This is a genomic window from Microbacterium sp. FW305-3-2-15-F-LB2, from assembly GCF_058787255.1.
The window spans coordinates 3,033,918-3,149,260 of sequence record NZ_JBYSZO010000001.1; the positions used below are offsets into that span (position 1 = coordinate 3,033,918).

Sequence of the window (115,343 nt, forward strand, 5' to 3'; positions counted from 1 at the left end):
ACGACCAGCTGCGTCCTGATCAGGTGCCACTGGGGGCCGTTGTTGCTGGGGCGGGTCTTCGGCGTGACGGCGAAACCCAGGGGAATGCGCAGGACAACGTTGTTGAACGCCGTCGTGCACGCTTTGATCCACACCGGGAACAGGGCGAGGCTGTACTGCTGGCCGCGCCAGGTGGGCGCCCCGCGGGCCGCGATCACGAACAGCAACTGGTTCACGATCATGAACGGGATGAACCGAGCGAAGAACTCGACCGCGTAGGCGTGGACGGGGAGGATGCCGAGCACCAGGAAGATGATCGGCGCGGCGAAGTACACGACGGCGGCGTAGCCCGACAAATAGCTCCACATCGTCGCGAAGTACATCAGGCGCTGCGGCAACGACATCCCCCACTGCACGAGAGGGTTCTCACGCAGGAGCACTTGCATGGTGCCCTGCGCCCAGCGCAGGCGCTGGGTGAGCATGGTGCCGAGATCCTCGGGCGCGAGGCCGTCGGCGAGCAGTTCGTGGTGGTAGACGCTCTTCCACCCCATCCCGTGCATGCGCATCGAGGTCGCCATGTCCTCGGTCACCGAGATGGTCGCCAGCGGCATGACCGGCTGCGCCTCGCCGGCGCGGTCGACGCCGATCGTGCGGAGCACGGCCTGCACCGCCTCGAGGGCGTTCAACGGGGAGAGTTCGCGCGTCGCGAGCGCGGCGACCGCCTGTTCCACGTCGAACGCCTGCTCCTCGGGAGTCGCCCCCGCCCCGGACGGTCCGGCAAGGGCGGCGAGCTCGCGCAGATCGGCTTCGATGCCCGCGACATCGGATGCCACGATCGACTGGGTCGCGGCATCCACCCGGCGATGCAGGCGGTAGGTGACCTCGCCCAGCGGCGCATGCGCGCGGAGCTGTTCGCGCGCCTCCTTCACCGCCGCGGTCACGTCGTCGAGCGCGGCGGCGACGGCCGGGTCGGACGCGGCCGGGTTCGAGCGCGCCTTGTCGATGACGTGGGCGGCGGCGCGCAGAGCGCTCGCGATCGACCGGTCGAGTTCGCGCACGTAGCCGACGATCCCGAGCTGCATGAGCGCTTCGCGGCGCAGGATCGCGTTCGAGCCGCAGAAGAAGGCCGCGTTCCAGCCGTCCTTGCCCCGCTGGATCGGCCCGTAGAACAGCGGCGCTTGGCTACCGAGGGGGTCACCCGTGGCGACGTTGCTGAAGACCTGCGGCGTCTGGACGAGCGCGACGAGCGGATCGTCGAAGTACCCGAGCGTGTGGTGCAGAATCTCGGGCCGCGGGATCATGTCGGCATCCAGGATGAGGATGAACTCGCCGTCCGTGGCCTGCAGCGCGTTGTTGATATTGCCGGCCTTCGCGTGGCGCGGGCGGTCGTCCCACTCCGCTCCGCGCGAGATGTACCCGATGCCCGCGGCCTCGGCGCGCTCCCGCATCTCGGAGCGACTGCCATCGTCGAGAATCCACGTGGAATGCGGGTAGCGGATGCGCTGCGCCGCCAACGCGGTCGTCATGACGAGGTCGACGGGTTCGTTGTATGTGGCGATGAAGACGTCGACCGTGAGACCCGCAGCGGGGGCCGGCGGCGCCTCGCGACCCCGCGCCTTCCACATCATCATCCCGAACAGGCACACGTCGATCAGGCTGTACGTTTCGGCCACGATCAGCGGAACCGCGATCCACCAGGCATCCCAGTTCAGCGAGAACAACCACCGCCACGCGACGTAGTTCACGCCCAGGAGGAGGGTGAGGACGACGACGACGCGCATCAGGAGCAGGCGCCCCTCGCTGATCCGGGTGTCGTCGGTCACGTCATCGATCCTCTCCGCCGAACTCATCGCGGCACCACCCCGAAAAGGAAGCGCGTCCGCACCATGACCCACAGCGCCGCCAGCACGAGGATGTTCGCCAGCGTGCCGAGCAGCAGGTTCCCCTGGTTCAGCGCCGGGATGCTCGCGACGATCAGCGCGAAGAACACGTGCATCACGAAGACGTACAGAGTGGACTGCCCGAGCGGGACCAGGAAGGCGCCGGTCGCGGCCGCGATGGGCCTCCAGTACGCCGACACCAGCGCGTACAGCGCGACGACGAGGACGAGGACGTTCAGCAGACGCCCGGGGGCGAGGTGCGTGCGCTCGAACAATGCGGCGTAGATACCCCGGAACGTGTTGTCGGAGAGGAGACCGAGGCGGGGGTCGCCCGGTGCCGGCGCGTACGGGTTGTTCCACGAGAACAACATCAACGCCACCGCCACGGCGATGATCGCGACAAGCACCACGCGGCCGAGCCGCGTCGAGAACCACGCGATGATCTCGCGGCGGTAGAAACCTCCGACCATGCCGAGGACGAACAGCAGCTGCCAGATCAGCAACGGGAACGAGTCCTCGAACTGCGAGGGCAGCAGGCGGAAACGCGTGGTGTACCCGATGACGTAGAGGGCGACGCTCGCGCCCACGACCCACGGCCACCAACGGCGCCCGAGCGCCCACAGGATGAGCGGCGAGATGAGCAGAAGCACCACGTACAGGCCCATGACGTTGAACTGCCACGGCCCCATCCTCAGGAGGAGGAAGTCGAGCACCACGCCCGGGTCGACCGGGTACTGCAGGATGCGATCCGCCCCCGCGTACAGGTCGTACACGCGCCCTGTGGCCCCCGGCCCGGCGGCTCCCGTGCCCTGATCGGTGAACGTCGTCACGGACTGACCGTTCAGGAACGGCAGAAGAGCCAAGAAGTACACGAGGACCACGACGACGAGCGCTGTGCGGTACAGCTTCCACGACCGGCCGGCAGTGCGGATCACGACCTCGCCGATGCCGCCCGAAACGAGCTTCGGCCGGTAGACCAGGCCGAGGACGACACCGGAGAGAAGCACGAAGAGCTCGGCGCCCGAGACCACGCCGATGAACTCCTGCGTCCCGATCTGCAGGTAGCTCACCAGACCGAGGTGATTCACGACCACGAAGACGATGGCAAGACCCCGGAGCAGGTCGATCCTCGCGTCCCGCGACGGCGGTCCGCTGTAGACCAGGCGGCGGGCGGATGCCGAGGAGCGCGCCGCGAACAGCACGAGCAGCGCGGCCACGGCGAAGACGGCGGCGACGACGATCCATCCCCAGATTCCGTCCGCGCGGGTCGTGTCCGCCGCCGAGCCGGTGGCATCGCGAACCGGACCGAGAACGAGGTCAGATGCACGCAGGTCGTTCACGAAGGCCGAGCGCACGGTATCCGACGTCAACGTCACCGACCAGTCGATGACGGTCTCGCCCACGACTCCGCGGGTCGTCGCGGTCTCCTGCCAGATGACCGCGCCGAGGTACGGGACCTGCTGCGCGTCGACGGCGGCCTCGATCTGGCGCCACCACGCCGATTTGACCTCGAGCTCGCTCGGGCCGGGAGCACTTCCGCTGTAGAACGCGGCGGTTTGGATCACGAGCGGACGCTGCGCCGACGGGTATATCGCGGCGAAGTCCGGCGCTCCCGACCCGTCGGTGCCGCGCAGACGCGAGACGAAGTCGTCGGACCCCGGCACGACGTTGCGCGCCTCCACACCGCCCGTCTCGTCGAAGTACAGCGACAGTCCGACGGCATCCACCGCTCCATCGCCCGGGTAATAGGGCGCGTACGGGTCGTCCGCTCGCGTCAGCATTCCGTCGCCGTCGGTGTCGGCTCCCGACTGCGCGGACGTCAGCGGCGCCGGGGCCGCGTAGGGGTAATCCCCGCCCCAGAACGGTGACCAGAGCATCGCAGCCGCAGGTAGCTCGGCGTGCACGACGTCAGCGAAGGTCTGGAACGCCGCGCGGTAGGCATCCGGTCGCTGCCCCCAGGGCCGCCACGTCGTGTTCATATCGGGGGCGAAGCTCACGTAGAGCGGCGCACCCGCGGGCCGCGCGATCTCCTTCAGCGCGGCCACGAAGTCCTCCGCCTGCGCGCGCCCGATGTCCTCGAGCGGCACCGTCGGATTCACCACCACGACCGCGATCGACCCGGCCGCCGCGGTCTGCTGGAAGAACCCCGCGAGGTAGCCCTTCTCATCACCCGTCAGCGGGTAGGGCACCTCGCGCTGGTAGAGGGCGCTCGGCGCCCCCAGCCGATCGGCCTGGTCGGCGACGCTGTCGCTGCCCCACTGCAGAATGGATCCGAAATACGCGCCCGTCGAAGGCACGAGGTCGTCGCGACTGTCGTGGGGGGATGCCAGCGCGGGCGTCGCGTTCAGCGCGATCGCGAATAGTCCGATGGCGACGGCGAGGACCGAGCGAACCGCCATGGACGATCGGCGGCGTGGTGCTCCCGCATCGAGTTGTCCATCCTGCACGTCTAACCAGCCCCCGTTCTCACCGGTCTTCAGGACCCTACCGAAGGGTCCCGACACGGCCGGGGAATCTGTACAGGCAACGAAGCGACGTGGCATGTCCCCGCAATAGACGGCCGCCTCTCCTTCACGAAAGGTGCAGCAGGGCGATCAAATCGGCGAGCGAAGCGGAGACCGAGCCGGTCGGCGCCGGGGCATATGCATGCTCGTTACCTAGCCTGAGCACATGCGCATGCGCCTCGAACTCATCCCCCTCGTCGTCGCGGACGTCGACCGCAGCATCGCCTTCTATCGCGACGTCGTCGGCTTCGACCTGGATCACGACGTCTCCCCCGGCAACGGCATGCGCGTGGTGCAGCTCACCCCGCCGGGATCGGCCTGCTCTATCGCGTTCGGCACCGGAATGGGAGGTTCCGCGCCGGTGAGCAACATCCACCTCGTGGTCGACGACCTGGAGCTCACCCGAGCGACCCTCGTCTCGCGGGGACTCGACGTCTCCAGCATCCACGACATGGGTGGTGGTGTGCGCTACGCGTTCTTCGCGGACCCGGATGCCAACTCCTGGGCGCTGCAGGAGATCCGCCCGGGGGCGTCGCTCCCGACGTGACCCCGCCCGGGCCGGCATCCGGGCGGGGTTCGAGTAACGCACATTCAGCGGAGGGTGTGGGATTCGAACCCACGGGACATCTCTGCCCACTGGTTTTCAAGACCAGGTCCATCGGCCGCTCGGACAACCCTCCCGATCGTGCGAGTCTACCCAGCCGCGCGGCCGCGCACCGCGAAAGCACACGTCCCGGCCGAGCGCACACGATGCGGTCGACCCGATCGTGAGCGCTCGACCCGATGGTGTGCGCTCGCCGCCCGCCGCACCCCCGAGCCGCCCCACCGAAGCCGCACCCGCGCCGGAGCACCCGCGCCAGAACCCCGGCGCCGGAGCACCCGCGCCAGAACCCCGGCCGCACCCCCGGCCCCCGCGGTCACCATCTCGCCCGTTCACGGTGCCGTGAGGAACGAGTCACCTCGCGCAGTTACGATCTGGGCGTGACCGTGGGGACAGTGCCGGGCTCTCGCGCCGACAGCCGCGCGCGGCGACGCGCGTCGACCGCGCACCGCGCGACCGATCTGACGGTGCGGCGCCCGGTCTCGCGCCACGCCGCACCGGACGCCGCGGCGCAGAAGTGGCGCCGGAACACCGGCCTCGCCCTGGCGGCCGTGGGCGGACCGCTCACGGTGATCGTGTTCGCCGCGCTCATCGCCGCCGGAGCCTTCGCCTGGCAGGTGATCCAGGTACAGGACGACCTCGAGGGCGCGATGGACCAGTCGAAGGTGCTGATCCAGGCGGCCGCGAGCGGGGATGCCGCCGGCATCCAACGGTCCGGCGAAGACATCGTCGCTCGCGCGCAGCGGGCGTACGACACCGCCCAAGGCCCCCTGTGGGATTTCGCAGCGGACATCCCGGCGGCCCGAACGAACGTGCTCGCCGTCCGCGGTGTCACCGAGATCGCTCAGACGGTCACCTCCCAGGTGCTCCCCCCGCTCATCACGACGATGTCCGCGGCGAGCGACGGTTCCGGCGGCGGGTCGGGGATCAACCTCGCACCGTTCCTGCACGCCGGGACGGTGATCCCGACGGTGCTGACGTCGTTCGACGAGGCATCCCGGATCGCGACGAGCATGGATCGCACCGGTGTGCTCCCGCAGATCTCCGCCCCCGTCGATCAGCTCGTGCGCGCCATCGATCAAGCCACCCCCGTCCTGCAGACGGTCAACGCGCACCTGCCCGAGCTCCTGCGCGCGGCGGGCGCCGAGCGCCCCATGCTGTATCAGCTCATGATCCAGACACCGGCCGAGATCCGGGCGACCGGCGGCGGCGTCGCCCAATGGCTGGTGCTGAAAGTCGACGACGGCAACGTCGACATGCTCAGCCTCGACACGGGCACCGACCTGATGTATTCGCTGCTCCCCTCCGTCGGCTTCGACACCGAGAACGGTTCGCTCATCCCCCTGCCCTGGCAGACGAGGGCTCTGTACCCGCCGGAGCTGACGAACTGGTCGTCGAACTTCACCATGACGCCGAACTTCCCGACCGCGGTCGAGCTCTTCCAGGCCACGCGGGCGTGGACGGACAAGCCGAAGTTCGACGGGGCGTTCTCCATCGATCCCGTCGTGCTCGCGCATCTTCTCGAAGCGACCGGTCCGATCACGCTCGCCTCCGGCGAGACCGTCGACTCCCAGAATGCGGGAGCGAAGCTCATGAGCGAGCCGTACGAGCGCTACGGCATCGACAACGCGGCCATGGACCGGTACTTCAGCGAGATCAGCGCGAGCATGTTCAGCAAGCTCACCGGGCGCCAGTGGGACATCGGCACGATGTGGACGCAGATCGTTCGCAGCGCCGACGAGGGCCGCATCTTCGCGTGGTTCGACGACGCGGGCCTTCAGAACCTGTCCCATGAGTACGGCCTGGACGGCACGCTCCCGACGGACAACCAGGATGCCACCCAGCTCGGCATCTACTTCAACGACTACTCCATCGGGAAGCTGGAGTATCACCTCACGTACTCCCAGCACGCGAGCTGCAGCGCCGACGACCGGACGATCACCGTCTCGATGGAGCTGCACAACAGCATCACGGATGCCATCACGAGCGGCTACACGCTGGGCCTGCGCAACATCGAACGTGAGATCCCGCTCCGGACGATGATGCTCGACGTGTTGTTCTTCGCCCCACCCGGCGCGGAGATCGTGTCCGTCGACCCCGAGGAGGGCGACCGGTGGGACTCGACGTTCCACGATCGCTCGGGGGTGGACCACGGGAATTCCGCCGAGAGCAGGACTCTGCTCCTCGCCGAGGGGCAGACACGAACGGTCTCGTACACGGTGCAGCTCCCCGAGGGCGACCTCGGGCCCCTGGAGCTGCGGCACACCCCGGGCGCGAACGACACCGCCGTCACGATCGACGCGAACTGCGCCCCGCTCTTCCGCAGTCCCGAGGGGTCGAACAACATCCTGCTCTCCACGATCGGCTGAGAACCGGGCGGGGCAACCCCGTCACCTCCGCTGCGGGCGGTGGCTAACGTCAGGGGATGACGACGAACCGCGGGTCGCTGGCATCCTTCTTCCTCCGCCTCGGGAGGCAGGTGTGGGTGCGAGCCGCACTCTTCACGTTCATCGGCATCGCGATCGCCCTCATCGCCGGTTTCCTCGGCCCGCTCCTCCCGTTCGACGTCACGATCGATCTCGGGCAGAACGCCGTTGGGTCTCTGCTGCAGATCATCGCGACGGCGATGCTGACCGTCAGCACGTTCTCGGTCACGGCGATGGTCACCGCGTTCTCATCGGCGACGACGACGGCGACCCCACGTTCCACTCCCCTGCTCATCGCCGATCCGACCTCGCAGAACGCGGTGTCGACGTTCGTCGGCGCCTTCACCTATTCGCTCGTCGGCATCGTCGCCCTCTCCACCGGGTACTACACCGAGCAGGGGCGGACGATCCTGTTCATCGGCACGCTCATCGTGATCGGCATCGTCGTCTTCACGCTCCTGCGGTGGATCTCGCACCTGTCGACGTTCGGGCGCATGGCAGACGTCATCGACCGCGTCGAGAAGGCAGCGACCGACGCTCTCACCGCCTACGGCGCGGCCCCGCTCCTCGGCGCACGCCGGCTGACGTCCATTCCGCCCGGGGCTCGACCGATCCACAGCGACGGTGTCGGATACGTCACGCATCTCAACGTGTCCGCGCTGAACCGGATCGCGGACGCCCACGACCTCCGGGTCTACGTGGTCGCCGCGCCCGGCCGCGTCGCTGACGCCCGCACGCCGCTCGTCCGGATCGAGGGCGCCGTGGACGATCGCGCGATCTCGCAGGTACGCGGCGCCTTCCGAGTCGAGTCCCATCGGTCGTTCGAACAGGATCCGCGGTTCGGGGTCATCGCGCTCACGGAGATCGGGAGTCGGGCACTCTCCCCCGCCACGAACGACCCGGGGACGGCCATCGAAGTGATGGCCGCGCTGCAGCGGGTCTTCACCCCCGCACTGACGGCAGACCCCGACGACGAGGTCCACTACTCGCGCGTGTTCGTCACCCCACGACCCTGGGCGAACTCATCGACGATGCGTTCCGCCCGCTCGCCCGCGACGGCGCCGGCAACATCGAGGTGCATGTGCGCCTCCAGAAATGCCTCGCCTCGCTGGCGGCAGCCGCGCCCCGCCACGCCCACGAGTTCCGCGAGGCCGCCCGCGCGGCGTCCGCACGCGGTCGTCGCGGGCTCGATCCCACCGACGCGAGAACGCTGAGGGCGACGGTGCGCGAAGCGTGGAGCGGGGTCTAGAGGTCGCGGAGGACCGCCGCGACGCCGCCCTCGGACACCGACAGGCCCACCTCACCGGCCGCCTCGTGCACCTCGGGTGGCCCCTGTCGCATCGCGATCGCGCGGCCGCCGTGCGACACGGCCCACTGCATCATCTCGATGTCGTTGCGGCCGTCGCCCATGACCAGGACGTTCTCGGGCGGGATGCCGAGCCACTCACGCACCAGTTCGAGGGCGGTGGACTTGTTCACGCCCTGCGGTGCGATGTCGAGCCACGCCGTCCAGCCGATCGCGTACGACACCTGGCTGAGACCGATGCGCTTCACCAGCTCGAGGAAGTCCTTGTCGGTCTTCTCGGGGGCGACGACGACGACGCGGCAGACGGGCTGATGCGACAGTTCCGCGAAGCTCACGCGGTTCGCGCCCTGCAGGTTCCAGTCGTCGAGATAGTCCGTGAAGAGGCGCTGCCCGTCGGGCAGCTCGACGAGGAAGTGGGCGTCGCCGAGGTGCTCGCCGAGCAGCGTCAGAACCTCGGTCGGGTCGAACGTCTCGACGTGCGCGCGCTCGTATTCGGTGGCATCCGGCCCGCCGATCCGGCGCATCACGATGGCCCCGTTCGAGCACACCGCGTATTCGGGGTGGATGCCGAGGCGCCCCATGACCGTGTGGGTGCTGTCCCAGCTGCGACCGGTGGCGAGCATGACCTCGTGCCCCTGGTCTTGCGCGTGGCGCACGGCATCCACGACTCCGGGGCTGAGCGACTCGTCCTCGAGGAGGACGGTGCCGTCGATGTCGAGCGCGATGAGCATGCGTCCGACCGGGGCCGTACGGGCGATGTCGTCGACGACCGCGGCCGCCTCGTGCTGCGTCTCCGCGTCGACGTCACCGACGCGGGGCAGGGCGGCCTCGTCGGTCACGCGATGGGCTCCATCACTTCGAGGCCGCCGAGGTAGGGGCGCAGCACTTCCGGCACCGTCACCGATCCGTCGGCGCGCTGGTGCGTCTCGAGCAGCGCGACGATCCAGCGGGTGGTCGCGAGCGTGCCGTTGAGGGTGGCGACCGGCTGCGTCTTGCCGCCGTCGGCGGGGCGGAACCGGGTGTCGAGGCGCCGCGCCTGGTAGGTGGTGCAGTTCGAGGTGCTCGTGAGCTCGCGGTAGGCGTCCTGCGTGGGAACCCAGGCCTCGATGTCGAACTTGCGCGCGGCACTCGACCCGAGGTCTCCGGCGGCGACGTCGATCACGCGGTACGCGAGCCCGAGGTCCTGCAGCATGCCCTCCTGCATCGCGACGAGGCGGTCGTGCTCGGCCTCGGCATCCGCCGGGTCGGTGTACACGAACATCTCGAGCTTGTTGAACTGGTGCACGCGGATGATGCCGCGAGTGTCTTTTCCGTACGAGCCGGCCTCGCTGCGGTAGCACGTGGACCATCCGGCGTAGCGCTTCGCTCCGCGCTCGAGGTCGAGGATCTCGTCCATGTGGTACCCGGCGAGGGGCACTTCGCTGGTGCCGACGAGATACAGGTCTTCCTTGTCGAGGTGGTACACCTCGTCCGCGTGCTGGCCGAGGAAGCCGGTGCCGCGCATGACCTCGGGGCGCACGAGCGTCGGCGGGATCATGGGCGTGAACCCGGCCTGCAGCGCCCGGTCGAGCGCCAGGGTCATGAGCGCGAGCTCGAGCCGCGCGCCGATGCCGGTGAGGAAGTAGAACCGGCTGCCCGAGACCTTGGTGCCGCGCTCCATGTCGATGGCACCGAGCTTCTCGCCGATGGCGAGGTGGTCGAGCGGCTCGAAGTCGAACGTCGGGACCTCGCCGTGCGTGCGGAGGGTCACGAAGTCCTCTTCGCCTCCGGCGGGGACTCCCTCGAGCACGATGTTCTCGATCCTCGACAGGGCTTCCTCGGCGGCCTCCTCGGCGACGGTCACCGCGTGCTGAGCGGACTTGACCCGCTCACTGAGCTCCTTGGCCTCGGCCACGAGCGCGGGCTTCTCGTCCTTCGGCGCCTGCGCGACCCTCTTGCCGTGCGCGTTCTGGGCGGCGCGCAGCTCCTCGAACGTCGTGATCGCGGCGCGACGTTCGCGGTCGGCGGCGATCGCCGCGTCGACGGAGTCGGGCGACTCCCCGCGCGCGATCTGGGACCGCTTCACCAGTTCGGGATCTTCACGCAGCAGAGTCAGGTCGATCACGCGTCCATCCTACGGTCGGCCCCGGGGCGACATCCGCGCCATGGCGCTCGGGACGGCGCCGGTCAACCCCGCGGATCGACGGAGATCGGCGACGTTCCGGGTCCTAGGGTGGATGCCATGGCCGACCCCCAAGAACCGCGCGACGACGCGGACGCCCCCGTCTCCCCCGAGGCCGAGCAGGACCGGGCGGCGTCGGAAGGCTCGCCCGAGGATTTCCACGAGGCGACCCTGCGGCAGGAGGACGAGCCCGACACCGTCGCGGTCGACGAGCCCGACCCCAAGGACGCGGCCGAGCCCGACGACGTCATCCACCAGCCCGGCGACGTCGAACCCGACACCTCGGATCACGAGTCCGGCGAGGCCAAGCGCGTCTCGCCCGACGGCGACGACGCCCCGATGGATGCCGAGCCCACGGCGAAGAAGCGGGCGGCGCTGGTCTACAACCCGACGAAGGTCGACCCTGAGGTCCTGCGACCGCGCGTGAGCGAGCTGTCCGCCGAGGCGGGATGGGCCGAGCCTCTGTTCTACGAGACCACCGTCGACGACCTCGGCGACCTCGCGACCCGCGCCGCCATTGAAGAAGAGGTGGATGCCGTGCTCGTCGCCGGCGGCGACGGCACCGTCCGCGCCGTGGCCGAGGCGCTGACCTCCACTGGCATCCCGCTGACGATCGTCCCCAGCGGCACCGGCAACCTCCTCGCCCGCAACCTCAACCTGCCGCTCGACGACGCCGACGCGATGATCCGCGCGACCTTCGACGGCAAGGTGCACCCCACCGACACCGGCATCGCCCGGATCCGCCGCGCCGACGGGACCGTCGAAGAACACGGCTTCGTCGTCATGGCGGGGATGGGACTGGATGCCGCGATGATCCAGAACACCCGTCCCCAGCTGAAGAAGTCGGTGGGATGGGTGGCGTACGTCGACGGCGCCGCCCGGTCGCTCGTGAACGCCAAGCCGTTCCGCGTCATGTACCAGCTCGACGGACACGGACACCGCCTGCACTCCGCAAAGGTGCAGAGCGTGCTGTTCGCCAACTGCGGCGCACTGCCCGGCGGGGTGGCCCTGATCCCGGATGCCTCGATCGCCGACGGCGTGCTCGACGTCGCCGTCATCCAGCCCAGCGGCGTGTTCGGCTGGCTCGGCGTGTGGCGCAAGATCTGGTGGGACAACTCCGTGCTGCGCCGCTTCCGCGCCGGCCGCCGCGTGCTCGAACGGCGTCGCGACTCCTCGGTGCGGTACCTGCGGGGAAGCGGCATCGAGCTGGCGACCGCACCGGCGCAGCCGATCGAGCTCGACGGCGACGAGTTCGGCGAGGCGACCCGCATCTACACGCGGGTCATCGAGGGCGGCCTGCAGGTCAACCTCCCCGCCGGCCACGACACGTCCGGGCTGTAACCGCGCCAGCCCGCCCGTGGTTGGGACGTCGAAAGCACACGATCCGGTCGAACGCACACGATCGGGGCGTCCCGAACGTGGGCGCTCGGCCCGAACGTGGGACTTCGGCGACCCCGCGGCGGCGGGCGACGCGGCGGCGGGCGACGCGGCGGCGGGCGACGCGGCGCAGGGCTGTCAAGCCCGGCGCCGCAGAAACCCGGCTGGATAGCGTCGCTGCATGGCTTCTCCGTCTCTCGTGTGGTTCCGCGACGACCTGCGGCTGACCGACCATCCGGCTCTGCGCGCGGCGCTCGACCGCGACGAACCGGTCATCGGGCTGTACGTACTCGACGAGGAATCCGACGGCGTCCGCGAGATCGGCGGGGCGGCGCGCTGGTGGTTGCACCACTCGTTGGCATCCCTCGCCGAGCGCCTCGAGGAACGCGGCTCAACGCTGGTGTTGCGGCGAGGACGCGCCGCCGACGTCGTGCCCGCGGTGGTCGAGGAGACCGGAGCGGGAGCGGTGTTCTGGAACCGGCGCTACGGCGGCGCGGAGCGCGACATCGACGCGGGCATCAAACAACGGCTGCGGGACGACGACGTGACGGTGGCGTCGTTCGCGGCGAACCTGCTCTTCGAGCCGTGGACCGTGCGTACCGGCTCGGACACTCCGTACGGCGTCTACACGCCGTTCCGCCGCGCAGTGGAGAAGATGCCCGCACCGCGGGCGCCCCTCCCCGAGGCTCGCAAGATCGCGGGGCCGTCGCAGGCACCCGAATCCGACGACCTCGACGCGTGGGGGCTGCTCCCGACGAAGCCCGACTGGGCCGAGGGCCTGCGCGAAACGTGGGAACCGGGCGAGCCGGCGGCTCTCGCACGGCTGCGGGAGTTCCTCGACGACGACCTCGGCGACTACGCCTTCTCGCGGGATGCCTTCGCGGGCGGCGCGACCTCGAACCTGTCGCCGCGCCTGCGCTGGGGTGAAATCAGCCCCAACCAGGTGTGGCACGCGACGCTGGAGCATCGCGGATCCGGCAAGCACGCCGAGTCGGCGACCGGGTTCCTGTCCGAGATCATCTGGCGCGAGTTCGCGTGGCACGTGTTGTTCCACTCCCCCGACCTCGCGACGAAGAACTGGCGCGAGCAATACGACGCGTTCCCGTGGCCGAGACTGAACCGCGGACACCTCGAGACGTGGCAGCGCGGCGAGACGGGGATCGCGGTCGTGGATGCCGGGATGAAGCAGCTCTGGCACACCGGGGTCATGCACAACCGTGTGCGCATGGTCACGGCATCCTTCCTCACCAAGAACCTGCTCATCGACTGGCGTCACGGCGAACAGTGGTTCTGGGACTGCCTGGTCGACGCGGATGCCGCGAGCAACCCGTTCAACTGGCAGTGGGTCGCGGGATCGGGGGCGGATGCCGCGCCGTACTTCCGCGTGTTCAACCCCGACACGCAGCGCGAGAAGTTCGATCCGCACGACGAGTACATTCGCCGGTGGGCACCGGAACACCTCGACGGGGGCGCGCCCGAGCCGATGGTCGACCTGAAGGAGACGCGCCAGCGGGCGCTCGACGCGTACGACCGCGTGCGTCACGGCGGGTGAGGCCGCGAACGCGAGAAGGGCGCCACCCGGAGGTGGCGCCCTTCGTCACGAGGAACGTCAGCTGACGCGGGTCTCGACGACCTCGTCCTCGTCGTCGTCGCCCGGGATGAAGACGTCGACGACCGTGACGTTGATCTCGGCGACCTTCATGCCGACGAGCTCGGTGATGGCCTGGTGCACCGCAGCGCGGACGTTGGAGGCCACACGCTGCAGCTGCTCGGGGTAGTCGACCTGGATGGCGATGTCCGCGGCGACCTCGGTCTCGCCGACCTCGACGCTCACGCCCTGCGCGTAGTCCTTGGCGCCCACGGCCTGGCGGAGGTTGCCGATGACGCGGGCGGCGCCGCCCCCGAGAGCGTGCACGCCGGGAACCTCGGCCGCGGCGATGCCGGCGACCTTGGCCACGACGGCATCCACGATGACGGTCGAGCCGCCGTCCTTCGTGATCGAGGCGGGGGTGGTGGTGGCGGTGTTCTCAGCCATTGCGCTTCCTTCCGTGATCTGCGGAACCCTGTGTTCCGCGAAGTCATAGGGAAGACGCTGCGGGTGACCCGTTCGTCACGCGTTTGCTGCTGAGAGAACCCTGAGCGTCCCCACTCGCCGCGTCATTCGTCGAAGAAGCCTCCGAACGGGACACCGGGATCGCCGTCGTCCCGTTCATCGAACTCGACGGTTTCGGTCGAGAACGCCACGGACGTCTGGGGCGAGAACAGCACGCTCACCTCGCGATTGCCCACGACGACGAAGGATTCGAACCGGCCGCCACGCTCCACGGCGCTCTCGATCCTCCTCTTCAACGCCTCGATGTCCTGCCCCTGCGTCAACGCGAAGACGGCGTCGTTGACCGCCATCTGCGTCCGAACCATGGTGTGGCCCCCATCCATGCGAGCGACGGTAGGTCGGAACCGCCGCCGTCGCTGAGGGGGTTGCGATTCCCACCGGATGCGGAATACTGCCGCCGCTCGACGGGTTGCCGTTGACGTGAACGACGCGATCCCCTCCCTCTCCGTTCTCGACCTCGTCCCCGTGCGCACCGGGCAGAGCAGTGCGCAGGCGGTCGCCGCCTCCCTCGACCTCGTCGAACGCGCCGACCGGCTCGGCTACCGCCGCTACTGGTTCGCCGAGCACCACAACATGCCCGCCGTCGCCTCCACGGCGCCGCCGGTTCTCATCGCCGCCGCCGCCGCGCGCACCGCGCGCATCCGCGTCGGTTCGGGCGGAGTCATGCTGCCGAACCACTCGCCGCTCATCGTCGCCGAGCAGTTCGCGGCGCTCGAGGCCCTCGCCCCGGGCCGCATCGATCTCGGCATCGGGCGAGCCCCGGGGAGCGACCCCGTCATCACGCAGCTCCTGCACCGATCCGGCACGACGAGCGACGTGTCGCGCTTCCCCGACCACGTGACCGACATCCTCGCGCTCACCTCCGCCGACGGCGCGACGGTGCGGTTCACCTCGGGCACGGAGTACCAGGTGAAGGCGACACCCCTGGCATCCGGGATGCCTCAGGTGTGGCTGTTGGGCTCGAGCGACTACTCCGCGCAGCTCGCCGCCAGTTTCGGACTCCCGTACGTCTTCGCCAACCACTTCGCAGGCGAGGGTCTCGAACACGCGCTGCGCCTGTACCGCGATCAGTTCCAGCCGAACGAGTCGGGCGACGGGCCCCGCACGTTCGTGACGGCCAACGTCGTCGCCGCTCCCACCGCCGAAGAGGCCGAGGATCGCGCACTGCCGCAGCTGCGGATGATGGCGCGACTGCGGACGAACCGTCCGCTCGTGCCCCTCGAGACGGTCGAGCAGGCCAAGGCCGACCCGTTCGACGCGATGGCCGAGTCGATCATGGCATCCAGCCGTCAGAAGTGGTTCGTCGGCACCGGAGACGACGTGCGCGCCCAGCTCGCGGCGTTCGCGGCTCAGTACGACGTGGACGAGATCATGCTCTCTCCGGTCGCCGGAGCCTACGACGGCGAGCCGCTGGACTCCGCCGGCGGTCGCGCACAGACGCTCGAGCTCGTCGCGGCTCCGGCCGCCGTCGCGGCCTGACCCGCCGGTCCCCGGCGCGCGCGTTCCCGCGCGCCCGCGTTCCCGCGCGCCCGCGTCTCCGCGCGCCCGCGTTCTCGCGCGCCCGCGTTTCTCGCCGAGACTTCATCGCGCCGACATCTGCGCTGCAGCCTGCAAGGGAGATGTCAGCACGATGAAGTCTCGGGATTGGGGGGCACCAGGCGGGCGGGGCACCGGGCGGGCGGGGCACCCGGGCGGGCGGGGCACCCGGCGGGCGGGAGCCTGAGGGGCGGGCGGCAGTGCGGTCCGGGGTCAGGACTCGGGTTCGCCGCTGAGCAGGCCGCGCAGCCAGTCGCGCGCCTCGACGAAGACGTCGTCGGAGTAGCGCTGCGGGTAGCGCACGATCGCGCGATCCGCGCGGGCGTACGAGCCCAGGAAGATCACCTTCGGGCTGAACCGCCGCAACCCCAGAAGAGCGTCGGCCATCCGCTCGTCGTGCACGTGCCCGTCGGCGTCGATCACGAACCGGTAGCGACCGAGCGCATCGCCGATGGGCCGGGATGCCAGCAGACTCAGGTTGATGCCCCGGGTGGCGAACTGCTCGAGCAACTCGAGCAGAGCACCCGGGTGATCCTCGGGGAGTTCGACGATGAGCGACGTCTTGTCGGCGCCGGTCGGCGGGGCGGGCGCCACCGTGCGACTGACGAGCACGAAACGCGTGACGGCGTTGGGGTTGTCGCCGATCTCGTCCGCCAGCACCTCGAGATCGTGGTGCCCGACGATGCCCGGCGCGGCGATGGCGGCATCCGCCCCGCTCGTTCCGTCGAGGACTCCGAGGGCGCTGGCGACGTTGCTGGCCGCGGGGAGGTGAGCGTGCGCGGGGACGTGGTCGCGCAGCCACCGGAGGCACTGACCGTACGCGACGGGGTGAGCCGCGACGAGGGACACGTTCTCCAGGGTCATGCCGGGGCGCCCGACGAGCACGAAATTCACCGGGACGAGGTATTCGCCGACGATCCGCAGGCCCGGCACCGTGGCCAGAGCGTCCTGCGCCGTCGAGACGCCCCCGTCGACGGAATTCTCGATCGCGATCATCGCGGCATCCGACCGTCCCTCCACGACGTCGGCGAGCGCTTCGCCGACGTTGCGCACGGGTCGCCAGATCTGGTCGCGTGCCTCGGGGACCTGGGCGAGGGCGGCCTCGGTGAAGGTTCCTGCCGGGCCCAGATAGCTGTAGGTACGGCGAGGGGGCGCGGTGGCGGTGTCGGGCAGCACCGGCTCAGCCTAGTCCTCCCCCCGAATCGGACCACTCGTCGCGTCGCAGGGGACCACCTCGCGGGTGAAGAGAACCACCGGAATAGGGGGTCGATGCAGCGGCATGGATCGCTGCAGTGTTGGCACGATGAGCTGTGCCCGCCGACCCGAGGCGGGCACACCCACCGCCGCGCGCTTCAGCACCGCGCGAGCAAGGAACCCGATCGACGATGGAACGCGCCCGCCCGAAGACCGCACACCGCCCCCGTCCACGACGCCGCCTGGACCCGACACCCGGCGTCCTGCACCCGCGCCCGTCGCCCGCGAGCATCGTGCGCTCACGAGTGGCACTGGTCAGCACCATCGCCCTGTGGCTGCTGTACATGACCACGGTCGTGGTGACCCTCTCGCGCGGCGGCGCGCTCGTCGACGCGTGGCACCTGCTGGGGACCGTGGTGTTCCTCGTGTCGGTGGCGGCCCTCACTTTCTCGTCGAGCATGTACCTGTTGGCCCGTGCCGGCGCGCTGCCGCGGCTGGCGGCGCATCGCCGCGCGCGTCGCGCGGACATCGACGACCGGTTCGACCGTGACGACCTGCGCGTCCTCGCCCTCCTGCCGTCCTACGGGGAGGACCCCGCCTACGTCCGGATGGCGCTGTGGTCCGTCGCCCTGCAGGAGGTCCCCCGCCTCCGAGTGGTGCTGCTGCTCGACGATCCGCCGAGCGACGATCCCGAGATCCTCGACCGCCTCGCCCGTACGCGCGCGATCATCGACGAGATCCGCCTGGAGATGTCCGGACCGCTGGAGCTCGCGCGCGAGGCCCTCGAGCGCACCGAGACGGACTCGGTCGCCGACGCCAGAAGCGCCGTCGCCGCCGCGTACCACATGGCGTCGTGGTGGATACGGGATCGGGCGGAGATCGAGCCCCGCACGGATCATGTCGAGGCCTTCTTCGCCGAGAACGTCTTGGAGGCGCTCGCCGACGAGCTCGCCGCGGTCGCCATGGCCTTGGACGAGGCGAGCGACGACGGAGACCACGCGTTGTCCGCGTCCCGTGTCCGCTCGCTCGCGCGTCGACTCACGCGGATCTTCAGCGCCGAGGTCGACGTGTTCGAACGGAAACGGTTCCGAGAACCGTCCCACGAAGCGACGAAGGCCGAGAACCTCAACGCCTACCTGGCGCTCGTCGGCGGCACGCACCGTCTGCACGACCTCGACGGAGTCGAGCACGTCATCGAGGTCCCGGCCTGCGACGCCGTCATCACGCTCGATGCTGATTCGATGCTCCTCCCCGAATACGCCGCGCGGTTGGTCTACGCCCTGGAACAGCCGGGCAACGAGAGGATCGGCGTCATACAGACGCCCTACTCCGCCTACCGCGGCCGACGCAGCGACCTCGAGCGTCTGGCGGGTGCGACGACCGACATCCAGCACCTCGTCCACCAGGGGCTGACGGCCTTCGACGCCACGTTCTGGGTCGGGGCGAACGCCGTGATCCGCTGGGGTCTGCTCGCGGATCTCCGCACCGTCGAGACGGTGGACGGACACGACGTCGTCCGCTTCATCCGGGGACGCACAGTCATCGAGGACACCGAGTCGAGCATCGACGTCGTCGCGCACGATTGGCGTCTGGTCAACTACCCCGAACGATTGAGCTACAGCTCGACGCCGCCCGATTTCGGCACGCTCGCGGTCCAACGCCGCCGGTGGGCGAACGGCGGGCTGCTCGTCCTCTCGTCGCTCTGGCGCACCGCCGCGTCCCGTCGCCGGGCGGGCCACCCCATGCGGGCGTCCGAGATCCTGTTGCGCGCGAACTACCTCGGCTCGATCGCCTGGGTGACCGCCGCCCTCATCGTCCTGTTGACGGTCGTGCCCCTCAACGGGGAGCTGGTGAGCATCGTGCTCATCGTCATCGCGCTGCCCTACTTCGTCGAGATGGGGCACGACCTGCGCATCCTCGGCTATCGCCGGCGCGACATCCTGGGCGTGTACGGCCTGAACCTTCTGCTGGTGGCCGTCAATCTCGCGGGCACGGCCGGGTCGATCGCGCAGGCCTTCACGGGGCACCGCGTCGCCTTCGCCCGAACTCCCAAGCAGGGGGAACGCACGCCGGCGGGCGCTCTGCTCATCGCGGTGCCGCTGATCATCGCCGGAGGATCGGTGGTCGTGGCCGTGCGGTCGGCGCAGGAAGGGTCCTGGATCGCCGCGGCCTTCGCCGTGTTCACGGCGATCTGCGTCACCGACGCGCTGATCCGCCTGATCGGTGTCCGAGAAGCGATCGCCGACCTGTGGAACGGCTGGCTCGAGTGGATCTGGGTCCCGGTCGACCGACGCGGCCCGGCCCCCGCCGCCGCAACCGTCCCCGCCTGGCGCCGCGTCCTCGACGACGGCCTCGTCGAACCGGTCAACGCATGAGTCGTCGCGAACGGCGTCGCTTCCGCGGACGGCGCGTGTCGTGGGTTCGGGTCCTGGCGAGCGTGCTGGGGAGCCTGGCTGTGATCGGGGCGGCGGTCGCCGCCGTCGCACCCCCGCTCTCGTGGCCGGTGGCGGGGACACCCGTCGACCATCGATGGTTCGCCGGGTATTACGACGTCACGCTCGACCAGGGCGCGGAACTCGCCGACAACGCCCTGGTGTCCTCCCCCGGCGGGGCGGTTCTCGCTTTCGTCGTTGCCGCCGGCGATAGCGACTGCACCCCGACCTGGGGCAAGGCCTACACCCTCGACGACGCGGCGACCCGTTTCGACCTCGATCGACGGGTCGAGCGGATGCATCGGGAGGGACGCACCGTCACCGTGTCGTTCGGCGGTGTCATCAACACCGAGCTCGCCGCCGCCTGCACGAGTTCCTCGGCCCTGTCGAAGGCGTACGACACGGTGATCCAGCGGTACGCGGTCCACACCGTCGACTTCGACATCGAGGGCGACATGCTCACCGACCGTTCGTCCTGGGATCGGCGCGCCCACGCCGTCGCCCGCCTGCAGGACCGTCGTCCCGCCGACGACCCGCTCGAGGTGTGGCTCACGCTTCCGGTGAGTCCGGACGGGTTGACCACCGACGGCGTCGACCTCGTCGCGGGCATGCTGGATGCCGGGGTCCGACTCGCGGGGGTGAACGCGATGACGATGAACTACGGCATCGAGAAGCCGGGGAATCTCGCCCAGGTCTCCGAGCGGGCTCTGGATGCCACGGCCTCGCAGCTGGCCGGGATCTGGGATCGCGCGGGGGTCGACCTTCCTCCCGGCGGCGCATCGGCGCTCCTCGGCGCCACGCCGATGATCGGGCGCAACGATGTCCCCTCGGAGGTGTTCACGCTCGACGATGCGCGCGAGCTCGCGTCTTACGCGAACGAGCGGGGGCTCGCCCGGCTCTCGATGTGGTCGCTCAATCGCGATCACACGTGCGGGCCGAACTACCCGTTCACCGGGACGGTCTCCACCCGATGCAGCGGTGTCGAGCAGGGGGCCGAGTCGTTCGCGGGCGTCCTGTCGAACGGCTATCTGGGCGAGGTCCCAACCCTCACTCCCGCGGCCGACCAGACCGTCGTCGAGGACGATCCGGCGACCAGCCCGTACCCGATCTGGAGCTCGACGTCGTTCTACTCCCGCGGGATCAAGGTCGTCTGGCACGGCTCGGTCTATGTCGCGAAGTGGTGGAACGAAGGCGGAACGCCGCCCGACGACCCGGCGCTCGATACCTCGACGTCCGCCTGGAGCTACATCGGCCCGGTGCTGGCGACGGACTACCCCTTCCGGCTGCCGGTGCTGCCGGCGGGCACGTACCCGGAATGGGATGCCGCGGTGCTCTACAACCAGGGGGATCGCGTCATGCTCGACGACACCGGCTACGAGGCACGGTGGTGGTCGCGCGGGCAGAATCCGGCTCGCGCGATCCTCGATCGGGACTATTCGCCGTGGACCCCGATCGGCGTCGACCCCGCCGACCCCGCGGCGACACCCACCGGGTAGACGGTCAGCCGTCCGTCGGCGACGATGTGCGCGAGCGCGCTGCGGCCGGGAGGGAGGACGCGGACGACGACACGGTGCTCGGCCGACGACAGACGTTCGCGCACGAGTTCGGCGAGCCGGGGCACCCAGGACTCGGCGGGGTCGGGTGCGCCGCCGTCGTCGAGGAGCACGACGTCGACTCCGCGCAGTCGCGCCTGCATCGCGGCATCCGCGATGCCGTGACCGTGCAGCCGACCGGCGCGATACCCGTCGCGCAAGCGTCCCTCGACCGCCCGCGCCTCCGCGCGATCCTCGTCGACGATGCGTCCTGCACGCACCACGCGTTCCAGGAGCGGGCGCGCGTACGAATCCACGTCGGTGAGGTGCGCGAGGAGTTCCGCGTGGGCGGCCGCGTCCCATGCGGCGCGGCGGGCAGACTCCACACGACGCTCCGCCTGCACCTCCGCCGATCGGCCCAACCGGCGCAGCATCGCCACGAACACCACGCTGAGCCCGACCATCGTCGCCACGCGCGTTCCGATCCCGAGCATCTGGGGAAGGTCCGCTCGACGGCCGACCGCGTCGAGCATCAACAACGCCAGAAGGATGCCGCCTCCAATAAGCGCGACACCGCCACGGTCGCGCAGCGCGAGCGCCACCAACACGAAGCCCGCCGCCGTCAGGAACCACGCCGAGCCGTAGCTGATCGGGGCCGGGATGCTCGAGATGGCGAGGGCGACGGAGCCGCTCAGCAGCGCGACGATGGCGAGAGCACCGAGGCGGGTGATGCCGCGGTGTGCACGCCCCACCACAGCGGTGAGAATGAAGAGGACCGCGAGCATCGCCAGCGACACCATTCCCGTACCGGCGATCCCGGCCTGGAAAGCGGCGACCACTCCGACAGCCGTCTGCGTGAGAACGAAGAACAACCCCACGACGCGTTCCCGCGTTCTCAGCGACCACCCGGAGATCCGCGGCGGTTCCCGGTCCACCTCTTCGTTGTTCCACGACAGTCGCACGCGTGTGCCGCGGCCCGGCGCACTCTCCACTTCGCCCCGGACTCCCGGGATCTCGGACGGTACCCCGAGCACCGTCGCGGCCAGCCCCAGACGATCGGATGCCACCCGCTCGGGGGCGAATCCCGGCCCGTCGTCGGCGACCTCGATGTGCCCACCCGTCGCGCCGACCTCTATCCGCACCAGGCACTGGGCGCCGGGCGCGTGGCGCCGAACGTTCTGGAGAGCTTGACCGGTGGCCGCGACCAGCGCATCGGCGACCTCGGGCGAGCACGTGACGGCACCCGGACCGCGGGAGCTCTCCAGCGACGCGCCGGCCTCGGCCGCGAGCGCCTCGATCCGATCGACAAGGTTCGAGGAGGGCGGGTGATCGCGAACCGTCGCCGTCGCGTGAGCCGCCTGGCGCAGCACGGCGACCTCGGTCCCCGGCGTCCCCTCCGCGACTCCGCGCACGGCCGCCAGAACCTCGTCGTGGACGAACGCGGCCGCGCGGGAACGCGCGGTCAGTCGGGCGCGTTCCTCGGCCGCGCGGACCGCGGCGGACTCCGCGCGAGCCGCCGCGCGATCGACGTGGGCCGCGGTGCGCAGGGCGACATCGGCAACCGCGCAGGTCGTGACCGCCGAGAGCAGGGCTTGCGTGTCGTTCGCGAAGCCCGTCAGCGTGTACCCGCCCAGCACGCTGCGCGACACCACGACCACGACGATCCAGGCGGCCAGGAGAGCGCCGGTCCATCGCCAGCCGGCGACCACGAGGACCGCCAGCGACGGTGCGGAGGCCGCGGTGAGCAGCCACGGGATGGTGCCGTTCTGCCCGTCGGCGACCGCGATGAGGCCGGCGAAAGGATAGGTGAGCACCGCCGTGGCGAACATCGCCGTGGCCAGACCTGCGATCCGCCGCCCCATGCGCGAGCCGAGCACGGGACCGACGACCCCGCCCAGCAGGAGGACAGCGAAGGCCGACAACGCCAGCGCCGACCACCATCCGGGGGCCGCAGCCTCGTTGACGGTGGAAGCCACCAGCACGGCCACGGTCGCGGCAGCCACCAGCGACACCGCCACCGCGAGCAGCAACGCCCGTCGGGTCGCTTCCAGGGCCGCGTCCGCGGCGACGGACTCAGTCACGCCGCGGAACCGGAAGGAACCCGTCCTCGATGCCGCGACGGTACAGGTCCACCTTGCTCGGAGCGGGACGACCGAGGCGTTGGTAGACGCCCTTGATCCTCCGCAGGTGATCGTTCACGGTGTTCTCACTCACCCACAGCGCGGTCGCGACCTCGCGAGCCCCCATTCCCGACGCGTACAGCGACAGCACCTCGCGCTCACGCTCGGTCAAGGGTGCGGCGGTGAGACCCGGGTCGGAGTCGAGAGCGGACGCCCACTCCGTCGTGGGGACGTGCTGCCCTTCGGCCGCGTCGCGGATCGCGGCGAGCAGATCGTCGCTCGGGAGCGACTTGCGGGCGATCCCGAGGGCGGAGGTCCGCGACGCCTCCCGCACCAGGTAGGGGTTCTCCGCCGACGTGAGGACGAGCACGTGCGCTCCCCACCGCCGCAACGCCTCGACGTTCTCCTGGGGGGTGCTCCCGTCGCGCAGGCTCAGGTCGAGCAGGACCAGATCGGCGTCGCGCGCGACGTGTGTCATCTCGGGCACCGTCTGCTCGTGCCGCGCGAAAGCGAGGTGCTCGGAAGAATCGATCAGGTTGCGAAGCGCAAGGCCCACCAGATCGTGATCGTCGACGAGTGCGATACGTCTCACCGGCTTCCTCTCCGATCAGAGAGTATCGACCACCGACCCCCGGCGCGACGCCGCCCGACGCGAACGGACATCGACCGTCGTGGCGAAGACGCCCACCACCAGGAGCACGCCCCCGATCACCTCCGCCGGCGCCGGGATCTGCCCGAGCAGCACGGCGGCCGAGACCATCGCGACGACGGGGGCGAGCAGCACCCAGGGAACGACCGCGGCCGAGGGGTTGCGCGCGAGCAGGCCGTTGAAGATCGCGTACCCGGCCAGGGTGCACAGGCCCGCGGTGTAGAGCGTCGAGAGCGCCGCCGACCATCCGAAGGCGGCGAGACCGGCGGCGATCGCGGAAGGGCCCTCCACGGCGAAAGCGAGGACGAGGGCCGGAGCGGGCACCACGAGTGCCGACCAGACCGTGAGCGAGAGGGCACCCAACCGACCGCGCCCGGCGACCACGCCCGCGCGCCGTGAGATGACGTTGCCGACGGCCCACGACAGCGCCGCGCCGAGCGCCAGCACCACGGCGAGCGCGGGGGCGTCTCCGCCGCGGCCCAGGGCCACGGCCGCGAGACCGACGACGCCGATCGTGACGCCCACGCCCTGTCCGAGGGTCGGCCGCTCCCGCAGCACACCCGCGGCGATCGCGACGGTGAACACCGCCTGCGCCTGCAGGAGCAGGGCGGCGAGGCCCGGCTGGAGCCCGAGCGCGAGCGAGGTGTACAGAAGACCGAACTGCCCGAGGCTCATGAAGAGTCCGACGCCGACGATGGTGGCCCAGGATGCCGCCGGACGCGGCACGATCACGGCGAACACCGCCACCACGGCGAATCGGATCGCGACGAACAGGAGCGGCGGGATGCCGGGCATGCCCCAGTCGATGACCAGGAAGTTGAAGCCCCACGCGGAGGCGACCGCGGCGGCCAGGATCATGTCTCTTCGACTCACGATCCCAGCTCAGCGCCTCCGAGGTTGAAGCACCAGCGAACGTTTCTTCACGAGACACAGTAGATTCGCTTCATGATCGATCTGGACGCCGTCCGGTCCCTCCGCACCGTGGCCCGCGAGGGAAGCGTCTCCGCGGCCGCCGCGACCCTGGGGTTCACGCCCTCCGCCGTTTCGCAGCAGATCAAGCGGCTCGAGCGCGAGACCGGCGTGGCCCTGCTCGAGCGGGTCGGACGCGGCGTCGCCCTCACCGACGCGGGCACGCACCTCGTGGTCGGATCCACCCCGATCCTCGCCGAGCTCGAGAGGCTGCGCGCCGACCTGCAGGCGAAAGCACCGGACGGGGGCACCGTGAGCGGCGAGGTACGCATCGCCGCATTCTCGACCGTGGTCCGCGGGATGCTCGCGCCCCTCCTCGTCGACCTCGCTCGAACGCACCCCCACCTGCGCCTCCTCGTCCGTGAGAGCGAGCCCTGGGAGACGGTCGCCCTCATCGCCTCGGGTCAGCGCGACCTCGGCATCGCCCACCAGTGGGGCGGCGTGGCGCTGGCGATCCCCGAGAACATCGTCGTCACGCCGCTGTTCACCGATGTCGCCGACGTCATCCTGCACCGGGATCATCCCCTGGCCGAGCGCGACGTCCTCCACCCGCACGAGCTGGCCGACGAGTCGTGGGTCGCGACTTTCGAGACGACGATCTGCCGCCAGTGGCTGCGGCGCCTCTTCGACGGGGTGGGCAACGCTCCCCGCGTGGTCTACGAGTCGATGGAGTTCGAGAACCATCTCGAACTCGCCCGCACCGGAGCCGTCGTCGCGCTCGTCCCGCGTCTCGGGCGCGCACCGCTCGGCCCCGACCTCGTCGCCGTGCCCACGGTCGATCCCGCCTCCACCCGCGACGTCGTGGCCGTGCACCGGCGTTCGCAGAGCGATTCCCCCGCCCTCCGCGCCACCCTGTCGGCCCTCCGTGAGAGGGGCGCCGTGCTCCGATCCTGAGCCGCGCCCACCGGCGCGCATGGATCAAAGGACATTCCCGGGATGTTCTGCGCCCCGAATGGGCCGGTGCGCATGCGAGAGGGCCGGACACCGGGCAGACTGTGGATATGAGCAGTCGCGCAGGACAGCCCGCCGAGGCATCCGATCTCATCGACATCGACGAACTGATCAACGCCTACTACGACCGCAAACCGGATGCCACCGTGCCCGAGCAGCGCGTCGCCTTCGGCACCAGCGGCCACCGGGGATCGTCGTTGAGCACGAGCTTCAACGAGGACCACATCCTCGCCACCACGCAGGCGATCGTCGACTACCGCGCGGAGCAGGGCATCACCGGTCCGCTCTTCCTCGGGCGCGACACCCACGGCCTGTCGCTGCCCGCGGAGCGCAGCGCCATCGAGGTGCTCGTGGCGAACGGCGTCGACGTGCGCGTGGACTCGCGCGACTCGTGGGTGCCGACGCCCGCGCTCAGCCACGCGATCCTCACCTACAACCGCGGCCGGGCGACCGACGACCCGGGCCGTGCCGACGGCATCGTCGTGACCCCGTCGCACAACCCGCCCCGCGACGGAGGCTTCAAGTACAACCCGCCGCACGGCGGTCCCGCCGACACCGACGCGACGGGCTGGATCGCCGACCGCGCCAACGCCCTGATCGCTGCGGGCCTCGTGGGCGTGCAGCGCACCCCGCACGCCGACATCGACCTCGACACCCTGGGCCAGTACGACTTCCGTGACGCGTACGTGCGGGATCTGGCATCCATCATCGACGTCGAAGCGATCAAGAACGCCGGTGTCCGCATCGGCGCCGACCCGCTCGGCGGCGCATCGGTGGAGTACTGGGCGCTCATCGCCGAGGTGTACGACCTCGACCTCACCGTCGTGAATCCCGAGGTCGACCCGACGTGGAAGTTCATGACGCTGGACTGGGACGAGAAGATCCGCATGGATCCGTCGTCGCCGTCGGCCATGGCCTCCCTCGTCGCCGCCCGTGCCGACTACGACATCCTCACGGGCAACGACGCCGACGCCGACCGGCACGGCATCGTCACCCCCGACGCGGGGCTGATGAACCCCAACCACTACCTCGCCGTCGCGATCGACTACCTCTTCTCGCACCGCGAGGGATGGCCGACGGATGCCGCGGTGGGCAAGACGCTCGTCTCGTCGATGATCATCGACAGGGTGGCATCCGCCCTCGGCAAGACGCTGCTCGAGGTTCCGGTCGGTTTCAAGTGGTTCGTGCCGGGCCTGCTCGACGGATCGGTCGCGTTCGGCGGCGAGGAGTCGGCCGGCGCGTCGTTCCTGCGCAAGGACGGCACCGTCTGGACCACCGACAAGGACGGCATCCTGCTGTGCCTTCTCGCCGCCGAGATCCTCGCGGTCACCGGCAAGACGCCCTCGCAGCGGTACGCCGAGCTCGAGGCCGAATTCGGCGCGTCGGCCTACCAGCGCGTCGACGCTCCCGCAACGCCCGCGCAGAAGTCGGCGCTGTCGAAGCTGTCGCCGGATGCCGTGACCGCCACCGAGCTCGCGGGCGAGCCCATCATCGCGAAGCTGTCGCACGCGCCGGGCAACGGCGCCGCGATCGGCGGCCTCAAGGTGCAGACGGAGTCGGCGTGGTTCGCCGCCCGCCCCTCGGGCACCGAGGACGTCTACAAGCTGTACGCCGAGTCGCTCCGCGGCGAGGAGCACCTGCGCGAAGTCCAGGAAGAGGCGCGCGCGGTGGTTTCGGCCGCGCTCGGTCAGGCCTGACGCATCCGCGTGAGCGGCGTCGTCCTCCGGGACGGCGCCGCTTTCGTGTGCGGGGCGTGAGGCTGCGATAAACGCTCGCTGCACCGGGAAACGCCTGCGGCGAGCGTTCCTCAGTGCAGCGAGCGTTTATCGCGCGGAGGGGGCGCGGGGATGCCGAGGCCCCGACGCTCCGAAGAACGTCGGGGCCGTGGCATCCGGGTCAGGCGAGGGTCGCGGCGTCGATCACGAAGCGGTAGCGCACGTCGCTCTTCAGGACGCGCTCGTAGGCCTCGTTGATCTGCTCGGCCGAGATGACCTCGACCTCGGGCGCGATGCCCTTCTCGGCGCAGAAGTCGAGCATCTCCTGGGTCTCGCGGATGCCGCCGATGGACGATCCCGCGAACGAACGGCGGTTCGAGAACAGCGTGAAGACCTGGATCGGCAGCGGCTCGGGCGGGGCACCGACGTTGACCATGGTGCCGTCCAGCGTCAGCGTGCCGAGGTACTGCTTGAGGTCGAGCGGAGCGCTCACGGTGTTGACGATGAGGTTGAACGTGTTCTTCAGCTCGTCGAAGGTCTCGGGGTCGCTCGTGGCGTAGTAGTGGTCGGCGCCCATCGCGAGGCCGTCGTCCTTCTTGCTGAGCGTCTGCGACAGCACCGTGACCTCGGCGCCCATGGCGTGCGCGATCTTGACCGCCATGTGACCGAGACCGCCGAGCCCGACGATCGCGACCTTCTTGCCGGGGCCGGCGTTCCAGTGGTTCAGCGGCGAGTAGGTGGTGATGCCGGCGCACAGCAGCGGCGCCGCCGCCTCGTACGGAATCGACTCGGGCACGCGCAGCACGAAGTCCTGGTCGACCACGATCTTCTGCGAGTATCCGCCCTGGGTCACGGTGCCGTCGCGATCGACGGCGCCGTACGTCCCCACGTTGCCGTTGAGGCAGTACTGCTCCTCGCCGGCGAGGCAGTTCTCGCACTCGCGGCACGAGTTGACCATGCATCCGACGCCGACGCGGTCGCCGACGGAGTACTTCGTCACGTCGGCACCGACCTCGGCGACCGTACCGACGATCTCGTGACCGACGGTCAACGGGTAGGGCACCTCGCCCCACTCGCCGCGGATGGTGTGGATGTCGGAGTGGCAGATGCCGGCGTAGGCGATGTCGATCAGGACGTCGGCCGGGCCGACCTCGCGCCGCTCGATCGTGGTGGGCTCAAGAGGCGAGGTCGCGGAGGACGCGGCGTAGGCGTTGACGTGCATGAAGCTCCTCGGGGAGGGGAATGAACGGTTCCATCCTTCCGCGCCGCGGTGCCGGGGAGGGCGGGGTTGCACGGATGTGCGGAACGGCTACGCGGATGCCGGGGGCGAGCGCGTGGATGCGACGAGGCCGTGCCGGTCGTCGGACGACCACCGGCACGGCCTCGGTTGTCACGCGATCAGACGTCGCTCCGACGGCGCCGGACGAGGAGCGCACCGACCCCGAGGACCAGCAGACCGAAGGCGCCCCACGCCATGGCGATGGCACCGTCGGCGTCCCGTCCCGTCCGGGCCAGATCGCGGCCGGACGCGCTCGACGACTCGCCGGCACCGGAACCGGATGCCGAAGACCCGCCACCGGTCACCGGGTTCTCGGAGCCGCCGTCCGGCGTCGGGCCTCCCGAGCCGTCGCCACCGTCGCCGCCGCCGCCGCCCGGCCCTGGCTCAGCCGGAGCCGCAGCGGGGACGATCGACGCGGAGCGGGCGGAGCCGGCGGTGAAGCCGTCAGCCGCGGCGGTGGCCTCGACGGTGATCGAGCGACCCGCATCGAGAGCGGTCAGCGCGTAGGCGTCACCCGTGGCATCCGGGATCGGCGCACCGTCCCGCATCCAGACCCAGGTCACGGTCGCGTCCGCGGGATCGGTCACGGCGCTCGCGCGCACGGTCGCTCCCACGCGGGGCTCGCCCGCGATCGTCGGCGCCGCAACGCCCACGGTGCGCGCGATCGTCACGGTGTAGGTGCGCGCCGTGGCGTCGGGGGCGGTGACCGTCACGGAGCCGACGCCGTCCGCGTCGCCGGGCTGCGTCACCACGACGCTCGCACCGGTGTCGACGGCCAGCGCGTGGAGCGTCGGCCAAGCCGCACCCGTCGAGGCGACGGTGTACGCGAGCTGGTCGGGGGCGAATCCGTCGACGACCTGGTCCCCTACCGTGAGGCGGGCGAGATCCGCGATCCCCGCCGGAGCGGGAGCGGCGGCGAAGATCTCGACCTCCGACACGATCATGTGCGTCTGCGACCACGCGTTCATCACGACCCGCACCTCGTCGGCGGCGCCGGTCACGGGCACGTCGACCCGCGGGGCTCCGCTGGACGGCGTCGGCACGGTCAGCGTCTCGCCCAGCGTCCACTCCCCACCGCGCACGCGGTGGTCCACCCGCATGGTCGCGGGCCAGCTGAACGAGCTGCCGTCGCGGTAGAACTGCACCGCGACGTGCGTGAGCGTCTCGCGCTGGGCGAGCGAGTAGCTCAGGGTGTCCTGCTCGTTCTTGGTGCCGCCCTTCCAATTGGACCAGCCCTTGTCGGTGGCGCTGCCGTTGATCGTGTTGCTCGCGGGGTAGCCCGACTCGGTGAACGTCGCCGAGGGAGAGCTCTGCGGGGCGACATTGCGCTCTGATGCCGCGGTGACGATCACCGTCAGCGTCGCGTCGAGACGCTCGCCGCTCGGACCGGTGGCCACACCCGGCACCGTCACCGTTCCTGTTTCCGCGAACGCGGCGTCGGTCAGGCCGTCCCACGCCCACTCGACGGGGACCCAGTAGCCGGCGCCCGAGGGACGGACCTCGGCCTGCACGTCGCCGCCGGCCAGTCCCTTCACCGTCTCGAGGGCGCTGCCCGCGGGAACGGTCGCCGACGCGGGCCGGGTCGCGCTGAACGCACCGACCTCCACGGATGCCGTCGCCTCGAATGTCGCACCGAAGATGTCGGTGCCCGTCCCGCGCACCTGCACGGTGCCGGGTCGCGACCAGTCCTGGCCGTCGAGCTGCCACTCCACCGCGGCCGAACGCAGCTCACGACCGGCGTATCGGACCGTCGCCTGGCCGGGGAGCTCGGGTTCGACTCCCACCGCTGTCGCGACCGACACCGGTTCGGTCCCGACGATGCGGGTGCTCCCGATGCGCCACAGCTGGTTGTATCCGCCGTTCGAGGTGTAGAGGCCCACCGATGCGCCGGGCGTGGTGCTCTGGCCGTTGACGTCCAGCACTCGTTCGCTCGCGACGTTGAGCACCGAGTAGTACGTGCCGTCGGTCGTGGATGCCATCCACTGGAGGGCCGGGTCGGCGGCTGCCGCCGTCGGGTCGGAGTCCACGAGGGCCGTTCCGCCGTCGCGGGAGGCGAGGAATCTCCCGTCGCCGTTCTGCAGCGTGAAGCGGTGCAGGTTCGTTCCCGCGCCCGAGACGGTCCGCACCGTCCAGGTCTGCGGGCGGATGGCGTCGGTGGTGGCCGCGGTCCGCTGGAGCACGGGGCTCGCGCCCGAACCGTCGAGAGCGAGACCGCTCTGCAGGCCCGTGAGCTGCACGGTGTCACCGTCGCGGAAGGCGGCTGCGTCCTCGGAGACGCCCGAGACGCCGTCGATGACGAACGTGGTGACCGACTTGGCCGGCACCGTGAGGGTGGCGGTCCGCGAGACCGGGTTCACGGCGACCTTCGCCCCCTCTTTCAGGGCGTTGACCGACGGCTGGTCCGCCGTGGACTGCGTCGTCACGATCGGCGTGACCGTCGCGCCCGGGGCGATGGCGCCGAAGTCGCGCAGGTCGATCTCGACGGTCCGCTCGGTCGCCTCGGAGTTGACGTGCACGATCGTGGCGCCGTCACCGTCGGCATCGACCGCCGCGGTGGACTGGGCGTTGTCGGTCGACATCAGACGATCGCCCGGGTGGATGTAGTGCGTGAAGTTGCGCACGGTGTTGAACTTCTCGTTCGTGAGCACCTGGCACGAGGGGTCGGCGTCGCCGTCGGCGATGCGTCGGAGGGACTTCCCCTCGGCGTTGCAGTCGAAGTCGATGAAGACGCTGCCCCAGTTGAGCTTCTCGACCTTCTCCATGTTGTAGAGGTCTTCGACCGGCTGCCAGAACACCCACGCGGTCGGCTCGAGCTCACGCAGGTCGCCCACGATGTGCTGGGCCATGCCGAGGCCGTTCTCGATGTCGTTCGTGACGAAACCGCGGCTCTGATCGGTCCAGTTGCCCTCGACCTCGCTCATCCACAGCGGCTTGTCGGCGGCCTTGGCGATGTCACGGACGACCTGGCGCCCGCTCGTTCCGTAGGTGTGGACGTTGAGCTGATCGACGAGGCCCTTCGACGGGGCCGACCACGCGTTCCAGTTCGTCGCGAAGATGCCCGGGTTGGTCTCGTCCATCGCCGAGATCACGGCATCCGTCGTCGTCGTCGGCTGCGCCAGGCGGGCGGCGAGGGCCTTGACCATCGCGTCCTGCGCCTGCGGCCCGATGTGGGCACCCTCCTGCCGGCCACCGGTCGGCCACTGAGCACCGTTGGGGATCTGCGTCTGCCAGTAGTTCGTGTTGGGCTCGTTGAACGGGTCGATCGTGTCGAACCGGATGCCGTGCTCCTTCTCGAGCTCGTCGACGACGGTCACGAGGTACCCGGCGAACTTCTCCATGTCGGCGGGGGCGAGCTGCTCGCTCGTGGCGTTGTTGATGCCACCGGAGACGTAGCCACTCTGCGTGAGGAAGTAGGGCGGGGAGTTGCTGAACGCCTCCCAGTGGGTGACCTTGTCCTTCAGCGCATCGAGCCACCACCGCTGGGCGGAGTCGGCGTCGAAGTCGTAGTGCGTCGGGTCGTCGGGGTTCCACGCGGCCTTGTACCGTGCACGGTCGGCGAAGTCCGACGTGATCTCGCCCTGCGCGTCGGTGGCCGGGAGGTCGGGGTTCCAGAACCCGGGGACCGCGCCGCCGGGCCGCAGGTAGGACGGCACGTCGGACGCGTTGCCGCCGCCGACGTTGTACCGAGCGATGTTGAGGTTCAGACCGTCGTCACCGAAAACGGCATCGAACAGCTTCTGCCGCACGTCGTCGGGGTAGTTCCCTGTGGCATTGGCGAACCACACCAGGCTGGTCCCCCAGCCTTCGAAGGGCTCCGCCGCCGAGGCGGGGTTGGGGGTGATGTGCACGGCATCCGGTCCCGCCGCGAGCGCGGGCGCGGCGGTGGCGGCCGCCGAAGCGGTGATGCCACCGGCGGCCAGGGCGACAGCGCAGGCCATCGACAACAGTCGAGCTGACTTCATCGTCATTCCGATCCGGCCGCTTCGCTGCGGCCTCGTGAGGGGAAATGTTGACGTCAACATGTTGACGTCAACATCGAACCTAGCGGAGTCGGGCTCTGTGACACAACGCCGGCGCCTCCCTCCCCCACCCGCGCTCGACCACCGATCCCCAGGCGAGCACGACCGCGGGTGCCCGGTCAGCGGAGGAGAAACCGCGGAGGGAGGACGGATGCCGGGGCCCCGGTCCTCCGCTCGCCCGATCCCCTCCGCTCGCCCGACGTCGCGGACCGCGGGCAGCTCAGCCGCGCGGGCCGGAGCTCTCGCGCACCACCAGCGATGTCGGCACGAGGGTGCGCGCGTGCTCTCCCCCGGTGCCCTCGATGTCGGCGATCAGCGCGCTCATCGCCTCTTCGCCGACGCGCTCGAAGCGCTGGCTCACGGTGGTGAGCGGAGGCCAGAAGTTCGCCGACTCGGGCATGTCGTCGAATCCGACGACGCTCACATCGCCCGGAACCGCGCGCCCCGCTTCGTGGAGGGCGCGAATGACCCCGAGCGCCATCTGGTCATTGGCCGCGAACACCGCCGTCACGGCCGGGTCCTGCGCGAGCACGTGCCCGATGCGATGCCCGGATTCCGCGGTCCAGTCGCCGATCTGCACCGGCGGGACTCGGCATCCGCGTTCCTCCAGAGCCGCACGCCAGGCGTCGCGGCGTCGCTCGGCGGCGAAGGACTCCGGCGGACCCGACACGTGCCACACCGTCTCGTGGCCGAGCTCCAGCAGGTGCTCGGTCGCCAGGCGCGCACCCTGCGCCTGATCGTTGTCGACGACCGCGTAGGGATAGTCGGCGCTGGAATCGACGACAACGACGGGCAGGCCGGACGGGATCGACAGCTCGTTCTCGCCGAGACGGTGCTTCTCGATGAGGATCACGATGCCGTCCACGGCGTGCTCGCGCAGGCGCAGGAACGCTCCGGACACATCGGTCTGCGTGGCCGTCTGCACGGTGATGAGCGTGAGGGAGTACCCGGATGCCGCCGCGACCGACGCGAGCGCGTCGAGGGTGCGGGCGTTGCCGTACGAACTCAGCGAGAACATGATCACGCCGATGCTGCGGAAGCGGCCCGAGCGCAGCGCCCGCGCCGCACTGTTGGGCCGGTACCCGAGGGAGGCCATGGCGTCGAGCACGCGCTGACGCGTCTCGGGATCGACGTTCGATCGGTCGTTCGCCACGCGCGAGACGGTCTGCCCCGAAACCCCCGCCGCCGCGGCGACGTCCGCCATCGAGACTTCCCGGCGCCGTCCGCGCCCACCCGTCGCGGTCGACACCGTCGTCGTCTCGCTCACGTCTGCCCCCTTGGATGTTGACGTTGACATGCTAGCGGTCGCTGGGTATGTTTACGTCAACATCGCGGCGACTCGACCGAGATGCGCACCAAAGAAGAGGCAACCGGACGATGACGACCACCGCGGCACCCCCGCCCGCCCTGCGCACCCCGCGCCGTCGGCGGCGCGCTCGAATCGACGACCGCGGCTGGCTGTTCGTCGCACCGTTCGCCATCGTCTTCGCGCTGGTCTTCCTCGCGCCGCTGGTGTACTCGGTGTACCTCAGCCTCTTCCGCGACCAGCTGATCGGCGGCAACGCCTTCGTCGGCTTCGCCAACTACATCGCCGCCTTCAGCGACCCGAAGTTCTGGGACGGCTTCGGCCGCGTCTCGCTCTTCCTCGTCGTGCAGGTGCCGATCATGCTGCTACTCGCCCTGGCCGCAGCCCTCGCGATCGACAGCGCGCGCCTGCACGCCGCGGGCTTCTACCGCATGGTGATCTTCCTGCCCTACGCGGTCCCCGCCGTCGTCGCAGTGCTGATGTGGGGCTACATCTACGGCGACCAGTTCGGCCTGACCCGCAACCTCAACGACCTGCTGGGCGGCTCCGTGATCCAGCCGTTCGTCCCCGAGTGGATGCTGGTGTCGATCGGCAATATCGTCACGTGGCAGTTCGTGGGCTACAACATGCTCATCTTCTACTCCTCACTGAAGACGATCCCCGGCGAGCTCTACGAAGCGGCATCCATCGACGGGGCGGGAGCCTGGCGGACGATCTTCTCGATCAAGATCCCCGCCGTGCGCGGTGCGGTCGTCATCGCGACGATCTTCTCGATCATCGGCAGCTTCCAGCTCTTCAACGAGCCCAACATCCTCAAGCCTCTGGCGCCGAACACCATCACGACGTTCTTCACGCCGAACATGTACGCGTACAACCTGTCGTTCGCGGGTCAGCAGTACAACTACGCGGCCACGGTCGCCATCATCATGGGCGTCATCACCGCCATCATCGCCTACGTCGTGCAGCTGCGCGGCTCTCGTCAGGAGGCGCGATGACCACCGCGAGCGCACCCCGTACCGACACCGTGGCCGTGACCACCTCTCGTGCCCGCTCCCGCCGCGGCTTCGCCCGCACCTCGCCCACGCAGGGCAAGAAGTCGCTGGTCCTCAGCATCGTCATGGGCCTGTACCTGCTGTATACGCTCGTGCCGCTGTTCTGGCTCCTCATCAACGCGACGAAGACGCAGCCCGACCTGTTCACGACGTTCGGCCTGGGCCCGGGCAACAGCTTCGCCCTGTTCGACAACATCGCCCAGACCCTGACCTACCGCGACGGCATCTTCTTGCGGTGGCTCGGCAACACGCTGCTGTACGTCGTCGTCGGCGCCGGGGGCGCGACGCTGCTCGCGACCCTCGCCGGTTACGGCCTGGCCAAGTACAACTTCCGCGGACGCAAGGCCGTCTTCGCCGTCGTGCTCGGCGCGATCGCCGTCCCCGGTACGGCACTGGCCGTTCCCACGTTCCTGCTGTTCAGCCAGCTGGGCATCACGAACACCCCGTGGGCGATCATCATCCCGTCCCTCATCAGCCCCTTCGGCCTCTACCTCATCTGGGTGTACGCGACGGATGCCATCCCGACCGAGCTGCTCGAGGCGGCACGGATGGACGGGGCCGGCGAGTTCCGCACGTTCTTCACGATCTCGATCCGGTTGCTGACCCCGGGCATCGTCACGGTGCTGCTGTTCGCCGTGGTCGCGACCTGGAACAACTACTTCCTGCCCCTCATCATGCTCAGCGACCCCGCCTGGTACCCGCTGACGGTGGGTCTGAACCAGTGGAACGCCCAGGCGACCGGCGTCGCCGCGCAGCCGATCTACAACCTCGTGATCACCGGCGCCCTGCTGTCGATCATCCCGATCGTCGCCGCGTTTCTTGTGCTGCAGCGCTTCTGGCAGTCCGGCCTCAGCGCCGGAAGCGTCAAGCAGTGACGAAAGCTCCCTCCCGAAACCCGGAGCGTCCTGCCCCGGAATCCCGCAACACAATCCACAACAACGAAGTGAAGGAATCCCGATGACATTCATGCGCAAGGGCACTGCCGCCCGGCGGGCCGTGTTCGCTCTGGCAGCCACCGCGCTCTCGGTGGGTGCGCTCACCGCGTGCTCCGGCGGCAGCACGGGCGGCGGCAGCAACGGTGGCAGCCCCGACGACATCGAGAAGGCACTCCAGGAGGGCGGCGAGCTCACGTACTGGTCGTGGACGCCGTCAGCCGAGGCCCAGGTCGCCGCCTTCCAGAAGAAGTACCCGAACGTGAAGGTCAACTACGTCAACGCGGGTACGAACACCGAGGAGTACACCAAGCTCCAGAACGCGATCAAGGCCGGCTCCGGCGCCCCCGACGTCGTGCAGATCGAGTACTACGCGTTCCCGCAGTTCGCGCTGTCGGACTCGCTCCTCGACCTCGCGCCCTACGGCTTCGGCGACCTCTCGGGCGACTACAGCCCCGGCACCTGGGGCTCGGTCGACTTCGACGGCAAGATCTACGGTCTCCCCCAGGACTCGGGCCCCATGGCCCTGTTCTACAACAAGGAGGTCTTCGACCAGTTCGGCATCGCCGTCCCCACGACGTGGGACGAGTACGTCGCCGCGGCCGAGAAGCTGCACGCGGCCGACCCCACCAAGTACATCACCGCCGACACCGGCGACTCCGGCTTCACCACCAGCATGATCTGGCAGGCCGGCGGCACCCCGTTCCAGACCTCGGGCACCGATGTCACCATCGATCTCCAGGACTCCGGCTCGAAGATGTTCGCCGACAACTGGAACCGCCTCATCGAGGGCGGCCTGCTCTCGGACACCCCGAGCTGGAGCGACGAGTGGTTCAAGGGCCTCGGTGACGGCTCGATCGCCTCGCTGGTGATCGGCGCCTGGATGCCGGGCGTCCTGGAGTCGTCGGTTCCCGACGGCGCGGGCAAGTGGGCCGTGGCCCCCATCCCCACCTACGACGGCAAGGCCGTGACGGCGGAGAACGGCGGCGGCGGCCAGGCCGTGACCAAGCAGAGCAAGAACCCGGCCCTGGCCGCGGGCTTCCTGAAGTGGCTCAACAACGACGAGGAGAGCCTGAAGATCTTCGCCGAGTCGGGCGGATTCCCCTCCACCACCGCACAGCTGAGCGACCCCTCTTTCGTCGAGCAGACGTCGGACTACTTCGGCGGCCAGAAGATCAACGAGGTGCTCACGCAGGCCTCGAGCGAGGTCCGCGAGGGCTGGAGCTACCTGCCCTTCCAGGTCTACGCCAACAGCATCTACGGCGACACCGTGGGCCAGGCGTACGCGACGAAGGGCGACCTGAACGCCGGGCTGAGCGCGTGGCAGGACCAGCTCGTCCAGTACGGCAACGACCAGGGCTTCACCGTCAACAAGTAGGCCGATGATCGGGGGCGGGTCGCAGCGTGAGCGAGCGACCCGCCCCTTCCCTTACCGCTCCAGGAGAGCCGCATGACCTCCCCCACCCGCATCTCGCTCGACCCGCGCCGTCCCGGACCGGAAGTGCCCCGCCGGCTGTTCGGCACGTTCGTCGAGCACATGGGACGTTGCGTGTACGACGGCATCCATTCGCCCGGTCACGCGACCGCCGATTCCGCGGGCTTCCGCGCCGACGTGCTCGATCTCGTCCGCGAGCTCGGCGCGACGGTGGTGCGCTACCCCGGCGGCAACTTCGTCTCGGGCTACCGGTGGGAAGACGGCGTCGGCCCGCGCGACGAGCGGCCGGTCCGCCTGGATGCCGCGTGGCACAGCACCGAGACCAATCAGGTGGGCCTGCACGAGTTCGCCGACTGGGCGGATGCCGCCGGCCTCGAGGTCATGGAAGCGGTCAACCTCGGCACCCGCGGCGTCGCCGAGGCGGCTGACCTGCTCGAGTACGCCAACCACCCCGGCGGCACCGCGCTCAGCGACCGCCGCCGCGCGAACGGACGCGACGAGCCCTTCGGCATCCGACTGTGGTGCCTGGGCAACGAGATGGACGGGCCCTGGCAGATCGGGCACAAGACCGCCGAAGAGTACGGACGCCTCGCCGCCGAGACCGCGCGCATGATGCGGTTCATCGACCCGACGGTCGAGTTGGTCGCCGCCGGCAGCTCCAACCACGAGATGCCCACGTTCGGCGAGTGGGAGCGCACGGTGCTCCGGCATACTGCGGGCTTGGTCGACCACATCTCGGTGCACGCGTACTACGAAGAGCACCCCACCGACCCGCAGAGCTTCCTCGCCAGCGGCGCCGCCCTCGACCGCTACATCGGCGAGGTCGTCGACATCATCGACGAGGTCGACGCCCGCACGCCCGGCGGCGCGCCCGTCGGAATCAGCGTCGACGAGTGGAACGTCTGGAACCAGACACGCTGGAACGAGGTCGACAAGCCGCGCGTCTTCACCGGCGACTGGCCGCTTGCGCCGCGCCTCATCGAGGACGACTACACCGTCACCGACGCCGTCGTCGTCGGGTCACTGCTCATCACCCTGCTGCGCCGCGCCGACCGCGTCTCGATGGCGAACCTCGCGCAGCTCGTCAACGTCATCGCCCCGATCCGCACCGAGCCCGGCGGTGGATCCGCCTGGCGGCAGACGACGTTCCACCCCTTCCGACTCACCGCCGAGGCCGCGACCGGACGGGTCGTGCCCGTCGAAGTCGACGGCGCGGGGATCACCACCGCCCGACATGGCGACGTCGATGCGGTGGATGCGATCGCCACCGTCGATGGCGATGTCGCCCACGTCTTCCTCGCCCATCGCTCGCTCGATGCCCCGACCGAGGTCGAGCTGGACCTCGGACCCGTGGCATCCGCCGATGCCGTCGTGATCACCGTCCCCGAGGGCGGCGACCGCCACACCACCAACTCCGCCGACGCCGAGCCGGTGGCCCCCGCCGCCCTGGCGGTCGAGGTCGTCGACGGCGTCCTGCACTTCACCCTCCCCCCGCTCGCGTGGGCGCGCGTGCGCGTCCAGCTGGCCTCCTGACCCGAGAGAGAACGTGACCACCTTCACCATCGGCGAGACCGACTTCCTTCTGGACGGCGAACCCTTCCAGGTCATCTCCGGAACTCTGCACTACTTCCGCATCCACCCCGAGCACTGGGCCGATCGCATCCGCACCGCCAAAGCCATGGGCCTCAACACCATCGAGACCTACGTCGCGTGGAACGCGCACGAGCCCGTGCGCGGAGAGTGGGATGCCACCGGGTGGAACGACCTCGGACGCTTCCTCGACCTGGTGGCCGCCGAGGGGCTGCATGCGATCGTGCGCCCGGGCCCGTACATCTGCGCCGAGTGGCACAACGGCGGGCTCCCCGTGTGGCTGACGTCGAACCCGGGGATCGGCCTGCGCCGTTCGGAGCCGCAGTACCTCGCCGCCGTCACCGAGTACCTCGAGCGTGTATACGAGATCGTCGTCCCGCGGCAGATCGACCGCGGCGGCAACGTCGTCCTCGTGCAGATCGAGAACGAGTACGGCGCCTACGGCTCCGACAAGGACTACCTGCGCGAGCTCGTGCGCGTGACCCGCGACGCCGGCATCACCGTGCCCTTGACGACCGTCGATCAGCCGATGCCCTGGATGCTCGAGAACGGCAGCCTCCCCGAACTCCACCTCACCGGTTCGTTCGGCTCGCGGTCGGCCGAGCGCCTCGAGACCCTGCGCGAGTTCCAGCCCACCGGTCCGCTCATGTGCTCGGAGTTCTGGGACGGCTGGTTCGACTGGTGGGGCAGCATCCACCACACCACCGACCCCGCGGCATCCGCCCACGACCTCGATGTGCTGCTCGCGGCAGGTGCGTCGGTGAACATCTACATGGTGCACGGCGGCACGAACTTCGGCACCACGAACGGCGCGAACGACAAGGGACGCTTCGACCCCATCGTCACGTCGTACGACTACGACGCCCCGATCGACGAGGCCGGGCACCCGACGGCGAAGTTCCACGCCTTCCGCGACGTGATCGCGAAGTACGCGCCCGTGCCCGACCTCGAGCCGTCGGCACGGCCCGACGCGCCGGTGTTCGAGGTGGCGCTGTCCGGCGAGGGCGACTGGATGCCGGCATCCACGGGTTCCGTCTCGGATGCGCCCGCGACCTTCGAGAACCTCGGCCATCTCGGCCCGCTCGTCCGCTACGACGTCGACCTGCCCGCGGACGGTCCGGCCGTGCTCGCGTTCGGCGAGGTACGCGACCTCGCGTGGGTCCACGTCGACGGCGTGTTCGTCGGACGTCTGTCGCGCACGCTGCACGAGCGGGCGCTCGCGATCCCGGCGGGTGCGCGCCTCACGGTGCTCGTCGAGGATCAGGGCCGCGTCAACTACGGCCACCGCCTCGGCGAGGAGAAGGGGCTCATCGGGCGCGCGACGCTCGACGGCCGGCCGCTGACCGGCTGGACGGCGACGCCCATCGACCTCGCGGCGGCCGCGGGCACCGGCGCCGGCACGCTCGGCCGCGCGCTCCTGCGCGCCGCGTTCGACATCGACACGCCGACCGACCTGTTCCTCGACACCACGGCGTGGGGCAAAGGCTTCGCGTTCGTGAACGGCTTCTTCCTCGGCCGGTACTGGCAGAACGTTCCGCAGCGAACGCTGTACGTGCCGTCGCCGGTGCTGCGCGCGGGCGCGAACGAGATCGTGGTGCTCGAGCTCGAGCAGGTCGTCGAGACCGTGGCGCGCTTCGTGGCGCAGCCGAAGTTGGGGCAGCTCGAGGAGTAAGCGCCGGAGGAGACGCCGAGTTCGGCGCGGAATACCTCGTTCGGGGCGCGTATTCTGCGCCCCGAACGACGGATCGCGCCCCACCCCGGCGGTGGCAGACTCACCGTATGCCGGGCTCCGATGCGGGTTCGAGGGAGTCGGCATCCGTGGCCTTCGGGCGCAGGGAGGGACTCGCGAACCGGGCACGGCCGATGACCACCGCGGCCGCCACCATGAGCGCGACGCCCAGCGCGTAGGGCGCGGCGTGCGCGACGTGGGCGTAGAGCAGTCCTGCAACGAAGGGCGCGACGGCACCGATCGCGGCGTTGAGCGACTGCGCGGCGCCCGCGAGCCATCCCTGCTCGTCGTCGCCGACGGTGGTGGAAAGGACCCCGTCCATCGTGGCGGTCGCCGCCCCCTGACCCGCCGCGAGCGTCAGCGCTCCCACGACGAACAGCCACGGCTGGGCCAGCAGCGACGCGACGACCGCGAGGGCGGCGAGCCCCACCGCCTGAGTCAGGATGCCGCCGACGATCACGCCCCGCTCACCGATACGGGGCAGCAGGATGCCGAGCAACACTCCCTGGATCGCAATGTCGATGATGCCGACGCACGCGGTGAGGAGGCCGATGGATGTGGGCGTCCAGTGGATGGCATCCAGGGCGAGCACGCTGAAGTTGTTGACGAAGAACCCGAACGGCAGCCCGACGAGGATGAGGCCGATCATCAGCCCGCGCAGCTCCGGTCGACGGAACACCCCGCGGAAGACGGCGAGCGGATGCAGACCGCGGAGGTCGAGGGTGGGGATCCGCTTCTCCGTCGCGAGGCTCTCGGGGAGCAGGAACAGGCTGAGCACGGCGACGGTGAGGGCGAGCCCCGCGGTCACGAAGACGGGGAGGTCGACGTCGATCGCGGCGAGGAGGCCGCCCAGCGCGGGTCCCACCATCGTGCCGATGCCCGACAGCGCGCCCAGCACCCCGAAACGGCGCGCGCGCTTCTCGGGCGGGGTGATGTCGGCGAGGTATGCGAAGAGCGCGGGCAGGTCCCCCGCCGTGACGCCCTGCACGATCCGACCGAGCAGCAGCACCCACAAGGCGCCGCCGATACCGAACAGCAGGTAGCCGACAGTCGCGCCGAAGCCGGCGATCACAATGATCGGGCGCCGGCCGAAGCGGTCGGAGAGGCGCCCGAGGAAGGGGGCGACCAGGAACGCGCACAGCGCGTTGACGGTTTCGAGCACGCCGACCCAAACGGCGAGATCGCCAGGGTTCGCGACGTAGCGCAGCACGACGAAGGGCAGCACAGGGAGCACGACGGTCATTCCGGCCGTCGTGAGCATCGTGATGACGATGAGCATGATCCAGGCGCGGCGGTCGTCGCGCGGAGAGAGAGATGGTGAAGTCACGCCATAACTGTATCGATACCAGTTTTGGTGTCAATACAGTTATGGATTGAGTCCGGTAGAGTAGGGGCGTGACCGATCAGCCGGGGCGCCGCGAGCGCAAGAAGGCCGCCACCCGCAAGGCGATCTCCGACGCCGCCACGTCCCTCTTCCTCGAGCGCGGCTTCGACGCCGTGAGCATCCGCGAGGTGGCCGAGGCCGCCGACGTCTCCCCCACGACCGTGTTCGCCCACTTCCCCCAGAAGGAGGCGCTCGTCTTCGACGAGGATGATGAGCAGCGCGAGCTCCTGGTCGGCGCAGTCCGCGATCGCGCACCCGGAACGTCCGTGTCCGAGGCTCTCCGCGACCTCTACCGGCGCGAACTCCTCGACGTCGCCGACGACCCCGACGGCACGAATCGCCGCCGGTTCATGGATCTCATCTCCTCGACTCCCGCGCTCCGCGCGTACGTTGACCGTATGTGGCTGCGCCACGAGGGCGCCCTCGCCGACGCGATCGCGCACAGCCTCGGGCGCGACGAGCCCGACGCCGGGATCCGCGTCTACGCGCGAATGGTGCTGCAGCTGGAGATCCTCGCGTTCGAGCACGACGACGCGACCGCGATGATCGAGGCCGGCTTCCGCATTCTCGAGCAGGGGTGGCACGAGCCGCACTGACCAGCGGACGTCACGCCCGATCGCGCCGATCACGCTCGCAACGGACGGCGCGCAGAATGAGGGCATGACGTTCGCCGCGTGGCTCCGGTCCCTCCCCTCGCTCACCGGAGCCGCTTCCGAGCCCGACACCGCCCCGCTCCCGGCCTCACCCGAGGAGCTGTTCGAACGGTGGATCCGCCATGCCGTGGATGCCGGAGTCATTGAGGCCCACGCGGCGACCCTCGCGACGGTGGACGCCGAGGGCGTCCCCGACGCCCGCACCCTGATCCTCAAAGACGTCGGTCCGGCGGGCTGGGCCTTCGCGAGCACGCGCACCTCGGCCAAGGGCGCTCAACTGGCGGACCGGCCCGCGGCGGCACTGAACTTTTGGTGGCCGCCCGTTCTCCGAGCCGTCCGGGTGCGCGGGCGCGTCGTCGAGGCCACGCCAGAGGACAGCGCCGCCGATCTGGCCGCGCGGTCTGCGACGGCGCGCGCGAGAGTTGCGCCTGGCGACTGGGTGCTGTGGCGCCTTCGTCCCGACCATGTCGAGTTCTGGGAGGGCGCCGCCGACCGACGCCACACCCGGCTGCGGTACGACCGGGTGGGCGGGGAATGGACGCACCACCAACCGACGCGCCCGGCCACGACCTGACCGGGCGCCCGGAAGGTCAGCGGGCGCTCTCCCGCACGACGAGGGTCGCCGGAACCGTCTCGCCGACCGGCGTGCCCCCCTCGATCGCCGAAACAAGCGCCGCGACGGCTCGCGCGCCGAGGGCATCGAAGTCCTGCCGCACCGTCGTGAGCGGGGGGCGATACTCGGCGGCATCCACGATGTCGTCGAACCCCACGACCGCGACGTCGTCGGGCACACGCCGGCCGGCGTCCGCGAACGCCCGCAGAGCGCCGAGCGCCATCTGGTCGTTGGCGACGAACACCGCGGTGGCGGCGCCGAGTTCCGCGGCCGCGCGGTGACCGGATGCCGAGGTCCAGTCACCGCGGACGGGATCAGGGGCGCGACGCCCGGCGTCGGCGAGCGCGGCACGCCATCCCCGCTCGCGTTCGGTGGCGGCGAAGGAGCGCGCGGGACCGGCGATGTGGTGCACGGTGTCGTGGCCGAGTGCGAGGAGGTGCTCGACGGCGGCGCGGGCACCCCCGACGTGGTCGGTCTGCACGATCGAGAAGCGGTCGTCGGGCGGCGAGTCGACGACGACGAGGTGGAGGTCGCCCGGCGGATCGACGTCGCGAGCCAGCTCTGTCGCCTCGTTCAGCACCACGGCCCCGTCGACGCCCTGTGAGCGCAGGCGGGCGAAAGCATCCTGGATGCCACGCTCCCCCACCGTGACGACGGCGAGGGCGTAGTCGCGCGCGGCGGCCGCCTCGGAGATGGCCTGCAGCATGCGGGAGTTGCCGACGGATGCCAAGGTCGACACGACCAGGCCGATCGTCGAAGTCTGCCCGGTGCGCAGGGCGCGGGCGGCGCGGTGCATGCGATAGCCGAGGTCGCTCATCGCCCGCTCGACGCGAGCCCGGGTGGCCGGATCGACCCGGGGGCTGCCGTTGGCGACGCGCGAGACCGTCTGAGCGGAAACCCCCGCCGCCGCGGCCACGTCGGCCATCGATACGCGCATGCCACCCCCTTCGTGTTGACGATATCACGCCCGATCTGTAGCGTGTTATCGTGAACACGGACAGCCCCACCGCGGTGGCCCTCGGCGCCGGAGTCGTCAAGCGCCCCACGCGCCTCGCCGACGGCCGCGAACTGATCTACTTCGACGACGCCGACACCACCCTCGGCCCCGAGCGCGCGATCGACACCCGCGCCCTCGACCCGCGCCCGAGCACCGCGACCATGCGGCAGGACGTCCTCACCGGCGACTGGATCACCGTGGCATCCAATCGCCAGAATCGGGCGTTCCTCCCGCCCGCGCACCTCGACCCCCTGGCACCGCAGACGCCGACCAACCCGTCCGAGATCCCCGCGCGGTACGACGTCGCGGTGTTCGAGAACAAGTCGCCGTCGTTCGGTCCGGCGCTCGACGTCGCCACCGGCGGCGCCCCGGCCGCGATCGATCCCCCGCGCGGCGACGACGACCTCGAACACCTCGGACTCGGCCGCACGCGCACCTCCGTCGGGCGCTGCGAGGTCGTGTGCTTCAGCCCCGAGCACGAAGGCTCCTTCGGCACCCTCTCGCGCACCCGCGCGCGCACCGTGATCGAGGCGTGGGCAGACCGCACGGCCGCGCTGTCGGCGCTCCCGGGCATCCGGCAGGTGTTCCCGTTCGAGAACCGCGGGCAGGAGATCGGCGTCACCCTCCCCCACCCGCACGGCCAGATCTACGCGTACCCGTACGTCACCCCCCGCACCCAGCGCCTTCTCGACACCGTCGCGCGCACGTCGCCCGACCTGTTCCAGCGCATCCTCGAGTTCGAGGCATCCGGCCCCCGCGTCGTCCTGCGCGGCGAGCACTGGACCGCGTTCGTGCCGTTCGCGGCACGCTGGCCCGTCGAGGTGCACGTGCTGCCGCACCGCCACGTCGCCGACCTGGCCGAGACGACGGATGCCGAGCGCGACGAGCTCGCGCCGTTCTACCTGCGACTCCTTCGCGGCATCGACGCGCTGTACGACACCCCCACGCCCTACATCGCCGCGTGGCACCAGGCGCCGGTGGGACGCGCCCGCGACAGCGTGCGACTCAACCTCCAGATCACGTCGCCGCGCCGCGCCGCCGACAAGCTCAAGTACCTCGCCGGGTCCGAGGCCGCCATGGGCGCGTGGATCGGCGACATCACCCCCGAATCGCAGGCCGAGCGCGTGCGTGCCGCCCTCGACACCGTTCCGGAGGTGACGGCATGACCGCCGTCGACGATGCCCGCGCCCTGCTCGCCACTCTGACCGACGCGCCCGCCGTGGGCGTGTGGTCGGCGCCGGGGCGTGCCAACCTCATCGGCGAGCACACCGACTACAACGAGGGTTTCGTTCTGCCGTTCGCGATCGCGCAGCGCACCGCGGCGGCGGTCGCGCTCCGCGACGACGACATCATCCGCGTGCGCTCGACGTTCGCCGAGACGGGCATCGAGGTGTCGCTCGCCGAGCTCGACGCCCGCATCGCCGCCGGCGGCCTCGACTGGGCAGGGTATCCCCTGGGGGTGGCCTGGGCGTTGCGCACGGCGGCCCCGGATGCCACGCCTCGCGGCGTCGACATCGCCCTGGCGTCGGGAGTGCCGGTGGGTGCCGGCCTCTCCTCGTCCGCCGCGATCGAGGGGGCCGTGGCATCCGCCCTCAACGATGTGTGGGCCGCGGGCCTCGATCCCGTCGCGCTCGCCCGCGTGGGCCGGACGGCCGAGAACGACGCGGTCGGCGCGCCGACCGGGATCATGGATCAGATGGCGTCGATGCTCGGCGTCGCCGACGCGGCGACGTTCCTCGACTGCCGCTCGCTCGAGACGCGCCCGGTCGCGCTCGGGTTCGCCGAGGCGGGCCTGGAGATCCTCGTCGTCGACACCCTCGTCGAGCACGCGCACTCCTCCGGCGGGTACCGCGAGCGCCGCGCCTCGTGCGAGAAGGGCGCGGCCGCGTTCGGCGTCCCCGCACTCCGCGACCTCACGGTCGACGACCTGCCCCGTGCCGAGGAAATCCTCGACGACGTGACCTTCCGCCGCGTGCGCCACATCGTGACCGAGAACCAGCGCGTGCTCGACACCGTCGCGGCGCTCGACGCCGAGGGCCCGACCGCGATCGGCGACCTGCTCACCGCGTCGCACGCCTCGATGCGCGACGACTTCGAGATCTCGGTGCCCGAGCTCGACCTCGCCGTCGAAACGGCCCTGGCCTCGGGCGCCCTGGGCGCGCGCATGACCGGCGGCGGCTTCGGCGGGGCGGCGATCGCGCTCATCCCCGCCGAGCTGGTGCCGACGGCGACCGAGGCTGTGCACGCCGCGTTCGCGGCATCCGGATTCCGCGCCCCGAACGTCTTCACCGTGACGCCGTCGCAGGGCGCCCGCCGCGACGCCTGACGCGGGGTGCGCCGCGCCGCGCGGGGGCGGGGCTGCGCCGCTGCGCCTGCGCCGGGGCTGCACCGCGACGCCGGGGCGGGTCTGCCGCTGCGCCGGGGGCGGGGGTGCCGCTGCGCCGAGGGCGGGGCTGCACCGCTGCGCCTGGGGCGGGGCGCGCACCGGCACGCCCGAACTCTGTACGGCAGGGCGACCGGCGCGTAGCCTGCCGGGCATGACCGACGACGTGCTCACGTGGCTGCTCGACAGTGACCCCGCGCTGCGGTGGAAGGTCGAGCGCGACCTGCTCGACGCACCCGCGGAGCAGTGGCAGCAGACCCGCGCGCTGGTGGCCCGCGAGGGTTTCGGCGCACAGCTGCTCGCCCACCAGGACGAGGACGGCCGGTTCGCCGGGGGCGCGCACTTCCCCGCCGACTTCGGCGGCGACGAGCCCGGGCAGCCCTGGACCGCCACGTCGTGGTCGCTGATGAGCCTGCGCGAATGGGGCGTGGATGCCACGGCCCTTCGCCCCGACACCGCGGGGCTGCTGGAGCGGCACGCCCGCTGGGAGTACGAGGACCTGCCGTTCTGGGACGGCGAGGTGGATGCCTGCATCAACGCGTTCACCCTCGCGAACGGTGCGTGGCTCGGGGCCGACGTCCGCGGCATCCGGGACTGGTTCGTCGAGCACCGCCTGCCCGACGGCGGGTGGAACTGCGAGTGGGTGGAGGGTTCGACGCGGTCGTCGTTCCACTCCACGCTGAACTCCGTCATCGGCATCCTCGACGACGAATGGCGTACCGGTGGGACCCCGGAATCGCACGACGCGCGCCGCGGCGCCGAGGAGTACCTGCTCGAGCGCCGACTGCTGTATCGGCTGTCGACCGGCGAGAAGCATCCCTGGGCGGACCACCTGGGGTATCCGTTCCGGCACCGCTACAGCGCGCTTCGCGCCCTTGACCACTTCCGCGCCGCCGCACAGTACGACGGGACCGCCCCTGACCCGCGGCTGGCCGAGGCGATCGACACGGTCCGCGCGGCGCGCGCCACCGACGGAACGTGGCACCAGCAGCACCCGCCCGTGGGCCGCGAGTGGTTCCCGGTCGACGCCCCCGCGGGCGAGCCGTCCCGGTGGCTGACGTTCTTCGCGTTGCGCGTGCTGCGCTGGTGGGACGGGGCGTGATCGGCCGAGCCGGGTCCGCGCGCGACGCCGTGACACACCCCTGCGCCAGGATGGGGACATGGATGCCACGCCTGTCGTCACCACCTCGCACGGAGCCGTCCGGGGGTTCCGCCGCGGTGAGACCGCGGTGTTCCTCGGCATCCCGTTCGCCCAAGCCCCGGTCGGGCCCCTGCGGTTCGCCGCCCCGAAGCCGGTCGACCCGTGGGACGGCGTGCTCGACGCGACCGAGTACGGCCCGACCGCCCAGCGCGGAGACACCGGCATCACGCTGATCCCCGAACCGAGCGTCCCGGGCGATGCGACGCTGAACGTCAATGTCTTCGCGCCGTCGGACGCGACACCGGATGCCGTGCTCCCGGTGCTCGTGTGGATCCACGGCGGTGGTTTCACGTCGGGGTCGCCCGCCAGCCGGTGGTACGACGGCGATGCCTTCGCCCGCGACGGGGTCGTGACGGTCGTCGTCTCGTACCGGCTCGGCTTCGACGGGTTCGGAACCATCGACGGCGCCCCGTCCAACCGCGGGCTGCGCGACCAGATCGCGGCGCTGGAGTGGGTGCGCGACGAGATCCGGGCGTTCGGTGGAGACCCCGCGCGGGTGACGATCGTCGGGCAGTCCGCCGGGGGAGGGTCGGTGCTCGCGCTACTGGCCTCGCCCGCGGCATCCGGACTGTTCCACGGCGCGATGGCCCTCTCCCCCGCGCTCGGGGCCGTGACGATGCCCGCCGCTCGCCGCTTCGCCGACCACGTGGCCGCCCTCGCCGGGGTCCGCGCCGACCGCGAGGGGTTCTCGAGCCTCCCCGAGGAGAACCTCCTCGAACTGCAGCGACAGGCGCAGAAACCCGAGGGACGACGTCGCCTCGCCGGCATCACCGCTCTCCTCGACGACGGGCTGCCGATCGGTCCCGTCGTCGACGGCGACCTGCTCCCGCAGCCACCGCTCGAGGCCATCGCCGCTGGCGCCTCCTCGAGCCTCCCGCTGGTCATCGGGTCGACCGACGACGAGTTCACGATGCTCACCGCCCGCGCGAAGCACCTGCTGAGCCTCATCCCGGTGCCGCTGGCCCTCGCGACCCTCGGCCTGGGTCGCTCCCGACGGCGCGCGTACCTCGCCCGGTCGCGACGGCGCGGCGCGGCCGCGCGGCTCGGCGGCTACGTCTCGGACCGCGTCATCCGCTCGGTCGTGCTGCGCACCGCGCGCGCCCGCCCCGACGCCGCGACGTGGGTGTACCGCTTCGCCTGGCCGTCGCCCTCGATCGGGTACGCCTGCCACTGCCTCGACGTGCCGTTCTGGTTCGACCACCTCGACGCCGACGGGGTGGCCGCGATCGCGGGCGACACGCCGCCCGTCGGGGTGGCGGACGCGATGCACGCCGCCGCCGTCCGGTTCGCGCGCACGGGCGACCCCGGGTGGGCCGCCTGGGATGCCGGGACCCGCCGCGCGCGCGTCTTCGGCGCCCCGGCATCCACCCCGTCCGTCGAGTCCGACGCGTACTCGGACGTCGCCCCACTGGTCTGACGCGCCCCGGCGCGTGAGGGGTCGATATCTGTCGCTTACGCCCCGCCCAAGCGACGATTCTTGACTCCTCACGCGCGGGGGCGGGGGTCAGGCGAGAGCGGGAACCACCTCGCGCTCGAACAGCGTGATGCCCGAGGTGTCGTACGCGGCCTCGGGGAAGTAGTGGATGGCGTAGCCGAGGCCGTGCTCGGCGCGGGCGCGCAGTCGCTCGACGATCTGCTCGGGCGTGCCGAACGCGTCGGAGGAGCGGTAGTCGGCCTCGATGGCATCCGCCCGCTCGTCGCCCACGTGGGGCCGGAGGCGCGCCACGACGGCGGCCAGCCGCTCGTCGGCCTCGGCCTCGGTGTCCGCCACGATCGTGTTGAAGTTCGTCGACCGTGTGATGGCGCCGAAGTCACGGCCCAGCGCCTCGCAGTGGCCGCGCAGCACCTCCGACTTGTGGTCGAACTCTTCCAGCGACCCGCCGAAGTTCGTGTACGAGGCGTACTTCGCGGCGACCTTGAGCGTCACCTTCTCACCGCCGCCGGCGATCCAGAGCGGGATGCCGCCGTCCTGCAGCGGCTGCGGCTGGACGATCGCGCCGTCGACCTCGTAGTACTTGCCGGCGAGGGTGGCGGACCCGGTCGTCCAGGCCTGGTGCATGATCTCGACGCCCTCGCGAAGACGCCCGAGTCGCTCGGCGATCGGCGGGAACCCGTAGCCGTACGCGCGCCACTCGTGCTCGTACCAGCCGCCTCCGATGCCCATCTCGGCGCGACCGCCCGAGATGAGGTCGACCGTCGCGGCGACCTTCGCGAGATACGCCGGGTTGCGATAGCCCATGCAGGTGCACATCTGGCCGAGCCGCACGCGGTCGGTGACGGCGGCGAACGCGGCCATCAGCGTCCACGCCTCGTGCGTGGCCTCGGCGCTGGGCACGGGAGTGGTGTGGAAGTGGTCGTAGACCCAGATCGACGACCAGGGCCCTTCGTCGGCGCTCTGCGCGAGCGAACTCATGGCCCGCCACTGGTCTGCGGGGTCGATGCCCACCAGATCGAAGCGCCAACCCTGCGGGACGAAGATGCCGAATTCCATGGGCTTCACCTTAGGGCCGTACCCCGACATCCGCGCGCGGTTGCGGTCGTTCCGCGCAGCCCCCGGCCGCGAGACTGCATCCAGCCGACATCTCCCTTGCAGGCTGCAAGGGAGATGTCAGCGCGATGAAGTCTCGCGGGAGATTGGGGCGCGGGGGACGGGGGGGCGGCGGCCGGAGCCACGGCCTAGCGCACGAGGCGGCGCTGCCACGGGAGCGCGCGCATAATGCTCAGCACCGCCACGATCCCGACGCCGAGCGCCGCGGCCGAGCCCAGCAGCGGCGCGACGACCGCGGGGATGCCGCCGCGAGCGGAGGGCACGAGCGCGGCGCCCTGGGGCTGCGTCGTGAGCGGGGCGTTGGCGGCGAAGAACGCGCGCGCGGGGACCGAAGGATCCGCCGCAGCCGGGGCGAGCCGCAGCGGGTTGTTCGGCACACCGGCCGTCGTCGCCCCACCTGCCCCCGCGGGCGCGGGTGCCCCGACCGGTGTCGCCGCGTCGTAGCTCACCGTGATCGGGGTGGCCGGCTTCGCGGCATCCCGGATGCCACCGGTCGTGAGCCAGTATCCCTGCTGACCCGTGAGTCGGTGGAAGTCCACGAACGACTGCGGGAACGATCCCCAGAACGCCTCGTTCGCGGCGGAGCGGGCGACCTGGCCGGCGCCCGTCGTCGCGACGCCGCGGTACTCGGGCGTGACGGTGAACCCGCGGTCGGCGCTGGACCCGGCCGAGCGGATCTCGGCGAGGACCACTTCGCGCGGGGCGACCGGGGTCCACGCCGACAGGTCGTCCATCGATGTGCCGTACCCGCTGGCCTCGCCGACGAGTCGGCCGTTGCCCGACGCGTCGAGGGTCAGCTGCGGATCGGTCACGCTCCAATACGTCATTCCGCCGTAGTACGCCACCGTGAACGACCCCGTCCAGCGGATCTCGAGCGCTCCGTCGCGACGCTCCCCCACGCCCCCGTCGATCACGACCTGGTTGCCGGTCGTGCTCGACGTGGATGCCACCGACACCGCGGATCCGCTCGGGTCGAGGCACTTCGATTCCCACGTGGCCGCCGTCCACCCGCCCGAGGCGGTGGGCTTCTCGATCCGCACGCGGCCGTCCTGGGCGCGGTAGAGGCCGTCGTTCTGCCCCCACACCCGGGAGCCGCCGGCATCGCCCGCGCGGCCGGCGCTGAGGAAGTTGCATCCGCCCGCGAACGCTCCCCCGCCGGATTCCGCGTTCAGCCCCCACCGCAGCTGCGCGTTCGTGATCGCGCCGTCGCCGCCCGCGGAGCCCCCCGATCCGGGCACGGTGACGATGACGTCGTCCGGTCCCGCAGCGGTGGCCGGGACCGCGCCGCCCACCGTCACGAGGGCCAGAGCGAGGGCGAGCCCGGCGCGCACGATCGCCGCCGCCCTCATCGGCTGGTCCCCATCGCGACGGTCTCGGTCTCGGCCTCGGCTCCCGGCCCCACCCCCGGACCGACCGCGGACGCGCCGACCCCCGACGGCCGTTGCTCCGTCGCGATGCCGGATCGTGCCGCCCGGCGCGCACGCCGGGCCTGCCGCGCCCGCAGGATCGCGGCGACGATGCTCGCGATCACGAGCACCAGCGAGAGGGCGATGCACGCCAGCAACAGCACGATCGCCCAGGTCGGGATCGCGGGAGTGGTGTCGACGGCCGCCTCGGCGGTACCTCCGGTGACGCTCACCTCGGCCTCGGCGACGCCGCCGGATCCGGCGCCGCGCAGCGTGAGGAGGTGGGTGCCGTCGCGGATGTCGCGCGGCACCGGCAGCGCCGCTGCGACCTCGCCCTGGGCCCCGGCGGTGAGCGGACCGACCGCTGTCAGGCCTCCGTCGAGCGCCGCGACAACCTGCTCCCCCGGGGTGAAGCCCTGACCGGTGAACACGATCGACGATCCGGCCGAGACGGTGCCTGATTCGACCCCGACGCGCACCGCGCCGACGGTTGCGTTGGCGGGCGCGGCATCCTGCTCCCCCGCCGGTGCTGCCGCGGCCGCGAACGACACGGGCGTGAACGTCTCGTTGTTGGCGTTCTTCACCCCGTGGGCGCCGATCGTGATGATGCCGCACGTGACGCTGCGGCAGTCGACCGACGTCACGCGACCGTCGCGGTCCTGGCTCTCGAACACGGCACCGGGGATGACCATCCCCACCGACCACGAACCGTCGGTGCCGAGGGTGCCGTTCGCGGAGCTCTCGGTCTGACCGCCAGGGAACGCGAGGAACCGCTGGTAGCCGTTGTTGTCGGCCGATTCACTGTCGGGCACGTACCGATAGTCCTCGCCGACCAATCCCCCGACGCTGGGGCGCCATGTTCCCCCCGCCGCGTCGTCGACCCAGCCGAACAGCACATAGATGCCGCCGAACCCCTTCGGGATCGACTGGAACCCCGAGCCCGACACCGTGATCGAGGTCGCGTGGTCTTCGGCGAGCGCCGTCGTGCCGTCGGGACCGGCGATCGACACCGTCCCGGCGGCCCACGCGGGCGGGGCGACCACGGCGCCCGACACCGCGACGATCGCGGCGGTCGCTGCGGTCGCGGCGGCGAGAAGAAGGCGGGGCGAAGAGGTCATGCGAGCTGTTCTCCGGGGTCGGCGGACGGGAGGGGTGCGGTGTCGGCGAGGACGAGCAGCGTCCCGCGGGGTCCGTCGACGACGTCGATCGGATGCCGGTAGACCCACGTGAGCAGTCCGGGTTCGAGCACGTCGCGCGGTGGGCCGACCGCGGCGACGCGGCCGCCGTCGAGCAGGGAGATGCGGTCGGCGTACGCAGCGGCGAGCCCCAGGTCGTGCAACACGACGATCGCGGCTCCCCCGGCGTTCACCCGCTCGCGGGTACGGGCGAGGACACGATGCTGATGCCGGATGTCGAGACTCGCCGTCGGCTCGTCGAGCAGCGCGATCGCGCACTCCTGGGCGAACGAGCGGGCGAAGGCTGCCCGCGCACGCTCTCCGCCCGAGAGCCCCGTGACGGGGCGCTCGGCGAACGCGGCGACCTCGCCGGCCGTCATGGCCTCGGCGACCGCGTCGTCGTCTCGCGCGGCCGCCGGATGCCGCCGCCACGGCGCCCGTCCCATGCGGACGACGTCGCGCACGACGAAGGGGAACGACACGTCGTTGCTCTGCGTCAGCACCGACCTCCGGCGCGCACGCTCCAGGACCGGCCACGATTCCAGCACGGCGCCGTCGAGCTCGAGCGATCCGGCGGTCGGAGTGCGGTCCCCCGCCAGCACCGACAGCAGCGTCGACTTCCCGGCGCCGTTGGGCCCGACGAGGACGAGCATCTCCCCGGCCCGTAGGTCGAGGTCGATGCCCTGCAGCACGCGACGCCCGCCCACGTCAACCGAGAGTCCCCGCGCGCGCAGCACCGCCGTCATCCCCATCCCCCCGACCGACGGCGCGTGCGTCGCAGCAACCAGAAGAAGAACGGACCGCCGATGAGCGCCGTCAGCATCCCGATCGGCAGCTCCGATCCCGGCACCGCGGTGCGCGCGACGAGATCGCCCGCCACCAGGAGCACCGCGCCGCCGAGCGCGCTGGAGGGGAGCAGCAGACGATGCCCGGGGCCGAGCAGCATCCGCATCAGGTGGGGCACGACGAGACCGACGAAGCCGATGATCCCGCAGAACGCGACGGCGGCGCACGTCAGCGCCGCGATCACGACGATCGCGATCACCCGCAGCCGTTCGACACGGACGCCCAGGTGCTCCGCCTGCCGCTCGCCGAGCGAGAGCAGATCGAGGGGTCCGGCGAGGAAGAGGCACACGGCGATCCCGACGACCGCGAGCGGCGCGACGATCGCGAGGTCGTCCCATCGCGTGCCGTTCAGCGAGCCCAGCTGCCAGAACACGATCTGCTCACGCTGCTGCGTCGACCCGAGGTAGGTGAAGAGCGCGATCGCCGCGCCCCCGACGGCGTTGACGGCGATGCCGGTCAGCACGAGGGTCACGACCTCGGTACGTCCGTCGGTGCGCGCCGACGCGTACACGATCACGGTCGCCACGAGCCCGCCCGCGAAGGCGAGCACGGGGAGGGTCAGCGGCCCGAGGAAACCCAGCCCGAAGACGATGGATGCCGATGCGCCCACCGCCGCACCCGAGGAGATGCCGATCACACCCGGCTCGGCGAGGGGGTTCCGGAAGACGCCCTGCATGACGACACCGGCGGTCGCCAGGGTCGCCCCGACGAGCACGGCCATGAGCAGGCGCGGCATCCGGATGAGCCAGAGCGTGGCCTCGCCGTTGACGTGCTCCATCGCCGCTCCCGGAGGAACCGAGAGGATGCCGAGACCGATCGCGCGGACGCCGGTGTTCCACGCGCGGGCGAACGCCCCCACGACCTGGTCCGGCGGAATCGAGAGCTGGCCGCTCCCCGCGGAGACGACGACGAGCCCCACGAGCGCCACCGCGAGGACGACGAACACCGCGGGCGCACGGAACCGGTCACGCGCAGTCGGCGCCGGAAGCCTCGTCGGATGCCGCTCGGCGAGGGCCGCACTCACTCCGTCGCCCCCGGCGCGTAGACCGCGACGGCGAGGGCGTCGAGCACCTCGGCCGACGCGGGACCGAAGCTCAGCACGGTGGTGTCAGCCATGTCCACGATTCGGCGGTGGCGACCCGCGTCGGTCTGCGCGACGGCGGGCAGGTGCTCGACGAGCCCGTCCACGCCGCCGACCGACTCGAGCCCCTTCGTCATCATGATCAACAGGTCCGGGTCGGCCTGGACGAGCGCTTCATCGGTGATGGGCCGCATCCCGGTCCAGCCGATCTCGCCGGCGACGTCGATGCCCCCCAGCGCCTCGATCAAGCTGTCAGCGCCGGACTCCTCGCCGAAGAGGTAGTAGACGCCCGACTGTCCGCGCACGTACAGGAACATCATGCGCAGCTTCTTCGCGGGGTCCGCAGGCGCGATCGCGGCGATCTGCGCGATCTTGGCATCCACCGCGGCGGTGCTCCGCGCGGCGAGCGCAGCAGCGCGCTGCGGGACGCCGAGCGCGTCCCCGACCTGCTGGATCAGCGACCCGACCGAGTCGAGCGAACGGTGGGAGTCGACGACGACGACGGGGATGCCGGCATCCCGCATCTGCAGAATCGTGTCCCACGGGCCGAGGCTCGTGTCGGTGAGGATGACGGTGGGGGCGGCGTCGAGGATCGCCTCGGCGTTGAGATCGTGTCCGTTCTCGGTGACGACCGGCAGGTGCTCCGCCTCGGGGAAGGCACTCGAGACGTCACGGGCGACGACGGAGTCGCCGAGGCCGAGCTCGAAGACGATGCGCGAGAGCGAACCGTAGATGTCGAGCGCGAGGATGCGCGAGGTGTCGGAGACGGTGACGACCGACCCCTGTGCGTCGGTGACGGTCGCCGGGAGCGCCGGAGCACCGTCGGTCACGGGGTCGATCGGGGCGGATGCCGCGATCGCGGTGGACGGCCCCTCCCACGCCAGCGGGTCTGTCTCGGGGGTGACCGAGGAGAGCGGCGGCGTGGCCGGGCCGCCGGCGCCGTGGGCCGAACCGGAGGCCGTGCACGAGGTGAGAGCCAGCGCCGCCGCGAGCGTCAGGGCGAGTGCGGCGAGTGCGGCGAGACCGCGAACCGGTCGACGTGTCATGTGTGAACCTCCGAGTTAGGCAAGCCTATCCTTAACATTGCCAGAGATTCACGAACGTGCTTAGGTAAGCCTAACCTGCCCTCCTGCGCCCGCCATCGGGCGCAGCCGACGCGCGCCGTCGGGAATCGCCGAGGGCGGGAGAAGGGAAATCACGTGGACTCCTCACCCAGACGCCGGTCCCGGCCGGCGATGTTCGCCGCCGCGACCCTCACGGCGGCGCTGACGCTCGGCGGCGCTCTCGTCGCTGCTCCGGCCCACGCGGCCGCGTCGACCGTCGACGGAGCCGTGTTCCGATGGGGCATCAACGCCGAGGCGAACGCCGCGGCCTTCGCCCCGGGAACCGTCAACCTGCTCTCGGCCGGGATCGTCACCGCGACGTCGTCGTCCGACCGCGTCACCTCGACGAACTGGAAGCAGAGCGACGGCAACGTCGAGATCCTCAAGCTCCAGGCCGACGGCAGCTACGCCGACGCGACGTTCGCCGGACTGCGCACCGACGCGGCCGGCACGACGATCACGACCGGCAACGGCCTGAACTCCGGCCACATCGTCGAGATCTCCGGCGGAACCGGAACGGTCGACGTGGATGCCAACACCGCCGTCATCCAGTGGACGGGCTCGTTCACGTCGGCGTTCTACTCCGGCATGACCCGGTCGTGGATCACCGATCCGAAGCTCACCGTCGCGTCGGACGGCACGGGCACCGTGACGGCGACGCTCGGCGGGTACGGCACCTCGATGGACGACCCCGACAAGTTCGAGAGCCTCACGCCCGAGACCGACGTCGTCGTGGCGACCCTGACGGGCGTCGACGTGACGGCCACCGGGTTCACCATCACTCCCGACTACCTCGGGCGGACCGTCACCGTGCCCGCCGGGTCGGTGGCGCAGGTCACCGGCGGGGCTTCGTCGGGTGCGTTCCCCCAGCCGTTCATCGACTTCCAGATCAAGACCGGCCAGGGCTCCTACTGGTACTCGTCGGGCGGATCGGCCGACGTGCGCAAGCCCGCGACCCCGCTCTCGATCGCGTACACGGTGGCGCCGACGGCCGGCCCCACCGTGACCGTCTCCAAGACCAGCGGCCTCGCGCAGGGCGAGACCGTCACGGTCAGCGGCAGCGGCTTCCTGCCGTCCGCGACCGCCACCAACGGCACCCGCCCGCCGCTGGCCGGACAGTTCAGCGGCGCCTACGTCGTGTTCGGCAAGTTCGCCGACGTGTGGAAGCCGTCGGCCGGCGCCCCCTCCTCGGCACGTTCGGTCATCGCTCAGAAGTGGGCCGTGCCCGCCGCGAGCATGTCGACGATCGGCGGCACGAACAGCGGCGCGATCGAGCTGAAGGCCGACGGCGCCTTCTCGGTCGACCTCGCCCTCAGCACGACCGAGGCGCAGAACCTCGCCGCCGGCACGTTCGGCATCTTCACGTACGCCGGCAGCGGCGCGGTCTACGCACCGTTCGAGACGTTCACCCCGATCACCTTCGCCGCCGCATCCGACGTGATCGTCGACGTCCCCGCGTGGGTCGACAACCCCACCGGCTCGTTCGGGTGGGCGTTCGAGGGGACTTCGCCCGCGAACCTCGGCACCGCGGTCCAGGACGGCGCGAACTTCGTGGCATCCGGCTCGCTCACCAACATCGTCGTGACCGACACCCGAGCCGGCGGCACCTCGCCGTACACGTGGAGCATCTCGGGTCAGGTCGGCGCCTTCACGTCGTCGACGGGTGAATCGTTCTCGGGAGACCTGCTCGGGTGGAAGCCGAAGCTCGTCTCAGCGGGCTCGACCGTGACCGGAGGCACCGAGGTCGCCTCGACGCGGCTGGGCGGCACCGGCCTCGGCTCGTCCCGCGTCCTGGCCTCGTCGACGTCGGCCGCCAGCGCCACCGTGGGAGCCGACCTCACGCTCGTCATCCCGGGGACCACCCCCGCAGGGGACTACGCGAGCAAGCTGACCATCACCGCCCTGCAGTAAACCCCCTCGGGGCCCCGGCGTCGGCCGGGGCCCCGTCGTTTCCCGACCCGAAAGCCCTCCCGTGACCGCGCTCCCGTCCCTCCGTCTCGTCGCCCTCACCTCCGCGCTCGCCCTCGGCCTCGCCCTGGGTGCGGCGGCGTCGCCGCCTGCCGCTTTCGCCGACGGCGGCGGGATCGCGTGGAGCGTGCAGACGGCCGACAACACCCACGGCAGCGGGCGGGCGAACTTCGCGTACACGGCCGACCCCGGCGCGGTGATCTCCGACACGATGATCGTCGTCAACACCGGCACGGAGCCGCTGCCGCTCACGGTGTACGCGGCCGACGCGTTCACCGCCGCGAGCGGTGAGATCGACGTCCTCGCCGACGGAACGCCGTCCGCGGATGCCAGCACCTGGGTCTCGGTGGGACAGACGTCGGTGGAGCTGGCGCCGGGCCAGTCCGCCGACGTCCCGTTCACCATCACCGTGCCCGCCGACGCCCGCCCGGGCGACCACTCGGCCGGGATCGTGACGTCGCTGACGAGTCGAGAGGCCTCGAGCTCGCTGTCCGTCGAGCGACGTCTGGGCACGCGCATCAACCTCCGCGTGGCGGGCGACCTCGTCCCCGCAGCGGCCGTGACCGGCGTGACCGCGCGGTACGAGGGATCGTGGAATCCGTTCGAGTCCGGTCGTGTCGTCGTGGAGTACTCGCTCGAGAACACCGGCAACACCCGCCTGACCGGTGTCGACACGCTCACCGTCGACGGTCTCGTCCCCGCCTCGACGACACCGACCCAGCTTCCCGAGATCGTCACCGGATCGGCCGTGCACGTCACCCGCGAGTTCTCCGCGTTCTCGATCGGATGGCTCGCCGGCCGCGTCGAAGTCAGACCCGAAGGCGTCGGTCTCGGGGCGGACGCCGTCGCGCCGCTCGTCGTCGATTTCGGGATCGCGGCCCCGCCGTGGAGCCTGTACGCCCTCGTCCTCGTCGTGGTCGCGGCGGTCATCGCCGCGCTGTTGATCGTGCGCCGTCGTGCCGCGCGGCGCGGGCGCGGGAACGCCGCCGACGCGAGGCAGAAGGACGGGGTTCAGGCCGTCTGAGCCGCCTTCGCCCGCGCGAGGTCCTCGAACAGTTCCGTGTTGAAGCGATAGGCCACGAGCACCTCGTCGATGACGCGTTCCTTCTCGGCGTCGTCCCACGGGGCGGCATCGAGCTTCTCGCGGTAGACGTTCTTGAACTCCTCCGGGTCGGCGATGTCGCCGAAGAGGTAGAAGCCGATGCCGTTGGTGTCGAAGCCGAAACGCCGCTTCATGAGGCGTCCGATGAACTGGCCGCCCGACAGGTCGCCGAGGTAGCGCGTGTAATGGTGGGCGACGAAGCCGCCGGGCCAGGTCGCCGCGACGCGGCGGATGCGCGAAACGTACGCCTGGGTGGTCGGGAGCGGCACGACGGTCTCGCGCCAATCCGGCCCGATGAGGAAGTCGAGGTCTGCTTCGATCGCGGGCAGACGCGTCAGCTTGTCACTGAGGAACACGGATGCCACGGGGTCGACCCGCATCCGCTCTGTCGCCTCCTCCAGAGCGGCGTAGATGAACCAGTGCTGGGCGACGAGGGCGACGTAGTCGTCGCGCGTTCCCGCCCCGCTCACCAGGTCGGCCATGAACCCGGCGTGCTCACTCGTGGAGTGGGCGCTCCGGGAGCGCGCGCGGAGGGCGGCAGAGAAGGAGACGACGTCGCTCATGAGGCCATCATACGCAAACAGTTAGGCAAGCCTAACCTTCACTTTTCGTCAGTGCGGGCGAGGTGTCACGTTGAGGCGTCGGCACGCCTCGTCGTAGAGAGCCACGATCTCCCGGCGCACCTCGGCGCGCTCCGCGATCGGCCCGCCGAGCCACGGCACGCGCAAGGCCTCGGCCTCCGGACCGATGATCCACTCCCCGCCGTCGCCGTCGAAGCCGGTCATCTCGGCGGTCGAGATCGCGGCATCCGGACCGAAGGCCCTCGCGATCAGCACGTTGTCGTCGCGATGGTCGACGTTCATGTGCGCGAGGACGGCGCGGCGAACTTCCGGGTCGAAGACATGGGTCATTAGGCAACCCTAACTTCCGCGATCCCCTCGCGCCCGCCCCGGTTTCACCGAGACTGCATCCAGCCGACATCTCCCTTGCAGGCTGCACGGGAAACGTCGGCGCGATGAAGTCTCGGCGATGCAGGACGGGGCCGCACCGGGCGGGTGCACCGACGCGAGCGGGCGTCAGCGAGCGACGCGGGCTCCGGGCAGGCGCGCGCGCATCACGGCCACCGCGTCGGCGTTGTCGTCGATCAGCACGCTGTGGCGGCCGAGCGGAGCGGCGACGGCGCCGAGAGTGCCGCTGCCGGCGAACATGTCGAGCACACGGTCGCCGGGGCGACTGGATGCCTGGACCATGCGCCGCAGCACGCCCTCGGGCTTCTGCGTCGGGTAGCCCGTCTTCTCGCGGCCGGTCGTGGGCACGATGGTGTGCCACCAGACGTCGGTCGGGAGCTTGCCGCGCGCCGCCTTCTCGGGGGTCACGAGGCCGGGCGCCATGTACGGCTCGCGGTCGACGGCATCCGAGTCGAAGAAGTACGCGGAGGGGTTCTTCACGTACACGAGGATCGTCTCGTGCTTCGTGGGCCAGCGGCGCCGCGTCTTCGCACCGTAGTCGTATGCCCAGATGAGTTCGTTGAGGAACCGGTCGCGCCCGAACAGCGCGTCGCACATGACCTTGGCGTAGTGCACCTCGCGGTAGTCGAGGTGCAGGTACAGCGTGCCGTCGTCGGCGAGCAGGCGCCACGCTTCCTCGAGACGCGGCTCGAGGAACGCCCAGTAGTCGTCGAAGCGGTCGTCGTACGTGCGCAGATCACCTCGCAGCCGCGCGTAGTCGCGCCCGTGGAACCCGCGCTGCACGACCGGGGCCGGAGCGGGTTCGTCCTCGCCCGGGAAGACGAGCATCGCCGGGTCACGGGGCGGTTCGGATGCCACGACCACCGGCTCCTCGGCATCCGGCGTCTCGTCCGCGGGCGGAGTCCATCGCGCCGACTCCACGGCCTTCGACCGCGTGCGACCGGTGTTGAAGGGCGGGTCGAGGTAGACGAGGGTGAACGATCCGGCGGCGAGCGCGGGCGTCACGGCGAGGTTGTCGGCGTGGTGGATCTCGACGGTGCCGTGATCGAGAACGCCGGCCAGGGTCGAATCGCTCACGGAACGCGCTGCAGCCACGCGTCGGTAGCGAACTTCGATGCGACGAGCGCCTCGGCCTCGGCATATTCCTCTTCGGTGATATGCCCCTCGGTGGCTACGTAGAGCGTCGTGAACGTGTCGATGAACCGCTGGATGACGGCATCCCGAGGGAGGCCCGTCTGGCTCCGCAGCGGGTCGACGCGCTTCGCCGCCGAGACCGTGCCCTTGTCGCTGAGCTTCTCACGGCCGATGCGCAGCACCTCGGTGAGCACCTGCCCGTCCATGTCGTAGCTGAGGGTCGCGTGATGGAGGACGCCGCCGTTGGCGAGGCGCTTCTGCGCGGCACCCCCGATCTTCCCGTGGGGTCCGGCGATGTCGTTCAGAGGCTGGTAGACGGCGTCGATGCCGAGCGACCGCAGCGCCTGTAGCACCCAGTCGTCGAGGAACGCATACGAGTCGGCGAACGTCATGCCCGCGACGAGCGACGCCGGAACGTACAGCGAGTAGGTGACGATCGAGTTGGCGGCCATGAGCATCGCCCCGCCACCCGAGATGCGGCGGACGACGTCGAAGCCGTGCTTCGCGGCACCCTCGGGGTCGACCTCGTTGCGCAGCGATTGGAACGACCCGATCACGACGGCGTTCTCGTTCCACTCCCACAGGCGCAGCGTGGGCTTGCGCAGACCTGCTCCCACGCGCGCGGTGAGCACCTCGTCGAGCGCGAGGTTCATCCGCGGCGAGACGGGGGCGTCGTGCACGACCTCCCACTCGAAGTCCGCCCAGCCCGGCGCCGTGACCAGCGCGCGGCGGATCGCCGTCGCGACCGATTCGGGCGTGAAGCCGAGCAGCTGCGCCCCCTCGGGCAGCGCGGCCCGGATCGCGGCGGCGATCGTGGGAACGTCCGACTCGATCGGCAGGCCGTTGACGGCCGCGTCGATGTCGTCGAGAGCGTCGTCGGGTTCGAGGAAGAAGTCGCCCGCGAGGTGGAAGCCGGAGATCCGGCCGTCCGTATCGTCGAGGTCGACGACGACCAGCTTCCCGCCGGGGACCTTGTACTCGCCGTGCATGCGTCCAGCCTACGGCGGGCCCGTGCGCGTCGAGCCCCGCGTCAGGAGAACAGGCGTCAGTCCCGCGCGGGGAACCGCGCGTCGAGCCAGGCGGCGAGGTCGGCGCGCACCTCGGCCTGCTGCGCCTCGGCGAAGATCTCGTGCCGCGCGCCGGGGTAGACGAGGGTCGTGACGTCGGTGAAGCCCGAGCGCTTCCGATAGGCATCCGCGAGGAGATGCACGCTGCGGGGACCGCCGACCGGGTCGTCGCGCCCGACCATGAGGAGCGTCGGGATGTCGTGACCGAGATCGCGGCGCGGACGACCGATGAGCTTCGCCGTCTCGACGGGGCCGAACAGCCGCAGCAGCGGTGTCGAGGTCGTCAGCGGATCGGAGAGGAAGTCCCGGCCGACCTGCTCGACGCTCGAGAGCCACTCCATACCCGTGCCCTTGAGGTGCTTCCACCGGGCGTTGAGGTCTCCGGAGTTCAGCGCACCCGGCCAGCGCAGCGCGGATCCGCTCAGGACGAGGGCGTCATAGGCATCCGGATGCCGATCCACCAGCATCTGCGCGAGGAATGAGCCCCACGAATGGCCGAGGAGGACGATCGGCAGGTCGGGGTGCGCTTCGCGGATGATCTGGGTCAGGGTCCACACGGCGTCGCGGGCGGCGCCGAGGCCGCCGGGGCCGAGGCGGCCGAGCTTCGCGTGATCGTCGCCCCACTGCCGCAGACCCGTGCGCCCGTGCCCGCGATGGTCGTCGGCGTACACCGTGTAGCCGTCGGCGACCAGCGCGTCGATGAGGGCGCCGTACCGACCGGCGTGTTCGCCGACACCGTGCAGCAGCTGCACGACGGCCCGCGGCGACTCTGCCTCGGAGACGTCGTAGATGATCGGGATGCCGTAGGCGTCGACGTACTCGGGCATGCGCCGAGTCTAGGGGCGGGGGTCCGGACGGAAAACGACGAATCGAACCGTTAGCAAGACTAATGAGATATGCTAATTAACAGCATGAACAAACGCGTCGACGAATCCCCCCGATCCGACTCGCGCGACGACCTCAGCACGGCCGCCTCCGAGCTGCGCATGGCCACGTTCCGTCTCGCCCGGCGCCTGCGGGCGCAACGCGCGGTCGACACCATGAGCGACGGGCAGTTCGCGGTGCTCGCCGCGCTCACCATGCACGGCGACCATACGCTCGGCCAGCTCGCCGACCGCGAGCGGGTGACGGCTCCCTCCATGAACCGCACCGTGTCGCTCCTCGAGGAGGCGGGCTACGTCTCGCGCACTCCCGATGACGACGACCGTCGCAAGGTGACGATCGCCCTGACGGATGCCGGTCGTCTCGTCGTCGACGAGACCGTGCGGCGCCGCGACGCCTGGCTCGAAGAAGCCCTCGCCGCACTGGACGACGACGAACGGAAGACACTGGCGGCCGCGGCCGAGATCATGCGGAGGGTGGCAGAGAGATGAGTGCGATGTTCCGCTCATTCTCGGTCTACAACTATCGCGTCTGGTTCATCGGCGCCCTCGTGTCGAACATCGGCGCGTGGATGCAGTCGACCGCGCAGAACTGGGTCGTCCTGACCGAGCTGACCCCGAACGACGCCGCCGCGATGGGCGTGACGATGGCGCTGCAGTTCGCTCCGCCCCTGCTGCTCGTCGGGGTCACGGGGTGGGTCGCCGACCGCTTCGACCGCCGCAAGCTCATCATGTGCACGCAGAGCGCGATGCTCGCGCTTGCCGTGGCCCTCGGCATCCTGCTGCTGACCGGGGTCATGACGCTGCCGCTCATGTTCGTCTTCGCCCTCGCGCTCGGCGTCATCACGGCCTTCGACAATCCGGCGCGTCAGGCGTTCGTCTCCGACCTGGTCGCGAAAGAGAACGCCTCCAACGCCGTCGCGCTGAACGCCGCCTCGTTCAACACGGCGCGCCTGATCGGCCCCGCCGTGGCGGGTCTCATGATCGTTGTCGTCGGCACGGGGTGGGTGTTCCTCGTCAACGCGTTCACCTTCATCGGCATGCTCGGCGCCCTCGCCCTGATGCGCCCGCACGAGCTGGTCAGTCATCACCGCGGCGGCGGCCCCGCCCGCCTGGCCGACGGGTTCCGGTACGTCGCGAAGCGCCCCGACCTCGTCGTGACGTTCGCGATGGTCTTCCTGCTCGGCGCCTTCGGCATGAACTTCCCGATCTTCGCCTCCACGATGGCCCTCGAATTCGGGCGCGGCGCCGACGGCTTCGGGCTTCTGAGCTCGTTCGTCGCGATCGGCTCGCTCGCCGGAGCGCTCCTCGCCGCGCGGCGCGACCAGGCCCGCATGCGGGTCGTCATCCTCGGCGCCGGCGGCTTCGCCGTGGCATCCACCCTGTCCGTCCTCGCCCCCAGCTACGAGACGTACGCGGCGACGCTCGTGCTCACCGGCTTCTGCGTGGTGACGACGCTCACGACCGCCAACGGCTACGTGCAGACCACCACCGACCCGGCGCTGCGCGGTCGGGTCCTCGCGCTCTACATGGCGATCCTCCTCGGCGGCACCCCCGTGGGCGCCCCGATCGTCGGCTGGGTCGCGGGAGAGTTCGGCCCGCGCGTGGCGATCGGGCTGGCCGCCATCGTGGCGTTCATCGCGTGCGGCATCGGCGTCGGATGGACGCTCGGGAGCGGCCGCGTGCACAAGCACGAGACGAAGCGGTTCCGGATCACCCTGGACGAGACGCGCCCCATCACCACGATCGCCCCCGAACCGGAGGACTTCAGCGATGAGGTCGCCGGCACGACCCCGATCCCGCTGCCCACGGATCGCGCGACGGGACTGGCCGGGAACGCGCGACCCGCCCCGCGGACCCACCCCTCGACCTGACCACGGGGCGCGACCGGGACCGAACACCCCACCCCATCGTGACGGTCGCGGTCAGACGTAGAACCCGTGCGCCTCGAGCACGGCCACGGCGGCCTCGCGTCCCGACACCTGGAGCTTCGCGTAGATCGAGCGCAGCTGCGACTTGACGGTATTGGGAGAGACCTCGAGCTCTTCCGCGATCTGCGGCAGGCTCCGGGGGCCGCGGAGCGACAGCGCGAGTCGCTCCTCGCGCGGACTCAGCGCGGGCAGCCGTGGACGGTGGTCGTTCGTGGGGACCACCGCCAGCATCGCCGCCACGCGCTCGGCCGCTTCCGCGGAGTCCGGATGCCGTGCCGTCATCCGCTCGAGAAGAAGGAGGAGTTCCGTCCGCGGCAGCGTCAGGTACGGGGTGAGAGACCCGCCCATGTTCTCGGACAGGTGGAACCCCTCGTCGAACGCGGCGTCGGCGGCGTGATCGTTGCCGAGACGCACGTGGGCGACAGCGCGACGGAGCAGCAGGGGAGTGAGAGTACGGACGCAGTGGTGCGTCCCCATGCGGATGCACGGATCCGTCGACTCCAGCACCTCCCGCTCACGGCCCAGGGCGATGAGAGCCGCGGCGCGCTGCATGTCGAAGCACAGCGCGTGGCCGGGCGGCGACACCCGCCCCTCCAGGACCGCCAGTGCGCGTCGCGGCTCGCCACGGGCCAGGAGCAGGTCGGCGTACACACCCTGCGCGAAACCCCGCACCATCGCATGACCCGAGTGCGCATCGGTGCCACCCGCGAGGGCGGCCACGAGCACGATGCCCTCGGCGTAGTCGCGACGGATGAGCGCGCACATCGCCTCGGCGGCCCGGGCCGAGTACTGCCAGAACGGATCCGCTGGCGATCCCTCGCGCAGGTGCTCGGCGGTGCGTGAGAGCGTCTCGGCGTCGAGGGCAGCGGAGGCGATGAGGATGCGCGCGAGCAGCAGGTCGTAGTCGGGGTGCACGATCCCCCAGCCGGACGTCTCCGCCAGGTCGTCGCACACCTGCAGGCTCTCCTCCGCCAGGCGGTACTCGCCGTTGACGGCCGCCGCCAGACAGCGCACCGCTCGGGCGCGGTAGAGCGTCGCTGCGTCGGGGGCGTACGCGATGGCGGAGGCGGCATACTCACCGGCCCGGCGCGACCACCCCGCCGCCGCGTAGACCTCGGCCACCGCGGACAGCAGGGTCGATCGCGTCTCCGGCTCCATCCGGCCCGGAGCTCGGAGGCGTCCGTCGGCGAAGTGCGCGTCGACCAGGCGGATCGCGTCGTCCACACGGTCCAACCGGGCACGCGCGATCAGGAGCGCCTCGAGCGTCTGCGCGCTGGCATCCACCCAGATGCGCGGGGCGGGCCCGGCCTCGATATCGGCCAGGAAACGCAGGTCCGCGATGTCGGGCGCCGGCGACAGGGGCAGCGCGCCCGCGACGACCCGCTCCGCCACCACCCTGACGTTCGACAGGGGGGACGACTCGATCACGACCAGCTCCCCATCATCCGATGGTAGGTCACCCCCCTGCGCAATCCGGCCGATCGACGCGACGCGGTAGACAACTACCGTTGTTCAATTTCGCTAGATAAGCTAGCGATATGAACGCATCTCGGACGGGTCGCCGCTGGGCCGGGCTCGTCTTCATCAGCATCGCGGTCTCGCTGATCATCGTGGACTCCACGATCGTCAACGTCGCCGTCCCGTCGATCGTGGAGGATCTCGGCATCTCATCCACCGACGTCCAGTGGGTCCAAGAGGCGTACACCCTCGTCTTCGCGTCCCTGCTGCTCGTCTTCGGCAGCCTCGCCGACCGTTTCGGACGTCGACGGCTCATGCTCATCGGCGTCGTCGTCTTCGGCCTCGCGTCGATCGCCGCCGCGATCGCCCCCAGTGGCGGACTGCTCATCCTCGCCCGCCTGGTGCAGGGCGTCGGCGGGTCGATGATCCTGCCGACGACGCTGTCGCTCATCAACGCCACGTTCCGCGGACGCGAACGCGGGATCGCTTTCGCCGTGTGGGGATCCACGATCGGCGGCATGGCGGCGGTGGGCCCTCTGCTCGGCGGCTGGCTGACGACCTCGTTCTCGTGGCGGTGGGCGTTCGGGATCAACATCCCGCTCGGCATCCTCATCATCGTCGGAGTCCTGTTCACCGTGGCGGAATCGCGGAGCGACCGCCGCGAGAGCATCGACGGCGTCGGCGCCCTGCTGTCGGTGCTGACGATGGCGCCGCTCGTCTTCGGGCTCATCGAGGGCCGCACGTACGGCTGGTGGACCGTGAACGAGACCCCTCGGATCGGCGACGCGCAGTGGCCGGTGTCGCTCTCGCCGGTGCCGATCGCGTTCGCGGTGGCGGCGGTCGCCCTCGTGGGCTTCATCGCCTGGGGGCTTCGACGGCAGCGAACCGGCCGTTCGACGCTGTTGGCCCTGGGGCTGTTTCGGATCGCGTCGTTCCGCAACGGCAACATCGCCGCCGCCGTCGTGTCGCTCGGGGAGTTCGGCATCATCCTCGCGCTCCCCCTGTGGCTGCAGTTCGTCGTGGGCTTCGACGCGCTGCAGACCGGTCTTCTGCTGCTGTCGCTCGCGATCGGCTCCTTCGTCGCCAGCGGTATCGCCGGCGCTCTGAGCGGGCGCGTCGCCCCGGTCTGGATCGTCCGGGCGGGCCTGCTGGGCGAGATCGTCGGCGTCGCCGGCGTCGCCTTCACGATCGGACCGGATGCCACGTGGGGCCCGCTCGTCCCGTTCCTGTTCGTCTACGGAGTCGGTGTGGGCCTGGCGACCGCACAGCTCACCGGCGTGGTGCTGGCCGAGGTGCCGCCCGCCGAGAGCGGCGCGGCGTCGGGGACGCAGTCGACCTCGCGACAGCTGGGTGCGGCGCTGGGTGTCGCGATCCTGGGCACGGTGCTGTTCTCCACCACCGGGAGCGTGCTGTCGTCGGCCCTCGACGACCGCGGCCTGCCCGCCGAGCAGCGTGACCAGGTCGTCTCGCAGGTCGTCGACAGCGCCGGCGCGGCGATCGTCGGCCTCGAGCAGTCGCCCCAGACGGAAGACGTTGCGTCCGATGCGCGCGCCGCCTTCAGCGACGGCACCCGCGCGGCCGCGTTCACCGCGGCGGGCTTCCTCGCGCTCGGCCTGCTGTCCACGCTCACGCTCGGCGCCGCCGCGAGGACGCGCGGGGGCCGCGACGAGGCTGCGGCGGCGGAGGGGTCGTGACCAGGGCCGCGCGACGCAAGCTCAGCGACGCGCGCCGGAGCGTAGACGCCGCGGGCCGCGCCGCACACGCTCAGCGATCCGCACCCAATCAGCGGCATCCGCCCGCATCGCACTGAGGTTGCGCGAATCGCCGACGCTGCGCGCGGACCCCGGGTCAGACGCGCGCGTCGACGCCGTCGGCGACCGGCACCAGCCGCGTCAGCTGCGTGACGTGGCGGGGTTCGAGCTCGTCGAGGCTCGAGACACCGAGCAGCGCCATGGTGCGTTCGATCTCGCTGCGCAGGATCGCGATCGTGCGATCGACGCCCTGGCGGCCGCCGGCCATGAGGCCGTACAGGTAGGCGCGGCCGATGAGCGTGAACTTCGCGCCGAGGGCGATGGATGCCACGATGTCGGCGCCGTTCATGATGCCGGTGTCGACCATGATCGTGGCGTCCTTGCCGACCTCGCGCACCACGTGCGGGAGGAGGCGGAAGGGGATCGGCGCGCGGTCGAGCTGGCGTCCGCCGTGGTTGGACAGGACGATGCCGTCGACGCCGAGGTCGACCAGACGCGCGGCGTCGGCGACGTTCTGCACGCCCTTCACGACGAGCTTCCCCGGCCACATGCCCCGGATGATGTCGAGATCGTCGTAGCTGATCGTCGGATCCATCGCGGCATTGAGCAGCTCGCCGACCGTTCCGCCGGTGGTGCTGAGTGAGGCGAACTCGAGCTTCGGCGTGGTGAGGAAGTCGTACCACCACCACGGCCGCGGGATGGCGTTCACGATCGTCCCGAGCGTGAGCTGCGGCGGGATGGAGAAGCCGTTCCGCTTGTCGCGCAGGCGGGCGCCGGCGATCGGGGTGTCGACGGTGAACTGCAGGGTGTCGAAGCCGGCCTTGGCGGCGCGCTCGACCAGACCGTAGGAGATGTCGCGCTGCTTCATCACGTACAGCTGGAACCAGTTGCGTCCCACGGGGTTCGCGGCCTTCACGTCCTCGATCGAGGTCGTGCCGAGCGTGGAGAGGGTGAACGGGATGCCGGCGGCCGCCGCCGCGGAGGCACCGGCGGTCTCGCCCTCGGTCTGCATCAGGCGCGTGAAGCCGGTGGGGGCGATACCGAACGGCAGCGCCGACGGACCGCCGAGGATCTCGCACGAGGTGTCGACGTTCGCCGCCGGCCGAAGGATGTCGGGGTGGAACTCGACGTCCTCGAACGCCCGGCGGGCACGGTCCAGCGAAAGCTCGCCCTCAGCGGCGCCGTCGGTGTAGTCGAACGCCGCCTTGGGCGTGCGGCGCTTCGCGATCGTTCGGAGGTCGTTGATCGTCAGCGCCGCGTCGAGGCGTCGCTTGCGCGCATCGAGCTCGGGCTTCTTGAACTGCATGAGCTCGAGGAGCTCGCCGACCTTGGGCAGCTGGCGCTGAACCATGGAGTCTCGCTTTCGTGTGGTCTGACCACAGACTACGCCCGATCCGGACGTGATGGTCAGGAACGGGGGTCGTAGCGACGGGGAGGGAACGCGTGCGCGACGCGCGCACGCAGGTCTTCCAGGCTCGCGTCGGCGCCGAAGCAGCCGAGCGCGCGTGCCTGCACGAGCACATTGCCGAGGGCCGTGGCCTCGACGGGACCGGCGAGGACCGGGACACCGACGCGATCGGCCGTCGCCTGGCACAGCAGAGCGTTTCGCGCCCCGCCCCCGACGAGGTGGACGACGTCGATCTCGCGCTCGGCGAGCGCGCCCGCGGTGCGCACCGCGTGAGCGAACGCCGCGGCGATGCTCTCGACGATGATGCGCACGAACATCGGACGCGACGCCCGGCCCGGCCGATCGGCGTCGAGGAGGGCGGCGATACGGCCCGGCATGTCACCCGGAGCCGCCAGCTCGGGGGCATTGGCGTCGAACAGGCGCGCGGGCGGCGACACCGACGCCGCGGAGGCGAGGAGCAGCGGGAGGTCGATCGCCGAACCGTCCTCTTCTTCCCACGCGCGCACGGTCTCACTGAGCAGCCACAGCCCGGTGACGTTGTGGAGGAAGCGCACGCGCCCGTCGACGCCGCCCTCGTTCGTGAAGTTCGCCGCGCGGGCGGCATCCGTCACGATCGGCTCCGCAAGCTCCAGGCCGACGAGTCCCCACGTCCCGCAGGAGATGTACGCGGCGTTCGGGGTCGACAGCGGCACCGCGACGATCGCCGACGCGGTGTCGTGCGACCCCACGGCGACGACGGGCACCGCGCCCAAATCTGCGGGGGTCTCCCCGATCGTCTCGCCCGGGTCCACCAGCGGAGGCAGAACGGATGCCGGGATGCCGAGTGCGACGGCGAGAGCCGTGTCCCACTCCCCCGTGCGCACGTCGAGCAGACCGGTCGTCGAGGCGTTGGTCCGCTCGGCGACCGCGCGACCCGTGAGGCGCTGGGCGAACAGGTCGGGGATGAGCAGACTCGCGTCCGCTTCACCGACGCGGGGATCGGCCGCGTACTGGTAGAGCGTGTTGAACGGGAGGAACTGCAGACCATCGCGGCGGTACAGCTCCTCGAACGGAACCTGCGCGTGCACGGCGTCCACGCCGCGAGCGGTGCGGGCGTCGCGGTAGTGGAACGGCTCGGCGAGCAGCTCCTCACCGCGCACCAGCCCGTAGTCGACCGCCCACGAATCGATGCCCACGCTCTCGATGCCGAGCTCGCGTCGCAGCGCTTCCGCGAGCCCGGCGCGCACGTGGCCCCACAGCGCCTCGATGTCCCAGTGCCATCCGTCGGCACGCTCGACGGGACCGTTCGGGAAGCGGGCGACCTCCTCGAGCTCGATCGTGTCGCCCCCGACGCGCCCGATCATCACGCGTCCGCTGGTCGCGCCGAGGTCGACGGCCGCGACGACGCGCGCCGCCGTCATCGCAGGAACGCCGCGGCGACGCCCGAGTCCACGGGCACGTGCAGACCGGTGGTGCGCGAGAGCTCGGGGCCGGTGAGCACGTACACGGCGTCGGCGACGTTCTCGGGCACGACCTCGCGCTTGAGGATCGTGCGGTTGGCGTAGAACTGGCCGAGGTCCTCTTCCTTCACGCCGTAGGTGGCGGCGCGGTTCGCGCCCCAGCCTGCGGCGAAGATGCCCGAGCCGCGCACGACGCCGTCGGGGTTGATGCCGTTCACGCGCACGCCGTGCTCGCCGAGTTCGACCGCGAGAAGGCGCACCTGGTGCGCCTGGTCGGCCTTGGTCGCCGAGTACGCGATGTTGTTGGGCCCCGCGAAGACGCTGTTCTTCGACGAGATGTAGATGACGTCGCCGCCCATTCTCTGCGCGATGAGCGCCTTCGCCGCGGCCTTCGACACGAGGAACGAGCCCTTCGCCATGACGTCGTGCTGCAGGTCCCAGTCCTTCTCGGTGGTCTCCAGCAGCGGCTTCGACAGCGACAGGCCCGCGTTGTTCACGACGAGGTCGATGCCACCGAACGCCAGCAGCGTGGCATCGATCGCGGCCTGAACCGCCTCGGCATCCGCCACGTTCGCGGCAACCCCGATCGCGACGTCGGTTCCGCCGAGCTCGGCTGCCGCGGCCTGCGCCTTCTCGAGGTCGAGGTCGGCGACGACGACGCACGCGCCCTCCGCGGCCAGGCGGGTGGCGATCGCCTTGCCGATCCCGGATGCCGCGCCCGTCACGAACGCGATGCGGCCCTGGTGCGTCTTGGGCTTCGGCATCCGCTGGAGCTTTGCCTCCTCCAGCGCCCAGTACTCGATGCGGAACTTCTCGGCATCCGAGATCGGGGCGTAGGTGGAGAGGGCCTCGGCGCCGCGCATGACGTTGATCGCGTTGACGTAGAACTCCCCCGCCACGCGCGCCGTCTGCTTGTTGGCCCCGTACGAGAACATCCCGACGCCGGGCACGAGCACGATGAGCGGGTCGGCCCCGCGGATGGCCGGGGAGTCGGCGACGGCGTGCGCGTCGTAGTACGCCTGGTAGTCGGCGCGGTACTGCTGGTGCAGTTCCTGCAGGCGCGCGATCGCGTCCTCGGTCGAGGCGTCGGCCGGCAGGTCGAGGATCAGCGGCTTGACCTTGGTGCGCAGGAAGTGGTCGGGGCAGCTCGTGCCGAGCGCGGCCAGGGCGGGCGCCTTCTCGGATGCCAGGAAGTCCAGCACGACGTCGGAGTCGGTGAAGTGGCCGACCATGGGCCTGTCGGTCGAGGCGAGGCCGCGGATGGTCGCGGCGAGGGCTGCGGCCTTCGCGCGGCGCTCGGCCTCGGGGAGGGCGGCGAAGCCAGGACGGACGCCGCCGAACGGCTCGGCCGCGCCGTGCTCGTCGATGTAGGCCTGCGCGGTGTCGATGATCCAGAGGGAGTTGCGCTCGGCCTCCTCGGACGTGTCGCCCCACGCGGTGATGCCGTGTCCGCCGAGGATCGTGCCGATCGCCTGCGGGTTCGCGGCCTTGATCGCGGCGATGTCGAGGCCGAGCTGGAAGCCGGGGCGACGCCACGGCACCCACACGACCTTGTCGCCGAAGATCTTCGTCGTGAGCTCCTCGCCGTCCGCGGCGGTCGCGATCGCGATGCCCGCGTCAGGGTGCAGGTGGTCGACGTGGGCGGCATCCACGAGTCCGTGCATGGCGGTGTCGATCGACGGGGCGGCTCCCCCCTTGCCGTGCAGGCAGTAGTCGAACGCGGCGACCATCTCGTCCTCGCGGTCGATGCCGGGGTAGACGTCGACGAGAGCGCGCATGCGGTCCAGGCGGAGTACCGCGAGGCCCTTCTCGGTGAGCGTGCCGAGGTCGCCGCCGGAGCCCTTGACCCACAGCAGCTCGACCGGCTCGCCGGTGACGGGATCGATGTCGGCGCCCTTGGCGGACGTGTTGCCGCCGGCGTAGTTGGTGACCTTCGGGTCGGAGCCGAGGCGATTGCTGCGCGCGACGAGGTCGGCGGCGGTGGAGCTGGTCATGACGTTCCTCACGGGTGGAAGCGACGGGGAGGGAGAACCGGAGTGGCGGGATCGGAGCCTCCGCCCCGGCGGTGGAGGGGGCCGCCGGGCACGGCAGCGGGATGGACACCGGGACGGCGGATTCAGACGCCGCCCCGGTGGGTCTGGGTCAGGCGCCCCAGCCGGCCTGGGTGCCGCCGACACGCTCTTCGGCGATGCGGGGCAGATAGCCGGATGCCGCGAACGCGGCCATGGGGTCGGCGGGAAGCCCGCGCGACTCGCGCCATTCGGCGAGGGCGGGACGGACGTCGGTGTAGAAGGCATCCATCAGGACCGCGTTGGCGGTGAGGACGTCGTTCGCGTGCTGCGCTGCGGTCAGCGCGTCACGATCGACGAGGAGGGCTCGAGCCGTCATCTCCTGCACGTTCAGCACCGAGCGGATCTGCCCCGGGATCTTGTCCTCGATGTTGTGGCACTGGTCGAGCATGAACGCGACGTCGGGGTTGTTGAGGCCCCCGCCGCGCACGACCTCGGTGAGGATGCGGAACAGCTGGAACGGGTCGGCGGCGCCCACGATGAGGTCGTCGTCGGCATAGAAGCGCGAGTTGAAGTCGAACGAGCCGAGCTTGCCGAGGCGCAGCAGCTGCATGACGATGAACTCGATGTTTGTGCCCGGCGCGTGATGGCCCGTGTCGAGGCACACGAGCGCCTTGTCGCCGAGCGCCGCCACCTGGGTGTAGGACGTCCCCCAGTCGGGAACGTCGGTGTGGTAAAACGACGGCTCGAAGAACTTGTACTCCAGCACGAGCCGCTGGTCGTCGCCGAGGCGCGCGTAGATCTGCTGCAGCGAGTCCTGCAGACGGTCCTGGCGTCCGCGCATGTCGTTCTGGCCGGGATAGTTCGAGCCCTCGGCGAGCCAGATCTTCAGGTCGCGCGAGCCCGTGGCATCCATCACGTCGATGCACTCGAGGTGGTGGTCGATGGCCTTGCGGCGGATGCGCTCGTCGTGGTGGGTGAGGGCGCCGAACTTGTAGTCCTCGTCCTGGAAGGTGTTGGAGTTGATCGTGCCGAGCTTCACGCCGAGGTCTTCGGCGTGACGGCGGAGGGCGCCGAAGTCGTCGACGAGGTCCCACGGGATGTGCAGCGCCACGGTCGGCGCGAGCGCGGTCAGGCGGTGGACCTGGGCGGCGTCCGCGATCTTCTCGAACGGATCGCGCGGGGTGCCCGCGGTCGGGAACACGCGGAAGCGCGTGCCGGAGTTGCCGAATGCCCACGACGGCAGTTCGATCGCCTGGCCTTCGAGGGTCGACAGGATCTCGGGGGTGAGGGTGCTCATGGGGCGGTCCTTCTCCACGACGGTGGGGTTCGGAGGAAAGATGTGAATCGTTTCATTACTGAATCGATTCAGACGATAGTGTGGACATTTCGGTTCGTCAAGCGGAGGAGCGCCGGTGTCAGCGAGCATCAAGGACGTCGCGGCGGCGGCGGGCGTGTCCGTCGGCACCGTGTCGAACGTGCTCAACCGGCCCGACAAGGTCTCCCCCGCGACCGTCGAGCGCGTCCATGCGACGATCGACGAACTCGGATTCGTGCGCAACGATGCCGCGCGCCAGCTCCGCGCGGGACAGAGCCGGTCGGTGGGTCTCATCGTGCTCGACAGCGCGAACCCCTTCTTCGCCGAGGTGGCGCGCGGCGCCGAGGAGCGCGCCGATGCCGAAGGGCTCTCCGTGCTCCTCGGCAACAGCGGACCGGACGGCGCCCGAGAGAACGCCTACCTCGACCTGTTCCGTGAGCAGCGCGTTCGCGGCGTCCTGCTCACCCCGAGCGTTCCGGCCGCCCCGGGCATCACGCACGCCGGTATCCCCCTCGTCCTGATGGACGGTGAGTCGGCGGACGGGAGCGTGCCCTCCGTCGCCGTCGACGACGTCGAGGGCGGATACCTGGCCACCCGCCACCTGCTCGAGCGCGGCCGTCGACGCATCGCCTTCGTCGGCGGCCCGCTCGCCGTCCGCCAGGTCATCGACCGCCTAGCGGGAGCCCGCCGCGCCCTCGCCGACGTCCCGGGCGCACACCTCGAGATCGTGGAGAAGCCCGAACTGACCGTTCTCGCCGGACGCCAGGTCGGCGAGGAATTCGCCGCGAGGAAGCGGGAGGATCGTCCGGACGCCGTCTTCTGCGCGAACGACCTGCTGGCCGTCGGCGTCCTTCAGGGCGCGGCGATCCTCGGCTCCATCCGCGTTCCCGACGACCTGGCGATCATCGGCTACGACGACATCGCGTTCGCCCAGTCGACGGTGGTGCCGCTGTCGTCGGTGCGTCAGCCGGCCCGCGAGATCGGGGCGACCGCGATCGAGCTGCTCCTCGAGTCGCTCGCCGACCCCGCGGCGACCCCCCGGCGCGCACGGTTCCGCCCCGAGCTCGTCGTCCGGGCCTCGACCGGGGGCTGACGCCTGAGGTCAGTGCCCGACCGGCACCCCCGTGGCGTCGGCGGGCGTCGGCGTCCGCACGAACGCCGCGAGCACGATCACGGCGAGCGACAGGCACGCCGCGACGAAGAAGGCGGTGTGGATGCCACTGGCGGTGGCATCCACGATGTCGCTGCCCTCGGACGCAGCCGCAGCGGCACCCACGGTCATCAGCGTGACGAAGACCGCGGTGCCCGCGGCACCCGCCAACTGCTGCACGGTCGACACGATCGCCGACCCGTGCGGGTACAGCTCGCGCGGCAGCGAGCCGAGCGCCGAGGTCATCAGCGGGGTGAACATGAACGCCAGGCCCAGGCTCAGCACGCAGTGCACGGCGATGACGAAGCCGATCGGGCTCGCCGTCGACAGCATCGAGAAGCCCCACAGCGCGACGCTCGCCACGATGGCGCCGGGCAGGACGAGCGGGCGCGCGCCGAAGCGATCGAAGAGATTGCCCACGATCGGGGCCATGAGGCCCATCAACAGCCCGCCCGGCAGCAGCATCAGACCGGTGGGGAGCGTCCCCAGGCCCAACACGTTCTGCAGGTACAGCGGCAGCAGGATGAGCACGCCGAACAGCATCGTCATCGTCACGACGACGAGCACGACGGCTACCGTGAACGTCGAGTGACGGAACACGGCGAGATTCAACAGCACGCGGTCGGTCGAGCCCAGACGCAGCTGGCGCACGACGAACGCGGCGAGCGCGATGGCACCGACGACGAGCGGGACCCACACCGGCACGATCGCGTGTCCGCCGGCGGCTTCGCCGATGCTCGAGAGGCCGAAGATGATGCCGCCGAACGCAAGCGCAGAGAGCACGACCGAGAGGACGTCGAGGGTCACGCGGCGGGTGGCGGTGAGGTTCTGCACCCAGCGCGCACCGAGGGCGATCGCGACCAGGGCGATCGGCACCATGACGATGAACATCGCGCGCCACGGGAACACCGACAGGATGAGCCCCGACACCGTCGGACCCACGGCGGGTGCGACCGAGATGACGATCGAGATGAGCCCCATCATGCGTCCACGACGGTTCGCGGGCACGACGTTGAGCACGGTCGTGAACAGCAGCGGGATCATGATCGCCGTGCCGGAGGCCTGCACGATGCGACCGATCAACAGCACGCCGAAGCCGGGGGCGATCGCGGCGATGACGGTACCGAGAGTGAACAGCCCCATCGCGATGAAGAACAGCGTGCGCAGCGGGAACCGCTGGATGAGGAAGCCGGTCGTCGGGATGACGACGGCCATCGTCAGCAGGAACGCGGTGGTGAGCCACTGGGCGGTGGCGGCGGTGATGTCCAGCTCGCGCATGAGCTCGGGAAGAGCCACGCCCATGATCGTCTCGTTCAGGATGACGACGAAAGCGGCGACCACGAGAAGGGCGATGACGGCGCCCGGTCGGACGGGCTTCGCGGGCGGGGCGGCGGTGGGGATGGTTCCGGTGGCGACCATGGGTGACCAATCTGAGCAGAAGAAGACAAGTTGGCAGTTACTGCCAATAAGACATCGACTACTGTATCGGACATGAGCACCCCCTCCGCCCCCGGCCTGCGGGATCGTCGGCGACGGGAGACCGCGATGGAGATCTGCACCGCCGCCCTCGACCTTTTCGAGCAGAAGGGCGTCGCCGGCACGACGGTCGACGAGATCGCCGCCCGCGCCGGGGTATCACCCCGCACGTTCTTCCGCCTCGCCGGGACGAAGGAAGACGCGGTGTTCGTCGACGACGACAGGTTCGTCGAGGCGATCGCGGGAGTGGGCGAACCCGGTGACGACATCGCCACCCTGACCGCCGCGCTCCGCGGCGTCTTCGCCCGGGAGCTGGAGAGGCTGGATGCCGATCCCGAGGCGCGCGAGCGGTTCCTGCGGGTGCGCCGTCTCATCGGCCACGAACCGGCGCTCCTGGGCACCGCGATCCGGCGCGAGGTCACGTCATCCGACCGCTTCATCCCCGGGATCGCCGAGCGCACCGGGCGTCCCGACCTCGACGTCCGCACGGCCGCCGGCCTCACGGGTCTGGAGATGCGCACCACCCTCGACGAGTGGGCCCGCCGTCACGATCGCGGCGAGACCCACAGCCTCGTCGACCTGCACCGCGAGATCCACCGGCTGCTGGGCCGCGCCGCCGACGCCTGAGGCTCAGGTCTCGCGAGTGATCGTCACCTTCACCTTGAGCTGACTCTTGCCGGGACCGGCGTAGACCCCGCGCAGCGGCGGAACGTCGTTGTAGTCACGCCCGCGCCCCACGAGCACGTGGCGGTCGCCGATCTCGATGTTGTTCGTCGGGTCGAAGCCCTGCCAGTCGCCGGCGAACCACTCGACCCACGCGTGCGACTCCCCCGTCACGGCCTCGCCGATCTCGGCGGACGGCTTCGGGTGCAGGTATCCCGACACGTAGCGGGCGGGGATGCCGACTTCGCGCAGGGCACCGAGGGTGATGTGCGCGATGTCCTGGCACACGCCCTTGCGGGCCTCCCACGCGTCGACCGCGGTGGAGTGCACGCCGGTGACGCCCTGCATGTACTCGATGGCGTCGCCGACGGCTTCGGCGATCGCGTGAGCCGCGGGTCCGGGACGGTCGTGCTGCGCCGCGATCTCGCGCGCCAGCGCGACCACCTCGGGGTGGGGGGCCGTGCGCCGCGTCTGCACCAACTGCTCGACCGTCGTGATCGAGCGGGCCGCCTCGTCGCGCAGGGTGTCCCACGTGATGTCGGCGTGCTCGATGGGACGCGGCCGCACCTCGACGAGCGATCGCGCCGTGATCGTCAACGCCGCGTGCGGCGAGAGCACGTCGAATGCCGCCACCCGCGTGCCGAAGTAGTCGACGTACTGGTTCACCGAGGTCGACGGCTCGATGTCGAGCGACGAGCTCAGCACGAACTGGCTGTCGGTCGAGCCGGGCAGCATCCGCGCCTCGTTGTACGAGGCCACGACGTCGCCCGGGTAGGCGAACCCGGTCTGGTGTTCGATGCGCAGGCGCTTCACGAGATCTCTCCGATCCACGCGGGCTCGGCCTGCGTCGGGAAGAACCGCGACCGGATGGCCTCGGATGCCTCGCGGGTCACCGTCTGCACGCGCTGCATGTGCTCGGGGAGTTCGGCGAGGATGTCGCTGATGGGGCGGTACTCCAGATCGTTGCGGATCTGCCCCAGGGCCCGCAGCACCGTGTTGGAGTGGCCGACGCGGTCGGCGCGGGGGTCGATGGCGCTCATGCAGTCCTCGGCGCGCTGGATCGAGTAGATGATCGACCGCGGAAACAGTCGATCCAGGAGAAGGAACTCCGCGGCGTTGCGGGCACTCGGCATCCCGCGGTACGTGCGCAGGTACGCCTCGTACGCGCCGCAGGAACGGAGGATGGTCGTCCAGGACGGGCCCGACACCTCGGTGAGCGATCGCGTCGCCAGCAGGCGCGCCGTCATGTCCGCGCGCTCGATGCTGCGCCCGAGGGTGAAGAACTGCCACGCCTCGTCGCGGTTGGTGGACGAGTCGACGATGCCGATCGCCAAGGCCGCGCGCTCGCGCACCCACTGGAAGAACTCGTGCACCTTGTCGGTCTGCAGGCGTCGCGGCATCCGAGAGTTCGTCATGTTGAGGATCTCCCACAGCTCGGTGGAGACGATCTCCCGTGCACGGCGGGCGTTCTCACGCGCCGCCGTGATCGAGTACGCGATGCTCGACGGGTTCATGCGGTCGACGGCGAGACGAGCGAGCACGTCTTCTCGGCGGACGGTGTCGACGTTCTCGGGGAAGGGCGATCCCATGACGCTCAGGAGCGACCGGCAGGCGGTGTCCTCATCGATCCACGGGTCCTCCAGCAGAAGCTGCAGGTGAACGTCGAGGATGCGCGCGGTGCCGTCGGACCGCTCGATGTAGCGACCGATCCAGAACAACGACTCGGCGATACGGCTCAGCACGACGACACCTCCCCGGTCTGCTGCTGCTGCTCGGCCTGCGGGCCGTGCTCGACACCGGCGTCGGCTTGCTGCTGCTGCTCCTGCTGGTCGCGGTCGGCGCGCAGGTCGCGGGGGGCCGTGGCCGGCGCGGGCTGGCCGTCGTAGACGATCGGGATCGCCTCGGTCACGGCCGCCTGGTCGGCGACGAGACCGGACACGCCGTTGCCCTGGCCGTACTCGACGTGAGAGGGCGCGGAACCGCCCACGATCCACGTGTCCTTCGAGCCGCCGCCCTGGCTGGAGTTCACGACGAGCTGACCCTCGGGGAGCGCCACGCGCGTCAGACCGCCGGGGAGCACCCAGATGTCGTCACCGTCGTTGACGGCGAACGGGCGCAGGTCGGCGTGGCGCGGACGCATGCCGTCCTCGACCAGCGTCGGGATGGTCGAGAGCATGACGACCGGCTGCGCGATCCACCCGCGGGGGTCGGCCAGCAGCCGCTTCCGCAGCTTCTCGAGCTCCGCCGGCGAGGCGTCGGGGCCGACGACCAGGCCTTTCCCGCCCGAACCGTCGACGGGCTTCACGACGAGTTCGGGAAGACGGTCGAGCACTTCTTCTAGAGCACCCGGATCCTCGAGACGCCACGTGTCGACGTTCTTCAGGATCGGTTCCTCGGAGAGGTAGTACCGGATGAGGTCGGGCACGTACGTGTACAGCAGCTTGTCGTCGGCGACGCCGTTGCCCACGGCGTTCGCGATGGTGACGTTGCCCAGGCGCGCCGCCAGCATGAGGCCCGGGGCACCGAGCATCGAGTCGGCGCGGAACTGCAGCGGGTCGAGGAAGTCGTCGTCGACGCGGCGGTAGATGACGTCGACGCGCTGCGGACCGCGCGTCGTGCGCATGAACACCTTGCCGCCGACGCACAGCAGATCGCGGCCCTCGACGAGCTCGACGCCCATGAGGCGCGCGAGCAGCGTGTGCTCGTAGTACGCCGAGTTGTAGACACCCGGCGTGAGCACGACGATGTTCGGGTCGTCGATGCCGGGCGGGGCCGACGCGCGCAGCGCCGCGAGCAGCTTGTTGGGGTAATCGCCGACCGGTCGGACCCGCATGGAGACGAAGAGCTCCGGCAGGGTCTGCGCCATGACCCGGCGGTTCGAGATGACGTACGACACACCCGAGGGCACGCGCACGTTGTCTTCCAGCACCCGCATCTCGCCGTGCTCGTCGCGGATGAGGTCGATGCCCGACACCTGGATCCGCACGCCGTTGGCGCTGCGGATACCGGCGGCCTGGCGGTAGAAGTACTGCGACGACGCGATCAGGCCCGCCGGAAGAACGCCGTCCCGCACGCAGTGCTGGTTGCCGTAGGCGTCGTCGAGGAAGGCCTCCAGGGCTCGCACCCGCTGCTTCACACCGGCCTCGATGCGCGACCACTCGTCGTACGCGATGACCCGGGGCACGGCATCCAAGGGGAACGGACGCTCTTCGCCTGCGAAGTCGAACGTCACACCCTGGGCGAGGTAGGAGCTCGCGAGCGAGTCGGTGCGCCCGCGCAGTTCCTCCTGCGTCATCTGCGCCAGCGTCTGGTACAGCTCCCGATACGCCTCGCGCGAGGGCGCCGTGTCTCCCGGAGTGGCCGGGGCACCGAACATCTCGTCGTACGCCGGGATGCCGGATACGGTCTTGCGCGGCGCCAACGTGGAGCCGTAACCGTCGAACAGGTCACCCATGCCATGACTCTACTCAGCGTCGTGTTGCGGACAGGTTTCCCCCGCGCGGCTGTCGTCCTGGCTAGGCTGGCGCGACATCCGCCGCCTCGATCAAAGGTGCATCCATGCGCGTGCTCGTCACCAGTTCCCGGAACACGTTCGCCCTCGACCTCGTCCGCAAGCTCGGCAGCGTCGGTCACACGGTGTTCGCGAGCGACACCTACGACGGCGCCGTCGGCAACCACTCGCGATTCCTCGCGGGGCACCTGGTGACCCCGTCACCCCGGTTCGAGACGGATGCCTACATCGAGACGGTGAGCGCCTACGTGCGGGAGCACGACATCGACGTGATCCTCCCCACCTTCGAGGAGGTCTTCTATCTCGCCGCGCGCGTCGCGGACCTCCCCGAGGGCGTCGAGCTTTACGCGGGGAGCTTCTCCGACCTCGCCCGCCTGCACGACAAGGCGAGCTTCCAGCGCCTCGCCCAGGATGCCGATGTCCCCATCCCCGAGACGGTCGTGGTGACCTCGCCCGCGGAGCTGCGCACGGCGATCGACGGCTTCCCCCGGTACTTCGCGCGGGCGGCGTTCTCCCGCGGCGGGGTCGGGCTGCTGACGAACACCGGCCCCCTGGCCGGCAAGGTGCCGATCGAGGACTGCGTGCCCACGCCGGAGCAGCCGTGGCTCGTGCAGCCGTTCGTCGACGGACCGATGGTGTGCACCTACAGCGTCGTCGTCGACGGCCGCGTCACCGCGCACACGACCTACAAGGCCGCGGAGCAATGGGCCCACAGCACCGCGATCGCGTTCGTCGCCGTCGACAGCACGGACACGCTGCGGTACACGCAGCGGATCATCGACACCCTCGACCCGACGTTCACCGGGCAGATCTCGTTCGACTTCGTCGACCACGGCACCGACGGCGCTCCCGACTACAAGATCATCGAGTGCAATCCGCGGCCCACGAACGGCGTCATCCTGCTCGAGGCCGACGACGTCTCCCGCGCGATCGAGGGAGCCGTCGACCACACGGTCGTCGCCGTTCCCGGCACCGAGCGGCAGATCACGCTCGCCGTCCTCGCCGACGCGTTCACCGAGCCGCTGAAGCACCTCCCCACGACGCTGCACGATCTGATCCACGTCCGCGACGTGGGCGCCGGATGGTGGGACGACGCCGCGATGCTGTGGAGTCCCGCGACGATCGTCCACGGCGCGAAGATCTCGCACGGCGACCGCAAGGAGGTGCTGGCCGCGCTCGGCGACGACATCGTCTGGAACGGCGAGCCGATCGCGGGCATGAGCGCGGCGGACGCCGCCGCTCTGGAGGCCGTGCACTCCGGACGCGCCTGACCGCGTGAGGGGTCAAAAACTGTCGCCTGGCGAGCCGCTCGGCGACGAATATTGACCCCTCACGCGACAGGTCAGGGGCGCAGGACCACCTTGATGCAGCCGTCTTCCTTCTTCTGGAAGGTCTCGTAGAGGCCGGGGGCGTCCTCGAGCGGCGCGTGGTGCGTCACGAGGTCCATGACGCCGAGCGGGTCGGCGGGATCCTCGACGAGCGGCAGCAGGTCGTCGGTCCACCGCTTCACGTTGCACTGGCCCATGCGCATGCTGATCTGCTTGTCGAACATCGTCTTCATGGGGAGGACGTCCGCATCGCCGGCGTACACGCCGCTGAGCGAGACCGTGCCGCCGCGGCGGACGACGTCGATCGCCGCGTGCATCGCCGCGAGCCGGTCCAGGCCCGCGGTGTCCATGAGCTTCTGGGCGATCGCGTCGGGCAGCAGTCCGATGGCGTTCTGGGCGAAGGTGACCCCGGGGTTACCGTGCGCCTCCATGCCCACCGCGTCGACGGCGCCGTCGACGCCGCGACCCTCGGTGAGGTCGCGCAGCTCGTCGACCACCGTGTCGGTGAGGTCGAAGGTCTGCACCCCGTGGCGCTCGGCCATCGCGCGCCGCTCTGCCACCGGCTCGATGGCGAGAACGCGGTACCCGAGGTGCACGCCGATGCGTGACACGAACTGCCCCACGGGGCCGAGGCCCATGACCGCGAGCGTGCCGCCGTCGGGCACGTTGGCGTACTGCACGCCCTGCCACGCCGTCGGCACGATGTCGCTGAGGAACAGGTACCGGTCGTCGGGCAGATCGTCGCCGACGCGGATGTGGTTGTAGTCGGCCAGCGGGACGCGGAGGTATTCCGCCTGGCCGCCGGGCACCTGGCCGTAGAGCTTGGTGAAACCGAACAGCGACGCGCCGCTGTTGTACTCGCGCACCTGCGTGGTCTCGCACTGCGACTGCAGTCCGCGCAGGCACATGAAGCAGTGTCCGCACGAGATGTTGAAGGGCACGACGACACGGTCGCCGACCGACAGGGTCGTCACGGCGGAGCCCACCTCGACGACGACGCCCATGGGCTCGTGCCCGAGCACATCGCCCCGGTCGAGGAACGGACCGAAGAGTTCGTACAGGTGCAGGTCGGAGCCGCAGATCGCCGTCGAGGTGATCTTCACGATCGCATCCGTCGGTTCGAGGATCTGCGGGTCGGGGACCTCCTCGACGCTCACGTTGCGCTTGCCTTGCCAGGTCAATGCCTTCATGGTGCGGCCTCTCTCGTTCCGGGGGAGGTCTCAGTGTGCGGTCGGGGCTGCGCGCAACCGAGGTGGTTGACGAATGGCCGCAATACCCCCAGGGGTCTCAGGCTCCGGGCGCCGGGAGCGGCGGCGGAGCGTCGATCCAGGCGTGCACCTGCCGCAGGAACGCGGCATAGCCGGCCGGGGTACGCCCCGTGAAGCGGCCCGACGTCTCGACCTCGTGGACGTCGCTCGCGAGCTCGCGGGCGCCGATCGCACGCGCGGCTCGCACGAGCGCGACGTCTTCGTGCTCGTCGAGATCCGGGATGCCGCCCGCCGCGAGGTAGACGCTCGCGCGCACGCCGAGGTTGGCCCCGTGCACGTTCCCGGCCGGCAGGCCACGGTGATGCGTCGCACGCCAGTAGGCGCTGTGACGCGCACTGAGGTCGGCGAAGTCGGGGCGGACCGTCCCGAGGACCAGATCGGCACCGGCATCCGCCAGGTCGAGCTGATGGGTGATCCAGTCGAGCGGCACGACGGTGTCGGCATCCGTCATCGCGATCCAGGAGTCTTCGGGGCGGGCGTCGAGCGCCGACAGCGCGTGCGCGACACCGATCCGGCGCGCGGTGCCGACCCGGCGAGCCGAGATCTCGACCGTCTCGACCGGCCACCGCCGCGCCACTTCGGCGGTGGCGTCGCGGCACGCGTCGAGCACGACGACCACCGAGACGACGAGACCCGGCTCGCGCTCGCGCGCGTGCCTCACCGCGCGCGTCACGGAGGAGAGGCAGCGGCCGATGAGCGCCTCCTCGTCGTGCGCGGGGATCGCGACGGCGACGGCCCTCACGGAACGAGTCCCGCCTCGGCGGCGACCGACCGCGCCCCCGGCCGACCGAAGACCTCGAGCACGAAGTCCTCCTCCTCGTGGCGGACGAGTCGCACGAGATCGGGCCGCGACGCGAGGGCGTCGTGGACGCTGTCGCCGCTGCGCGGGTACTCGGCCACCGGATGCCGCCAGTGGCACGCGACGAGGTGACCGTCGGAGCTGAGCGAGCCGACGCTCGCCGCGAGCCCACGGTCGAGGTCGAGGTCGCCCCAGTAGTAGGCCACCTCCGACACGACGACCAGGTCGAACTCACCGCCCGGCCACCCGTCGGGGAGCATCACCCGGCGCAGTTCGACGTTCTCGCGCCCCGCGAGCCGTCGGCGCGCCTGCGCGAGCGCCGCGGTCGCCAGGTCGACGGCGAGGACGCGGTCGCACCGGTCGGCGAGCGCCACGGTCACGGCACCTGTGGAGCACCCGGCCTCGAACGCCGAGCGGTAGCGGCGCCGTGGCAGTGCGGCGAGCAGGACGGCGCGCTTGCGCTCCTCGTACCAGCGCGAGTCGAACCCCCACGGGTCGTCGTGGCGGGCGTACATGTCGTCGAAGTAGTCCGGGGCGACGCTGTCGGCGGCTGCGGGCGCCTCGGCGGCGACGGCATCCGGCTCTGCGCCGACGGCGGGTTCCTGCGCGAAGAACACCTCCGCGTCGCGCTCGAAGTGCGCGCGCATGCGGGCGTGCAGCAGGACCTCGTCGCCGGGGGCGGCCGACAACGGCAGGAGCTGACTCGCGTGCGCGGCGAGGGCCCGCGCCTTCGCCTCTCGGGCGTCGGGGTCGAGCGCGAGACGCTCGGCGCGCTCCCACGGGACGTCGTTCGGACCGCCCCAATGCCAGAGCCAGATCGGGAACGCGCGCGAACGCACGCCGCGCACCGCGCACACGGCCTCCACGACCTCGCCGACGACGCGATGATCATGGTGTCCGTCGCCGCGCCACGGCGAGAGCACGAGGACGCGGTCGTCGCCGGCCCGATCGAGCGCGTCCCGCAGAGCGGCGGCGACGGCATCCCGGTACTCCCCGGTGCCGCCGTCGGGGAGGCCGAGGAAGACGGGGGCGTCACCCAGGCCGACGATCCGGGCCGCCTCGACCAGCTCCCGGCGCCGGAGCAGCGCGAGGGTGGCCGGGCTGTGCGTGGGCGAGTCGGGGTGCGATGCCTCACCGTCGGTCGCGACGATGAGGTCGATCGCGACACCGCGCGCGGCCACGGTGGCCAGGAGCCCCGCCGCACCGAGACTCTCGTCATCCGGGTGCGCCGCCACGACGATCACGCGATCGACGTCGAGGTCGAGGGCGGGGAGAGCGGCCCCGAGTGCCGTGGTCCAGACGCGCTCGTCGGTGCCGGCGTCGCGGTGGTCGAAGCTCACCATGCGCCGTCCCCCGTCGCCACGTCGCCGCCGATCCTCGCGAGATCCCGCTCGGCGTGATGCTGCCGGAGATACAGCTGCAGGTCGGCCACGCGCCGGGCATGGGACTCATCGGCGACGAGGGGCGAGGGGCCGAGGGCGTGCGCGGCCTCGGCGAGCGACGTCTCGACGGCGTCGGCGACGACCGAACGCGCACGGGCGGCCCGGAGACTCTGGGATGCCGACCCGCCGGCGTCGAACACCGTCGCGGTCTCGACGAGCACGGCGCGTGCCGCCCACAGAGCGGTATCAGCCCGGCCGAGGTGGACGCGGGAGAGCTGGTCGGCGCGGTCGCCGCGCGCGGCCTCGGCGAGCGCCCGGCGCAGCGGCACCGCCCCGCCCCACCAGCACGCCGCGACTCCCACGCCCCCGTGCGCGAAGCCCGGTCGGCGCAGATACCATCCCGGATCGCCGACGGGGACTGCGGCCGCGCCGTCGACGTCGATCGGAGCGCTGACCACGCGCTCGAGACCGTGCGCGTACCAGGGACCGGACCGGGCGGTGACGGCCGGATCGCGCAGGTCGAGGGCGAAGAGCTGCCGGCGTCCGTCGTCGACCCAGGCGGTGACGAGCGCGTGCGAGAGGTCGGCGGCGAGAGAGCACCAGAGTTTCGTCCCGTGGAGCGTCCACGTTCCGGCATCCTGCCGCGCTTCCAGGCGAACGCCGGGCCCCTCGGCCGCGAACACGCCCCAGGTGCCGTCGCGATCGAGATCGAGGGGGATGCCGGCCGCGGCGGCCTCGTCCAGGATGCCGAGCGCGTCGAGGTGCGGTTCGAGCACGCGGGCCGCGGTGACGTCGCGCGCGGCGACCGAGGCGAGCAGCTCCCACGTCGCCGCCACCGAGCGGGGTCGGGCGACGTCGACGGCCCAGGCGAGTGTGGCGGCGATGTCGGTGCCGAACCCGTCGACGGCATCCGCCGCCGCGAGGGCAGTGCGGACGTCGTCGAGATCGGGGGTGTCGTCGGGAAGGAGGAGGGGGAACGGGGGATGAACGGCGTCGCTCATGCGGTCAGTCTCGCCGCTCGGCGCCGGATCGGAGAGGGCTTTGACAGCGGCGGCCGATCCCGACAGTGTCGCGGTCCGAGGGCGGGCGTCAGTGCCGCCGAACGCGGCGGTGCGTGAGTGCGTCGAGCCGGGCGAGAGGCCGGAGCAGGGCGGGGAACGACGCGGACAGCCCCGTCCGCGGCAGCCGGTCGAGGGCCGCCTCGTCGCCGGGCAGGAGGTGCTGCCGCCCGCGGACCAGACGCCGTGCCGCGTTGAGCAAGGCCATCGGGTGGGTGTCCAGCGCACTGTGCCCGTTGCGGATACGGACGAGCGTGGCATCCGGGGCCGTCCGGGCGACGCGTTCGGCGATCTCCGGGGGCGTGCGCAGGTCGCGGTCGCCCGTGAGCAGCACGAGAGGCCAGTCGAACCCGGATGCCGCGGCCGTCAGGTCGTACGGTTCTCCCGCGAACGCCGGGTAGCGGGAGGCCAGCGGGGCGTAGGTGAGAGCCGGGTCGAGCGGCAGCCCGTCGGCGGGCGCGCCGTAGTGCAGCTCGCGGAACGCGATGGTCCCCACGACATCGAACTCGTAGATGCCGGGGATTCGGGCGACCGAGCCGTCCCGCGAGGCGTAAGCGGCGAGCGCGCGCCACGCCAGTCCGGGGCGGTGCCGCACGAGGGGCGCGACGAGGTCGGGTCCGGCGAGTTCGTACGCCGCACGTACGACGTCGAGCACGACGCGCTCGTCGATGCCGTCGGCGACCAGGCGGCGCACTCCCTGGGCCAGGTCGTCGTCGGCATCCCAGAAAAGAGAACGCAGGCGGGCTCGTTCGAGGGCGAGGTCGTCGGTCGACTGCAGCGCGGAATCCAGCAGCATCCCCGCGACCCGTTCCGGATGCCGGACCCCGAAGCTCGACGCGAGATAACTGCCGTACGAAGAGCCGACGATGAACGCCCGCTCCGCTCCCTCCGCGTCGAGCACGGCGGCCAGGTCGTCGAGGACGGCGGTGATGCGCATCGCCTCGGGCGGGAGGACGTGCCCCGCGAGGTCGTGGCGGGAGCGCCCGATACCGCGGTGCTCGACCATGAGGACGTCGAGCCCACCCCGCGCCGCGCGGCGGCGCAGGCCCCGGTACGGCAGGACCGACGCCAGCCCGGGACCTCCCGGGATGATCACCGTCGGCGTCGATGTGCGCGGTCCGGTGCGCACGTAGCTCAGGTCGAAGGGCGGCACCCCGCCGGTCGCCGGTCGCCGCACCGTCCTCACGTTCTCAGGCATGTCTGCACGCTATCCCCGGTCGCGGGGCGTGAGGGGTCAGAATCTGTCGCTTCCCGCTCCCCATAAGCGACACATCTTGACCTCTCACGCGTTACACGGCGGGAATCGAGGGACCGAGCACCGCCAGCAGGCGCAGCTTCTCCGCGCTCTCACTACCGGGCACCGCGGTGTAGACCAGCAGCGAGTGGGACGTCTCGGGGTCGACGAGCGACTGGCAGTGCAGGTCGAGCGGGCCCACCGCGGGGTGGACGAACCTCTTCATCTGGCGCGGCTGCAGTCCCACCTCGTGCGCGGCCCACAGGGTGCGGAACTCCGCACTCCGCTCGAGCAGGTCGTCGACGAAGACGGCCGCGCGCGACCCGGGGCCGCGGCGACCCGCCAGCTCGCGCAGGCCCGCGGCGAAGAGCCGACTGAGGAACTCGTGCTCCTCGGCCGCGTACCGCGCGCGCGTGGCCGGATCGGTGAACCATCGGTATCCGAGGCTCCGCGCGCGGCCCGTCCGCAGCGACGCATCTCCGGTGAGAGCGACGCCGAGGGGCGACTGACGGAGCGTCTCGCCGAGTTCGGTGATGATCTCGGCGGGGGTGTCGTCGAGTCGGTCCAGGATCCGGAGCAGCCCCGGGCTGATGTGCTCGCCCACCGCGGATCGCTCGTCGGGCACGTGCCCGGCGAGACGGAACAGGTGGTCGCGTTCGGCTCGCGTGAGATGGAACCCCTGCGCGATGGCCGCGAGCATCTGCGGCGACGGCTGCGGCCCTCGCTCTCGCTCCAACCGGGCGTAGTAGTCGGTCGACATGTGCGCCAGTGCCGCAGCTTCTTCGCGGCGGAGCCCGGGAGTGCGGCGACGGATGCCTCGTGGCATCCCGACATCCTCGGGTTGCAGCGCCTCGCGCCGCGTGCGGAGGAAGTCCGCGAGGGCCGTCCGGTCGATCATGCTTCCTGTCTACCCGTCCGTGCACCGCGGAGCCAGGACGCGGCGATCCCCCTCTCGGACGAAGGAGCGGCCTGCTCAGCCGGGGATCGACGGGTCCTGGTTCGAGGGAGGCGTTCGAGCGCACGCTGGGATCTCCATCGACCCAGGAGACACCGTGACCGACACCGACATCCCCCTTCCCTCCCTCGCCGGCCGTCGGGCCGTGCTCACCGGCGGCAGCGACGGCATGGGCCTCGTCATCGCCGAGCGCCTCGCCGCGGCCGGCGCCGAGGTCGTGCTGCCCGTCCGCAACCGGGCGAAAGGCGACAAGGCCGTCCAGACGATCCGCGAGCGCGTCCCCGGCGCCCGCCTCGAGCTCCAGGATCTCGACCTGTCCTCGCTCGCGAGCGTCGCGGCCCTCGCCGAAACGCTCCGCGCCGACGGGCGTCCCGTACACCTGCTCATCAACAACGCCGGTGTCATGACGCCGCCCGCACGGCAGACGACGGCCGACGGCCTCGAACTGCAGTTCGGCACGAACCACCTCGGACACGTCGCCCTCGTCGGCGGCATCCTTCCGCTGCTCACCGCCGGGCGAGCGCGGATCGTGACGCAGGTGAGCATCGCCGCGCGCAGCGGGCGCATCGACTGGGACGACCTCCAGGCCGAACGCTCGTACAACGGGCAACGCGTGTACTCGGCGTCGAAGATCGCCCTGGGCCTGTTCGCGCGGGAACTCGACCGACGCAGCCAGGAGGCCGGCTGGGGCGTGCGGAGCGTGCTGTCGCACCCGGGCGTCGCCCCGACGAACCTGCTCGCGGCACGGCCCGAGATCGGCCGCGCGACCGACACCTCGGGGGTGCGCGCCATCAGGTGGATGTCACGTCACGGCATCCTGCTCGGGACCGTCCGATCCGCGGCACAGCCGGCACTCCTCGCCGCCACCACCCCCGAGCCGCGCAGTGACGTGCTGTACGGCCCGGGCGGCCCGATGAACCTCGGCGGCGCCCCGACGACCCACGCGATGTACCGCCCGCTGCGCGACATGGACCAGGCCGCACGCGTGTGGGAGGAGTCGGGGCGACTGGCCGGGGTCGCGCTGACCGTGTGAGACCTGCGCCCCGCACCCCATGCCTTCGCGCGTGCCGGTTGGCTGTGAGTTCCGGATACCGCGGCACCCACGTCGGCGGCACTGCCTATGCTCCGAACGTGGCATCCCGCACACCCGACCTCCTCGCGGCGCTCGCCGCGGTCTCGGCCACCGTGCTCGGCGCAGGGCTCGGCGAACTCACCGCCGCCGCCGTCGCACCCGCCGCGAGCCCGTTCGCGGTCATCGGCGGCGGGATGATCGACATCGCGCCGACGTGGGGGAAAGACCTCGCGATCAGCCTCTTCGGCACGAACGACAAGGCGGCGCTGCTCGTGGGCATCGCCGTGCTGCTCCTCGCGATCGCTGCCGTCGCCGGCATCGTCGAGAGGCATCGAGCTCCGTGGGGCCGCGTGATCCTGGCCGCGCTCGGGGCGGCCGGGGCGATCGTGTCGATGACTCGAGCCGACGCCGACCTGCTGTCGCCCGTTCCCTCGATCGTCGCCGGGGCTGCGGCGTCGATCGGCGGCGCGATGCTGATTGCGCGCCTGCGTCGGCCCGCTGCCGGTCCCGCGGACGCGGGTCTCACCCGCCGGAACGTCTTGATCCTGTCCGGCGTCGCGGTGGTGGTGGGAGCCCTCGCCGCGGTGGGCTCCGCGGCGGCGAGTGGCGGGGCGCGCGCGATCACGGCCGTCCGGGCAGCGCTGCGTCTGCCGACCCCGTCCACGACGACCCCCGTTCCCCCCACCGCCGAACTCGGCGTCGAGGGCCTCTCCCCCGTCATCACCCCGTCGGCGGACTTCTACCGCATCGACACCGCGCTGGTGGTTCCGCAGGTCGACCCGACGACGTGGTCGCTTCGCATCCACGGTCTCGTCGAGGAAGAGGTCGTCCTGCGATGGGACGACCTCGTCGCCCTTCCTCAGCGCGAGATCGTCGCCACCCTCGTGTGCGTGTCGAACGAGGTCGGCGGCGATCTGATCGGCACGGCCCGCTGGCTGGGCGTCCCGATCCGCGACGTGCTCGCCCGGGCACGTCCGACAGCGGATGCCGACATGGTGCTGTCGCACTCGATCGACGGATTCACCGCCTCGACGCCGCTGGAGGCCTTGACCGATGAGCGCGACGCGCTCCTCGCGATCGGCATGAACGGCGAGCCGCTGCCCCTCGCGCACGGCTTCCCGGTGCGCATGGTCGTCCCCGGACTGTACGGCTACGTCTCGGCCACCAAGTGGGTCACCGAACTCGAGGTGACCCAGTACGCCGTGGCCGAGGGGTACTGGACCTCGCGCGGCTGGTCGGCCCGCGGCCCGGTGAAGCTGGCATCCCGGATCGACGTCCCGCGCGCGGGCGCCCGCGTGACCGCGGGGCCCACGACCATCGCGGGCGTCGCGTGGCAGACCCACGTCGGCGTCTCGGGCGTCGAGGTGCAGATCGACGACGGCGCGTGGCAACCCGCGAAGCTCGCGACGGCGATCTCGTCCGACACGTGGGTGCAGTGGAGCCTGCCGTGGGACGCCACCGCGGGCGACCACACCGTCCGGTGCCGCGCCACGTCCGCCGACGGCGAGACCCAGACGCCGAACCGCGCCGCCCCCGCCCCCGACGGCGCGACCGGCTGGGACGAGGTGCGCGTCACCATCGCGTGAGGGGTCATTTTCTGTCGCCTGGAGCGACCCGAAGCGACAGAAGTTGACCCCTCACGCCCGGGTTACGCCAGCACGTGCCGCAGCTGCTCGATCGCCCAGTCGATCTCGGTCCCCCGGATCGTGAGGGGCGGAGCGATGCGGATCGTCTGCCCGTGGGTGTCCTTCACCAGTACGCCTCGCGCCAGGAGCTTCTCGGCGATCTCGCGACCGCTCCCCGCGGCCGGGTCGATGTCGACGCCCGCCCACAGCCCGGCCACGCGCACCGCGGTGACGCCGTGGCCGACGAGGGCCTCCAGCCCCTGCGCGAGGTGCTCGCCGAGCGCTTTCGCGCGGGTCTGGAACTCTCCGGATGCCAGCATCTCCACGACCCGCAGACCCACCGCGGCGGCCAGCGGGTTACCGCCGAAGGTCGAGCCGTGCTCGCCGGGACGGATGACGCCCAGCACGTCCTCGTTCGCGACGACCGCCGACAGGGGCAGGATGCCACCCCCGAGCGCCTTGCCGAGGAGGTACACGTCGGGCACGACGCCCTCGCGGTCGCACGCGAACGTCTCCCCCACGCGGCCGAGGCCCGACTGGATCTCGTCGGCGATGAACAGCACATTGTTCGCCGTGCAGATCTCCCGCACGCGGCGGAGGAACCCCTCCGGCGGGATCACGACGCCGGCCTCGCCCTGGATCGGCTCGAGGAGCACCGCGGCGGTGTTCTCGTCGATCGCGGCGGCGATGGCGTCCGCGTCTCCGTAGGGCACGTGGACGAAGCCGGGAGCGTACGGCCCGAAGTCGTCGTGGGCGACCGGGTCGTCGCTGAAGCCGACGATCGTCGTGGTGCGGCCGTGGAAGTTGCCGTTCGCGACGATGATCGTCGCGGCATCGGGGGCGATGCCCCTCGTGCGGTATCCCCACGCGCGGGCGACCTTGATGCCGGTCTCCACCGCCTCGGCGCCGGTGTTCATCGGCAGCACGAGATCCTTCCCGCACAGCTGCGAGAGCGCGGTGGCGAAGGGTCCGAGCTTGTCGTTGTGGAACGCGCGGCTCGTGAGGGTCAGACGCTCCAGCTGTTCCCGGGCGGCGGCGAGGATCGCCGGGTGTCCGTGGCCGAAGTTCAGCGCGGAGTACGCCGACAGCAGGTCGAGGTAGCGCTTGCCCTCGACGTCGGTGACCCAGACGCCCTCGGCGCGCGCGGCGACGACCGGCAGCGGGTGGTAGTTGTGCGCGACGTGCGCGCTCTCGGACGCGATGAGCTGCGCGCCGAGGTCATCCACGGCGGTGCTCATCGGGTGCCCCCGCGCAACTCGAGCGTGCAGCACTTGATGCCGCCACCGCCGAGCAGCAGCTCGGACAGGTCGACGAGGACGGGCGTGTAGCCGCGCTCGCGCAGCTGCGCCTCGAAGCCCTTGGCCCGCGGCGAGATGATGACGTTCTTGCCGTCGCTGGCGGAGTTGAGGCCGAACACGGCGCCATCGGCATCCGAGACCCGGATGGCATCCGGGTAGCGCTCGCGCAGGATCGCCTGGCTGCGCTCGTCGAACGCGGTCGGCAGGTACGCGATGTTGGCCTTGTCGACGCCCCCGGGACCCTCCACCGGGTCGAGCACGGCGATCGCGGTGTCGAGGTGGTAGAACCGCGGGTCGGTGAGCGTCAGCGACACGACCTCGCGCGAGAACACCTCGCCCACCTCGCGGTGGCTGTCACCGGTGGAGCGGAACCCCGTGCCGGCGAGGATCGTGTTGCCGACGAGCAGGAAGTCGCCCTCGCCCTCGTTGACCTCGACGGGCTCGGCGACCTGGAAGCCGTTCGCGGCGAACCAGTCGATGAACGCAGGGGCCTCGTCGGCGCGCTCGCGGAAGCGGAACTTCGGGCCGTACGCGACGCCGTCGATGACGAAACCGCCGTTGGCGGTGTAGACCATGTCGGGGAGGCCCTCGAGCGGATCGATGAGTTCGATCTCGTGCCCCAGCGACACGTAGGTGTCGTACAGCGACTGCCACTGGCGCAGCGCAAGGTCGGTGTCGGTGGGCCGCGACGGCTCCATCCACGGGTTGATGCTGTAGCTGACGGTGAAGTGCTCGGGCCGGCACATCAGGTACCGGCGGTGCTGCTGGACGCGCTCGATCGTCTCGGATTCGACGGCGGCGGCGGCGGGGTTCGCGGACATCTCTGCTCCTCGGAGAAGGTGCGGCGGACGCTGTCCTCTTGGCCCGGTGGCCCTTCGACCCGCCGGCACCGTGGCGCCGTGCGGGGAAAGGTCGGTCCGAGCACGCCGCGGCCATTGTCTCACGCGCGTGTGCGGGCGCGCGAGCGCCCGGGCGTGCGATGGGGCGCGGGCGGCCGGGGGGTCGCGGCACAATCTCAGCGATCCGCGACGGGTCAGCCGCATCCGGCACCGTCAGACTGAGGATGCGCGAATCGCTGAGGATGCGCACGCACTCCCGTCCCGCGGCACCACCTCTGCGATCCGCGCCGGGTCAGCGGCATCCACCCCGCCCGGGCTGAGAAAACGCGAATCGCCGAGCCTGCGCCGTCGCGCGGCGTCATCGACGCGGGGCCGGGCGCAGCGCCGTGGGAGGATTGCGGCGATGTCTGCCACCCTCGAGAACTCCGTCGTCTTCGACGAGGCCGCCGGTGTCGTCCGCATCCTCGATCGCCGCGTGTTCCCGGCGCGGGTCGAGTGGGTGGATGCCACGACCCCCGACGAGGTCGCTTCGGCGATCCGCGACATGGTGACCCAGAGCTCCGGGCCGCTGTACGCCGCGACCGCCGGTATGGCCCTCGCCGCCCTGCAGGTGCGGGGGCTGCCGCTCGGCGAGGCACGCACGGCGCTCGGCCGCGCGGGCCGCGCTCTCGCCACGGCGCGTCCGACGAACGCCCACCCCCGCGACGCGGTCGCCCGCATCCTCGCCGCCGGCCGCGACGCCGACGACACCGACGCCCTCGTGGCCGCGACGATGGAGACCGCGACCGCCGTCGACCGCGACTACCGCGAAGCGAGCCTGCGCCTCGGCCGGGCGACACTGTCGCTGCTGCCCGAGTCGCCGCGGATCCTCACGCACTGCTGGGCCGATGCCTACCTGTTCGGTCTCGTCGCCGCCGCCCGCGAAGCCGGTCGCGAGATCGAGTGGATCGCGACCGAGACCCGCCCGTACCTGCAGGGCGCCCGGCTCACCGCCCACTCGCTGCGCGAACTCGACCAGAAGGTGACGCTCATCACCGACGGCATGGCCGCCGCCGCCCTCGCCTCGCCGCGGGGCGTCGGGTCGGGCCCGATCGACGCCGTCGTCACCGCCGCCGACCGGGTCGCCCTCGACGGCTCGGTGGTGAACAAGGTCGGCACGCTCGCGCACGCGGCCGCGGCCGCGGCCTTCGGCATCCCGTACTACGCGATGGTCGAGGCGCCCGATCCCGGTGCACCGACCGGTGCGGACATCGTCATCGAGGACCGCGACCCGCGCGAGGTGCTGGAGGTGCTCGGGCAGCGCACCGCGAGCCCGCTCGTGACCGACGCGTGGTACCCCGCGTTCGACGTCACCCCGCCGCGCCTCGTGACCCGCATCGCGACGAGCCGCGGAACCTTCGAGCCCGCGCGCGTCGGCGAGCACTTCACGGCCGATCCGGATGCCACGGCACCCGACGCCGCACCGGCGCTCCGCCGTCGCCGATCCCCCGCCGAGCCCGCCCCGATCGCCGCGACCGTGCAGCCCGACACCGTCGCCTTCCGCCCCGTGTCCCCTTCCCCCGACGAGGATCCCCAATGACCGCCATCTCCGCCGACGTCGTCGTTCTCGACATCGAGGGCACGACCAGCGCCGCAGGCTTCATCCTCGGCGACCTCTACGACTACGCCCGTCCGCGCCTGGACGAGGTGCTCGGGCGCGACGACGACACCGTGCGGGGCGCCCGCGCCGACGCGATCGCCGAGACCGGTCTGGATGCCGATGCCACCGACGCCGAGGTCGCCGACGCGCTCCGCGGGCTCATGGCCTCCGACGTCAAGTCGACGCCGCTGAAGACGCTGCAGGGGATCATCTGGGCCGAGGGCTTCGCCGCGGGCGAGATCCACTCGCAGTTCTTCGAGGACGTGCCGCCGCAGCTGCGCGCGTGGCACGAGGCCGGCATCCGTCTCGCCGTCTACTCGTCGGGGTCGGTCGCGTCGCAGGTGCCGTGGTTCCGTCACGCGCCGCAGGGCGACCTCACCCCGATCGTCGAGGACTACTTCGACACGGTCAGCGCCGGGCCGAAGAAGGAATCCGGCTCGTACGACCGCATCGCGGCGGCCCTGGGGGTCGCGCCCGAGCGCGCGCTGTTCCTCACCGACCACCCCGACGAGGTCGCCGCAGCCCTCGCCGCCGGCTGGCGAGTCGTCGCGCTGGACCGCGCCGGGGAGCCGTGGCACGGCTCCGACTTCGCCGCGCCGGCGGTGGCATCCTTCGACGAGATCGAGCTCACACGATGACGCTCCCCCTCACCGCCCGCGTGCAGGAGGCCGGTGCCGCCCTCGCCGCGGAAGCCTCGCGCTTCTCGGGCTACGGCTGGATGCGCGGCACCTCGGGCAACCTCTCGCTCGTGATCGACCGGGATCCGCTGGTGCTCGCGGTCACGGCATCCGGTCTGGACAAGTCCGAACTCACCGATCGCGACGTCGTGCTCATCGGTGCCGACGGCGAGGCCCTCGACCCCGACGACCCGCGGCCGCCCTCCGCCGAGGCGGGACTCCACGCGCACATCGCCGCGCGCACGGGCGCGGGGGCGGTGTTCCACGTGCACGCGTTCGACGCGGTCGTCGCGGGACACCGGTGGCCGGGCGGGGTCGAGATCCGCGACATGGAGATGCTCAAGGGCATCGGCCACCGCGCACACGACGAGATCGTGACGATCCCGGTCATCGCGAACGACCAGGACATGACCGTCGAGGCCGCCCGCTTCGACGAGGTCTACCGCCCCGCAAACGCCGAGGTGCCCGAGGTGCCCGCGCTCATCGTCGCGAGCCACGGCATGTACGCGTGGGGCGTCGACGTCGCCGCCGCCCGCCGACACCTCGAGATCGCCGAGTGGCTGCTGCGCTTCGCCGTCGCGACGCGCTGAGCTGCGGCATCCGAGTCCTCTCCCCCGCACGAGAAACGCTTCCTGCACTGAGACACGCTCGCTGAGCGCGTTTCTCGGTGCAGCAAGCGTTTCTCGCCGGAGCATCCGGGGCAGCGACGGGGCACGGCGGGGGCAGACCGCGGACTACCGCGCGGGCACCAGCGCGCGGGCCTCGCGTTCCCAGGCCTGGGTCGCCACCTGCACGGCGTCCCACGGAGAGCCGAGCGGGGGCGTGTACGACAGGTCGAGGTCGCTCATCCCGGCGACCGTCATGCCGTGGTGGAGCGCCGCGGCATAGGTGTCGACGCGCTTGGAGATCTCGGCGCCGCGCGTGCCGACGAGCTGCGCCCCGAGCAGACGCCCGTCGCGGGTGTCACCGGTGATCCGGATGCTGATCGGGGTGGCGCCCGGGTAGTAGCGCTTGTGGTCGTCGGCGATCGCGGTGTGGCTGTGCGGGGCGAAGTCCGCGGCGACGGCCTCGTGGTCGCGCAGACCGGTGCGCGCGGCGACGACATCGAACACCTTCACGACCTGCGTGCCGAGGCTGCCCGCGAACCGGGCGTCGCCGCCGATCGCGTTCTCGCCGGCGACGCGGCCCTGCTTGTGAGACGTGGTCCCGAGCGGCAGGTACGTCACGCCGAGGAGACGGTGGTGGGTGACCACGCCGTCGCCGGCGGCCCAGACGTTCGGCAGACCCGTGCGCATCCGCTCGTCGACGACGACCGCACCGCCGGCGCCGGTGGAGGCGCCTGCCGCGGTGAGCAGCTCGGTGTTGGGGCGGACCCCGACCACGACCAGCACGAGGTCGGCGGTGTGGGCGACGGGATCGCCGTGGTGCGTGCCGGTGACGGTGAGACGCCCACCCTCGCGGGCGACCGAAGCCACGCGGGTGTCGGTGCGGACGTCGACGCCGTGCCGGGTGAGCTCGTCGTGGACGAGGGAGCCGAGCTCGGGGTCGAGGGTCGACAGCACCTCTGGTCCGCGCTGCAGCTGCGTGACGTGGAGCCCCCGCACGGTGAGGGCCTCCGCCATCTCGAGACCGACGTACCCGGCGCCGACGATGATCGCGCTCTGGGGCTCACGCTCGTCGAGGTATCGCTCCAGGGCGAAGGTGTCGCCCATCGAGTGCAGCAGGTGCACGCCGTCGTCGGGTCCGAGCTCGTCGAGCCCCGCGATGCCGGCGGTCGCGGGTGACGCGCCGGTGCCGACCATGAGGGCGTCGTAGGGAATCGTCGACTCGGTGCCGTCGGCGGCGCGCACGGCGAGCTTCTGACCCGCGACGTCGATGCCGGTGGCGAGGGTGTCCAGGCGCAGCGTCATGCCGGTGGCTTCGAGATCGGCGTGGGTGCGGTGCGCCAGCGACTGCCACGGCTGCACCTCCCGCGAGAAGAAGTATGGGATGCCACAGATGGAGAAGTTCGGGTAGGCGTCGGCGACCACGACCGTGACGTCGACGGAGGGGTCGAGCTCACGGGCGCGCAGCGCGGTGGAGATTCCGGCGTCACTTCCGCCGATGGCAACGAGGTGCATGAGGACCTTTCAGGATCGGGATTCGAGGTGCGCGGGGGTCACGACCTCGCCCGCGGTCCGGGCGGCGGTCGGGAAGAAGAGGACGACGAGCGCAAGCCCGAGGGCGGCGCCGGCGAACTGCGCGAGGACGAAGGGCGGCACGGCCGCGGGCGCGATGCCGGCGAAGGTGTCGGTGAACATCCGCGCGATCGTCACGGCCGGGTTGGCGAACGAGGTGGAGCTGGTGAACCAATACGCCGCCCCGATGTACGCCCCCACCGCGGCCGCGGTGGTCACGCCCGTGGAGGTGCGGGCGAGGGAGAAGATCAGCAGCACGAGTCCGGCCGTGGCCACCACTTCTCCCACCAGGTGGCCGCCGGTGGCGCGTTCGTTCGCGGAGAAGGCGGGCGCGACGTCGAACATGACGCCGGAGAGGAACGTTCCGGCGATGCCGCCCAGGGTCTGCGCGGCGAGGTAGGGGCCGAGGTCGCGCAGCGGCAGGCCGGTCCGCAGGCGCCGCCCAAGCACCCAGTCGGCGACCGACACCACGGGGTTCAGGTGGGCCCCCGAGACGGGACCGAGCACGAGGATGATGACGGCCAGCCCGAGAGCGGTGGCCAGACTGGTCTCGAGGAGTTGCAGACCGACATCGTCCGGCGAGAGGCGCTGCGCGGCGATGCCGGATCCGACGACCACCGTGACGAGCAGACCCGTGCCGACGAACTCCGCCGCCGCACGGCGAGCGAGGTGGGGCCGACGGGGCACGGTGGCGGATTCGGTGGGGGTCACGGCACCATCTTGACCTGCGAGTGATAGATCAGTCAATATTGAGGCAATGAACGTTGAGAAACATCCGCCCCTTGAGGATCGCGCTGCGCGGCACGCCGCCCTGGGAGATCCGTCGCGCTTGCGGATCGTGGATCTGCTGACGCTCGGCGACCTGTCCCCCTCGGAAATCCGTGCCACTCTCGGCCTGCCGTCGAATCTCGTCGCGCACCACCTCAACGTCCTCGAGTCGGTCGGGATGGTCGAGCGCTCCCGCTCGGAGGCCGACCGCCGTCGCAGTTACGTGCGCCTCACGGAAGCGGCGCTGGACGACCTGGCCCCCGGCAGGACGGAACGCGCGCACCGGGTGGTCTTCGTCTGCACCGCGAACTCGGCCCGGTCTCAGCTCGCGGCAGCCCTCTGGGCCACCCACAGCACGATCCCCGCGGCTTCGGCGGGCACCCATCCCGCCGACCGGATCGCCCCCGGAGCAGTGGCGGCCGCCGAGCGCCACGCGCTCGCCCTCTCCACCGGATCGCCGCGAGAGCTGGGCTCCGTCCTCACCGACTCCGACTTCGTCATCACCGTCTGCGACATGGCGCACGAGGAGATCGGAGTGGCCGGCGACCTGCACTGGTCGATCCCCGACCCGGTGCGCACCGGAACCGACGACGCGTTCGACTCCGCCTACGACGAGCTGGAGCGCCGCATCACCGAACTCGCCCCTCGACTCACCGCCCCCTGATCACCGAAGGAACACCCGTGAGCACCGCCACCGCCCCCACCGTCCTGTTCATCTGCCAGCACAACGCCGGCCGCTCCCAACTGGGTGCGGCGCTTCTGGAGCACCTTGCCGGTGATCGCTTCGCCGCCTCCTCCGCGGGCCTCGCCCCCGCCGAGGAGGTCAATCCCGCCGTCGCGGCCACCGTCGCCGAGCTGGGGATGGACATCACCGATCGCGTGCCCCGCCACGTCACCGAACAAGACCTCGACACCGCCGACGTGGTCGTGCTGATGAAGCCGGGCCTCGCCCTCCCCTCGATCCCGCGCGGCGAGGTGCTGGAATGGTCGTTCCCCAACCCCGAATCCTGGGACGCCGATGCGGTGCGCCCCCTTCGGGAAGCCGTCGCCGAGAAGATCCGGAGCACGCTGCTCCCGCGCTGACGCACCGGCATCCGCCCCGCCCCCTGCGCGCGATGGATGCCACGGCCCCCGCACGCCGCCCGACCGATGCAGAACGGCACAGGGATGCCACGACCCCCGATGCTCAGCCGAGCAGCGCCACCGTCCGGGCGGTGAGGGCGCGCGGGTCGGAGTCCTCCAACCGTGCGGTGCCGAGCGTGCGCGCCGCGCGGAGCACGAAGCGGGCCGCGGTGGCGCGCTCGGGCTCGGGCAGGGTCTGGATGTCGGCGACCTTCGAGAACCCGACGATGCGCCGCACGGCTTTCGCCGCGCCGTAGATCGCGGCATCGGAGCGGATCTGCGCGAGCGTGTGCTCGAGCACCTCGTCGCCGTACACGCGGGGGTCGACGCGATCGGGCCACCGGCGGCGGAACTCGGCCTCGAACGCGTCCACGAGCTCGACCGGCAGCGTCAGCAACCGCTCGGCGTCGTCACCACGCCCGAGCACCTGCGCCCGGGCGGCGGCGATGACGAGGTTCGCCCACACGGCTCCGAGGTCGAAGCCGGTGGGGCCGTACGTGCCGAACTCCGAGTCGAACGCGCGCACCGACTCACCCTCGGCCCGCACGAACACCGACCCGGTGTGCAGGTCGCCGTGCAGCAGGCTCTGCGTGCTCTCCTGGAACCGCTGCTTGGCCAGCCCGATCTCGCGCACGAACGTGCGATCGGCGCGCAACTCCCGTACGTCGTCGTCGTTGGCCGGCAGCCAACCGTTGTGCTCGTGGTCGACATAGGGCTCGGTGAAGACGAGGTCCTCGGTGATCTCGCTCAGCTCGGGATTGGTCGCCGCGGCGATCGCGCGCCGACGCTCCGGCCCCGGAGTGCCGAAGACGCTCGTCGCGAAGCCGACGGCGCCCACGTAGGAACCCAACTGCGCCGCCGCGTACTCGTGCAGCCGGCCGGCGTTGAGCTCCCCACGCCACACCGCGTGGTCGCTGAGGTCCTCGATCGACAGGGCGAGGGCCTCGGCGTCGAAGCCGTGGAACGCCGGCACGTGGGCCGGGTCGATCCGCTCGTGCACCCCGAGGACGACGGCCTCGCGCGCCGCCCGTTCGCGCGTCAGCGGCCACGAGGGGTCGACGCGCACGTGCGGCAGCGACTGCTTCACGACGACGCCGTTGCCCGCGGCATCCTTCACGATGAAGACGAGATTCAGGTTGCCGTCGCCGACCTCGACGACCGAGACGATGGATGCCGGATCGACCGGCCCAGACAGGTGAGGGCGGGCAGCCAGATACGCGGGGACCGTGGCGACGGTCAGCTGATCGGTGAGGAGAGTCATGATGCGGTGGTGCTCCCGGCGACGATGGTGGTCTTGCGACGGCGGAACGTGAAGCTGAACAGCAGGGCCACGAGCAGGACGAGGCCCTTCCCGAAGTCCTGGATGTAGTACGGCAGGCCCATCATCGAGAACCCGGTCACCATGACGGCGACGAGCACGGCCCCGAGGGCCGTGCCCCACGCGTTCGGACGCCCGATCCCGAGCACCGAGACGCCCACGAGTGCGACGGCCACGGCGTCCAGCAGCAGGCTGTTGCCCGCCGAGACATCGCCCTGACCGATCCGGGCGGCCAGCACGAGTCCGGCGATGGATGCGAGGATGCCGCAGCCGATGTACGCCGCCGCCCGGTACGCCCGGACGCGGACACCGGCGAGCCGGGCGGCCTCGGGGTTCGAGCCGACGGCGGCGAGAGCGCGTCCCCAGCGGGTGCGGTCCAGCACGAACCACAGGACGACCGTGAGTCCGAGGAAGAGGACGACCGGCACCGAGATCGGGCCGATGAAGCCGCGGTCGAACCACAGGAAGTCCGGGGTGAAGCGGCCCGGGGCGGTGGTGCCGTCGTCGAGGGTCATCTGCGACGAGATCGACTTGCCGTCGACGATGATCAGCTTGAGCCCCACGACGGTGAACATCGTCGCCAGGGTCGCCAGCAGGTCGGGGATGCGGGCGAACACGATCAGCGCCGCGTTGATCGCGCCGATCAGGGCACCGGACAACAGGACGACCCCGACCGCGATCCCGCCGACCTGGTTCGCGATGACCATGGTCCACGCGGCGATCGACACCGCGAAGCCGGCGTTCGCGCCGACCGAGAGGTCGAGTCCGCCGACGGTCATCGCGAGCGTGACGCCCAGACCGGCGATGCCGATCGGGGCGATGTACTTCAGCATCCCGACGAGGTTCTCCGGGGTCGCGAAGGCCGGCTGCGTGACGGCGAAGAACGCGATCAGCAGAACCGTGACGGCGACGAAGCCCCATTTCGCGATGGCATCCACGATCCGGGAGCCGGCGCTCGGACGCGCGGGCGCGGCGACGGAGGTCATGCGGTTTCCTTCCGATGGCCGGGGTCGTCCAGCAGCGCGGCGACGATGCGCGCCCGGTCGAGCACTCCGGCGGGGGTGTCCAGGACGATGCGCCCCGAGACGAGGACGACGATGCGGTCGGCGACATCGAGGATCTCGTCGACGTCGCTGGAGAGCACGAGCACCGCGGCGCCCGCGGCGGCGCGGTCGCGGGCGGCGTCGCCGATGCGGCGGCGCGCGCCGATGTCGACACCGCGGAACGGCTCGTCGAGAACGGCGAGCCGCGGCCCGGTGCGCAGCCACCGGCCCACGATGACTTTCTGCTGGTTGCCGCCGGAGAGGTCGTCGACGCGCGTCTCCGCCGACGGGGCCACGACGCCGTAGGCGTCGATCACGTCCTCGGCGGCCGCGCGCTCGCGAGCGGGCGAGACGACGCCCCAGCGCGAGATCTGCCGGAGCACCGGGAGGCCCACGGTCCGGCCGATCGACCACCCGGGCTGGATGCCCTGCCGCTGGCGATCCTCCGGGACGAGCACGACACCGGCGTCCTTGGCCGCCGCGGGCGAGGACGGGCGGTAGGGCGCACCGTCCAGACGCAATCGCGCGGCACCGACGGGCCGGACCCCGGCGATGAGCTCGGCGAGCTCGGTCTTGCCCGCACCCAGCAGTCCCAGGATGCCGGTCACCTGCCCCGAGGCGACGGACAGGTTCAGCGGTTCGCTGCCGGGCAGGAGCACGGCCTCGTCTACCGCGAGCACCTCTCGCCCGGCGGGAAGCGGCTCGGTGACGTGCTGCTGCAGTTCGGTGGGGACGCCCAGCATGGCCTCCAGCGCCGCGTGCCAGTCGAAGGGGCGGCCGGCCTCGAGTTCGAGCCGTCCGTCGCGGAGCACCACGATGCGGTCCGCGAGGCGCTCGATCTCGCCGAACCGGTGGCTGACGAACAGGATCGACAGGCCCTCGTCGCGCAGGACCCGCAGCACGGCGAAGAGGCGATCCGCCTCGGAGGCGGTGAGGGCCGACGTCGGCTCGTCGAGGATCAGCAGGCGAGGGGTCGAGCGGAGGGCCCGGGCGAGGACGAGCAGCTGAGCGTCGGACGTGCCCAAGCGCGCGGCATCCGCTCGCAAGACCTCCGCAGACCACGACAGACCGAGACGGTCGAGCGCCGCGCGGGCGACGCGCTCCGCTTCGACGCGGCGCACGAGCCGGTGTCCCCCGGTCGCGAGGTCGGTGAGCGCGAGGTTGTCGGCGACGCTCAGCCCCGGCACGATGCCGTCGGCGATGCGCTGATGGACGGTCTCGATTCCGGCGCGCCGGGCGCGTGCGGGGGAACCCAGACGCTGGGTCGAGCCCGCGACGGCGATCTCGCCGGTGTACGCGGCGTTGGCGCCCGAGATCGCCCCGATGAGCGTGGACTTGCCGGCGCCGTTGGTACCGAGGAGCGCCGTGATGCTCCCGGGGAACAGGTCGAGGGAGACGTCGCGGAGGACCTGGTTGGTGCCGAACCGCACGCCGACGCCGCTCAGGCGGACGACGGGGGCGTCGTCGGCCTGAGCGGCGTGCGAGAGGGGTGACGTCATCCGGAGACGGCGGGCAGCCAGTCGGCGACCACCGTGTCGCTCAGCAGCAGCGACGGCTCGGCCTCGCGCAGCTGGGCGACGTTGGTGATGCCCTTCTCGATGAGGAAGTCACGGGTGATCGTGACGGCCGGGAACTGCACGGCGTCCTCGGGAAGCTCGCCGGTCAGCTTCAGCGCGAGCGCGCGCACGACGCCGGCACCCACGGCCGACGGGTCCGTCGCGCTCGTGGCCACCCACGGGCTGCCCTCGGCGGTGATGACCTCGATGTCGGCGTTGGAGATGTCGATGCCGTAGACCTTGACCTTGTCCTGCAGGTTGTTCTGCAGCACGGCCTGGACGACGCCCTTGGTGATCTCGTCGTACGGGGCGAAGATCGCCTGCACGCCCGGGTTGGCCTTGAGCGCCGCGTCGACGAGGGGGATGTTGTCCGTCGCGGTCGACTCGGTCACCTTGCCGGTGAAGAAGAGCTGGTCGAGACCGTTCTTCGCGACGACCTCGTCCCACACCTTCTTGCGGCGGTCGAGCGGCGCGAAGCCCTCGGCGCTGACGAGTCCGACCTTCGCGCCCTGTCCGTTGTCCTCGACGAGCTGGTCGAGGACGCCCTGCGCCATCGAGGCATCCGACTGCGAGGTCACGACGACGCCGTCGGTGTTCTCCAGGGCCAGGTCGTACACGACGACCGGGATGCCGGCATCCACCGCTTCGCGCACGCGCGGCTCGATGGTGTCCGTCTGACCGTGGTCGACGATGATCGCGTCGGGCTTGGCGGCGATCGCCTGCTCGAGGTCGGAGGCCTGCTTGGCGTTGTCGTTGCGCGCGTCGTACACCGTGAGGTCGATGTTGATCGCGGCGGCCTGCGCCTTGGCGCCCGCGGTCCAGGCGGTGAAGAAGTCACCCGCGCCGGACTGCTGCACGAGGGCGACCTTCAGCGGTTCGCCGTCGAACGGGGCGGGGAGGTTCTCGACCTTCTGGACGGGGGCAGCGGATGCCGCGGGTGCAGCGGTGTTCTGCTGTGCGCAGCCGGTGAGGGCGAGGGCGGCGATGCCTGCGGTGGCGACGAGCGCCGCCCAGCGGTGGGAGCGAACGGACACGGGGTCCCCTTCGGAAGGAGTCGGGTGCGGAGGGCCGCGGCGGGTGCTGTGGTGCGGCGACCGTCGAGCAGTCAAGCAGTGGTGCCCCGCAGGGACCCTTCGGGTTGCGCTTTGTTACGGGTCATCCACCTCGGAACACCCACGGAACCCGCGGCGGGCGAGACAATCGAGGCATCCCGACCGCATTCGTCCGAGAGGAGGAGCCGTGACGCTCCTGACCGTCTGGAAAGAGACCGACCCGACCAGCCCCGTCCTCGAGACGACCGACGAGGACGAGATCCGTGCCGCCCTCGCCGAGCTCGGCGCCCGCTTCTCCCGCTGGGACGTGCACGAGATCGCCTCGGACGCCGTCCTCGACGACGTCCTCGCGCTGTACGCCGAGCAGGTCGAGAAGGTCAAGCAGGACGAGGGGTACACCCTGGTCGACATCGTGGGCCTGTCCCCCGCGCAGGAGAACTACGACGAAGTCAAGGTCGCCTCGCGCGAGCGCTTCCTGTCCGAGCACCGCCACGACGACGACGAGGACCGCTTTTTCGCCAAGGGTGCCGGGGTGTTCTACCTGCACGTGAACGGCAAGGTCCACGCGCTCTACTGCGAAGCGGGCGACCTCGTCTCGGTGCCGGCCAACACCACGCACTGGTTCGACATGGGCACGAATCCCGAGTTCGTCAGCATCCGCTTCTTCCACGACGACGACGGCTGGGTCGGCCACTTCACCGGCAACCCCATCGCCGAGACGTTCGCGACCTTCGACGAGCTGCACGCCCGCCGGGCTCAGCTGGCCTGACGCCGCGTTCGCTCCGTTCGGGGCGCGATTCGCCGTTCGGGGCGCGATTCCCCCGCCCCACGCGGAGGATCGCGCCCCGAACGCGTTTCAGCCGACCCGCCGCAGGGCCAGCGCGGCCCACGCGATGGGTGGAAGCGTCACGCGCAGGATGCCACCCTCGACCCGCGCTCCCTCGAGCGGTCGGGGCCGCACGCGGTCGGGGTGCTCGAGGGTGTTGCTGGCGTACGGGTCGTCGTCGTGCAGCAGGTGCGTCTCCACCAGCTCGACGTTCCCGAAGCCCGTGACGTCGATCGCGACGTCGACGGCCTCGTGCCGTCCGCGGTGCACCAGGAAGACCGCGGCGTCGCCCGTGTCGGCGTCGTGGGTGGCGACGGCATCCACCGCCGGGACCGTGCCGTGCTTCGCCGTGTCGATCGTGCCCGCCTCGACCTGGACGCGGAGGGCCTCGCCCCGCGCGAGCCGCGACGTGAGCGAGAACGGGTAGAACGTCGTCTGCCGCCACGCGGGTCCGCCGGGTTCGGTCATGATCGGTGCGATCACGTTGACGAGTTGGGCGAGAGAGGCGGATGCCACCCGGTCGGCGTGCGCGAGCAGCGAGATCATGAGGCTGCCGAAGACCACGGCATCCACCGCCGAGTACACGTCCTCGAGCAGGCGCGGAGCCACGGGCCAGTCGTCGATCGCCGTGGGCTTCTCGGACGCGACGCGGTCGATGTACCAGACGTTCCACTCGTCGAACGAGATGTCGATGCGCTTGTCGGAGCCCTTCACCGCCCCGACGTGATCGGCGGTCGCGACGACCGCCTCGATGAACCGGTCGGTGTCGACCGCGGATGCCAGGAACGAGTCGATGTCGCCGTCGTGCTCCTGGTAGTAGGCGTGGCACGAGATCATGTCGACGTCGTCGTACGTGTGGGTGAGCACGACGCGCTCCCACTCGCCAAAGGTCGGCATCTGCGCGCCCGACGATCCGCACACGACGAGCTCGATCGAGGGGTCGAGCTGGCGCATGCCCTTCGCGGTCCGGGCCGCGAGCTTGCCGTAGTCTTCGGCCGAGCGGTGACCGAGTTGCCACGGCCCATCCATCTCGTTGCCGAGACACCACACGCGCACGTCGAACGGCGCCGCGCGGCCGTTGTCGATGCGCCGCTGCGACAGCGTCGTGCCGCCGGGGAGGTTGCTGTACTCGAGCAGGTCGATGGCCTCGAGCGTGCCGCGCGTGCCGAGGTTCACGGCGAGCATGAGCTCGCTGCCGGCCTTGTCGAGCCAGTCGGCGAACTCGTGCAGGCCCACCTCGTTGGTCTCGGTGGAGTGCCAGGCGAGGTCGAGGCGGCGGGGGCGCTCGTCGCGCGGACCGACGCTGTCCTCCCAGCGGAAGCCCGAGACGAAGTTGCCGCCGGGGTACCGGATCATCGAGACGCCCAGCTCGCGCACGAGCTCGAGCACGTCGCGGCGGAACCCCTGCTCGTCGGCCTCGGGGTGGCCGGGTTCGTAGATGCCGTCGTAGACGTGGCGTCCGAGGTGCTCGACGAAGCCGCCGAACAGGCGACGTCGCACCGCCCCAATCGGGAATCGGGCGTCGACGGTCAGGCGTGCGGTGGTCATCTGTGCTCCTCCGGAGGCGCATGAGGCGAATCGGTCGACGACTGAGAGGCGTCCGCGTGTCAGCGCGCTGTGTCATTTACAACGATGTAGGTAAACGTTGTAAATGATGGTCGGACGACTCAGCGCTGTCAAGCGATGCCCTCAGGCTCGCGTCGACTCGCGCTCCACCAGTCGGAAATCGGCGAGCACCTCCCGCGGGAGGGGGTCGCCGCCCCCTGCGATGCGCTCCACCAGCAGATCGACCGCCACCCGCGCGATCTCGCATCGGCCGGGATCGATGGTCGTCAGGGCGGGGAGGCAATAGCGCGTCTCGTCGAGGTCGTCGAAGCCGACGATGGCCACTTCGTCCGGGATACGCACACCGCGCTCGAGGAGGACGCGCATGGCCCCGAGAGCGATCGAATCGTTGAAGCCGACCACCCCGTCGAACTCGAGACCCGCGTCCAGGACCGCGCGCATCGCATTCGCCCCGTCTACCCGGTGCCAGTGATCGACCGGCACGACGAGTCGAGGATCGAGTTCCCACCCCGCCTCGGCGAGCGCGGATTCGTACCCGCGCAGACGCAAACCCGCCGACCCGATGACCTCGCCGGGATGCGACCCGAGTGCCAGGATGCGACGTCGCCCGGCCGCGATCAGGTGCGCCGTCGCGGCGTGAGCGGCCTCGATGTTGCGCATCGTCACGTGGTCATAGGCCGAGTGGAAGATCCGCTCCCCCAGCAGCACCATCGGCACCCCGACGTCGTCCAGGAGGGCCGCATCGTCTTCACCGAGGGAGACGACCGAGTACAGCACACCGTCCAGCCCGCGGCGTCGCGCGCCCCGAAGGGCCGCGAGCTCACTGTCACGATCGGCGTCGAACTGCTCGATGAGCACCGAGAATCCGTGCGCGCGAGCCGCCCGCATGACGTCATCGGCGAGTTCGGCGAAGTAGGGGTTCCGCAGATCCGGGACGATCAACCCGATCATGTCGGCGCGACCGGAACGAAGACTCCTCGCCGCCTGGTTCGGTCGATACTGCAGTTCGTCTATCGCTGCTTCGACGCGTTCGCGCGTGGTCGCACGCACGTGCGGGTAGTTGTTGATGACGTTCGAGACCGTCTTGATCGACACGCCGGCCGCTCGCGCCACATCATGCAGCGTCGCGCTCATAGCATCCCTCCCCGCCCCGTGGGGTGACTCTACAACGTTGCAGACCCTCCGATGCGGCTGCGCCCCGGCGGGGAGAACGCCCGACGAACGGGGCGAACGCCCGTATTCCGGGCGCCCCGATCGTCGGCGCGGGACCGGATCGCGCGCGGGGAGCGACGGGCGCGAGCGTCAGATGACCTCGGCGCTCCAGGGGTCGGGGAAGCCGAAGCGGAACGCCTCGATCGACACCGCCTGTTCGCGGAGGAACGGCAGCAACTCGATCCGGCCCGCGGTGGTCACTTCGCCCGCGAAGACGGTCACGTCGGGGTCGCCCGCCATGGTCTCGGCCAGGGCGGCGCGCAGAGCCTCGACGGATGCCACCGTGCCGACGAGCCGTACCCGCGGGGGGCGAGCGCGACTCGGCGTGGCATCCGGCGGAGCCGTCTCCGTCACCGAGACCCTCGCCGACGCCACACCCTCCGACACGCCCTCACCGCCTGCCGCACCGTCTTCCGCCGCGCCACCGACCGTCTCGGCATCGGGGAGGCCGCCGGCCATCCGCTGCAGCCACTCGGCGTCGGTCTCGACCGACACGGGCACCACGCTCTCGCCGAGCAGACGCCGCACGTCGGCGGGGAGCCCCACGGGGGTGCTGAGGCTGAAGCGCGAACCCGAGCGCACGGCCGCGACGAGAACCCGGAGCACCGCCTGCCAGGGGGCGTCCGCCGTGGCGCGCACGGCCACGTCGGCGGGGCGATACCGGAACAGGTTGCGCTCCACACCCAGGCGCGAGGCGTCTTTGACCCGGCCGAACTCGCGGTCCCACGCGACCGCGTCCGACAGCGCACCCCGGCGCAGCCATTCGAACGCGGCGTAGTCGAGCGTCGGCTGAGCCGCTTCGATCAGCGACGAGATCCGGGTGTCGAGGCCGCGCAGATGCAGCGTCGACGAGGCCGGACCCCCCGATGACTTCCGCCACGATCCGAGCGTCACGAGCCGGTTGGGACCACCCGACATTGCCCCGGGGCCCACGGATGCGGCCCCCCAGCCGCCCAGCGGTTCGCGTTGTACGGTCGCCCCGGTCGTGGAGCGGTTCACCCGCAGCACGGCGGCATCGGCCGTGTCGAGCCACAGCTCCAGATCGGCCGCGTCGCGCGTGTGCAGCCCGGCGACGAAACCCGACCCCACGACGTTCTGGAGCTCGATCGCGCGGGCCAGAGTGGGGGCGTGCAGGATGCCGAGCACCGGCGCGGCGACGCCGCTCTGGGTCAGGGGCGACCCCGCGTTCACGCCCGTGCGCACGCCCGGGGTCCAGAAACGACCGGCTGTCTCGGGCCCGAGGTCGAGTTCTCGCGGCTCGACGAGCCACCGCTCGCCGTCGGCCAGAACGGTCAGGGCCCGGCGGACATCGCCCGCGGGTTCCTCGACGAGCGGCCCGACATCGGACAGCGGGTCGTCGGCGGGTCCGACCCGCAGCGACCCGACGGCATCCTTGAGCTGAGCGAGGAACCGGGCCGACCGCGCCACCGCGCCGACGAGGATGACCAGCGAGGTCGCGGTCGCCGCCTGACCCGCCCGCGCGAACGCGCCCTCGACGATGTCCGCGACCGCGCGGTCGAGATCGGCCGAGGGCGCGACGATCACGGCGTTGCGGCCGGCCGTCAGTGCCTGCACCGGCAGGTCGGGGCGCCACTGGAGGAACCTCTCTGCGGTCGCGCGTGCCCCCGCGAGCAGGACGCGATCGACGCCGGGGTGCACGACGAGAGCCCGACCGGATGCCTCTTCGTTCAGGTCGACGTAGGCGAGCGCGTCGCGCGGGACACCCGCCGCCCACAGCGCCTCGGCGACGACGGCTCCCGCCCGTCGGGCGCGCGGCGACGGTGTCAGCACGACGCCCGACCCGGCGGCGAGCGCCGCGAGGGTCTCGGCGGCGCACAGCCCGACGGACGAGTTCCACCGCGGGGCGACGACGGTCACCCGGTCGGGCACGAACACCGCGCCGGCCACGCGGTCGAGTTCTTTCGCCGTCGCGGCATAGTAGGCGGCCGCGTCCACGGCGACGTCGACCTCGGCGTCGGCTTCGGCGAACAGCGCCCCACCCTCGGACACGAGGACTTCGACCAGCTCGGCGCGCCGTTCGGCGAGCGAACGGGACGCCGCCTCGATCACGGCGGCGCGATCGGTCGCGGCCCGGCTCCCCCACTCGTCGGAGGCCTCCCGGACACGGGCGACCACCGCGTCGAGCCCCGCCGCGTCATCGACGCGACCGGCTGCCGCGGTCGCATCACCGGCGGTGGATCCGGGAACCGTGGCGAGGACGTCGTGGGCCCATGCCCGGTCCTCCGGGACGCTCGGATCGGCTTCGGCGGCATTGCGGAAGCCCGGCGCCGCACCGGAGAGCTCCGCCGTCTCACGGACCGAGAACACCGCCGTGTCGACGAACGCCTGCCCGCCGAAGAGCATCTGCTGCACGTCGGGTCGGAGCGCGGAGGTGTCGCCGGGCGCGGCGTCGCGGGCGATGCCGAGGACCGCTTGCGTGAGGCCGGGCTCGGCGGCATCGTCGGCGGCGGGCTCGCGCAGGATCGGCGGCGTGGGGACCATACCCCGGTGCGGCGGGCGCGGCGGGACGGGCGCCGCGTCGGGCACGGCGAGGGCGGCGGCGATGCGGGCCTCGAGCTCGCCGTCGTCGGACGGGTTCCGATCGGCGACGCGCGCAGCCAGGGTCGCCACGACGGCATCGGCGTCGTCGGGGTGGACCACCGGGGCGAGGACCGCATGGGGCCCGTCGATGCCCCATCCCGCGCCGAGCGGCAGCGCGAGGTCGATCGCGGCGTCCGCCGACTCCGCGAGCGTTCGGACGATCGCCGCGCGTACCGGGTCGACGGTCGCGAACTCGACCCTCATCCCCTCCGTCGCACGACGGCCGAGCGCCTCCCGGACGGTCGCGACGGCGAGCGCGTCCCGGTCGGCGGTCGCGGTGACCGCGGGAGCGGGCCAGCCGTGCCGTGCCGCCCGCAGGGCGTCGTCGGTGGGGGGCACGGCGTCGTCGAGTCGCACCGCGAGCGGCGCTCCGCCGTCCGCCACTCGAACGCGTGCCCACGCGGCGAGCTCCCGGAGCGCGCCGAGCGACTCGGGGACGCTGACGGGCAGCGCGATCCCGGCGGGGGCGTCGTGCAGGCGCGGCTCCTCCCGCACGCGGATGAGGACGGCGACGGTGAGGTCGAGATCGTCGCGTCCCTCGACGACGAGCGTGACGCGCGTGCCCGAGCCGACGGCATCCAGGAAGAGCGGCAGGAGTCGCTCGGCGGCATGCTCGACGTCGGCCTCGAAGGCCCACCGCGACAGTCCGCTCACCACGTCGCGGATGGCGACGGAGATGCGGTCCACGTCCTCGCGGGCGACGAGGGCGCGGATGCCGTCGAACCGGTGCCGGGCAGCCGTCTCGCCGCGCACGGCCGGGGCGACGAGCCGGAGGTCGGGGGTGACCTCGTCGGCGCGAAGGGAGGCGAGCCCGGGGCCGAGGCGGTCGCTGCGCGCGTCGAGGGAGAGGCGGGACACCGTGTCGGCGAGCGCTCGGCGGGCCAGCGGCACGGCCGGGGCGGGGAGAACGGGCGCGATCGCACCGCCGAGCTGGAGGGCGCTGCGCACCACCCACGGCAGCGCGGAGGGGACGTCGGCAGCGAGCCGGTGCAGGGCGGCGGCGGGGGCGGTCGTTCCCTCCGGACGCAGGATGCCGTCAGCGGCCCGCGCGAGGAAGCGTGCGGCGTCGGGCGACGCGAACGGCGAGGGAGTTGGGGAGACCGTCTCGGCGAACGTCGCGGCCAGCGCGACCGCGCGCTCGACCGCGTCGCCGGAGAGCAGGGAACCGTGCGCGTGCGGGTCGTTCTCGCTCATGCTCCACAGCCTAGGCACCGCGCTCGCGCGGCCGCGGCGGCCCCGCCGCACGGCACGGAATCGACACGCGGGCGAGGAGGCGCCGCCGACCGTGACACCGGATTCCGCATCGCGATACGCGGGGGTGCTTCCTTTCGCTACTGTCGACTCGCCCCGACCACTGGAGATCGCCATGGCTCAGACCTTCACCGACATGCCGCTGGACCTGCTGCACGAGTACCGCCCCGAGCTCCTCGAGCCGGAGGGACTGGATGCCTTCTGGACCGAGACCCTGGCCGAGGCGCGCGCCGCCGCTCGCCCCGCGACCCTAACTCCCGTGGCGGGTCCGGTGCGCGCGCTGTCGGTGCACGACCTGACCTTCACCGGGTACGCCGGAGACGAGATCCGCGGATGGGTCGTTCGCCCGCATGGCGACGAACCGCTGCCGGCGGTCGTGGAGTTCATCGGCTATGGCGGTGGCCGGGGTCTGCCCGGCGACAAGATCGCCTGGGCGGCAGCCGGATACGTCCACGTCATCATGGACACGCGCGGTCAGGGTTCGACCTGGAGCATCGGCGACACCCCCGACCCGCACGGGTCCACCGCCGCCTACCCCGGCGTCATGACCCGCGGCATCCACGATCCCCGCGAGTACTACTACCGCCGCCTGTACACCGACGCCGCTCGCCTGGTCGACGTCGTGCGCGAGCTGCCGGGAGTGGATGCCACCCGCGTCGCGGTCACCGGCGGCAGCCAGGGCGGCGCGCTGTCGATCGCCGCGGCGGCACTGTCGGGCGACCAAGTGGCCGCGGTCATGCCGGACGTGCCGTTCCTGTGCGACATCCCGAACGCGATCGTGCGTACGCCCTCCGCGCCGTTCACCGAGGTCACGCGCTGGCTCTCGATCCACCGCGACGACACGGCGGCAGCCCTGCACACGCTGTCCCACATCGACGGGGCGATCCTCGCCCGACGCATTCAGGTTCCCGCGTTCTTCTCCGTCGCCCTGATGGATGACATCGTGCTGCCGTCCGGCGTCTTCGCGGCGTTCCACGCCCTGGCATCCGAGGATGCGGCGATCGAGGTGTACCCCTACAACGGGCACGAGGGCGGCGGGACGCGGCACTGGGCGCGCCAGGTCGCCTGGCTCGACGCCCGCTTCGGCCTCGGCTGACGCGGGGCCCACCGAGAGCTGAGGCGCTTGGGCCCGACCGACAGGGCGCCCGCCGAGGACTGAGGCACGGACCCGCGCCGGTCGGGACGCGGGGCCCACCGAGAGCTGAGGCACGGACCCGCGGCGGTCGCGGTGCCCCGGCCGGGCGGGGCTCAGCGCCAGTCGCTCGGCGCGGGCCGCTTCGTCGAGGGGAGGGCGGAGGCCGCCGCCCAGTCGTGCACCCACGGTTCGACGTCGGGCACGCCCTCGGGGCGTTCGATCGCGGCGAAGAGTTCCTCGTGGGGCACGGTGCCGCCCGAGCGGCGCAGGATGCGGGCCCGGATGATCGCGCGCGCGAAGATCTCGCCGTCGACCACGGCGCGGTGCTCGAGGTAGACGGCGCGGTCGTCGTGGCCGAGCATGCGCGTCTCGAGCTCGAACCGCTGCCACAGCTCCAGCGACCGGCGGAAGGTGATCGTCTCGGCCGCGACAACCGCGTACCACCCGTGCGCTTTCATCGCCCCGGCGATCCCGGTGCGCGTGAGCAGGTCCCACCGCCCCAGATCGAACAGCGACAGGTACCGCCCGTTGTTCAAGTGGCGCAGCAGGTCGATGTCGGTCGGGAGGACGCGCACGCGCATCCGTCCGATCGTGTTCGGGTCGATGGGCCCTTCGCGGCGCAGACGACGCCGCGCGCGGAGGAGGACGAGGAGGGTGCGCCAGAGGACGTTCACGAGCCGCGAGCGTAGTGATTCGCCTACGACTCGGCGATTCCTTTGTGCACAGCAGACAACGCGGCCGGCTCGGGCGGCCGTGGTGGGTACACCCAGGCCACCAGGACGACCGAGACGATCATCAGCAGGAACCAGGAGGACAGCTTCGACGCGTCGACCGGATGCCATCCGCCCACCTGCGACGGGTAGAGCCACGCTCCGGCGTAGGTCGCGATGTTCTCGGCGAGCCAGATGAACACCGCGACCCCGGCGAAGGCGAGGAGAAGCGGCATCCGGAACGTTCCGCGGAAGAAGCGGAAGTGCATCGTCGTGCGCCACCAGAGCGCGACCACAACGAGCATGAGCACCCATCGCAGGTCGACGATCCAGTGGTGGGTGAAGAAGTTGGCGTAGATCGCGGCGGCCACGACCGCCGTGACCCACCGCCGCGGGTAGCGCGAGAACCGCAGGTCGAACA

The 115,343-nt window shown here is 71.1% G+C and carries 92 protein-coding genes and 1 tRNA gene (2 of these 93 cut by a window edge); 38 read left to right on the forward strand and 55 right to left on the reverse strand.

The window, feature by feature from the left end:
- On the reverse strand, positions 1-1,760 hold the 5' portion of the coding sequence (locus AC3WLZ_RS14675; protein WP_492470996.1) for a glycosyltransferase. It extends 223 nt beyond the left edge of the window; the window shows 1,760 of its 1,983 coding nt (coding positions 1-1,760); its start codon is at positions 1,758-1,760; its stop codon lies off the left edge, out of view.
- Positions 1,761-1,825: 65 nt separating this feature from the next.
- Positions 1,826-4,258: an OpgC family protein gene (locus AC3WLZ_RS14680; protein ID WP_492470531.1), complete on the reverse strand. Its 2,433-nt coding sequence runs from the start codon at positions 4,256-4,258 to the stop codon at positions 1,826-1,828.
- Between the two features lie 271 nt (positions 4,259-4,529).
- Here AC3WLZ_RS14680 and AC3WLZ_RS14685 point away from each other — a divergent pair, with 271 nt between their 5' ends.
- Positions 4,530-4,910 (forward strand): VOC family protein, encoded by a 381-nt coding sequence (locus tag AC3WLZ_RS14685; protein ID WP_492470532.1) that lies wholly within the window; start codon positions 4,530-4,532, stop codon positions 4,908-4,910.
- 48 nt (positions 4,911-4,958) lie between these two features.
- Here the strand turns inward: AC3WLZ_RS14685 and AC3WLZ_RS14690 are convergent.
- Positions 4,959-5,043, reverse strand: a tRNA-Ser gene (locus AC3WLZ_RS14690).
- A 301-nt stretch (positions 5,044-5,344) separates the two neighbouring features.
- Here AC3WLZ_RS14690 and AC3WLZ_RS14695 point away from each other — a divergent pair.
- Both AC3WLZ_RS14695 and AC3WLZ_RS14700 read left to right on the forward strand, forming a co-directional pair.
- Positions 5,345-7,333, forward strand: a complete 1,989-nt coding sequence (locus tag AC3WLZ_RS14695; RefSeq protein WP_492470533.1) for a DUF4012 domain-containing protein — start codon at positions 5,345-5,347, stop codon at positions 7,331-7,333.
- A 56-nt stretch (positions 7,334-7,389) separates the two neighbouring features.
- Positions 7,390-8,604, forward strand: a complete 1,215-nt coding sequence (locus AC3WLZ_RS14700; RefSeq protein WP_492470534.1) for a DUF2254 domain-containing protein — start codon at positions 7,390-7,392, stop codon at positions 8,602-8,604.
- A gap of 31 nt (positions 8,605-8,635) precedes the next feature.
- On the opposite strand, the gene AC3WLZ_RS14705 is transcribed toward AC3WLZ_RS14700, so the two are convergent.
- Both AC3WLZ_RS14705 and serS read right to left on the reverse strand, forming a co-directional pair.
- The gene (locus AC3WLZ_RS14705) at positions 8,636-9,535 is read right to left on the reverse strand and encodes an HAD family hydrolase (protein WP_492470535.1); all 900 of its coding nucleotides are present in this window, start codon (positions 9,533-9,535) and stop codon (positions 8,636-8,638) included.
- Positions 9,532-10,800: a serine--tRNA ligase gene (gene serS, locus AC3WLZ_RS14710; RefSeq protein ID WP_492470536.1), complete on the reverse strand. Its 1,269-nt coding sequence runs from the start codon at positions 10,798-10,800 to the stop codon at positions 9,532-9,534. The genes AC3WLZ_RS14705 and serS overlap by 4 nt, the downstream gene beginning before the upstream one ends.
- A gap of 117 nt (positions 10,801-10,917) precedes the next feature.
- Between serS and AC3WLZ_RS14715 the strand changes: the two genes are divergently transcribed.
- Together AC3WLZ_RS14715 and AC3WLZ_RS14720 are read left to right on the forward strand one after the other, a co-directional pair.
- Positions 10,918-12,198, forward strand: a complete 1,281-nt coding sequence (locus tag AC3WLZ_RS14715; protein WP_492470537.1) for a diacylglycerol/lipid kinase family protein — start codon at positions 10,918-10,920, stop codon at positions 12,196-12,198.
- Positions 12,199-12,415: 217 nt separating this feature from the next.
- A complete protein-coding gene (locus AC3WLZ_RS14720; RefSeq protein WP_492470538.1) occupies positions 12,416-13,786 on the forward strand; it encodes a cryptochrome/photolyase family protein in 1,371 nt (456 codons plus the stop codon).
- Positions 13,787-13,843: 57 nt separating this feature from the next.
- Here AC3WLZ_RS14720 and AC3WLZ_RS14725 read toward each other — a convergent pair whose 3' ends face one another.
- Positions 13,844-14,269 (reverse strand): Asp23/Gls24 family envelope stress response protein, encoded by a 426-nt coding sequence (locus AC3WLZ_RS14725; protein WP_492470539.1) that lies wholly within the window; start codon positions 14,267-14,269, stop codon positions 13,844-13,846.
- A gap of 122 nt (positions 14,270-14,391) precedes the next feature.
- Complete coding sequence (locus tag AC3WLZ_RS14730; protein ID WP_492470540.1) at positions 14,392-14,670, reverse strand: hypothetical protein; 279 nt, start codon at positions 14,668-14,670, stop codon at positions 14,392-14,394.
- Positions 14,671-14,767: 97 nt separating this feature from the next.
- Between AC3WLZ_RS14730 and AC3WLZ_RS14735 the strand changes: the two genes are divergently transcribed.
- Positions 14,768-15,826: an LLM class flavin-dependent oxidoreductase gene (locus AC3WLZ_RS14735; RefSeq protein WP_412925660.1), complete on the forward strand. Its 1,059-nt coding sequence runs from the start codon at positions 14,768-14,770 to the stop codon at positions 15,824-15,826.
- Positions 15,827-16,096: 270 nt separating this feature from the next.
- On the opposite strand, the gene pheA is transcribed toward AC3WLZ_RS14735, so the two are convergent.
- On the reverse strand, positions 16,097-17,059 hold the full coding sequence (pheA, locus tag AC3WLZ_RS14740; protein ID WP_412925661.1) for a prephenate dehydratase: 963 nt from the start codon (positions 17,057-17,059) through the stop codon (positions 16,097-16,099).
- Positions 17,060-17,382: 323 nt separating this feature from the next.
- Between pheA and AC3WLZ_RS14745 the strand changes: the two genes are divergently transcribed.
- Positions 17,383-19,452, forward strand: coding sequence for a glycosyltransferase family 2 protein (locus AC3WLZ_RS14745; protein WP_492470541.1), 2,070 nt, complete (start codon positions 17,383-17,385; stop codon positions 19,450-19,452).
- A complete protein-coding gene (locus AC3WLZ_RS14750) occupies positions 19,449-21,005 on the forward strand; it encodes a chitinase (protein ID WP_492470542.1) in 1,557 nt (518 codons plus the stop codon). Before AC3WLZ_RS14745 ends, AC3WLZ_RS14750 begins: the two co-directional genes overlap by 4 nt.
- Here AC3WLZ_RS14750 and AC3WLZ_RS14755 read toward each other — a convergent pair.
- From AC3WLZ_RS14755 to AC3WLZ_RS14765, 3 genes are read right to left on the reverse strand one after another with little or no spacing between them, the layout of a single operon-like run.
- Positions 20,942-23,122, reverse strand: a complete 2,181-nt coding sequence (locus tag AC3WLZ_RS14755; RefSeq protein WP_492470543.1) for a hypothetical protein — start codon at positions 23,120-23,122, stop codon at positions 20,942-20,944. The two genes, AC3WLZ_RS14750 and AC3WLZ_RS14755, sit on opposite strands and share 64 nt — an antisense overlap.
- The gene (locus tag AC3WLZ_RS14760) at positions 23,115-23,753 is read right to left on the reverse strand and encodes a LuxR C-terminal-related transcriptional regulator (protein ID WP_412925665.1); all 639 of its coding nucleotides are present in this window, start codon (positions 23,751-23,753) and stop codon (positions 23,115-23,117) included. Before AC3WLZ_RS14760 ends, AC3WLZ_RS14755 begins: the two co-directional genes overlap by 8 nt.
- Before the next feature lie 15 nt (positions 23,754-23,768).
- Positions 23,769-24,683: an EamA family transporter gene (locus tag AC3WLZ_RS14765; protein ID WP_492470544.1), complete on the reverse strand. Its 915-nt coding sequence runs from the start codon at positions 24,681-24,683 to the stop codon at positions 23,769-23,771.
- A 72-nt stretch (positions 24,684-24,755) separates the two neighbouring features.
- Between AC3WLZ_RS14765 and AC3WLZ_RS14770 the strand changes: the two genes are divergently transcribed.
- Entirely contained in the window at positions 24,756-25,673 is a 918-nt protein-coding gene (locus AC3WLZ_RS14770) for a LysR family transcriptional regulator (protein ID WP_492470545.1), read from the forward strand.
- A 107-nt stretch (positions 25,674-25,780) separates the two neighbouring features.
- Positions 25,781-27,427, forward strand: a complete 1,647-nt coding sequence (pgm, locus tag AC3WLZ_RS14775) for a phosphoglucomutase (alpha-D-glucose-1,6-bisphosphate-dependent) (protein WP_492470546.1) — start codon at positions 25,781-25,783, stop codon at positions 27,425-27,427.
- Between the two features lie 199 nt (positions 27,428-27,626).
- Here the strand turns inward: pgm and AC3WLZ_RS14780 are convergent, their stop codons facing one another.
- The 3 genes from AC3WLZ_RS14780 to AC3WLZ_RS14790 all read right to left on the reverse strand — a co-directional run bounded on the left by AC3WLZ_RS14780 (position 27,627) and on the right by AC3WLZ_RS14790 (position 33,947).
- On the reverse strand, positions 27,627-28,667 hold the full coding sequence (locus AC3WLZ_RS14780; protein ID WP_492470547.1) for an NAD(P)-dependent alcohol dehydrogenase: 1,041 nt from the start codon (positions 28,665-28,667) through the stop codon (positions 27,627-27,629).
- A 176-nt stretch (positions 28,668-28,843) separates the two neighbouring features.
- A complete protein-coding gene (locus tag AC3WLZ_RS14785; protein WP_492470548.1) occupies positions 28,844-32,686 on the reverse strand; it encodes a glycoside hydrolase in 3,843 nt (1,280 codons plus the stop codon).
- A 277-nt stretch (positions 32,687-32,963) separates the two neighbouring features.
- Positions 32,964-33,947, reverse strand: a complete 984-nt coding sequence (locus AC3WLZ_RS14790) for a LacI family DNA-binding transcriptional regulator (protein WP_492470997.1) — start codon at positions 33,945-33,947, stop codon at positions 32,964-32,966.
- 173 nt (positions 33,948-34,120) lie between these two features.
- Here AC3WLZ_RS14790 and AC3WLZ_RS14795 point away from each other — a divergent pair, with 173 nt between their 5' ends.
- From AC3WLZ_RS14795 to AC3WLZ_RS14815, 5 genes are all read left to right on the forward strand, one after another.
- Positions 34,121-35,044 (forward strand): carbohydrate ABC transporter permease, encoded by a 924-nt coding sequence (locus tag AC3WLZ_RS14795; RefSeq protein WP_492470549.1) that lies wholly within the window; start codon positions 34,121-34,123, stop codon positions 35,042-35,044.
- Between the two features lie 122 nt (positions 35,045-35,166).
- Positions 35,167-35,976 (forward strand): carbohydrate ABC transporter permease, encoded by an 810-nt coding sequence (locus AC3WLZ_RS14800; protein WP_412926179.1) that lies wholly within the window; start codon positions 35,167-35,169, stop codon positions 35,974-35,976.
- Positions 35,977-36,067: 91 nt separating this feature from the next.
- A complete protein-coding gene (locus AC3WLZ_RS14805) occupies positions 36,068-37,411 on the forward strand; it encodes an ABC transporter substrate-binding protein (RefSeq protein WP_492470998.1) in 1,344 nt (447 codons plus the stop codon).
- 72 nt (positions 37,412-37,483) lie between these two features.
- Positions 37,484-39,001 carry an arabinosylfuranosidase ArfA gene (arfA, locus tag AC3WLZ_RS14810; RefSeq protein ID WP_492470550.1) on the forward strand — a complete coding sequence of 506 codons (1,518 nt, stop codon included), beginning with the start codon at positions 37,484-37,486 and terminating at the stop codon, positions 38,999-39,001.
- Between the two features lie 13 nt (positions 39,002-39,014).
- Positions 39,015-40,730, forward strand: coding sequence for a glycoside hydrolase family 35 protein (locus AC3WLZ_RS14815; protein ID WP_492470551.1), 1,716 nt, complete (start codon positions 39,015-39,017; stop codon positions 40,728-40,730).
- Between the two features lie 100 nt (positions 40,731-40,830).
- Here AC3WLZ_RS14815 and AC3WLZ_RS14820 read toward each other — a convergent pair whose 3' ends face one another.
- Positions 40,831-42,114: an MFS transporter gene (locus AC3WLZ_RS14820; RefSeq protein ID WP_492470552.1), complete on the reverse strand. Its 1,284-nt coding sequence runs from the start codon at positions 42,112-42,114 to the stop codon at positions 40,831-40,833.
- Between the two features lie 68 nt (positions 42,115-42,182).
- Here AC3WLZ_RS14820 and AC3WLZ_RS14825 point away from each other — a divergent pair, with 68 nt between their 5' ends.
- Positions 42,183-42,767 (forward strand): TetR/AcrR family transcriptional regulator, encoded by a 585-nt coding sequence (locus tag AC3WLZ_RS14825; RefSeq protein ID WP_412925675.1) that lies wholly within the window; start codon positions 42,183-42,185, stop codon positions 42,765-42,767.
- 64 nt (positions 42,768-42,831) lie between these two features.
- Positions 42,832-43,398, forward strand: coding sequence for a pyridoxamine 5'-phosphate oxidase family protein (locus tag AC3WLZ_RS14830; RefSeq protein WP_412925676.1), 567 nt, complete (start codon positions 42,832-42,834; stop codon positions 43,396-43,398).
- Positions 43,399-43,414: 16 nt separating this feature from the next.
- Here AC3WLZ_RS14830 and AC3WLZ_RS14835 read toward each other — a convergent pair whose 3' ends face one another.
- The gene (locus AC3WLZ_RS14835) at positions 43,415-44,374 is read right to left on the reverse strand and encodes a LacI family DNA-binding transcriptional regulator (protein WP_492470553.1); all 960 of its coding nucleotides are present in this window, start codon (positions 44,372-44,374) and stop codon (positions 43,415-43,417) included.
- Between the two features lie 50 nt (positions 44,375-44,424).
- Between AC3WLZ_RS14835 and galT the strand changes: the two genes are divergently transcribed.
- The 4 genes from galT (at position 44,425) to AC3WLZ_RS14855 (ending at position 49,435) form a co-directional block, all read left to right on the forward strand.
- Positions 44,425-45,600, forward strand: a complete 1,176-nt coding sequence (gene galT, locus AC3WLZ_RS14840) for a galactose-1-phosphate uridylyltransferase (protein WP_492470554.1) — start codon at positions 44,425-44,427, stop codon at positions 45,598-45,600.
- Positions 45,597-46,760, forward strand: a complete 1,164-nt coding sequence (gene galK, locus AC3WLZ_RS14845) for a galactokinase (protein WP_492470555.1) — start codon at positions 45,597-45,599, stop codon at positions 46,758-46,760. The genes galT and galK overlap by 4 nt, the downstream gene beginning before the upstream one ends.
- Positions 46,761-46,971: 211 nt before the next feature.
- Entirely contained in the window at positions 46,972-47,919 is a 948-nt protein-coding gene (locus AC3WLZ_RS14850) for a squalene cyclase (RefSeq protein ID WP_492470556.1), read from the forward strand.
- A 58-nt stretch (positions 47,920-47,977) separates the two neighbouring features.
- Complete coding sequence (locus AC3WLZ_RS14855) at positions 47,978-49,435, forward strand: carboxylesterase/lipase family protein (RefSeq protein WP_492470557.1); 1,458 nt, start codon at positions 47,978-47,980, stop codon at positions 49,433-49,435.
- Between the two features lie 87 nt (positions 49,436-49,522).
- Here the strand turns inward: AC3WLZ_RS14855 and AC3WLZ_RS14860 are convergent, their stop codons facing one another.
- From AC3WLZ_RS14860 to AC3WLZ_RS14885, 6 genes are all read right to left on the reverse strand, one after another.
- A complete protein-coding gene (locus AC3WLZ_RS14860) occupies positions 49,523-50,509 on the reverse strand; it encodes an LLM class F420-dependent oxidoreductase (protein WP_492470558.1) in 987 nt (328 codons plus the stop codon).
- Positions 50,510-50,694: 185 nt separating this feature from the next.
- Complete coding sequence (locus tag AC3WLZ_RS14865; RefSeq protein WP_492470559.1) at positions 50,695-51,915, reverse strand: hypothetical protein; 1,221 nt, start codon at positions 51,913-51,915, stop codon at positions 50,695-50,697.
- On the reverse strand, positions 51,912-53,090 hold the full coding sequence (locus tag AC3WLZ_RS14870; RefSeq protein WP_492470560.1) for a hypothetical protein: 1,179 nt from the start codon (positions 53,088-53,090) through the stop codon (positions 51,912-51,914). Before AC3WLZ_RS14870 ends, AC3WLZ_RS14865 begins: the two co-directional genes overlap by 4 nt.
- A complete protein-coding gene (locus tag AC3WLZ_RS14875; protein WP_492470561.1) occupies positions 53,087-53,893 on the reverse strand; it encodes a heme ABC transporter ATP-binding protein in 807 nt (268 codons plus the stop codon). The genes AC3WLZ_RS14870 and AC3WLZ_RS14875 overlap by 4 nt, the downstream gene beginning before the upstream one ends.
- Positions 53,890-55,017: a FecCD family ABC transporter permease gene (locus AC3WLZ_RS14880; protein ID WP_492470562.1), complete on the reverse strand. Its 1,128-nt coding sequence runs from the start codon at positions 55,015-55,017 to the stop codon at positions 53,890-53,892. The genes AC3WLZ_RS14875 and AC3WLZ_RS14880 overlap by 4 nt, the downstream gene beginning before the upstream one ends.
- Entirely contained in the window at positions 55,014-56,120 is a 1,107-nt protein-coding gene (locus AC3WLZ_RS14885) for a heme/hemin ABC transporter substrate-binding protein (RefSeq protein WP_492470563.1), read from the reverse strand. Before AC3WLZ_RS14885 ends, AC3WLZ_RS14880 begins: the two co-directional genes overlap by 4 nt.
- A 153-nt stretch (positions 56,121-56,273) precedes the next feature.
- On the opposite strand from AC3WLZ_RS14885, the gene AC3WLZ_RS14890 reads away from it, so the two are divergent.
- Both AC3WLZ_RS14890 and AC3WLZ_RS14895 read left to right on the forward strand, forming a co-directional pair.
- A complete protein-coding gene (locus AC3WLZ_RS14890; RefSeq protein WP_492470564.1) occupies positions 56,274-58,088 on the forward strand; it encodes a hypothetical protein in 1,815 nt (604 codons plus the stop codon).
- Between the two features lie 61 nt (positions 58,089-58,149).
- Positions 58,150-59,169 (forward strand): WxL protein peptidoglycan domain-containing protein, encoded by a 1,020-nt coding sequence (locus AC3WLZ_RS14895; protein ID WP_492470565.1) that lies wholly within the window; start codon positions 58,150-58,152, stop codon positions 59,167-59,169.
- On the opposite strand, the gene AC3WLZ_RS14900 is transcribed toward AC3WLZ_RS14895, so the two are convergent.
- The 5 genes from AC3WLZ_RS14900 to AC3WLZ_RS14920 all read right to left on the reverse strand — a co-directional run bounded on the left by AC3WLZ_RS14900 (position 59,157) and on the right by AC3WLZ_RS14920 (position 63,243).
- The gene (locus AC3WLZ_RS14900) at positions 59,157-59,810 is read right to left on the reverse strand and encodes a biliverdin-producing heme oxygenase (protein ID WP_492470566.1); all 654 of its coding nucleotides are present in this window, start codon (positions 59,808-59,810) and stop codon (positions 59,157-59,159) included. The genes AC3WLZ_RS14895 and AC3WLZ_RS14900 overlap by 13 nt on opposite strands.
- A 48-nt stretch (positions 59,811-59,858) precedes the next feature.
- The gene (locus tag AC3WLZ_RS14905; RefSeq protein ID WP_412925691.1) at positions 59,859-60,158 is read right to left on the reverse strand and encodes a DUF2470 domain-containing protein; all 300 of its coding nucleotides are present in this window, start codon (positions 60,156-60,158) and stop codon (positions 59,859-59,861) included.
- 165 nt (positions 60,159-60,323) lie between these two features.
- Positions 60,324-61,292 carry a DNA-methyltransferase gene (locus AC3WLZ_RS14910; protein ID WP_412925692.1) on the reverse strand — a complete coding sequence of 323 codons (969 nt, stop codon included), beginning with the start codon at positions 61,290-61,292 and terminating at the stop codon, positions 60,324-60,326.
- On the reverse strand, positions 61,289-62,338 hold the full coding sequence (lplAB, locus tag AC3WLZ_RS14915) for a lipoate-protein ligase LplAB (RefSeq protein WP_492470567.1): 1,050 nt from the start codon (positions 62,336-62,338) through the stop codon (positions 61,289-61,291). The genes AC3WLZ_RS14910 and lplAB overlap by 4 nt, the downstream gene beginning before the upstream one ends.
- Positions 62,339-62,394: 56 nt before the next feature.
- Positions 62,395-63,243: an alpha/beta fold hydrolase gene (locus AC3WLZ_RS14920; RefSeq protein ID WP_492470568.1), complete on the reverse strand. Its 849-nt coding sequence runs from the start codon at positions 63,241-63,243 to the stop codon at positions 62,395-62,397.
- 84 nt (positions 63,244-63,327) lie between these two features.
- On the opposite strand from AC3WLZ_RS14920, the gene AC3WLZ_RS14925 reads away from it, so the two are divergent.
- Complete coding sequence (locus AC3WLZ_RS14925) at positions 63,328-63,789, forward strand: MarR family winged helix-turn-helix transcriptional regulator (protein WP_412925695.1); 462 nt, start codon at positions 63,328-63,330, stop codon at positions 63,787-63,789.
- On the forward strand, positions 63,786-65,171 hold the full coding sequence (locus AC3WLZ_RS14930) for an MFS transporter (protein WP_412925696.1): 1,386 nt from the start codon (positions 63,786-63,788) through the stop codon (positions 65,169-65,171). Before AC3WLZ_RS14925 ends, AC3WLZ_RS14930 begins: the two co-directional genes overlap by 4 nt.
- A gap of 51 nt (positions 65,172-65,222) precedes the next feature.
- Here the strand turns inward: AC3WLZ_RS14930 and AC3WLZ_RS14935 are convergent, their stop codons facing one another.
- Positions 65,223-66,656 (reverse strand): helix-turn-helix transcriptional regulator, encoded by a 1,434-nt coding sequence (locus tag AC3WLZ_RS14935; RefSeq protein WP_412925697.1) that lies wholly within the window; start codon positions 66,654-66,656, stop codon positions 65,223-65,225.
- A gap of 110 nt (positions 66,657-66,766) precedes the next feature.
- Here AC3WLZ_RS14935 and AC3WLZ_RS14940 point away from each other — a divergent pair, with 110 nt between their 5' ends.
- The gene (locus AC3WLZ_RS14940) at positions 66,767-68,380 is read left to right on the forward strand and encodes a DHA2 family efflux MFS transporter permease subunit (RefSeq protein WP_492470569.1); all 1,614 of its coding nucleotides are present in this window, start codon (positions 66,767-66,769) and stop codon (positions 68,378-68,380) included.
- Positions 68,381-68,534: 154 nt separating this feature from the next.
- Here the strand turns inward: AC3WLZ_RS14940 and AC3WLZ_RS14945 are convergent, their stop codons facing one another.
- The 4 genes from AC3WLZ_RS14945 to rhaI form a co-directional block, all read right to left on the reverse strand.
- The gene (locus tag AC3WLZ_RS14945; RefSeq protein WP_492470570.1) at positions 68,535-69,788 is read right to left on the reverse strand and encodes an alpha-hydroxy acid oxidase; all 1,254 of its coding nucleotides are present in this window, start codon (positions 69,786-69,788) and stop codon (positions 68,535-68,537) included.
- A 56-nt stretch (positions 69,789-69,844) separates the two neighbouring features.
- A complete protein-coding gene (locus AC3WLZ_RS14950; protein ID WP_492470571.1) occupies positions 69,845-71,245 on the reverse strand; it encodes a rhamnulokinase in 1,401 nt (466 codons plus the stop codon).
- The gene (locus AC3WLZ_RS14955; RefSeq protein ID WP_492470572.1) at positions 71,242-73,278 is read right to left on the reverse strand and encodes a bifunctional aldolase/short-chain dehydrogenase; all 2,037 of its coding nucleotides are present in this window, start codon (positions 73,276-73,278) and stop codon (positions 71,242-71,244) included. Before AC3WLZ_RS14955 ends, AC3WLZ_RS14950 begins: the two co-directional genes overlap by 4 nt.
- 148 nt (positions 73,279-73,426) lie before the next feature.
- A complete protein-coding gene (gene rhaI / locus AC3WLZ_RS14960) occupies positions 73,427-74,593 on the reverse strand; it encodes an L-rhamnose isomerase (protein WP_492470573.1) in 1,167 nt (388 codons plus the stop codon).
- Positions 74,594-74,708: 115 nt separating this feature from the next.
- On the opposite strand from rhaI, the gene AC3WLZ_RS14965 reads away from it, so the two are divergent.
- Positions 74,709-75,704, forward strand: coding sequence for a LacI family DNA-binding transcriptional regulator (locus AC3WLZ_RS14965; RefSeq protein WP_492470574.1), 996 nt, complete (start codon positions 74,709-74,711; stop codon positions 75,702-75,704).
- Positions 75,705-75,713: 9 nt separating this feature from the next.
- Here the strand turns inward: AC3WLZ_RS14965 and AC3WLZ_RS14970 are convergent, their stop codons facing one another.
- Entirely contained in the window at positions 75,714-77,180 is a 1,467-nt protein-coding gene (locus tag AC3WLZ_RS14970; RefSeq protein ID WP_412925704.1) for an MDR family MFS transporter, read from the reverse strand.
- 72 nt (positions 77,181-77,252) lie between these two features.
- Here AC3WLZ_RS14970 and AC3WLZ_RS14975 point away from each other — a divergent pair, with 72 nt between their 5' ends.
- The gene (locus tag AC3WLZ_RS14975) at positions 77,253-77,864 is read left to right on the forward strand and encodes a TetR/AcrR family transcriptional regulator (RefSeq protein WP_412925705.1); all 612 of its coding nucleotides are present in this window, start codon (positions 77,253-77,255) and stop codon (positions 77,862-77,864) included.
- A gap of 3 nt (positions 77,865-77,867) precedes the next feature.
- On the opposite strand, the gene AC3WLZ_RS14980 is transcribed toward AC3WLZ_RS14975, so the two are convergent.
- The 3 genes from AC3WLZ_RS14980 to AC3WLZ_RS14990 are packed head-to-tail and all read right to left on the reverse strand — an operon-like array spanning position 77,868 to position 81,354.
- A complete protein-coding gene (locus AC3WLZ_RS14980; RefSeq protein WP_412925706.1) occupies positions 77,868-78,713 on the reverse strand; it encodes a transglutaminase family protein in 846 nt (281 codons plus the stop codon).
- A complete protein-coding gene (locus AC3WLZ_RS14985; RefSeq protein ID WP_412925707.1) occupies positions 78,710-79,642 on the reverse strand; it encodes an alpha-E domain-containing protein in 933 nt (310 codons plus the stop codon). Before AC3WLZ_RS14985 ends, AC3WLZ_RS14980 begins: the two co-directional genes overlap by 4 nt.
- Entirely contained in the window at positions 79,636-81,354 is a 1,719-nt protein-coding gene (locus AC3WLZ_RS14990) for a circularly permuted type 2 ATP-grasp protein (RefSeq protein ID WP_492470575.1), read from the reverse strand. Before AC3WLZ_RS14990 ends, AC3WLZ_RS14985 begins: the two co-directional genes overlap by 7 nt.
- 104 nt (positions 81,355-81,458) lie before the next feature.
- Here AC3WLZ_RS14990 and AC3WLZ_RS14995 point away from each other — a divergent pair, with 104 nt between their 5' ends.
- Positions 81,459-82,682 carry an ATP-grasp domain-containing protein gene (locus tag AC3WLZ_RS14995; RefSeq protein WP_412925709.1) on the forward strand — a complete coding sequence of 408 codons (1,224 nt, stop codon included), beginning with the start codon at positions 81,459-81,461 and terminating at the stop codon, positions 82,680-82,682.
- Between the two features lie 71 nt (positions 82,683-82,753).
- Here AC3WLZ_RS14995 and AC3WLZ_RS15000 read toward each other — a convergent pair whose 3' ends face one another.
- The 6 genes from AC3WLZ_RS15000 to AC3WLZ_RS15025 form a co-directional block, all read right to left on the reverse strand.
- Positions 82,754-83,929, reverse strand: coding sequence for a zinc-dependent alcohol dehydrogenase (locus AC3WLZ_RS15000; protein WP_412925710.1), 1,176 nt, complete (start codon positions 83,927-83,929; stop codon positions 82,754-82,756).
- Positions 83,930-84,026: 97 nt separating this feature from the next.
- Positions 84,027-84,749: a glycosyltransferase family 2 protein gene (locus AC3WLZ_RS15005; RefSeq protein WP_492470576.1), complete on the reverse strand. Its 723-nt coding sequence runs from the start codon at positions 84,747-84,749 to the stop codon at positions 84,027-84,029.
- Entirely contained in the window at positions 84,746-86,149 is a 1,404-nt protein-coding gene (locus tag AC3WLZ_RS15010; protein WP_492470577.1) for a PIG-L family deacetylase, read from the reverse strand. Before AC3WLZ_RS15010 ends, AC3WLZ_RS15005 begins: the two co-directional genes overlap by 4 nt.
- A complete protein-coding gene (locus AC3WLZ_RS15015; RefSeq protein WP_412925713.1) occupies positions 86,143-87,189 on the reverse strand; it encodes an acyl-CoA dehydrogenase family protein in 1,047 nt (348 codons plus the stop codon). The genes AC3WLZ_RS15010 and AC3WLZ_RS15015 overlap by 7 nt, the downstream gene beginning before the upstream one ends.
- An 88-nt stretch (positions 87,190-87,277) precedes the next feature.
- Complete coding sequence (locus AC3WLZ_RS15020) at positions 87,278-88,444, reverse strand: alpha/beta fold hydrolase (protein WP_492470578.1); 1,167 nt, start codon at positions 88,442-88,444, stop codon at positions 87,278-87,280.
- A 91-nt stretch (positions 88,445-88,535) separates the two neighbouring features.
- Positions 88,536-89,378 (reverse strand): helix-turn-helix transcriptional regulator, encoded by an 843-nt coding sequence (locus AC3WLZ_RS15025; RefSeq protein WP_492470579.1) that lies wholly within the window; start codon positions 89,376-89,378, stop codon positions 88,536-88,538.
- Between the two features lie 154 nt (positions 89,379-89,532).
- Between AC3WLZ_RS15025 and AC3WLZ_RS15030 the strand changes: the two genes are divergently transcribed.
- Positions 89,533-90,468 (forward strand): SDR family oxidoreductase, encoded by a 936-nt coding sequence (locus AC3WLZ_RS15030; RefSeq protein WP_492470580.1) that lies wholly within the window; start codon positions 89,533-89,535, stop codon positions 90,466-90,468.
- A gap of 98 nt (positions 90,469-90,566) precedes the next feature.
- Positions 90,567-92,093: a molybdopterin-dependent oxidoreductase gene (locus AC3WLZ_RS15035; protein ID WP_492470581.1), complete on the forward strand. Its 1,527-nt coding sequence runs from the start codon at positions 90,567-90,569 to the stop codon at positions 92,091-92,093.
- 62 nt (positions 92,094-92,155) lie between these two features.
- On the opposite strand, the gene rocD is transcribed toward AC3WLZ_RS15035, so the two are convergent.
- Together rocD and ddaH are read right to left on the reverse strand one after the other, a co-directional pair.
- Positions 92,156-93,370: an ornithine--oxo-acid transaminase gene (gene rocD / locus AC3WLZ_RS15040; protein ID WP_492470582.1), complete on the reverse strand. Its 1,215-nt coding sequence runs from the start codon at positions 93,368-93,370 to the stop codon at positions 92,156-92,158.
- The gene (ddaH, locus tag AC3WLZ_RS15045; protein ID WP_492470583.1) at positions 93,367-94,251 is read right to left on the reverse strand and encodes a dimethylargininase; all 885 of its coding nucleotides are present in this window, start codon (positions 94,249-94,251) and stop codon (positions 93,367-93,369) included. Before ddaH ends, rocD begins: the two co-directional genes overlap by 4 nt.
- 421 nt (positions 94,252-94,672) lie before the next feature.
- Between ddaH and AC3WLZ_RS15050 the strand changes: the two genes are divergently transcribed.
- Genes AC3WLZ_RS15050 through mtnB form a run of 3 tightly spaced genes read left to right on the forward strand, consistent with a single transcriptional unit; the run spans position 94,673 to position 97,175 of the window.
- Positions 94,673-95,848, forward strand: coding sequence for a translation initiation factor eIF-2B alpha/beta/delta subunit family protein (locus AC3WLZ_RS15050; RefSeq protein ID WP_492470584.1), 1,176 nt, complete (start codon positions 94,673-94,675; stop codon positions 95,846-95,848).
- Positions 95,845-96,546 carry an acireductone synthase gene (gene mtnC, locus AC3WLZ_RS15055; protein ID WP_492470585.1) on the forward strand — a complete coding sequence of 234 codons (702 nt, stop codon included), beginning with the start codon at positions 95,845-95,847 and terminating at the stop codon, positions 96,544-96,546. The genes AC3WLZ_RS15050 and mtnC overlap by 4 nt, the downstream gene beginning before the upstream one ends.
- The gene (gene mtnB, locus AC3WLZ_RS15060; RefSeq protein ID WP_412925722.1) at positions 96,543-97,175 is read left to right on the forward strand and encodes a methylthioribulose 1-phosphate dehydratase; all 633 of its coding nucleotides are present in this window, start codon (positions 96,543-96,545) and stop codon (positions 97,173-97,175) included. Before mtnC ends, mtnB begins: the two co-directional genes overlap by 4 nt.
- 144 nt (positions 97,176-97,319) lie before the next feature.
- Here mtnB and AC3WLZ_RS15065 read toward each other — a convergent pair whose 3' ends face one another.
- Both AC3WLZ_RS15065 and AC3WLZ_RS15070 read right to left on the reverse strand, forming a co-directional pair.
- Positions 97,320-98,705, reverse strand: coding sequence for an FAD-dependent oxidoreductase (locus AC3WLZ_RS15065; protein ID WP_492470586.1), 1,386 nt, complete (start codon positions 98,703-98,705; stop codon positions 97,320-97,322).
- A gap of 9 nt (positions 98,706-98,714) precedes the next feature.
- Entirely contained in the window at positions 98,715-99,473 is a 759-nt protein-coding gene (locus AC3WLZ_RS15070) for an aquaporin (RefSeq protein ID WP_492470587.1), read from the reverse strand.
- A 46-nt stretch (positions 99,474-99,519) separates the two neighbouring features.
- Between AC3WLZ_RS15070 and AC3WLZ_RS15075 the strand changes: the two genes are divergently transcribed.
- Positions 99,520-100,194 carry an arsenate reductase/protein-tyrosine-phosphatase family protein gene (locus tag AC3WLZ_RS15075; RefSeq protein WP_492470588.1) on the forward strand — a complete coding sequence of 225 codons (675 nt, stop codon included), beginning with the start codon at positions 99,520-99,522 and terminating at the stop codon, positions 100,192-100,194.
- Between the two features lie 17 nt (positions 100,195-100,211).
- A complete protein-coding gene (locus AC3WLZ_RS15080; RefSeq protein ID WP_492470589.1) occupies positions 100,212-100,613 on the forward strand; it encodes an arsenate-mycothiol transferase ArsC in 402 nt (133 codons plus the stop codon).
- Between the two features lie 103 nt (positions 100,614-100,716).
- Here the strand turns inward: AC3WLZ_RS15080 and mtnK are convergent, their stop codons facing one another.
- Genes mtnK through AC3WLZ_RS15100 form a run of 4 tightly spaced genes read right to left on the reverse strand, consistent with a single transcriptional unit; the run spans position 100,717 to position 105,603 of the window.
- Complete coding sequence (mtnK, locus tag AC3WLZ_RS15085; protein ID WP_492470590.1) at positions 100,717-101,913, reverse strand: S-methyl-5-thioribose kinase; 1,197 nt, start codon at positions 101,911-101,913, stop codon at positions 100,717-100,719.
- On the reverse strand, positions 101,910-102,956 hold the full coding sequence (locus AC3WLZ_RS15090; protein ID WP_412925728.1) for an ABC transporter permease: 1,047 nt from the start codon (positions 102,954-102,956) through the stop codon (positions 101,910-101,912). Before AC3WLZ_RS15090 ends, mtnK begins: the two co-directional genes overlap by 4 nt.
- Positions 102,953-104,512, reverse strand: coding sequence for a sugar ABC transporter ATP-binding protein (locus AC3WLZ_RS15095; RefSeq protein ID WP_492470591.1), 1,560 nt, complete (start codon positions 104,510-104,512; stop codon positions 102,953-102,955). The genes AC3WLZ_RS15090 and AC3WLZ_RS15095 overlap by 4 nt, the downstream gene beginning before the upstream one ends.
- Positions 104,509-105,603, reverse strand: coding sequence for a substrate-binding domain-containing protein (locus AC3WLZ_RS15100; protein ID WP_492470592.1), 1,095 nt, complete (start codon positions 105,601-105,603; stop codon positions 104,509-104,511). The genes AC3WLZ_RS15095 and AC3WLZ_RS15100 overlap by 4 nt, the downstream gene beginning before the upstream one ends.
- Before the next feature lie 205 nt (positions 105,604-105,808).
- Between AC3WLZ_RS15100 and AC3WLZ_RS15105 the strand changes: the two genes are divergently transcribed.
- Complete coding sequence (locus AC3WLZ_RS15105) at positions 105,809-106,390, forward strand: 1,2-dihydroxy-3-keto-5-methylthiopentene dioxygenase (protein ID WP_492470593.1); 582 nt, start codon at positions 105,809-105,811, stop codon at positions 106,388-106,390.
- 87 nt (positions 106,391-106,477) lie between these two features.
- Here the strand turns inward: AC3WLZ_RS15105 and arfA (AC3WLZ_RS15110) are convergent, their stop codons facing one another.
- From arfA (AC3WLZ_RS15110) to AC3WLZ_RS15120, 3 genes are all read right to left on the reverse strand, one after another.
- Positions 106,478-107,995, reverse strand: coding sequence for an arabinosylfuranosidase ArfA (arfA, locus tag AC3WLZ_RS15110; protein ID WP_492470594.1), 1,518 nt, complete (start codon positions 107,993-107,995; stop codon positions 106,478-106,480).
- A 141-nt stretch (positions 107,996-108,136) separates the two neighbouring features.
- Positions 108,137-109,147, reverse strand: coding sequence for a LacI family DNA-binding transcriptional regulator (locus AC3WLZ_RS15115; protein ID WP_492470595.1), 1,011 nt, complete (start codon positions 109,145-109,147; stop codon positions 108,137-108,139).
- Positions 109,148-109,315: 168 nt separating this feature from the next.
- A complete protein-coding gene (locus AC3WLZ_RS15120; RefSeq protein ID WP_492470596.1) occupies positions 109,316-113,020 on the reverse strand; it encodes an aldehyde dehydrogenase family protein in 3,705 nt (1,234 codons plus the stop codon).
- 172 nt (positions 113,021-113,192) lie between these two features.
- On the opposite strand from AC3WLZ_RS15120, the gene AC3WLZ_RS15125 reads away from it, so the two are divergent.
- Complete coding sequence (locus AC3WLZ_RS15125; RefSeq protein WP_492470597.1) at positions 113,193-114,173, forward strand: acetylxylan esterase; 981 nt, start codon at positions 113,193-113,195, stop codon at positions 114,171-114,173.
- 152 nt (positions 114,174-114,325) lie between these two features.
- On the opposite strand, the gene AC3WLZ_RS15130 is transcribed toward AC3WLZ_RS15125, so the two are convergent.
- Positions 114,326-114,886 carry an acyl-CoA thioesterase gene (locus AC3WLZ_RS15130; protein WP_412925735.1) on the reverse strand — a complete coding sequence of 187 codons (561 nt, stop codon included), beginning with the start codon at positions 114,884-114,886 and terminating at the stop codon, positions 114,326-114,328.
- 23 nt (positions 114,887-114,909) lie between these two features.
- A protein-coding gene (locus tag AC3WLZ_RS15135; protein WP_492470598.1) for a DUF817 domain-containing protein crosses the window boundary here: on the reverse strand, positions 114,910-115,343 show its end. 466 nt of this gene lie beyond the right edge of the window; only the last 434 of its 900 coding nucleotides appear in the window; its start codon lies off the right edge, out of view; its stop codon occupies positions 114,910-114,912.

Coding starts and splice junctions, on each gene's coding strand:
- arfA (WP_492470594.1), bottom strand. CDS start 107,995: ATGACCACCGCACGCCTGACCGTCGACGCCCGATTCCCGATTGGGGCG.
- AC3WLZ_RS14835 (WP_492470553.1), bottom strand. CDS start 44,374: ATGCGCGTATCGATGGCCGACGTGGCCGCGGCGGCGGGGGTTTCCGCT.
- AC3WLZ_RS14930 (WP_412925696.1), top strand. CDS start 63,786: ATGAGTGCGATGTTCCGCTCATTCTCGGTCTACAACTATCGCGTCTGG.
- AC3WLZ_RS14720 (WP_492470538.1), top strand. CDS start 12,416: ATGGCTTCTCCGTCTCTCGTGTGGTTCCGCGACGACCTGCGGCTGACC.
- pgm (WP_492470546.1), top strand. CDS start 25,781: ATGAGCAGTCGCGCAGGACAGCCCGCCGAGGCATCCGATCTCATCGAC.
- AC3WLZ_RS14800 (WP_412926179.1), top strand. CDS start 35,167: ATGGGCCTGTACCTGCTGTATACGCTCGTGCCGCTGTTCTGGCTCCTC.
- lplAB (WP_492470567.1), bottom strand. CDS start 62,338: ATGCACGGCGAGTACAAGGTCCCCGGCGGGAAGCTGGTCGTCGTCGAC.
- AC3WLZ_RS14975 (WP_412925705.1), top strand. CDS start 77,253: ATGAGCACCCCCTCCGCCCCCGGCCTGCGGGATCGTCGGCGACGGGAG.
- AC3WLZ_RS14680 (WP_492470531.1), bottom strand. CDS start 4,258: ATGGCGGTTCGCTCGGTCCTCGCCGTCGCCATCGGACTATTCGCGATC.
- mtnC (WP_492470585.1), top strand. CDS start 95,845: ATGACCGCCATCTCCGCCGACGTCGTCGTTCTCGACATCGAGGGCACG.
- AC3WLZ_RS14715 (WP_492470537.1), top strand. CDS start 10,918: ATGGCCGACCCCCAAGAACCGCGCGACGACGCGGACGCCCCCGTCTCC.
- AC3WLZ_RS15010 (WP_492470577.1), bottom strand. CDS start 86,149: ATGGTGAGCTTCGACCACCGCGACGCCGGCACCGACGAGCGCGTCTGG.
- AC3WLZ_RS14950 (WP_492470571.1), bottom strand. CDS start 71,245: ATGACGGCGGCGCGCGTCGTCGCGGCCGTCGACCTCGGCGCGACCAGC.
- AC3WLZ_RS15075 (WP_492470588.1), top strand. CDS start 99,520: ATGAACGTTGAGAAACATCCGCCCCTTGAGGATCGCGCTGCGCGGCAC.
- arfA (WP_492470550.1), top strand. CDS start 37,484: ATGACCTCCCCCACCCGCATCTCGCTCGACCCGCGCCGTCCCGGACCG.
- rocD (WP_492470582.1), bottom strand. CDS start 93,370: ATGAGCACCGCCGTGGATGACCTCGGCGCGCAGCTCATCGCGTCCGAG.
- AC3WLZ_RS14795 (WP_492470549.1), top strand. CDS start 34,121: ATGACGACCACCGCGGCACCCCCGCCCGCCCTGCGCACCCCGCGCCGT.
- AC3WLZ_RS14870 (WP_492470560.1), bottom strand. CDS start 53,090: ATGACCTCTTCGCCCCGCCTTCTTCTCGCCGCCGCGACCGCAGCGACC.
- AC3WLZ_RS14860 (WP_492470558.1), bottom strand. CDS start 50,509: ATGGAATTCGGCATCTTCGTCCCGCAGGGTTGGCGCTTCGATCTGGTG.
- AC3WLZ_RS14970 (WP_412925704.1), bottom strand. CDS start 77,180: ATGGTCGCCACCGGAACCATCCCCACCGCCGCCCCGCCCGCGAAGCCC.
- AC3WLZ_RS14805 (WP_492470998.1), top strand. CDS start 36,068: ATGCGCAAGGGCACTGCCGCCCGGCGGGCCGTGTTCGCTCTGGCAGCC.
- AC3WLZ_RS14780 (WP_492470547.1), bottom strand. CDS start 28,667: ATGCACGTCAACGCCTACGCCGCGTCCTCCGCGACCTCGCCTCTTGAG.
- AC3WLZ_RS14920 (WP_492470568.1), bottom strand. CDS start 63,243: ATGCCCGAGTACGTCGACGCCTACGGCATCCCGATCATCTACGACGTC.
- AC3WLZ_RS14875 (WP_492470561.1), bottom strand. CDS start 53,893: ATGACGGCGGTGCTGCGCGCGCGGGGACTCTCGGTTGACGTGGGCGGG.
- AC3WLZ_RS15025 (WP_492470579.1), bottom strand. CDS start 89,378: ATGATCGACCGGACGGCCCTCGCGGACTTCCTCCGCACGCGGCGCGAG.
- mtnB (WP_412925722.1), top strand. CDS start 96,543: ATGACGCTCCCCCTCACCGCCCGCGTGCAGGAGGCCGGTGCCGCCCTC.
- AC3WLZ_RS15015 (WP_412925713.1), bottom strand. CDS start 87,189: ATGAGCGACGCCGTTCATCCCCCGTTCCCCCTCCTCCTTCCCGACGAC.
- AC3WLZ_RS15000 (WP_412925710.1), bottom strand. CDS start 83,929: ATGAAGGCATTGACCTGGCAAGGCAAGCGCAACGTGAGCGTCGAGGAG.
- AC3WLZ_RS14990 (WP_492470575.1), bottom strand. CDS start 81,354: ATGGGTGACCTGTTCGACGGTTACGGCTCCACGTTGGCGCCGCGCAAG.
- ddaH (WP_492470583.1), bottom strand. CDS start 94,251: ATGTCCGCGAACCCCGCCGCCGCCGCCGTCGAATCCGAGACGATCGAG.
- AC3WLZ_RS15095 (WP_492470591.1), bottom strand. CDS start 104,512: ATGACGTCACCCCTCTCGCACGCCGCTCAGGCCGACGACGCCCCCGTC.
- AC3WLZ_RS14995 (WP_412925709.1), top strand. CDS start 81,459: ATGCGCGTGCTCGTCACCAGTTCCCGGAACACGTTCGCCCTCGACCTC.
- AC3WLZ_RS14855 (WP_492470557.1), top strand. CDS start 47,978: ATGGATGCCACGCCTGTCGTCACCACCTCGCACGGAGCCGTCCGGGGG.
- AC3WLZ_RS14770 (WP_492470545.1), top strand. CDS start 24,756: ATGATCGATCTGGACGCCGTCCGGTCCCTCCGCACCGTGGCCCGCGAG.
- AC3WLZ_RS15090 (WP_412925728.1), bottom strand. CDS start 102,956: ATGACCTCCGTCGCCGCGCCCGCGCGTCCGAGCGCCGGCTCCCGGATC.
- AC3WLZ_RS14850 (WP_492470556.1), top strand. CDS start 46,972: ATGACCGACGACGTGCTCACGTGGCTGCTCGACAGTGACCCCGCGCTG.
- AC3WLZ_RS15120 (WP_492470596.1), bottom strand. CDS start 113,020: ATGAGCGAGAACGACCCGCACGCGCACGGTTCCCTGCTCTCCGGCGAC.
- AC3WLZ_RS15115 (WP_492470595.1), bottom strand. CDS start 109,147: ATGAGCGCGACGCTGCATGATGTGGCGCGAGCGGCCGGCGTGTCGATC.
- AC3WLZ_RS15050 (WP_492470584.1), top strand. CDS start 94,673: ATGTCTGCCACCCTCGAGAACTCCGTCGTCTTCGACGAGGCCGCCGGT.
- AC3WLZ_RS14830 (WP_412925676.1), top strand. CDS start 42,832: ATGACGTTCGCCGCGTGGCTCCGGTCCCTCCCCTCGCTCACCGGAGCC.
- AC3WLZ_RS14700 (WP_492470534.1), top strand. CDS start 7,390: ATGACGACGAACCGCGGGTCGCTGGCATCCTTCTTCCTCCGCCTCGGG.
- AC3WLZ_RS14725 (WP_492470539.1), bottom strand. CDS start 14,269: ATGGCTGAGAACACCGCCACCACCACCCCCGCCTCGATCACGAAGGAC.
- rhaI (WP_492470573.1), bottom strand. CDS start 74,593: ATGAGCACCCTCACCCCCGAGATCCTGTCGACCCTCGAAGGCCAGGCG.
- AC3WLZ_RS14940 (WP_492470569.1), top strand. CDS start 66,767: ATGAACGCATCTCGGACGGGTCGCCGCTGGGCCGGGCTCGTCTTCATC.
- AC3WLZ_RS14925 (WP_412925695.1), top strand. CDS start 63,328: ATGAACAAACGCGTCGACGAATCCCCCCGATCCGACTCGCGCGACGAC.
- AC3WLZ_RS14785 (WP_492470548.1), bottom strand. CDS start 32,686: ATGAAGTCAGCTCGACTGTTGTCGATGGCCTGCGCTGTCGCCCTGGCC.
- AC3WLZ_RS14865 (WP_492470559.1), bottom strand. CDS start 51,915: ATGAGGGCGGCGGCGATCGTGCGCGCCGGGCTCGCCCTCGCTCTGGCC.
- AC3WLZ_RS14905 (WP_412925691.1), bottom strand. CDS start 60,158: ATGACCCATGTCTTCGACCCGGAAGTTCGCCGCGCCGTCCTCGCGCAC.
- AC3WLZ_RS14900 (WP_492470566.1), bottom strand. CDS start 59,810: ATGAGCGACGTCGTCTCCTTCTCTGCCGCCCTCCGCGCGCGCTCCCGG.
- AC3WLZ_RS14885 (WP_492470563.1), bottom strand. CDS start 56,120: ATGACACGTCGACCGGTTCGCGGTCTCGCCGCACTCGCCGCACTCGCC.
- mtnK (WP_492470590.1), bottom strand. CDS start 101,913: ATGACTCTCCTCACCGATCAGCTGACCGTCGCCACGGTCCCCGCGTAT.
- AC3WLZ_RS14945 (WP_492470570.1), bottom strand. CDS start 69,788: ATGGTTCAGCGCCAGCTGCCCAAGGTCGGCGAGCTCCTCGAGCTCATG.
- AC3WLZ_RS15020 (WP_492470578.1), bottom strand. CDS start 88,444: ATGCCTGAGAACGTGAGGACGGTGCGGCGACCGGCGACCGGCGGGGTG.
- galK (WP_492470555.1), top strand. CDS start 45,597: ATGACCGCCGTCGACGATGCCCGCGCCCTGCTCGCCACTCTGACCGAC.
- AC3WLZ_RS14955 (WP_492470572.1), bottom strand. CDS start 73,278: ATGACCAGCTCCACCGCCGCCGACCTCGTCGCGCGCAGCAATCGCCTC.
- AC3WLZ_RS14685 (WP_492470532.1), top strand. CDS start 4,530: ATGCGCATGCGCCTCGAACTCATCCCCCTCGTCGTCGCGGACGTCGAC.
- AC3WLZ_RS15065 (WP_492470586.1), bottom strand. CDS start 98,705: ATGCACCTCGTTGCCATCGGCGGAAGTGACGCCGGAATCTCCACCGCG.
- AC3WLZ_RS15125 (WP_492470597.1), top strand. CDS start 113,193: ATGGCTCAGACCTTCACCGACATGCCGCTGGACCTGCTGCACGAGTAC.
- AC3WLZ_RS14730 (WP_492470540.1), bottom strand. CDS start 14,670: ATGGATGGGGGCCACACCATGGTTCGGACGCAGATGGCGGTCAACGAC.
- AC3WLZ_RS14790 (WP_492470997.1), bottom strand. CDS start 33,947: ATGGCGGACGTCGCCGCGGCGGCGGGGGTTTCGGGGCAGACCGTCTCG.
- AC3WLZ_RS14750 (WP_492470542.1), top strand. CDS start 19,449: ATGAGTCGTCGCGAACGGCGTCGCTTCCGCGGACGGCGCGTGTCGTGG.